The 108,842-nt window shown below is 69.9% G+C and carries 93 protein-coding genes and 4 pseudogenes; 49 read left to right on the forward strand and 48 right to left on the reverse strand.

Going from position 1 to position 108,842, the window contains the following annotated elements:
• Window positions 1-448 precede the first annotated feature (448 nt).
• The 14 genes from ACWD4G_RS35650 to ACWD4G_RS35715 all read right to left on the reverse strand — a co-directional run bounded on the left by ACWD4G_RS35650 (window position 449) and on the right by ACWD4G_RS35715 (window position 14,861).
• On the reverse strand, window positions 449-1,651 hold the full coding sequence (locus ACWD4G_RS35650; protein WP_451301012.1) for a hypothetical protein: 1,203 nt from the start codon (window positions 1,649-1,651) through the stop codon (window positions 449-451).
• Complete coding sequence (locus tag ACWD4G_RS35655) at window positions 1,648-2,649, reverse strand: thiopeptide-type bacteriocin biosynthesis protein (RefSeq protein WP_451301014.1); 1,002 nt, start codon at window positions 2,647-2,649, stop codon at window positions 1,648-1,650. The genes ACWD4G_RS35650 and ACWD4G_RS35655 overlap by 4 nt, the downstream gene beginning before the upstream one ends.
• On the reverse strand, window positions 2,631-3,854 hold the full coding sequence (locus tag ACWD4G_RS35660) for a lanthionine synthetase C family protein (protein ID WP_451301016.1): 1,224 nt from the start codon (window positions 3,852-3,854) through the stop codon (window positions 2,631-2,633). The genes ACWD4G_RS35655 and ACWD4G_RS35660 overlap by 19 nt, the downstream gene beginning before the upstream one ends.
• Complete coding sequence (locus ACWD4G_RS35665) at window positions 3,851-6,901, reverse strand: lantibiotic dehydratase (RefSeq protein WP_451301018.1); 3,051 nt, start codon at window positions 6,899-6,901, stop codon at window positions 3,851-3,853. The genes ACWD4G_RS35660 and ACWD4G_RS35665 overlap by 4 nt, the downstream gene beginning before the upstream one ends.
• 87 nt (window positions 6,902-6,988) lie before the next feature.
• Entirely contained in the window at window positions 6,989-7,195 is a 207-nt protein-coding gene (locus ACWD4G_RS35670) for an FxLD family lanthipeptide (RefSeq protein WP_451301020.1), read from the reverse strand.
• A 58-nt stretch (window positions 7,196-7,253) separates the two neighbouring features.
• Window positions 7,254-8,477: a methyltransferase, FxLD system gene (gene fxlM / locus ACWD4G_RS35675; protein ID WP_451301022.1), complete on the reverse strand. Its 1,224-nt coding sequence runs from the start codon at window positions 8,475-8,477 to the stop codon at window positions 7,254-7,256.
• 236 nt (window positions 8,478-8,713) lie between these two features.
• Window positions 8,714-10,078 (reverse strand): phosphotransferase, encoded by a 1,365-nt coding sequence (locus ACWD4G_RS35680; protein WP_451301024.1) that lies wholly within the window; start codon window positions 10,076-10,078, stop codon window positions 8,714-8,716.
• 35 nt (window positions 10,079-10,113) lie between these two features.
• Window positions 10,114-10,398 (reverse strand): hypothetical protein, encoded by a 285-nt coding sequence (locus tag ACWD4G_RS35685; RefSeq protein WP_451301026.1) that lies wholly within the window; start codon window positions 10,396-10,398, stop codon window positions 10,114-10,116.
• Entirely contained in the window at window positions 10,382-11,206 is an 825-nt protein-coding gene (locus ACWD4G_RS35690; RefSeq protein WP_451301028.1) for an SAM-dependent methyltransferase, read from the reverse strand. Before ACWD4G_RS35690 ends, ACWD4G_RS35685 begins: the two co-directional genes overlap by 17 nt.
• Before the next feature lie 7 nt (window positions 11,207-11,213).
• Entirely contained in the window at window positions 11,214-12,383 is a 1,170-nt protein-coding gene (locus tag ACWD4G_RS35695; RefSeq protein ID WP_451301030.1) for a protein-L-isoaspartate O-methyltransferase family protein, read from the reverse strand.
• Window positions 12,380-12,871, reverse strand: coding sequence for a LuxR C-terminal-related transcriptional regulator (locus ACWD4G_RS35700; RefSeq protein ID WP_451301032.1), 492 nt, complete (start codon window positions 12,869-12,871; stop codon window positions 12,380-12,382). The genes ACWD4G_RS35695 and ACWD4G_RS35700 overlap by 4 nt, the downstream gene beginning before the upstream one ends.
• 82 nt (window positions 12,872-12,953) lie before the next feature.
• Window positions 12,954-13,181 (reverse strand): hypothetical protein, encoded by a 228-nt coding sequence (locus tag ACWD4G_RS35705; protein ID WP_451301034.1) that lies wholly within the window; start codon window positions 13,179-13,181, stop codon window positions 12,954-12,956.
• Between the two features lies 1 nt (window position 13,182).
• Window positions 13,183-13,971 (reverse strand): DUF6415 family natural product biosynthesis protein, encoded by a 789-nt coding sequence (locus ACWD4G_RS35710; RefSeq protein ID WP_451301036.1) that lies wholly within the window; start codon window positions 13,969-13,971, stop codon window positions 13,183-13,185.
• Window positions 13,972-14,426: 455 nt separating this feature from the next.
• Entirely contained in the window at window positions 14,427-14,861 is a 435-nt protein-coding gene (locus ACWD4G_RS35715) for an ATP-binding protein (protein WP_451301038.1), read from the reverse strand.
• 218 nt (window positions 14,862-15,079) lie between these two features.
• Between ACWD4G_RS35715 and ACWD4G_RS35720 the strand changes: the two genes are divergently transcribed.
• The 3 genes from ACWD4G_RS35720 (at window position 15,080) to ACWD4G_RS35730 (ending at window position 18,461) form a co-directional block, all read left to right on the forward strand.
• On the forward strand, window positions 15,080-15,871 hold the full coding sequence (locus tag ACWD4G_RS35720; protein ID WP_451301040.1) for an aminotransferase class IV family protein: 792 nt from the start codon (window positions 15,080-15,082) through the stop codon (window positions 15,869-15,871).
• A gap of 78 nt (window positions 15,872-15,949) precedes the next feature.
• Window positions 15,950-16,810 (forward strand): formylglycine-generating enzyme family protein, encoded by an 861-nt coding sequence (locus tag ACWD4G_RS35725; protein ID WP_451301042.1) that lies wholly within the window; start codon window positions 15,950-15,952, stop codon window positions 16,808-16,810.
• Window positions 16,811-17,219: 409 nt separating this feature from the next.
• Window positions 17,220-18,461: a helix-turn-helix domain-containing protein gene (locus ACWD4G_RS35730; protein ID WP_451301044.1), complete on the forward strand. Its 1,242-nt coding sequence runs from the start codon at window positions 17,220-17,222 to the stop codon at window positions 18,459-18,461.
• A gap of 57 nt (window positions 18,462-18,518) precedes the next feature.
• Here ACWD4G_RS35730 and cutA read toward each other — a convergent pair whose 3' ends face one another.
• From cutA to ACWD4G_RS35780, 10 genes are all read right to left on the reverse strand, one after another.
• A complete protein-coding gene (cutA, locus tag ACWD4G_RS35735; RefSeq protein WP_451301046.1) occupies window positions 18,519-18,842 on the reverse strand; it encodes a divalent-cation tolerance protein CutA in 324 nt (107 codons plus the stop codon).
• A gap of 100 nt (window positions 18,843-18,942) precedes the next feature.
• Complete coding sequence (locus ACWD4G_RS35740) at window positions 18,943-19,296, reverse strand: hypothetical protein (RefSeq protein ID WP_451301048.1); 354 nt, start codon at window positions 19,294-19,296, stop codon at window positions 18,943-18,945.
• Window positions 19,297-19,613: 317 nt separating this feature from the next.
• Window positions 19,614-20,417 (reverse strand): serine/threonine protein kinase, encoded by an 804-nt coding sequence (locus tag ACWD4G_RS35745; RefSeq protein ID WP_451301049.1) that lies wholly within the window; start codon window positions 20,415-20,417, stop codon window positions 19,614-19,616.
• A gap of 121 nt (window positions 20,418-20,538) precedes the next feature.
• Complete coding sequence (locus ACWD4G_RS35750; protein ID WP_451301051.1) at window positions 20,539-21,294, reverse strand: phytanoyl-CoA dioxygenase family protein; 756 nt, start codon at window positions 21,292-21,294, stop codon at window positions 20,539-20,541.
• Window positions 21,295-21,464: 170 nt separating this feature from the next.
• Window positions 21,465-22,763 carry a TIGR02679 family protein gene (locus tag ACWD4G_RS35755; protein ID WP_451301053.1) on the reverse strand — a complete coding sequence of 433 codons (1,299 nt, stop codon included), beginning with the start codon at window positions 22,761-22,763 and terminating at the stop codon, window positions 21,465-21,467.
• Window positions 22,760-27,079, reverse strand: a complete 4,320-nt coding sequence (locus tag ACWD4G_RS35760; protein WP_451301055.1) for a TIGR02680 family protein — start codon at window positions 27,077-27,079, stop codon at window positions 22,760-22,762. The genes ACWD4G_RS35755 and ACWD4G_RS35760 overlap by 4 nt, the downstream gene beginning before the upstream one ends.
• Complete coding sequence (locus ACWD4G_RS35765; RefSeq protein ID WP_451301057.1) at window positions 27,076-27,402, reverse strand: DUF2398 family protein; 327 nt, start codon at window positions 27,400-27,402, stop codon at window positions 27,076-27,078. Before ACWD4G_RS35765 ends, ACWD4G_RS35760 begins: the two co-directional genes overlap by 4 nt.
• Window positions 27,368-28,495, reverse strand: a complete 1,128-nt coding sequence (locus tag ACWD4G_RS35770) for a DUF2398 family protein (RefSeq protein WP_451301059.1) — start codon at window positions 28,493-28,495, stop codon at window positions 27,368-27,370. Before ACWD4G_RS35770 ends, ACWD4G_RS35765 begins: the two co-directional genes overlap by 35 nt.
• Window positions 28,495-30,063, reverse strand: a complete 1,569-nt coding sequence (locus tag ACWD4G_RS35775) for a TIGR02677 family protein (protein WP_451301061.1) — start codon at window positions 30,061-30,063, stop codon at window positions 28,495-28,497. The genes ACWD4G_RS35770 and ACWD4G_RS35775 overlap by 1 nt, the downstream gene beginning before the upstream one ends.
• A 239-nt stretch (window positions 30,064-30,302) precedes the next feature.
• A complete protein-coding gene (locus ACWD4G_RS35780) occupies window positions 30,303-30,575 on the reverse strand; it encodes a helix-turn-helix domain-containing protein (protein WP_451301063.1) in 273 nt (90 codons plus the stop codon).
• A 475-nt stretch (window positions 30,576-31,050) separates the two neighbouring features.
• Here ACWD4G_RS35780 and panD point away from each other — a divergent pair, with 475 nt between their 5' ends.
• Genes panD through ACWD4G_RS35795 form a run of 3 tightly spaced genes read left to right on the forward strand, consistent with a single transcriptional unit; the run spans window position 31,051 to window position 32,532 of the window.
• Complete coding sequence (gene panD / locus ACWD4G_RS35785; RefSeq protein ID WP_451301065.1) at window positions 31,051-31,473, forward strand: aspartate 1-decarboxylase; 423 nt, start codon at window positions 31,051-31,053, stop codon at window positions 31,471-31,473.
• Window positions 31,470-31,862: a GNAT family N-acetyltransferase gene (locus ACWD4G_RS35790; RefSeq protein WP_451301067.1), complete on the forward strand. Its 393-nt coding sequence runs from the start codon at window positions 31,470-31,472 to the stop codon at window positions 31,860-31,862. Before panD ends, ACWD4G_RS35790 begins: the two co-directional genes overlap by 4 nt.
• Before the next feature lie 43 nt (window positions 31,863-31,905).
• Window positions 31,906-32,532: an arylsulfatase gene (locus ACWD4G_RS35795; protein ID WP_451301069.1), complete on the forward strand. Its 627-nt coding sequence runs from the start codon at window positions 31,906-31,908 to the stop codon at window positions 32,530-32,532.
• A 432-nt stretch (window positions 32,533-32,964) separates the two neighbouring features.
• Here ACWD4G_RS35795 and gndA read toward each other — a convergent pair whose 3' ends face one another.
• Complete coding sequence (gene gndA, locus ACWD4G_RS35800; protein ID WP_451301071.1) at window positions 32,965-34,404, reverse strand: NADP-dependent phosphogluconate dehydrogenase; 1,440 nt, start codon at window positions 34,402-34,404, stop codon at window positions 32,965-32,967.
• Between the two features lie 419 nt (window positions 34,405-34,823).
• Here gndA and ACWD4G_RS35805 point away from each other — a divergent pair, with 419 nt between their 5' ends.
• A complete protein-coding gene (locus ACWD4G_RS35805; protein ID WP_451301073.1) occupies window positions 34,824-35,978 on the forward strand; it encodes a transglycosylase family protein in 1,155 nt (384 codons plus the stop codon).
• A 160-nt stretch (window positions 35,979-36,138) separates the two neighbouring features.
• On the opposite strand, the gene ACWD4G_RS35810 is transcribed toward ACWD4G_RS35805, so the two are convergent.
• Window positions 36,139-37,281 carry a DMT family transporter gene (locus ACWD4G_RS35810; protein ID WP_451301075.1) on the reverse strand — a complete coding sequence of 381 codons (1,143 nt, stop codon included), beginning with the start codon at window positions 37,279-37,281 and terminating at the stop codon, window positions 36,139-36,141.
• A 229-nt stretch (window positions 37,282-37,510) separates the two neighbouring features.
• On the opposite strand from ACWD4G_RS35810, the gene ACWD4G_RS35815 reads away from it, so the two are divergent.
• The 5 genes from ACWD4G_RS35815 to ACWD4G_RS35835 all read left to right on the forward strand — a co-directional run bounded on the left by ACWD4G_RS35815 (window position 37,511) and on the right by ACWD4G_RS35835 (window position 44,363).
• On the forward strand, window positions 37,511-38,230 hold the full coding sequence (locus ACWD4G_RS35815) for a (2Fe-2S)-binding protein (protein WP_451301077.1): 720 nt from the start codon (window positions 37,511-37,513) through the stop codon (window positions 38,228-38,230).
• A 195-nt stretch (window positions 38,231-38,425) separates the two neighbouring features.
• A complete protein-coding gene (glgA, locus tag ACWD4G_RS35820; protein ID WP_451301079.1) occupies window positions 38,426-39,577 on the forward strand; it encodes a glycogen synthase in 1,152 nt (383 codons plus the stop codon).
• A gap of 83 nt (window positions 39,578-39,660) precedes the next feature.
• The gene (gene glgC / locus ACWD4G_RS35825; RefSeq protein ID WP_451301081.1) at window positions 39,661-40,881 is read left to right on the forward strand and encodes a glucose-1-phosphate adenylyltransferase; all 1,221 of its coding nucleotides are present in this window, start codon (window positions 39,661-39,663) and stop codon (window positions 40,879-40,881) included.
• A 203-nt stretch (window positions 40,882-41,084) separates the two neighbouring features.
• Window positions 41,085-42,431 (forward strand): wax ester/triacylglycerol synthase family O-acyltransferase, encoded by a 1,347-nt coding sequence (locus ACWD4G_RS35830; RefSeq protein WP_451301083.1) that lies wholly within the window; start codon window positions 41,085-41,087, stop codon window positions 42,429-42,431.
• A 438-nt stretch (window positions 42,432-42,869) separates the two neighbouring features.
• Window positions 42,870-44,363 carry an SDR family NAD(P)-dependent oxidoreductase gene (locus ACWD4G_RS35835; protein ID WP_451301085.1) on the forward strand — a complete coding sequence of 498 codons (1,494 nt, stop codon included), beginning with the start codon at window positions 42,870-42,872 and terminating at the stop codon, window positions 44,361-44,363.
• A 25-nt stretch (window positions 44,364-44,388) separates the two neighbouring features.
• On the opposite strand, the gene ACWD4G_RS35840 is transcribed toward ACWD4G_RS35835, so the two are convergent.
• On the reverse strand, window positions 44,389-44,919 hold the full coding sequence (locus ACWD4G_RS35840; RefSeq protein ID WP_451301087.1) for a hypothetical protein: 531 nt from the start codon (window positions 44,917-44,919) through the stop codon (window positions 44,389-44,391).
• A 491-nt stretch (window positions 44,920-45,410) separates the two neighbouring features.
• Here ACWD4G_RS35840 and ACWD4G_RS35845 point away from each other — a divergent pair, with 491 nt between their 5' ends.
• Window positions 45,411-45,584 (forward strand): hypothetical protein, encoded by a 174-nt coding sequence (locus ACWD4G_RS35845; protein ID WP_451301089.1) that lies wholly within the window; start codon window positions 45,411-45,413, stop codon window positions 45,582-45,584.
• A 54-nt stretch (window positions 45,585-45,638) separates the two neighbouring features.
• On the forward strand, window positions 45,639-46,121 hold the full coding sequence (locus tag ACWD4G_RS35850) for an N-acetyltransferase family protein (RefSeq protein WP_451301091.1): 483 nt from the start codon (window positions 45,639-45,641) through the stop codon (window positions 46,119-46,121).
• Between the two features lie 39 nt (window positions 46,122-46,160).
• On the opposite strand, the gene ACWD4G_RS35855 is transcribed toward ACWD4G_RS35850, so the two are convergent.
• Entirely contained in the window at window positions 46,161-47,507 is a 1,347-nt protein-coding gene (locus ACWD4G_RS35855) for an amidase (RefSeq protein WP_451301093.1), read from the reverse strand.
• A gap of 218 nt (window positions 47,508-47,725) precedes the next feature.
• Entirely contained in the window at window positions 47,726-49,150 is a 1,425-nt protein-coding gene (locus ACWD4G_RS35860; protein WP_451301095.1) for a lipase maturation factor family protein, read from the reverse strand.
• A gap of 114 nt (window positions 49,151-49,264) precedes the next feature.
• Between ACWD4G_RS35860 and ACWD4G_RS35865 the strand changes: the two genes are divergently transcribed.
• Together ACWD4G_RS35865 and ACWD4G_RS35870 are read left to right on the forward strand one after the other, a co-directional pair.
• A complete protein-coding gene (locus tag ACWD4G_RS35865; RefSeq protein WP_451301097.1) occupies window positions 49,265-51,358 on the forward strand; it encodes a SpoIIE family protein phosphatase in 2,094 nt (697 codons plus the stop codon).
• Window positions 51,359-51,562: 204 nt separating this feature from the next.
• Window positions 51,563-52,432 carry an Fpg/Nei family DNA glycosylase gene (locus ACWD4G_RS35870; protein WP_451301099.1) on the forward strand — a complete coding sequence of 290 codons (870 nt, stop codon included), beginning with the start codon at window positions 51,563-51,565 and terminating at the stop codon, window positions 52,430-52,432.
• 148 nt (window positions 52,433-52,580) lie between these two features.
• Here the strand turns inward: ACWD4G_RS35870 and ACWD4G_RS35875 are convergent, their stop codons facing one another.
• The 3 genes from ACWD4G_RS35875 to ACWD4G_RS35885 form a co-directional block, all read right to left on the reverse strand.
• Entirely contained in the window at window positions 52,581-53,240 is a 660-nt protein-coding gene (locus tag ACWD4G_RS35875; RefSeq protein WP_451301101.1) for a hypothetical protein, read from the reverse strand.
• Between the two features lie 228 nt (window positions 53,241-53,468).
• Window positions 53,469-53,984 carry a hypothetical protein gene (locus ACWD4G_RS35880; RefSeq protein WP_451301103.1) on the reverse strand — a complete coding sequence of 172 codons (516 nt, stop codon included), beginning with the start codon at window positions 53,982-53,984 and terminating at the stop codon, window positions 53,469-53,471.
• Window positions 53,985-54,141: 157 nt separating this feature from the next.
• Window positions 54,142-54,687 carry a sigma-70 family RNA polymerase sigma factor gene (locus tag ACWD4G_RS35885; RefSeq protein ID WP_451301105.1) on the reverse strand — a complete coding sequence of 182 codons (546 nt, stop codon included), beginning with the start codon at window positions 54,685-54,687 and terminating at the stop codon, window positions 54,142-54,144.
• Between the two features lie 419 nt (window positions 54,688-55,106).
• Here ACWD4G_RS35885 and ACWD4G_RS35890 point away from each other — a divergent pair, with 419 nt between their 5' ends.
• Window positions 55,107-56,279, forward strand: a complete 1,173-nt coding sequence (locus tag ACWD4G_RS35890; RefSeq protein WP_451301107.1) for a CapA family protein — start codon at window positions 55,107-55,109, stop codon at window positions 56,277-56,279.
• Between the two features lie 18 nt (window positions 56,280-56,297).
• Here the strand turns inward: ACWD4G_RS35890 and ACWD4G_RS35895 are convergent, their stop codons facing one another.
• Window positions 56,298-56,759: a universal stress protein gene (locus ACWD4G_RS35895; protein WP_451301109.1), complete on the reverse strand. Its 462-nt coding sequence runs from the start codon at window positions 56,757-56,759 to the stop codon at window positions 56,298-56,300.
• Window positions 56,760-56,919: 160 nt separating this feature from the next.
• Here ACWD4G_RS35895 and ACWD4G_RS35900 point away from each other — a divergent pair, with 160 nt between their 5' ends.
• Window positions 56,920-57,768, forward strand: a complete 849-nt coding sequence (locus ACWD4G_RS35900) for a polysaccharide deacetylase family protein (protein WP_451301111.1) — start codon at window positions 56,920-56,922, stop codon at window positions 57,766-57,768.
• 39 nt (window positions 57,769-57,807) lie between these two features.
• Here the strand turns inward: ACWD4G_RS35900 and ACWD4G_RS35905 are convergent, their stop codons facing one another.
• Window positions 57,808-58,479, reverse strand: a complete 672-nt coding sequence (locus tag ACWD4G_RS35905) for a class F sortase (RefSeq protein ID WP_451301113.1) — start codon at window positions 58,477-58,479, stop codon at window positions 57,808-57,810.
• Between the two features lie 332 nt (window positions 58,480-58,811).
• Between ACWD4G_RS35905 and ACWD4G_RS35910 the strand changes: the two genes are divergently transcribed.
• Window positions 58,812-59,303, forward strand: coding sequence for a hypothetical protein (locus tag ACWD4G_RS35910; protein ID WP_451301115.1), 492 nt, complete (start codon window positions 58,812-58,814; stop codon window positions 59,301-59,303).
• 160 nt (window positions 59,304-59,463) lie between these two features.
• Here ACWD4G_RS35910 and ACWD4G_RS35915 read toward each other — a convergent pair whose 3' ends face one another.
• Both ACWD4G_RS35915 and ACWD4G_RS35920 read right to left on the reverse strand, forming a co-directional pair.
• Window positions 59,464-60,228, reverse strand: coding sequence for a bestrophin-like domain (locus tag ACWD4G_RS35915; protein WP_451301117.1), 765 nt, complete (start codon window positions 60,226-60,228; stop codon window positions 59,464-59,466).
• 16 nt (window positions 60,229-60,244) lie between these two features.
• Window positions 60,245-60,850, reverse strand: a complete 606-nt coding sequence (locus tag ACWD4G_RS35920) for a hypothetical protein (protein ID WP_451301119.1) — start codon at window positions 60,848-60,850, stop codon at window positions 60,245-60,247.
• Window positions 60,851-61,133: 283 nt separating this feature from the next.
• On the opposite strand from ACWD4G_RS35920, the gene ACWD4G_RS35925 reads away from it, so the two are divergent.
• The 3 genes from ACWD4G_RS35925 to ACWD4G_RS35935 all read left to right on the forward strand — a co-directional run bounded on the left by ACWD4G_RS35925 (window position 61,134) and on the right by ACWD4G_RS35935 (window position 65,455).
• Window positions 61,134-62,120: an SCO0930 family lipoprotein gene (locus tag ACWD4G_RS35925; RefSeq protein ID WP_451301121.1), complete on the forward strand. Its 987-nt coding sequence runs from the start codon at window positions 61,134-61,136 to the stop codon at window positions 62,118-62,120.
• Between the two features lie 384 nt (window positions 62,121-62,504).
• Window positions 62,505-63,317, forward strand: a complete 813-nt coding sequence (locus tag ACWD4G_RS35930; RefSeq protein WP_451301123.1) for an SAM-dependent methyltransferase — start codon at window positions 62,505-62,507, stop codon at window positions 63,315-63,317.
• Complete coding sequence (locus tag ACWD4G_RS35935; RefSeq protein ID WP_451301125.1) at window positions 63,314-65,455, forward strand: putative bifunctional diguanylate cyclase/phosphodiesterase; 2,142 nt, start codon at window positions 63,314-63,316, stop codon at window positions 65,453-65,455. Before ACWD4G_RS35930 ends, ACWD4G_RS35935 begins: the two co-directional genes overlap by 4 nt.
• 79 nt (window positions 65,456-65,534) lie before the next feature.
• Here the strand turns inward: ACWD4G_RS35935 and ACWD4G_RS35940 are convergent, their stop codons facing one another.
• Window positions 65,535-66,449: a LysR family transcriptional regulator gene (locus ACWD4G_RS35940; RefSeq protein ID WP_451301127.1), complete on the reverse strand. Its 915-nt coding sequence runs from the start codon at window positions 66,447-66,449 to the stop codon at window positions 65,535-65,537.
• A 124-nt stretch (window positions 66,450-66,573) separates the two neighbouring features.
• Between ACWD4G_RS35940 and ACWD4G_RS35945 the strand changes: the two genes are divergently transcribed.
• Window positions 66,574-67,461, forward strand: coding sequence for an NAD(P)H-binding protein (locus ACWD4G_RS35945; protein WP_451301129.1), 888 nt, complete (start codon window positions 66,574-66,576; stop codon window positions 67,459-67,461).
• A gap of 88 nt (window positions 67,462-67,549) precedes the next feature.
• Here the strand turns inward: ACWD4G_RS35945 and ACWD4G_RS35950 are convergent, their stop codons facing one another.
• On the reverse strand, window positions 67,550-68,434 hold the full coding sequence (locus ACWD4G_RS35950) for a LysR family transcriptional regulator (protein ID WP_451301131.1): 885 nt from the start codon (window positions 68,432-68,434) through the stop codon (window positions 67,550-67,552).
• A gap of 146 nt (window positions 68,435-68,580) precedes the next feature.
• Here ACWD4G_RS35950 and ACWD4G_RS35955 point away from each other — a divergent pair, with 146 nt between their 5' ends.
• The 5 genes from ACWD4G_RS35955 (at window position 68,581) to ACWD4G_RS35975 (ending at window position 73,999) form a co-directional block, all read left to right on the forward strand.
• Window positions 68,581-69,252, forward strand: a complete 672-nt coding sequence (locus tag ACWD4G_RS35955) for a succinate dehydrogenase (protein WP_451301189.1) — start codon at window positions 68,581-68,583, stop codon at window positions 69,250-69,252.
• Window positions 69,253-69,254: 2 nt separating this feature from the next.
• Window positions 69,255-71,201 carry a fumarate reductase/succinate dehydrogenase flavoprotein subunit gene (locus ACWD4G_RS35960; protein WP_451301133.1) on the forward strand — a complete coding sequence of 649 codons (1,947 nt, stop codon included), beginning with the start codon at window positions 69,255-69,257 and terminating at the stop codon, window positions 71,199-71,201.
• Window positions 71,198-71,944, forward strand: a complete 747-nt coding sequence (locus ACWD4G_RS35965) for a succinate dehydrogenase/fumarate reductase iron-sulfur subunit (RefSeq protein ID WP_451301135.1) — start codon at window positions 71,198-71,200, stop codon at window positions 71,942-71,944. Before ACWD4G_RS35960 ends, ACWD4G_RS35965 begins: the two co-directional genes overlap by 4 nt.
• Before the next feature lie 353 nt (window positions 71,945-72,297).
• The gene (locus tag ACWD4G_RS35970) at window positions 72,298-73,068 is read left to right on the forward strand and encodes a GNAT family N-acetyltransferase (protein ID WP_451301137.1); all 771 of its coding nucleotides are present in this window, start codon (window positions 72,298-72,300) and stop codon (window positions 73,066-73,068) included.
• A gap of 4 nt (window positions 73,069-73,072) precedes the next feature.
• The gene (locus ACWD4G_RS35975; RefSeq protein WP_451301139.1) at window positions 73,073-73,999 is read left to right on the forward strand and encodes a lysophospholipid acyltransferase family protein; all 927 of its coding nucleotides are present in this window, start codon (window positions 73,073-73,075) and stop codon (window positions 73,997-73,999) included.
• Here ACWD4G_RS35975 and ACWD4G_RS35980 read toward each other — a convergent pair.
• The 6 genes and pseudogenes from ACWD4G_RS35980 to ACWD4G_RS36005 all read right to left on the reverse strand — a co-directional run bounded on the left by ACWD4G_RS35980 (window position 73,923) and on the right by ACWD4G_RS36005 (window position 83,918).
• The gene (locus tag ACWD4G_RS35980) at window positions 73,923-74,924 is read right to left on the reverse strand and encodes an LLM class flavin-dependent oxidoreductase (RefSeq protein WP_451301141.1); all 1,002 of its coding nucleotides are present in this window, start codon (window positions 74,922-74,924) and stop codon (window positions 73,923-73,925) included. The two genes, ACWD4G_RS35975 and ACWD4G_RS35980, sit on opposite strands and share 77 nt — an antisense overlap.
• 165 nt (window positions 74,925-75,089) lie before the next feature.
• Window positions 75,090-80,294, reverse strand: a complete 5,205-nt coding sequence (locus tag ACWD4G_RS35985) for a family 43 glycosylhydrolase (RefSeq protein WP_451301143.1) — start codon at window positions 80,292-80,294, stop codon at window positions 75,090-75,092.
• 322 nt (window positions 80,295-80,616) lie between these two features.
• Window positions 80,617-80,718 (reverse strand): annotated as a pseudogene (locus ACWD4G_RS35990) (GNAT family N-acetyltransferase); the annotation flags it as partial.
• 403 nt (window positions 80,719-81,121) lie between these two features.
• Window positions 81,122-81,856, reverse strand: coding sequence for an FAD:protein FMN transferase (locus ACWD4G_RS35995; RefSeq protein ID WP_451301145.1), 735 nt, complete (start codon window positions 81,854-81,856; stop codon window positions 81,122-81,124).
• Window positions 81,857-81,862: 6 nt separating this feature from the next.
• Window positions 81,863-82,612, reverse strand: a complete 750-nt coding sequence (locus tag ACWD4G_RS36000; protein ID WP_451301147.1) for an FMN-binding protein — start codon at window positions 82,610-82,612, stop codon at window positions 81,863-81,865.
• Between the two features lie 19 nt (window positions 82,613-82,631).
• Window positions 82,632-83,918 carry a ferredoxin reductase family protein gene (locus tag ACWD4G_RS36005; protein ID WP_451301191.1) on the reverse strand — a complete coding sequence of 429 codons (1,287 nt, stop codon included), beginning with the start codon at window positions 83,916-83,918 and terminating at the stop codon, window positions 82,632-82,634.
• A gap of 213 nt (window positions 83,919-84,131) precedes the next feature.
• On the opposite strand from ACWD4G_RS36005, the gene ACWD4G_RS36010 reads away from it, so the two are divergent.
• The 4 genes from ACWD4G_RS36010 (at window position 84,132) to ACWD4G_RS36025 (ending at window position 88,397) form a co-directional block, all read left to right on the forward strand.
• Window positions 84,132-84,821 (forward strand): response regulator transcription factor, encoded by a 690-nt coding sequence (locus ACWD4G_RS36010; RefSeq protein WP_451301149.1) that lies wholly within the window; start codon window positions 84,132-84,134, stop codon window positions 84,819-84,821.
• 29 nt (window positions 84,822-84,850) lie between these two features.
• Window positions 84,851-86,281, forward strand: a complete 1,431-nt coding sequence (locus ACWD4G_RS36015; RefSeq protein ID WP_451301193.1) for a sensor histidine kinase — start codon at window positions 84,851-84,853, stop codon at window positions 86,279-86,281.
• A gap of 196 nt (window positions 86,282-86,477) precedes the next feature.
• On the forward strand, window positions 86,478-87,674 hold the full coding sequence (locus ACWD4G_RS36020; RefSeq protein WP_451301151.1) for a histidine kinase: 1,197 nt from the start codon (window positions 86,478-86,480) through the stop codon (window positions 87,672-87,674).
• Window positions 87,675-87,752: 78 nt separating this feature from the next.
• Window positions 87,753-88,397, forward strand: a complete 645-nt coding sequence (locus ACWD4G_RS36025) for a response regulator transcription factor (protein WP_451301195.1) — start codon at window positions 87,753-87,755, stop codon at window positions 88,395-88,397.
• 35 nt (window positions 88,398-88,432) lie between these two features.
• On the opposite strand, the gene ACWD4G_RS36030 is transcribed toward ACWD4G_RS36025, so the two are convergent.
• Window positions 88,433-89,473, reverse strand: coding sequence for a zinc-dependent alcohol dehydrogenase (locus ACWD4G_RS36030; RefSeq protein ID WP_451301153.1), 1,041 nt, complete (start codon window positions 89,471-89,473; stop codon window positions 88,433-88,435).
• Between the two features lie 98 nt (window positions 89,474-89,571).
• Entirely contained in the window at window positions 89,572-90,339 is a 768-nt protein-coding gene (locus ACWD4G_RS36035; protein ID WP_451301155.1) for an SDR family NAD(P)-dependent oxidoreductase, read from the reverse strand.
• Between the two features lie 125 nt (window positions 90,340-90,464).
• Between ACWD4G_RS36035 and ACWD4G_RS36040 the strand changes: the two genes are divergently transcribed.
• The 7 genes from ACWD4G_RS36040 to ACWD4G_RS36070 all read left to right on the forward strand — a co-directional run bounded on the left by ACWD4G_RS36040 (window position 90,465) and on the right by ACWD4G_RS36070 (window position 98,414).
• A complete protein-coding gene (locus ACWD4G_RS36040) occupies window positions 90,465-90,989 on the forward strand; it encodes a MarR family winged helix-turn-helix transcriptional regulator (protein ID WP_451301157.1) in 525 nt (174 codons plus the stop codon).
• 360 nt (window positions 90,990-91,349) lie between these two features.
• Entirely contained in the window at window positions 91,350-92,114 is a 765-nt protein-coding gene (locus ACWD4G_RS36045; protein ID WP_451301159.1) for a response regulator transcription factor, read from the forward strand.
• 104 nt (window positions 92,115-92,218) lie between these two features.
• Window positions 92,219-93,460, forward strand: a complete 1,242-nt coding sequence (locus ACWD4G_RS36050; protein WP_451301161.1) for a cytochrome P450 — start codon at window positions 92,219-92,221, stop codon at window positions 93,458-93,460.
• A gap of 38 nt (window positions 93,461-93,498) precedes the next feature.
• Window positions 93,499-93,696 (forward strand): ferredoxin, encoded by a 198-nt coding sequence (locus ACWD4G_RS36055; protein WP_451301163.1) that lies wholly within the window; start codon window positions 93,499-93,501, stop codon window positions 93,694-93,696.
• Window positions 93,693-94,862, forward strand: coding sequence for an NAD(P)/FAD-dependent oxidoreductase (locus ACWD4G_RS36060; protein ID WP_451301165.1), 1,170 nt, complete (start codon window positions 93,693-93,695; stop codon window positions 94,860-94,862). Before ACWD4G_RS36055 ends, ACWD4G_RS36060 begins: the two co-directional genes overlap by 4 nt.
• 11 nt (window positions 94,863-94,873) lie before the next feature.
• A complete protein-coding gene (locus tag ACWD4G_RS36065; protein ID WP_451301167.1) occupies window positions 94,874-96,712 on the forward strand; it encodes a flavin-containing monooxygenase in 1,839 nt (612 codons plus the stop codon).
• Between the two features lie 13 nt (window positions 96,713-96,725).
• Window positions 96,726-98,414 (forward strand): hypothetical protein, encoded by a 1,689-nt coding sequence (locus ACWD4G_RS36070; protein ID WP_451301169.1) that lies wholly within the window; start codon window positions 96,726-96,728, stop codon window positions 98,412-98,414.
• On the opposite strand, the pseudogene ACWD4G_RS36075 reads toward ACWD4G_RS36070, so the two are convergent.
• Together ACWD4G_RS36075 and ACWD4G_RS36080 are read right to left on the reverse strand one after the other, a co-directional pair.
• A pseudogene (locus ACWD4G_RS36075) lies at window positions 98,399-98,839 on the reverse strand (LysR substrate-binding domain-containing protein); the annotation flags it as partial. The gene ACWD4G_RS36070 and the pseudogene ACWD4G_RS36075 sit on opposite strands and share 16 nt — an antisense overlap.
• 253 nt (window positions 98,840-99,092) lie before the next feature.
• Window positions 99,093-99,542: pseudogene (locus ACWD4G_RS36080) on the reverse strand (LysR family transcriptional regulator); the annotation flags it as partial.
• Between the two features lie 68 nt (window positions 99,543-99,610).
• Here ACWD4G_RS36080 and ACWD4G_RS36085 point away from each other — a divergent pair.
• The 10 genes and pseudogenes from ACWD4G_RS36085 (at window position 99,611) to ACWD4G_RS36130 (ending at window position 108,780) form a co-directional block, all read left to right on the forward strand.
• Window positions 99,611-100,615 carry an EamA family transporter gene (locus ACWD4G_RS36085; protein ID WP_451301171.1) on the forward strand — a complete coding sequence of 335 codons (1,005 nt, stop codon included), beginning with the start codon at window positions 99,611-99,613 and terminating at the stop codon, window positions 100,613-100,615.
• A 53-nt stretch (window positions 100,616-100,668) separates the two neighbouring features.
• A complete protein-coding gene (locus ACWD4G_RS36090; protein WP_451301173.1) occupies window positions 100,669-101,286 on the forward strand; it encodes a TetR/AcrR family transcriptional regulator in 618 nt (205 codons plus the stop codon).
• On the forward strand, window positions 101,283-102,893 hold the full coding sequence (locus tag ACWD4G_RS36095; RefSeq protein ID WP_451301175.1) for a CocE/NonD family hydrolase: 1,611 nt from the start codon (window positions 101,283-101,285) through the stop codon (window positions 102,891-102,893). Before ACWD4G_RS36090 ends, ACWD4G_RS36095 begins: the two co-directional genes overlap by 4 nt.
• Before the next feature lie 86 nt (window positions 102,894-102,979).
• On the forward strand, window positions 102,980-103,630 hold the full coding sequence (locus ACWD4G_RS36100; protein WP_451301177.1) for a GntR family transcriptional regulator: 651 nt from the start codon (window positions 102,980-102,982) through the stop codon (window positions 103,628-103,630).
• Between the two features lie 196 nt (window positions 103,631-103,826).
• Window positions 103,827-104,615 (forward strand): PIG-L deacetylase family protein, encoded by a 789-nt coding sequence (locus tag ACWD4G_RS36105; RefSeq protein WP_451301179.1) that lies wholly within the window; start codon window positions 103,827-103,829, stop codon window positions 104,613-104,615.
• Entirely contained in the window at window positions 104,615-105,325 is a 711-nt protein-coding gene (locus ACWD4G_RS36110; protein ID WP_451301181.1) for a 4-carboxy-4-hydroxy-2-oxoadipate aldolase/oxaloacetate decarboxylase, read from the forward strand. The genes ACWD4G_RS36105 and ACWD4G_RS36110 overlap by 1 nt, the downstream gene beginning before the upstream one ends.
• 91 nt (window positions 105,326-105,416) lie before the next feature.
• Window positions 105,417-106,508: a 4-oxalomesaconate tautomerase gene (locus ACWD4G_RS36115; protein WP_451301183.1), complete on the forward strand. Its 1,092-nt coding sequence runs from the start codon at window positions 105,417-105,419 to the stop codon at window positions 106,506-106,508.
• 9 nt (window positions 106,509-106,517) lie between these two features.
• Complete coding sequence (locus ACWD4G_RS36120) at window positions 106,518-107,468, forward strand: catechol 2,3-dioxygenase (RefSeq protein WP_451301185.1); 951 nt, start codon at window positions 106,518-106,520, stop codon at window positions 107,466-107,468.
• Between the two features lie 123 nt (window positions 107,469-107,591).
• Window positions 107,592-107,930 (forward strand): annotated as a pseudogene (locus ACWD4G_RS36125) (MFS transporter); the annotation flags it as partial.
• 145 nt (window positions 107,931-108,075) lie between these two features.
• Complete coding sequence (locus ACWD4G_RS36130; RefSeq protein ID WP_451301187.1) at window positions 108,076-108,780, forward strand: MFS transporter; 705 nt, start codon at window positions 108,076-108,078, stop codon at window positions 108,778-108,780.
• Window positions 108,781-108,842 lie beyond the last annotated feature (62 nt).

The raw sequence follows: 108,842 nt of genomic DNA on the forward strand, positions 1-108,842 counted from the left end.
CCAGCGGTGCACCTCATCAACCGTGACGTCCCCACCCATGCCCACTTCAACGAGCAGCCAGACCAACCGTCACACCAACTGCGGCTGCAGTACTAGGCAGCACCTGCGGTCAGCCGATCGAGTTGGGTGCCGTCCGGTCGATGTTCGTTGTCGAGGAGCACCCTGAGACGAGCTTTCGTAACCCACCAGAGCGAATGATGTGCGTTCAGTCCGGTGAGGTAGGTATTACGGTGGCCTAGCGTAAGGGCAAGCGACGTTGGCCTCTGGATCCAGGGGGTAGGGTCGGCAAATGCGCATAATCGTCCGCTCAACTCGAGCGCGGCGAGCCGACGACAAGACGGCTGTAGGTCTCGGCTGACCATGCGGCGGCGGGTGGCCTACCGGAAGGCACTCCACCGCGGCTGAGGAGGAGTCCGGGTGATGGGCGAGTACTACGCACATTCCCGCATCAACTTTTCGCCAGCGGCTCGTTGGCTGAGCTGATGCCCGGCTGCTTCGACTGTGGCAATGCAGCGCTTTGCTGAGCGAGGCAGTGAACGAGGCTCATCTCCGCTGTGCTGACGGCCTGCATCATGGTGGATAGTACAGATTCCGGCAGTGTCCCCTGACCGAGGCCGCCGTCGCAAACGATCGCTTCCAGCTCCCGATATGACCGACTGCTGACCGATGGGGCGGCATGGCGGAGGATCTCGCGCGCTGCGTATGCGTCGCCTGCCCGCGTGGTGTCGCTGACGATCGTGTCATACAGGGGGCGTGTGAGGGCTTCGCAGCCTTCCGGTACCAGGTCGATCGCCGCCAGGATCAGCCGCACCCGGAACATGCGCAGGTGCGGCGGGGCCGGCTCCAGCGCATCCTGCACGGCGAATGCCGCAGTGGCGAACCCTTTTGCTGTGGCGCGGCCCGCAAGGTGGTCGGCGTAGTGGTGGAGGACCTGCGCGACGGCTTCCTCCCACGGTTCCGTGATCGTGGCTTTGTCGATCAGGGAGTTGGCTGTGTCCAGAGCGTCCGTGTGCAGGCTCGCCACGATGCGTGCTTGCCTGCTGCCGTACAGCCGCTCGGGTTGCTCGTCGTAGGCGGTCGCGTGCTCTGCCGCTTGATGCCATTGGCCGGCGGCAACCAGGAGCCGGGTGCCGTCGTCGAGCAGGAGGTCGTGGAGCCAGGGCTGGATGTGGTCCAGGGCGGCGTCGGTGGTGAAGCCCGTGAGGTCGATGGCCTGCCCGTGGACGGTCACGCTGCCGCCGTCATGTGTGGCGCGGTGCACGTTCATGAGCTGCTGAAAGGCGGCCTGCGGGGCGCCAGTTCGGGCGGTCAGCCGTACGAGGTTGACGATGGGCTGGAGGCTGGCGATGGCAGTGTCCCCGGTGACGGGCCATGCAGCCTGGAAGAGACGGAGCTGACGCAGGCAGAGGTCTGTCGCCAAGTCGGTCAGCCCGCAGTCGGAGGCGATCAGAGCGGACAGGTTCCAGGTGGCGCACGCGAGGTTGATCCGGTCGCTGAACGGTCCGTCCTGCGCCGACTTCTCCCCGCAGGAGCGGACTTCGTCGATCCGGGCGGCGAAACTGGGGTAGACGAGGTGGGACCGGCTGACCAGCGGGAACCGCCTGGAGAACTGACGGAGCCTAGCCTGTGGGTGCTGTGGCAACGCGGTCACGGCATCGGCCTTTCCGTGGGGTCAGCGGGATGCAGGATCGCGGTATGTGCCGCGTGAGCGAGAACGCTCTGGGTGCGGGCGGGCAGACCGATCCGGTTCCAGTGGAAGATCACGTGGTAGGAGAGGACCTCGCGCAGGCCGCGGTCGAGGGCTCCGTCCCGGGCGGCTGTGCCGAGGTCTCTTCCGGCCTGCCGAAATGCGCTCACCCAGGCGGCGGCGGGCTTGAGGGTGCGGTCCGACTGGAGCATGGGGCCAGATGGGCTGGTGTCAGCGATGAGCAGCTGTCGGAGGCTGTCGGCCATTGCGTGGACTTTGGCGGCCGGTACGTCTGAGGGAAGGGGCCGTTCCCGGGTGACGCGGTGCCAGACGTCTCCTTGCTCGTACCACTCCAGTCCGGCGGCGCGCATCAGGGTGGCGCACAGCAGCAGTGACAACTCCCGGCGTCCCAGCTCGCCATGAGCTGTGGTGAGGATGGCGTGGCTGTCGGTGTGGAACAGGGTGTGGGCGATGGCCATGCTGTTGTCGCCGCCGAACGCTGCGGCTTCGGGCTCGTAGATGCCAGGCCACCAGCGGTGGACTCGTCCGGCTGCCGTGAGTTCGTCGAGCATGTCGGCCAGTGCCCGGGGGAGCTGCGTCCCGAAGGCCGGGAGCAGCCGCATCCGCCAGCACGGGTGCTTACGGATGAACCACCACCCAGTGATCAGACCGTCCTGTTGAGCCAGGTCCAGGACGGGGGCGATGTGGTCGGCGGCGGTCTGCTCGGCCTTGTCCCAGTCGGTGAACTGGATGTACAGCTGACGCCATGCCGGAGGTCCCGCCTGCTGGGCGAGGGCCTGTTGCCCGGCCTGCTGGTAGATGGCGACGGCGGCGTCCAGGTCGGCGGGCTCGAGTCCGGCGCGGGCTGCGGCGGTGTCCGTGTCGCAGCCAGCCAGGACGTCCAGCACAGCGCGCAGGGTTGCTTCCAGGCGGACGGGCTGGATCAGTCGATCAGTAGGCATGCGTCCCATCCCGAGGTCGGCGCAGCGTCGTGGGCTGCGGTGGTCAGGGCGAGGGCGGTGCCCGCTGCGCCTTGCAGGAGGCCGGGGTCGCGGCCGGGACGGGCGTGCCGGGTCAGGGCGGCGGCCAGGTCGGGCAGGGCGGCGCGCAGACCCGGGGCGGCGGCGTCGTGGGCGGCGCGGAAGGCGGTCTGGTAGACGCCCGCCCAGCCGTGGCACAGGCCAGCGTCGGCGATCTTGGACAGCTGATCGGGATTGGTCAGGCAGCGGACCAGGGCGTCCTCGTACAGGCGCTGGCGAGCCGGGTCGCGGCGGGCGAGGGCGGCGAGCTGTCCGGCGCGGGCGATGCCGGGGGTGCCGTAGCACCAGCTGGGCCGTGCCGGGCCGCGCTGGGCGGGACGGCCGGCGCGGAGTTCACCGAGGCGGAGGTGCTCGGGCCACCAGAATCCGGTGGGGCCGTCCTGCCGCCACGTGTCGAACCAGTGAAGGATGGTGTCGACGGCGTCTTCCTGTCCGTCGACCCTCACGCCTTGGCGCAGGGCGCGGGCAAGGAGCAGCAGCGGGCCGCCGATCCCGTGGGCGACACCGAAGTTGGCGTGGCCGGCGGGGACGGCGGACGGGGTGAGGTCGGGCTGGTGATCGACCCACCAGCCGGGCAGCAGGCCCAGGTCACCGTGTCGGATGGGGCGGGTCAGCCGTACGAGGTAGGCCAGGACGCGTGCCATCGCGGTGCCGGACGGGGACCGGCGCAACAGGTACGCGCCGATGCCGGTGAGCCCGTAGAAGATGTCGTACTCGTGGAAGCCGGCTGGACGCCCGTAGCGCATACGAGTCCGCGCCGCGTCGCATCTGCGGTGGGCGAGTTGAGCCACGTGGTGGTCCAGGGCTGCCAGCGGGTCCTGGTACCGGGGAGCCTCGGCCGTGATGGCGCAGTCGAGCATGAACGCTGCCGCAGGTGCCCCCAGGTACAGGCCGCTGGTGTCGGCGGCGCTGACGGGGGTGGCGACGGCGGTCTTGATCCAGGGGTGTGCCTGCTGCCAGGTTCCGTCTCTGGTAAGGGCGCGCTCGATGTGCAGGAGCGCGGATCCCGCGGCGCCGGCGGCCAGGTCCTGCGCCGCCCAGGGCTGGTCTTCGGGCGGCGGGACGGGGGTGGCCAGGTGGGCTGCGAAGGCGTCCGCCAGCAGGGCCGGGCTGGTTGCGTTGGTCATGGCTGCCGCTCCCGGTGTCGCAGGGCGCAGGCCCGGGTGAGCCGGCCGGTGGTGCGTTCGTGATCGGGGTCGACGGGCAGCGCCCGCACATGGTGCTCGTGGAGCAGCGACCGCAGCACGCTGTCGGAGTTGTGTCCGGTGGCCAGCTGCTGCCGGTAGGCGGTCAGGGCGGCAGCGCGCTGCCGCCAGGCGGCGATGACATCGGGGCCGCCCGGCAGGGCCTGGAGAGCGGTGTGCTCGGGATCGGCCAGAGCCTGGGCCAGGGCGATTCGATCCCGGGGTATGGGGCCGCGTTCTTGAGGCAGAGTGCGGGTCAGCCAATCCGACGCCTGATCTGCGTCGCTGGTGAACCGCACCGCCAGGTCGAACATGCTCGCAGCGGTCAGGGCCTGCCCGGTGGCGGCGTCATCCGCAGCGGCACGGATCTGCGCCACGCCGGCGGCCGAGTCCGAGGCGAACACCAGGTGCGCGGCGTCCAGAGCGGGGCCGTGCCCGTACGGGCCGGTCTGCGGCGGGTAGACAGCCAACTCCAGTCGGGCCGCCAGATGTTGGCTGCGGAGGGAGTCTGCCCAGGTGTTGACCAGTTGGGCGGCCGGACCGAAGGCGGCTGGATCGGGGAGGCGCAGGTACAGATCCAGATGCTGGTCGGAGTCCGGCCGGGTTGTGTCGCGATGGCGCCTGAACCACCAGAGCGGCATGGTCGCGAACTGGTCGAGCAGAGTGGGCAGGTGGCCGGACAGGATCTCGTCGTACCGCTGGGGGTGCGCAAACAGCCGGGCATACAGGACGGTGGACTGGCTGGGCGTCCCGGGGGCGGCGGCAGCGGCATCCCGCAGGCGTGGATGGTCGGCAGGGGTGGAGTTCGCCAAGGGGATCAAGAACTGGTGGGGGCGGCCGATCCACGCCCAGTCCTGCGCAGTGGTGCTTTCGCGCAGTTCGACAACGCGGTTGCGGTCCACGCCGGCGCGTAGCAGCGCCCGGTGGATGTGCTGGGCGAGGTCGAGGGGCAGCTGCTGGCCGTCTTCGACCAGAGCAAGGTGATCGGGGACGCAGAGCCGTTCACGCCACCGGGCCAGTGCCATGTCCCAGTCGGCCATGGGGGCGGACCGGCCGGGCAGTTCTTCGGCGGACAGCAACCAACGGGCAGGCGCGAGGATCGTCCGCTTGTACCGCACACGTGGCAGGTACGGCAGAGTGGCGGCGACGCCGAAGGTGAACGCCCTGTAGGCGGCGCTGCGGGCGGTGGTGATCTCCGCCAGGAACCGGGCGAGCGGCGGTGTGTGGACGGACGCTTCCAGCGCATGGGTGACGCGAGGCTCGACGTGCTGCCCCGTTGAACTGCGCACCAGATAGAACCGACGGGTGTCCGCAGTCACCGCCAAGTCGTCGAGCGGGATCACGCCGGGGCCGGACTCGTGGTGCTGGCCGAGAGGGATGGTGAAGGGCAGGATCTGCACGGTGCGGGCGATGTTCTCGTTGCGGCGCCGCCGAGGAGTGAACGACAGCTGTGCCGCGATGGCACCAAGGCCGGCGGTGGCGTACGAGGCGGTGAGCGCGGTCTGAGCGGACGGTGGGAGCAGGTGCGCGAACCGGCCGAGCATGCTGCTGCCAGGGCGGGGGGCTCCGGTGACGAGCAGCCGGTAGTCGCCGCACTGCACGGCCTCCAGGGACGGGGCGTGGATCTCCACGGCGATCTCAGCCCGGGGCAGGGGCAGCAGCGGTTCGGTGTGGCCGGCCGTCAGGTCGGCGATCGTCGCCCGGGTAAGGACCAGCTCGCGCCTCCCATCGAGCATCGCCTCCTGGAGCAGGCGCAGGATCTTCTCGTCCCGGTCGGTCACCTGATACGGCGGGCGGGCGCGCTCGGAGCCCAGGAAGCCCGCGGGCAGGCCGAGGCCGCTGTCCGCGACCAGGTCCAGTACGGGCACGAGGGCCTCGTTGCCGTACCGGTTGAGGAACCGCTGGTGGTAGTCGCGCCATTGCGGATACCCGTAGGGATGGGGCGACAGTTGGTGCATGACCCCGGCTGCCTCGGCGGCTTCGGCCAGGAGGGCTTCGGGGATATGGGGGGTGCAGTCCAGTGCGGCGTCCACCAGGAGGGGAACGCGGCCGGTGGCACTCACGCGCTGCATGCTCTGCGTCAGCCGGTCGTCGGGCGTCCAGGGGGCAACGCTGTCCGGGTGGTTCAAGCCGTCTTGGATCGACGAGAGCTGGGACACCATCTCTGCGACGTCGGGGATGGCGGCGGCATCTGCTTTCTGCAGCTCATCGCATAGGTGGGCGAGCGTGTCGATCGATGTCATCGGGGGCCACAGACTGCTGATCAGGATGTGCTTGCCCAACAGGTCGGAGATCAGGCTGGTCAGCTGGTCGGGGCGCGCGGTGGGGAACCGGTCGGCAAGGCGGTGCACGAGCAGGGTGTACGGGATCGGGGTGTGGGCCGCCTCCAGCACGGCGGCCACGGGCCGGGTGAGGCGGACCGACAGCTCGATGGGGGCGTAGCCGGGGGTATGCGCATCGGCCGGCATTCCCTCCACTACGAGCCGGTTGCCGCGGGAGCGGCCGGTGTTGTTGGCGACCACCGTCAGTCGGGCCAACATGGCGGGGTTGCCCTCCAGCCGGTTGATGACGTCCGTCAGCCAGTCGGAATCGGGCCGCAGAATCGTCCGGTACCCCTGTCCCCACCGGACATGGGCAGCTTGAGCCGGCTGCGCGGGGGCGACGCCGGCGAATACCCCGAACGGCGTGGGCCGGTGGTTCCAACGCAGGAGGTAGGCCGCCACGGACCGGACGGCCCGCCGGATGCGGCGGGCATCGGCCAGGCTGCCGCTCAGGATCTCGTCGATGCGCCGGCACAGGACGGGGCTGGCCGCGGACAGCGCGTCGGGTACTGGGGCGCGCCACACCTCGACCAGCCACTGCCGGCCGCGCACCGCGGCGTCGTCGCCGTACAGGTCGAGGTCTGGCACGGGTATCTGGCGGGAAGCGGTGGAGGCGCGCAGCAGCATTCCGGGCTGCCACTGATAAGTGATGGGTGATCCGTGGGCCACCGGTGCCCCTTCTGGTCGGGGGTGCGCGGACAGGTGGTGCCGGGGCGGCAGCGGTGATCCGCTGCCGCCCCGGCGGCCGGAGGCGTGTCAGGCAGCGTCCTCGATGGAGGACTGGCAGGCGCTGGCCCCGTTCTCGCAGGTGTTGCCGCAGCCGTCGCTGGTGGGGCACATGAAGACGGTGAAGGGGCTCTCGGAGATGACGACCCGGATGTCGAGCTCGAAGTCGTCCTCGGCGAGGGCGTCGACCGGCAGCCCGACCGGGGCGGGGACGCTGTGCAGTACGGCGGTGGTCATGTGATCACTCTCTTTGTCCGATGGGATGGTGCAGAACACCCTGGCCCAGCACCGCGGTTCAGACGACCGGCCAGGAGATCGAAATCCGGCTGTGCCTCTTGTCGATGATCCGGTCGCCGGTGATCCGGTCATCGGGCGTGCCCGCCGGGTAGACGGCGATGCGCGGGCCGTCAGCGCCGCGGACCTTTTCGCCCCAGGTGCGGAGGATGTCGGCGATTCGCTCAGCGAACTCGGCCGCGTCGGGCCCGAAGGCGTGGACGCCGTACTCTGCGGTCTTCTTCTCGGTGTCGCGGCGCACGACGGTGTAGGCGAAGTGCGGCCCGTCGATGGTGACCATGGACCAGCTGCTGCCCGTGGGGCCGATCTTGCCGGTGGTCAACTCAGGGTTGGTGGACATGAAGCAGTACGTCGGGACCTGCGTGGACAGGTACATCTGGAGGGTGCCGATGGGCTCCTGGCTGGCGACGGTCACCCCGGTCCACGTCTCGGCGCGGGCGCTGTTCAGGACGCCGTCCAGCAGAGAGGGGTTGGCGGGCAAGCCCTCGTCGAAGCGCAGCGTGACGCCCTCCTCTCCGGGGAGCTGCATGACCTGCTGCGTGTGGGAGCCGGCGCCCTGTGCCGCCACGAAACCGCACACGTGGGCGCTGGTGGCGACGAGGTGGTCAGCCTGCCGGACGAACCCGTAGGTGCGGGTCAGGCCGTTGATGCGGAGCGGCACGACGAGCCGACCGTCGTCCTTGAGCTGGTCGATCCAGGCGGGCGGGATGTCCCAGGCGCCGACCGTCACCACGATCGCGTTGTAGGGGGTGTGCTCGGGAAGGCCGTTCTCGGCGTCGGCGACGACGACGTTGACGCCCGTGTAGCCGGTCTCGGTGAGGAACCGCTTGGCTCGGTCGGCGGGCGCGGGGTCGATGTCGACGGTGGTGACCTGACCGGTGGGTCCCACAAGCTCCGCGAGGTAGGCGGCGTTCGGACCGTTGGTGCCGATCTCCAGCACGTTGTCACCCGGCCGGATGCCGGCCTGCTCCAGCTGCATCGCCTGGATCTGCGGAGCGGACACCGAGCTGGTGTGATTGCCGTGCTCGTCCTCCTGCGTGATCACGGCGTTGTACGTGCTGTATGCGTCGCTGAGCGACGCCTCCGGTACGGCAAGGTGCCGGGGCACCTTGCGCATGGCGGCTTCGACCGCGGGCGACACGATCGTGCCGTCCTCCTTGAGCTGGTCGACGACCTTGTTGCGGAGCTGGGTGGCCTCATCGTTGGCCACGGTCACATCGGTCATAGGGGTTCCTTGCGGGGCCTCGTGCGCCTTCGCCTCCGGCGTCGGCGCCAACTGCATGGTGGTTCGGCGATGGATGCCGGCTGGCGGAAGCCGGCGTTTGCTCAGCGCCCCAAGGGCAGCTCCTGAATCCGTTCGAAGGTGTAGGTGTGGCGGTCGGGATCGGTCGAGCTGCCCGCGCCCGTACTCACGCCAGGCATCCTCATTGACCCGCTCCGATGCCGTGGGATCGGATGTCGTCATGCCTCCTTCCGGAGCCGGTGCAGGGTGCGATGCCCGCGCTCGACGAGTTCGGGGTCGCCGTGCGCGGCGCCGTACTGGATGCCGCTGAGCGCGTCGAGGGCCGACAGACCCTTGAGCGCTTGGGCCTCGTCCGGGGACAGAGTTCGGCCGTAGCCGTCGAACAGGGCGGCTTCGAGTTCGGGCGCGTCAGCCCAGGTGTCGGCGATGCGCACGAAGTCGCTGACGAGAGGCCCGATTTCCGCGCGTTCCCAGTCGATGAGGGCCAGGTTCCCGTGATCTTCGAGCAGCAGGTTGCGCCGCTGCACATCGCCGTGGCGACGGCCATGGGGGACGGGCGGTACACGGGGCAGGTGCAGGGCGAGGGACCGCACCAGCGTCTCTTCCCCGGGCTCGAGGAGCCCGTCGGCTGCCGCCAGGTGCCGCTCCAGCTTGGCCAGCCCGCCGAGGGCCTGCGCCATCATAGGGGGTTCGCCGAGATGGAGGGCCCGCAGGAGCTGCCCGAGCTGGCGGTAGACCGACTGCCAGGCAGCCATGCTCAGATCGGTGCCGTGGAGTACGCGGCCGGGAAGCGCGCTGACGATCACGGCGAGTTGTTCGGGGTCGGCGGCGACGAGCTGCGGGGCGCGGCCGGCTCCGAGGGCCGGGGCCCACTCTCTCAGGGCGCCCACCTCACGCTGGTGGAACTTGGGCCCTTGGTGAACCTTCAGGAACCAGCTCCCGCTGTCGCGTCCGGTCAGCCGCCACACGCGGGAGGCTTCCCGCGCCCAGGAGGCGTCCGTGGCCTCCCTCAGCGGGCCGATGGTCTGTTCGGCGAACGTGCCGAGCTGCTCGCCCAGGACGGCGTACGGGTCCGGCGCCCGCGCGGGCAAGGGGCTCAGACGGCTTGGCCCGTTCGCGTCGTAGGCGATCGGGTCGTCGGGTTCCTGGAGGTGCAGGGCGAAGGAGTGCCCGTTCCGGTACGCCTCCAGGCCGGCCCGGCAGTACGCCACCATGTCGTCGGGCAGGTCATTGAGGGCAAACCAGTCGAGCTGTGAGCAGCGGTCCGGTTCGGCGATACGCGGGACGCCGATCCATCGGGTGACCTCGAAGAACCAGCCGGTGCGGTTGTGACCCTTGGGGCTGCGGTGCTGCATCACCATCGCGACGCGGACATCGGTCGGCCTGATGATGATGCCCAGTTCCTCCTCGGCTTCCCGGACCAGCCCGGTGACCACGTCCTCGAAGTCGCCGTCGAGGTGCCCGGAGGGCATGTGCAGCAGGCCCGAGGCGTAGGTGTCGCCCGCCCGCCGGCTCAGCAGCACCTCGCCGTCACGCCGCAGGATGAGATGGACGTCGACCGGTTCCCGGTGGCGCTGCGCCATGTTGTCCCCGCCCCGATGCGAGGCTGTCTGCCCGTTCACCGCTGGCCTGCCAGACGGGGGTGCGGCCGGCGCCGACTCGCGTCCGGGCACCAGGGCGTGGCATCGGCAAACCGCCCCTCAAAGGGGTTTACGGGAACGCGCGAGAACGCGCGGGTGTTGGGCATGCGGATCTCCGGGGTGCAGACGTGACGTCCAGCGTCAGTGACCGCGACGCCCGGGTGCCCGTTTCCGGACGCCACGGATTCTAGCTGGGACACCATTGCGAGTTGGCTGGTCACCGGCTTGATCACGCCGATCTGCTGATCACACAGCTCGGACATGCGCGGTCTCCTTTCGGGCCGTGCCGGCGTATGACGCGGCCTGGGTCAGGACCGGGTTATCGAGTGCCAGTGTCTGCGGCGCGGTCAGGCCCGGGGAGGTCAGCTGCCAGCCGTCGAACAGTCGGGCGATCTGTTCCTTCGTTCGCAGGTGGACGGGGCAGTTGGCCGCCGTCATGGTCTTGGCGAATCGGCGCACGGGTTTGCCCGAGACGTCAGCGGTGGCGTGCGTGATGACGAGAGCGCTGCCGGTGGCGGCAACGTGTTTGTACTGGTCGACGAGGACGGTCAGGGGCTGCGCCGCGGTGTCCTCGATGTGGTGGAGCACGCTGCCCAGGAGAAGGATGACCGGTTCTCGCCAGTTGATCGTCTTCAGAATTTCTCTGGAAGCGAGGATCGACTCGGGGTCGCGTACGTCGGCGCACAGGCTCTCGACTACAGCGGGCGCCTTGGCCGTCATCATTGCGTCGGCGTGAGTGTGCACCAGCACGTCGTTGTCGATGCACACGGCGCGGGCGTCGGGATGAATGCGGGTCAGGACATCCACCGGCGTTGGGTCGTGGGGAAGGCCGCAGCCGAAATCGACCAGCTGCCGGATGCCCGCGATGGCCAGGACCTGCACCATCAGGAGCACGTACATGCGCTCGTGGCGGACGGCGCTCTCCAGGAACGGCATGCGGTCGGCCGCCCGAAGGGCCCCGTCACGGTCGACGATGTAGTGGTCTCGCCCGCCGAGCAGGTAGTTCTGCATCCGGGCGCTCGACGGCCGTGCCTGCAACTCGGCGATCGCTGCGGAGGGGTGGAGGAGCATCGGGTGGTCAGGTCGCATGCCGCTCCTCCTCACCGGTGATGGTGTGGAGTTCGGGCAGACGCCACGACGGACCGTCCGGTGCGCCGAGCCACAGAGTGTGTTCCGTCTCCGTGATCGTCACGCCCAGCTGCTCAACCTCTGGTTCTCCGGCCGCGTGCCACTGACCGAGCGCGTCAAAGAGGTCAGAGCCGAGATCGCGCGGCCCCCACTCGTAGATCCGAGGGGAGTGAAGGAAGACCACTGCCCGAGACGCCTGATGGTCATGAATACGCAGGCGGTCGACAACGTCCCCTTCGAGCTGCGCAACGCCGCGCACCACCTGCATCCGAAGATCAGGGCGAAGCATGCCGGCGAACAACCGGGCCGCCGGCCGTACGTGCGCCGCCCTCGCGTCCAGGGCTTCCGACGCCCTTGGGCTGCCTTGCGACTCGACGGAGGTGCCCTCACCAGGGCGGTGCTCGCGCAGCCACACGGTCTGCGGAGTCGGTCCGGCGTGGAAACGCCCACTGGCCGACGCTCCGTCCCGCGCCACGGTTAAGACGAGCAGCGTGCTGGATCCGCCCAGAGCGGTACGGACGGGCAGGCACAGCCGGCCACCCGGACGAATCGGGGTGATCCACTCCCACGGCACACGGCGTACCGCACGATGGGACAGGAGCCCGTGGAACGAACCCGCCGGTCCCAAGACCCCGGCTTGAGTCCCGCTGACCACCCGAACTCGCGGGTAGGGGCGTAGGCGCTGCCGGGCGATCTCGGCGAGACGTTCTGTGTCCGCGGCCGTTACTACCTGGCCGCCCTGTAGAAGGTGCTCCAGAGAGGCTGCCGTCCAGCCGCAGTCTGTGCCGATCTCGGCAACGGCCGTCCCCGGTACTGGAGCGAGCGCGGCCAGGCGCGCCGTGGCGTCTTCTTTGGACGGGATCACTCCCGTGACGATGCCGGGGCCGCCCTCCCCACCGTCGTCGACGTCGAACACGAGCATCTCGGAGCGATGGACGAACTTCGCCCACTCACCGGCGTTCTTACTCCGGTCCACCCTGCGCCAGCGACCACCTCGGTGCGTACGGATCACGTTGGGCACGAAGTCCTGTCGCCGATCGCAGTTGAACACGTCCCCCGCATGCTGGTGAACGGGGCCACTGCCCGGTCGCAGGCTGTCGGCCTCGACGCGGGCGTTCATGCCTGTCCAGCCATGGAGACGACGTCTCCGGAGTTTTCACGGCCGGTCGTGGGGTTTAGGAGACGGAACTGCCACCCTCGCGTGACTGCGTGCGCGGCCGAGGAAGCGCCCAGCGCCCGCAGCAGGCGTCGAGCGTCCTTGCGCACGTCGCCCAGCGGACGCTTCGCGCCGGCCGCGATCTCCTCGACGGTATTTCCGTCGGCGAGTCCTGCCAGGACTGTGCGCTGCTCCTTGGGCAGCTCGACGACGTAGTCCACGGGCCCGGGGACGTCCAAGTGCCCGTGACGGTAGGCGAGGTCCACCATGCCTGCACGCTCCGAAGTTCCGAGCTTTCCGCCGATCCGGAGGATGTACGTCTTGACCGTGCTGTCGGACACTCCCATGTCGCAGGCCGTCTCTGCGGTCGTCCTTCCCTGAGAGATGCCCAGCAGAGCCTCGCGCTCCTGAGGGGAAAGCGGCGGCGAGATGGTCTCGTCCGGGGCCGGCATGGTCCTACTCCTTTGGTTTTGGCACAGTCGTCGTCATATCGGGGTCGGCCCACTTCGCTGGTCTGCTCGTTGGGGGCGTGAGCTACGAACCGTCGTAGAGCTGCAGGGCGAGTTCGGCGAGGACGTAGACGGTGGGCAGGCTGATGGCGGTAGCGAGGAGGACGGCGCCCCGGTGCTCGCGAGCCTGTCGCCAGCCACGTCGAACGCGCCCTGGGGCCGGCTCGTCTTTGCGGGGTGAGCCCGAATTCGGTGGGGCGGCCGGAGCACGGTGAATCAGCTGAGGAGGCGCCGCGCGATAGGACCCGGTCATGTCATGCACCGTCCCGCTCGCAGTCCTGTTCGGCGTAGCGCACCAGGGTCTCGGTGTGGACGGCGAGACGGTATGCGTGCTCCCTCGCCGCCTTGAGCCCCTCTCCCGGAGCGACGTCGAGGGCCTCCTGCGAGCGTTCGATCGCCTCACCGCATGCGGACCACCCGCGACTCCCGGCGGCGAGCGATTCCAAGTGGATCGAGACGTAGGGGACGAGCGTCGTGACGTAGCCGCCGAGCGCTCGCGTGACCGCCGCGAGGGTGTGCGGATGCGGGTACACCCCCGCGTGCTCCCAGGACTTCGCCGCACGAATGGCTTCGCGGATACGCGTCGAATCGAACCCGGCGCACACAGTCCTGCCCCAGCCGTCGACCATGTCGGCAGAGGCGTCGACAGCAGGAAAGACGGCGAGCAGCTCCCGCCCGACCTCGGACATCCGCCGGTGCAGGGACGCCGCACGCACGGTGTCGCCGGGAATCTCTTCGTCGAGTAGCGCACGCACGCGTATGACCAGTCGATCCTCTTCCAGAGGAGGCTCGTTGGCATCGACAGGAACGACTGCTCCGAGTAGTCGCATCAAGTGACCGCGCATGAGGAGCAGTTGGACGTGTCGTTCGTCCGGGTCTTCGCTGACGGAGGCAGTCTCGGCGAAGACCAGTCTGGTCACTTCGCGGTGAAGGGTCTCCTGCACCGCGCGACGCGACGGTCCGGGCGCGAGGGTTGATACAGCGATCCTCAGGTCACAGCCCAGTTCCCTCAGCGAGCCCTCCGGCCAGGGCACGCCGTCCACTTGCCCACCGCCTACTGCGGGGGCCGAGGTCGTGCTCCGAGGCATAAAGGCAACTCCATTGGTGTGATGCGTAGTTGGCGATTGGGGTGTCACCTCGGCGGCCCCCAAAGAGGGGCCGCCGAGGCGTTTCGAGCCGCCACTCGCCGACAAGGGCGGTTCGTTCAGGAGGGACACGGCGCGGCGAACTACACGGGCATCGTTCAGGGAGCTCGGAGACGCCGGTACCGCCGCACAGGACTCGGTCGGGACGTCCTGGGGCGTCCCGCTGTCCGGATCGCTTTCGTGGCCAAGCGACCGAACACGGGTACGTCGTTGAGGCTGAAGCGTTCTGCTGCGGCCCTCAGGTCGTGCTGTTGAGGACATGGAAAGGGGTGAGGATGTATTTGATGGATTCACATCGTGGGTGGAGCGTCGCTGACTCGGTCCTGCTGCGGCTTCAGGCGTGACCGGGGCCATCACGACCTCCTCGCGGGGACGCGGAAGACGCACCACGTCGTCTTGCCGTCTTTGCTGACGCCCCATTTCCGTGCGAGGACGGCGACGATGAACAAGCCGCGGCCCGACACGTCCTCGTTGTTGGAGGGGCGCACTTCGGCTGGGGTCGGGTTGTCGTCAGTGACTTCGATCCGCAACTCGTCATCGGGATACCGGACGCGTAGTCCCACGTCGCCGGTCCCGTGCTCGAAGGCGTTGGTCACCAGCTCGGAGACGGCAAGCACGATGTTCTCGGCCAGTTCGCCGTTCACGTTCCACAGGCCCAGGAAGGCGCGGGTGATCCGGCGTGCCTGCCTCGCACATGCTGAGTTGGAGGCGAAGGTCACGTCGAAGGCGCGCGACATCTGGGGCAGTGCCTTCGCGGCAGCCGGCGCGATGGCTGTGGCGGGGCTCATCGAGGGCCTCCCAGGTGGGCGGTGCGGGGGAGCGGGCGGCATGCGGCGCCATTGCGCCGCGCGGCACGCCTCGTTTCGTCGATCACCAGGCGTGTTCGCACAGTGACCAGCGAACACTGTGCGGTACGAAAGAGGGAAGGAAGTAGCAGTGAAGTTGACCCGTCAGTAACCACGATTGGGGTGCCGGAGGAACAGGGGGCCCTGACATGCTGGGTGGCATGGCAACTCTTGATGGAAAGCCCGTGTCCGCAGACGATTTGCTTCCCCTGGCTCTGACCAACTTCGGTCACTTCACGTCCATGCGCGTCGATGGGGATGGCAGCATCCGGGGCCTGACGCTGCACATGGAACGGCTCGTACGGGACTGCAAGACCGTGTGGGGCGCGGACCTGGACACCGCGCTCGTTCGCGACTACGTCCGCCGGGGCCTGGAGGGACAAAGCGGCCCGTGCGTCGTTCGAGTCACGATCTACGACCCGAAGGTCGAGATGGGACACCCAGCCGACGCCGACGAGCCGCACATCATGGTGTCCGTGCGTAGTGCCGGCGCCCTGCCCCCGGAACCGCTGCGTGCCATGAGCGTGCCGTACGAGCGCGACTTGCCCGAGGTGAAGCACGTCGGTCTCTTCGGTGCCCTGCGCGCCCGTGGGGCAGCACAGCGCGCAGGGTTCGGCGACGCGCTCTTCGTCGGCCGCGACGGTCGCGTGAGCGAGGGTGGCACCTGGAACGTCGCCTTCATCGACGGCAACGGGACCGTGGTGTGGCCCCAGGCACCCGTCTTGCCCGGTGTGACGATGGCCCTCCTCCAGAAGCACGCCAGCGGCGTCGAACACCGCACCGCCCCCGTCACCCTCGACCAGGCCAAACGCATGGCGGCGGTCTTCGCGACGAACACCAGTATTGGGGTCCGGGCCTTGTCGGCGATCGACGACAAGGCGCTGCCAACTGAACATCCCGTGCTGACTGCTCTCCGAGAGACGTACCTGTCCATCCCCGGCGAGACCCTGTAGCCGTAGGGGGCGAGCGTGACAACGGGGGTCACACGATGGACTGGCCGCGAAGTCGCTCTGCTGCGCGAAGCACTGCGCATGAACGGAAAGGACTTTGCCGCCAAGGTCGGAATCAGCACCAGGCAGCTCGTGAACTGGGAGGGGCGGGGCGAGTCGATCAAGCCCCACCCCAACAACCAGGCCGCGCTCGACACCCTGCTCTCCACAGCGTCCCCCGACGCCCAGTGGCGATTCGCGCAGCTCCTCACCGAGCAAGCCGCAGTGGGGCGCGACGAGCGAACCGAGGAGCTCCTGCGCCGCGACCCGCGCACCATAAGACATCCGGTCGACGGCAAGGTCATGGTGCTGATCGAGGAAGGCATCTACCTGTCCGGCCCTGAGGATACGTCGATCTGGGTGGATGCCTACCGGATCGACGTCTACCCAACGACCAACCTCGACTACGAGAACTTCGTCCGCGCTACAGGGCATCGCCCGCCGCAGCACTGGACCGGCCAGCGCTGCCCCAGCGCGCTGCGCGACCATCCCGTGGTCTGGCTGACGTGGCACGATGTGGACGCGTACGCCCGCTGGGCGGGCAAGGCGCTGCCCACCGTCAGCCAGTGGGAGAAGGCGGCCCGCGGCCCGAAGGGGCGCGCTTACCCCTGGGGCAGCGATCCCACCGCCGCGAAGTGCAATACCGCAGAGTCGGGCATCGGAGGCACGACACCCGTCATCCGCTACCAGTCCGGAGTAAGTCCCTACGGCGTTTTCGACCTGTGCGGAAACGTGTGGGAGTGGTGCTCTACGCCGGGAACCGACGGACCGAACCGGTACCAGTTGAAGGGGTCCGCGTTCAGCAGCCCGTTCGAGCGTGCCGCGCCGGCGCTCGAGAACGCGGCCAACTCCACGATGAAGGACAACGACACCGGGTTCCGCTGCATCGCAGCCGCCCCGTAGCTCGGCGCTTGGCGAGGCTGTGGTGAGCCAGTCCGTGTGCGCGCTCGTTGTCGATGTCGATGGGCGCTCTCCCTGCACGTCCTCCTTGGGACGCACGGAACCGATCGAACCGTGACTGTCCTCGGGAAGCACATCAGCCTTCCCTTGGACAAGAAGGGGAGAACCTCGACCCGGCAGCCTGGCTGCGTTGCAGAGTCGGTCTCTCCTCGGCCAAGCTCCGGCTGCCGGGACGGTCCTCCTCGTGAACGGGGGCGGTGCTGCCCTGCGCAACGTCGTCATGAGCCCATCGCATCGCGTGTCCGGGCCCTGGACCAGGGGAATTCGGAGGGGGAAAAACTTGTCAAGGGGGGAAACTGGCGGGGGAATTGAGGCCATGATTGGATTCCGTCCCCGGACAGAGGTCACACTCATGGCAGATCCGTTCGCCGAACTGCTCCTCCGGCTCCGGAAGGACGCAGGCCGGACACAGGAGCAGCAGGCAGCCGCCATCAACGCTGTCTCCGGCCGGGACACCATGACCCGTCGAGAGATCAGCCGCTACGAGCAGTTCGAGAACGTCCCGACCAACCACACGCTTGAACCGATCGCGGCGGCCTGCGGCGTCTCATTCGAAGACTTGAGGCGGGAGGCCAAGGCCGCTCGCGCCAGGAAGAGAAAGAAGTACGCCCGTGAAGAGGAGGACCAGGAGGACGTGAAGCGCCGCACTCTGCTGGGGGGCGCCGCCATTGGCGTGAGCGCGGCTGCCGAGCCCTGGGGACGGCTGGCACTCGCCCTCAGTAAAGGTTCCAAGACCGACGCGTCTGCCGCGGCTGGCCTCGTCACCCGCGCTGCTGAGTTGCACATCCAAGAGCTCAGCCTTAGCGCACGGCGGTTGCAGCGCACGGTCGAATCTCACCTTGACGCGATCACGGCAGCTTTGCCTCGTGCCGGCGAGCACGAACGGGCTCTCACTATCGCCGCCGGAGAAACCGCAGCCCTGGCCGGGTGGGTGGCCTGGGACCTAGGGGAGGTCAACAAGGCTGACGCCTATTACCAGGTCACGTCGGAGTGTGCATCGGCCGCCGGACACCCTCCACTCCGAGCCCTGGCCCTAACCTACGCCAGCTACGGAGCTCCGACGCCCAAAGAGAAGTTGAGGCTTCTGTCCCAGGCAGCACAGGATGTTCGAGGACCAGGCAACGCCACGGCCGCTGCCTGGGTGCTCGGCAGGCACGCCGAGGAGGCTGCGGCGCTCGGCGACGACACAGAGGCACTGCGTGCATTGGAACGAGCACGTTTCGCCTACGACTTTGCCGATCACACAAGCGAGCAGGCGTGGGTCCGATTCGTGACCCCTCACCGCATGGACTCACTGGCACTCTCCGTCTACGGACAGCTGGGAAGATCCGAGCTGACCGCCACGGCCGGCACTGCCGTCGAGCGCCTTGGGGATGACCTATCAGATGCAGGTGTTGTCGTCCTCGGTGACCTCGCTTCCGCGCTGCTACGCGGCGGAGATGTCGAACAAGGTGTCTACGTAACACGTCAGTTTGCGGCTGCGAGTCAGGCCAAGCCCAATACGATGGGCAAGGAGCGCGCCCGAAACATCGCGACCTGGCTTCCAGACAACGAGCGCGAACTTACCGAACACCTAATGCAGTTCGCGTCTTGAGGCTCGTGCCACACCAACGCAGAGCTCGCCCAAGACGCGAACGCGTCGTGCAGCGCGTCAGCGCTTGGTCGTCTCCTCAACGACCCAGGAAAGGTAAGCAGCCGATCCGCCTGTCACGGGAAGGGTGACCCACTGCGGCACCTCGTACGAGTGCTTCTCCGACACCCACGCCTCCAGTTCCGGAAGCTGGGCCGCGGTTGTCATGTACGAGATCCGCCACTCCTGCACCGTCTCGATCTCACTTTTCCACCAGTAGACGGCGGTGAACGGCGCGTCGATGTGAGCGCCCGCTGCCAGCTTGCTCTCAACCGCGCCTCGAGCCAGCGCCTTCGCCTGGTCCTCGTCGTTGATGGTTGTCTGCGCAATCACGATGTCGGTCATGCCACTACCTTTCAAGCCGGGAGTAACCCGACCCTATCCAGCGGCTTCCCGTGGGTGCGCAGCAGCGGCTTCCTGCGTGTGCGCAGGTACCAGACGGTGCTCAGGCTGCGGCTTCGCCGGGGTCCTCGTCCTCCGGGGAGTCGCCCGGGTAGGACCACCCATTGACACCGTCGGGGAGTTTCCGCGGATGTGGGTCAACGTCGTATGCACTGGGGGATCGACGAGGCGCGTCCGTGATTTCAGGGGCGGAGAGCGGCTCCTGATCCTCGGCGTCCCGCCTCTCGGCGAGACTGGCGACCACGACGGCCAGGGCAACGCTACCGACGGCCCCGCCGACGGCGAGGATCTTCCCCTTGTGCTTCTTGATCAGGTTCTTCGCGTTCTCGACGAAGGAGGTGGGCTCGCCGTCCTCAGGGGTCGGCTCGCCGGGCGTGGAGTCACTTAACGCACACATCTACCGGACACATCCCTCACCTGTCAGGCAATCACCTGACATCGCGCGATCAAGTAGTAGACCCTGCAGGCGCCGAGCCCGTTCACGTCCGACAACGGAGTGTCGGCCGTGCGCCCGCTGCCGACCGAGCAGTCCATCGAAGCCGTCGGCCGACCCGTTGCGTTCTGAACCGAGCTTTCGCCGCATGAGGCGCAACGTCCTGGACGTCACCACGCCTGCTGAGGCACCTCAACTGGACTTTCCCCTGATAACGGACATGGTCAACGGTGCGCGAAACTGGGGCTTGAGTCGCGGCGGTTGGCCGCCGGTAACGGCTTTCAACCAAGCCTTGGGACGGCGACACACCACGCCTGTGCCAAGGCTTCGACGGAGGCGAACCGGTGGGCAGGATCGTCGGCGGTGGCCCGTTCGACGACCGCCAGCTGCGATGCAGAGCCACGCCATTCCCGCTCTTCGTCGCCTGCATCCAGCAGCAGACGCAGCGCACGTCCAAGCACGTACACGGTCGTTCGAATGTCGATGGTCGAACCCTTGGCGAACTCCTCCGGCGCCATGTAGCGGCGGGACCCTGGCAGCCGGTCAGTCTCCAGGATGAAGGGCCCCGGACGGTATTCGTCCAGGTCACACAGAGACATGCGACGGTTCCCGAAGTCGTACAGCATGCACCCGTCGTAGAGGTCGACAGCGACAAGCCCGGCCCTCTCCACGGTCACGTGCGCGTCGAGTATCCGCTCCAGTGCCATCAGGACGTCGGCGACGGGAAGGCGGCGGAAGCGGGCCATCGGACTGCCGGGGGCGGCCCGGCCGCCTTTGCGGGAGGTGGTGGGGTGGTACAGGACCTCACCCTCCACCCACGGGTAGACCAGGGCCACGCCACCCCTGAGCGCGATGGAGCGCTCCAGGGGCACGATCACCGGATGCTGGACCAAGGCATGGACCTGCACAGCTCGGCGCAGCGAGGCGACCGCCTCCGAGGTGACGGCGCCCTTGACGAACCATCGCTTGCCACCGACAGCGACCCCGTAGGACACGCAACCAGAGTCCTGCTCCCGGAAAACACTGAAGACGGTACCCACTTCGTGCAGGAAGGGTTCCAGGGCGTCGACGGGGCCGGCGTCCAACAGCGGGTGCGAGGGCATGACGTCTGATCCTTCCAGCCCGGACGCCGCATTGCGACAGGGCGAGGCCAACCGAACTTGATGAGCCGACACCACACGCCGGCCTGATGCTCCGCGCCGCTTCTTATGAGCGGAATTCGGCGAGCGGGTTGGTGACCCTCTGCCGCCAGCCCTCCCGGTGGCCGCTCGCGTGGAGCCGGTAGTACACCGTCTCGCGCCGCCTCTCGTCCGCTGTGCCGTCGTGGTTGCCGATGTTGTGGGCGAGCAGGTAGTGCGCGAACAGCACGCTACCGGCGGGACCGACCGCCTGCATCGGCTCGCCGAGCTCGATCTTCGGATACGGGCCAGGATTCATCTCCTCGACCCGGGCCAGGGCATCCGCACCGCGTTCAGCGAGGTACTGCCCGAATCGCAGATGTGTGCCCGGCCAGATCCACAGGTTCCCCTGGTGCGGCCGGTCATGGTCGGTGAGCCATACGCCGGCCAGCAGCGAGAAGGAGCCGGGGCGCCCGTCCGGTTCGCACGGCGTCAGGCCGTCGACGTGCGGGCCACCCGGCCGGTGTGTCCAGGGCGGGATCGTCGTCGCCACCTGCGCGAAATCCGGCTCTTGGACGGCGAGATCCGACCGCAGCAGCTGGGCGGCGAGCTCACCGATACCGGTCTCCCGGTAGAAGTCAAGCAACGGATGGACCTCCGCGGCGAAGCGGGGCCACAGGAAATACGGTCCGACGTGATCGTCAGCGAACGGGTGTTGCTCCAACAGTGCAGTGACGATCTCGCGCCCTGTGGCGATCTGCTCGCAGCTGAGCACGCCGGGAATCACCACAAACCCCTGTCGGCGGAACGCGGTCCGTTTCTCGCTGATGATCGTCGACGCCATACTCTTCAGTGCAGCAGTCAGCTTCTTTCCTCAGCAACCCAATTACCTAGGCCGCCCGTTGACGCTCCTATAGGAGCACCTGTGTCCTGTGCGCATGGCTCTGGCGGGCGATGCTGACGTGCTCTGTCTCGGAATGGCGTCGGCGGGTCAGCTTCCGGCCCTGGGTGTTGTCAGGCTGTTCGTGAGGGCGTCGCTTGCCCATCGCCTCCTGCTCTGGTAGGGCCCTTCCAATCATCCAGCAGGACGTCACCGACGGCCTCTTCATAGACGGCGCGGTTCTCCCGCTTCATGGCCTCAGCGAGCCCTGGCTCCCAGAGAGTGTCCTGTGCCTTGCCGCTCAGGGGGACGTGATCGCTGTCGGCGCGAACCGCGCTGAGATAGTCCGCGGCGCTCATCCGCCAGGGTTCGGCCTGGTAGCGGGCGCGGAGCTGGTTGGTCATGTCGATGCCGGGCCAGTCGAAGTCCCCGTGATAGCGCAAGGTACCGCCAGCTTCGACGATCAGTCGCACCAGCCGGTGAAAGGCGGTAGAGGGACGACCCGCGGCGCAGATCAGCGGCGGACTGCCGACACCGAGCTCACCGGCGGCACGGCGGAGCACAGCCGGGTTCTCGCATACGTACACCGTTGGCAGGTTCACGGTGATCGGCAGGGTGATGAGCTGGTGGAGGGTGACGTGGAAGGGGGTGCCGTAGCGGGCGGCGTCGGTGAGCCACTGGCCCAGTCCCTGGCCGGTGGCGGGGAGGTTGAGGACGAGGACACGGCTGGCGAGGTCGTCGACGATGACGTCGAAGGCGTCCCACAGCTCGCGCCGGGCCTCGGCTCCTGGTTCGAGTGGGATTCCACGTGCCATGGCCAGGGCCCGCAGGACCAGGGTCGGTAGAGAGCCGCGGCCGGGGTTGAGGGCTTTGGTGTCTCCTGTGGTGGCGTCGGCCAAGGCGGGCAGCATGATCGGTGGAGAGTCGCCGGGCCGGTTGCAGAGGTATTCCAGGACCCGGACGGCCTGGCTGAAGAGACGGGTGTCCTTCTTATTGATCAGTGCGGTGATCGTGCCGTCGGATGCGAGGCCGCCCAGCCACTGCCGGTACCAGGAGTGCTCGGCGTGCAGCGGGCTGGCCTCGCCCTCAACGAGGATCGTCTGCCGGGCCTGGTCGAGCGCGGTCCGCTCATCGGCGCGAAAGCGCAGCCTGGGGCCGATCCCTTCGAGGACATCGCGGAGCGACATGCCCGTGACGTTACGGACGCTCTCCTCCAGGGCCGAGAGGGGCATGGTGATGCGGCGGACGTCGGCGGACCGGTACGTACCGGTGATGCCGATGATGGCGTTGCGCTCGGCCGTGGTCGGGTTGGCCAGGCCGATGGAGCCCTTGATCTCGCCGCTGTTGCGTTCGAGCGAGCGCCGGGCAGCGGCCAGGAGCCGCCGGAACTCGGGGGCCCGGTAGCGCTCGTATGCCTCTGCTGACCCGGTCATTCCGATTCCTCGGCATCGTCGTTCGTCGGCTCGTCATCGGGGATGTCCGCGAGCAGTCCTACTTGTGCGGGAATGTGCCGACGGGGCGTGAAGCCGAGGAGTTCGGCGGCCAGCTCGTCGGATCCGGGGTACTCGAGGTCATCGAGGATCTGTTCGCCGTCCCAGACCAGCAGCATGGCGGAGACGGTGTGGGATGCCTCGTCGTGCTTCATGTCGTAGTGCGAGATCTGCGGTACGTCTGGGTAGGTGATCCACAGGTCGTAACCCGTCATGAACAGGTCGAGGTCGAACTTGGCCGTGAGGGCGAGCAGGTCGGGGCGGTACTTCTCGTCGATGCCGGCGAATGCCTCGTCGAGGGCGATCAGCCGTGGGCAGGTGGGGTACGCGGAGCTGTACTGGGCGTGGGCGGCTGCGAAGAGCGGCAGGTGGATGGAGGCGGACTTCTCGCCGCCGGACATCACGCTGTGCTTGGCCTTGGTGAGCAGTTCTCCCTTTTTCCGCTCCTCTTCGCTCATGCCCGGCCGGAACAGACGGAGCTCGAACTTGCGCCAGGCGCGGTAGTCCAGGACTTCCGCGATCACTTGCTGGTAGCTCCTCTTCTTGTCGGCAGCGGCCTTGGCGCGGATCTGGCTGCGGAGGTGGGAGCGGAGTTCGGCCAGTCCGGCCGGGCCGAGACCGGAGGCGTCCTTGTCGAGCAGTTTGTTGACGGCCTGCTGGGAGTCGGTGAGTGCGTCGGAGACGACCCAGTTGATGCCCACCGTCGTGCCGGAGGACATCGGCTTGGAGCGGGTGTCGGCGTCCATGCTCCTGACCAGGTCGCGGGCAGCGACGGTGCGGTCGTGGATTTGTTCGGCCAGCCCCGTCAGGAGGCCGTCCTCCAGGACGGTCCGTTCCTTGTCTTCCAGCAGCACGCTCTGATCGGCGAGCTGTTCGGCCAGGCGGCGGGCGAAGTCCGCCACGGGAGCCGGTCCTTCGCTGTCGGTGACCCGGGCCAGGATGATGTCACCGGCCGGCTCCCATTCGAAGAGGTAGCCCTGATCGGACTCCAGCAGGGCTGCTTCCAGCGCGGTGATAGCAGTAGAGATCTTGGTTGTCACGGTCTTCAGGAGACTCGCGGTGATCGGCCGGCCTCGGGTCGCCTCGTCGAGCGCGTTGATCAGGGAGGCGACGGATGTGGGGACGACGTTTTGGGCGGCCTCCGTGCTGGTGAGGGAAGTGTTGGGCGAAGTGAGGCTGTCCATGAGGGCCTGGACTGCCTGCTCGGGGCTCGGCCACATGTCGTGCGGCAGCCAGACGGTCTCGGCGTTCGCTTCGAGGAGGCCGAGAAGGTCGGGCCGGGCATACGGCTCCAGCGTGAGCGTGGTGCGCATTTGCTCAGCCACGGCCGTGGCCAGCACTGTACGCCCGAACTCCAGGGCATGGTCAGCCTTCAGGAGCCGGTCTCGCTGATCTTCGGCGTCCTTCTTCGCACGGCCGTACGTCTGCTGTGCCGCGGCGAGCTGCTCCTCCGCGTCCGCGATCTGCTGCAGAATCTTCTGAAGTGGGGCTTCGAGCGTCGCTTCCCGGGTGTGTAGACGTTCCTCCTGAACGGCGAACTCATCCTTGCGCGCCTGTAGCGCCTCCGCCTGTTCTGCGCAGGACTCCGTGTGCGCTGCGATGATCCCTCTGCGGCCGGCGATGTCGCGCTCGGCGGCGTCGGCCTGCTCACGGCAGGTGGAGAGCGCCTTGCCGGCGTCGGCGAAGTCGCCGATGGCCTGGGCGAAGTTGTTCAGTTCCTCACGGACGGTGGGCAGCCGTGCGGCCGTGGCGGCCTGCCGAAGCTGCCGGTTCTTCTCATGGGCGCGCGCGATCGCCCCGTCGAGCCGTTTGCGGGTCTCGGTGAGGCGGCGGCGGGCGCCGGCGACCTTCTCCGCCACCACGGCCACCTCGCCTACCACATCGGTGATCGGCTGGGTGCGGGGGAGCTCGTTCCTGGCGCGGTCGAAGTCGTCGAATGCTTCTTGCGCGTACCGCTGCCGTTGTTCGATGTCGGCGAGCTGAGTCTCCAGGGCGGCGATGGATTCGTCGAGCAGGCGCAGCCGTTCGCGCCGACGAGCGGCTCGCGCGGTGGCCCCGATGTACTCCGGCTGGTCCTTGGGATGCGCGCCGATCTGGACGCCGAGGCAGAAGTGCGAGCCCGTCGTGACTGCGGGATGGAACAGCGCGTCGCCCGTTGCAGGAATGTCGTCCGTGATTGCGATGGATGCCAGGACCGCCTGGACGGCCGCGGCATCGACGGACTGCTGATCTTCGACGACCAGTACATCGGCCAGGGAGCGTCCGCTCGGACGCTGCGCAGGAGGCAGCGGGCGCAGATAGGCGTCGGCGACCTTGTCGTGCAGCGCCTGGTCGGTCAGTGCGGGGTCGGGGTGCAGCCAGGCGGTGAGCAGGCCGGCCGCATACAGGGCGCCCTCCACGGCGGCTGCGTGGTTGTCGGGGATGTGATCGGCGAACCGCACGAGCTGCCACAGCGGAGCGCCGGGCCGGTCAACGCGGCTGGCAGGGCGCAGGTCACTGGGTGGGGGCGCGTCGTCGGCCTCGGCGGCCACGGTGTCGCGCTCATCCTGCCTGCTGCGCAGAGCATCCGCAGCGTCCCTGTGCTCCCGCTTCAAGGTCTCGACGCGGGTCATGGCCATAGTGCGGCGCTGGTCGGTGAGGGAATGAAACACCTCCGGCAGTGGGGCCGCTTCTGGTTCCCCCACGGCGTCGATGGCCGCGCGCAGCGCGTCACCGTCGGTGGCAGCCAAGACCGCGATGCCGTCGCCGCTGCTCCAGCGGCTGATGAATTCGTCCAGCTCCTGACTGGCCGTGGTGCGGGCGGTCTCGAGCTGCTCGGCGGCTACTGCGGACTGCCGCTCGGCCTCGGTCAGCTCACCGCTGGCCGCGTCCCAGTGGTCCTGCTCGCGGTCCTGATCCTTCTTGGCATCCTCAAAAGCGCTGAGGTGGGCGAGTACGTCCTCCAGTTCGCTGCGCCGCGCGGCCACGCGACCGGCCACGTCTGCGTCCAGTTCGGCACCAAGATCCAGCGTGGCGTCGTCGTGCAGGATGCCGCAGCGGCGCGCGGCGTCCATCAGGTTGCGGGTGTGCCTGGAGGACGCTTTGCTGAGCTCGTCATGCCGCTGGACAGCGCGCTCCGCCTCCCCCTTGAGGGCCGCCAAGCTCTTCTGGGCCTGGTTGAGGTGGCGTTCGCTGTCGGCGATGCCCCGGCTTTCTGCGCGTACGCGCTCGCGCAGTTCTCTGAGCCCGTCCCGCTGCTTGATGGCGTCGTGGTTCTTGTACTCGGCCAGGCGGGCGCCGATTTCGTTGCACTGGCGTTCGGCGGTATCCCGTTCCTGCTGTGCGGAAGCCAGCTGCTGCTCCGAGGTGCGGCGGTCCTGCGCGGCTTCCTTGATCTTCTCGCACTGGGCGGCCGTGTCCTGGATGCGCCCGGTGACGTGGTCGACGCGGTCACGGGCATGGGCGCGCAGGTAAGTGGTGTATTCGCGAAGGAAGTTACGGACCGCGGTATCCGCCCCCGTCAAGGCATTGAGGAGCGCTTGGATCTCGGCGAGGTTCTCGAAGTCGCGGGCGGCCTGCAGGATGAGGTCATCGTCGACGGGGCGCAGGCCGGCGGTAAGGGTGTCGGACAGCTTGACCGGGTCAAGATCCTTGGCCAGCAGCGGGCGCCGCAGCTGGAGCAGAAGGCTGACCAGCTGGCTGTAGCGCTCACGGCCCAGCCCGAACAGCCGGTCATCGATCTTTTCCCGATACGCCTCCGCTGTATCGAAGATGGCCTTCTTGCCCAGCAGCGTCTCCAGGGCCTTCTCCCGCAGCGGGCGCGAGGCGCCGTCCAGAAGGCCGAAGTCGATGCCGACTCGGCCGTCGGTGACGAAGAAGAAGCGGGCGGGCGTGGACATCGCCTTGGTCACCCGCATGCCGATCCCCACGGTGACGGCTTCGAGGACCTCCCCGTCCGGGTCGGTGCGGGCAAATTCCATCCACACATAGCCGTAGGCGGACTCCTGCCCCTTGTAGAGCAGGTTCGACTTCATGGTCCGCTCCTCGCCGCTGAACGGATCAAGACGCCTTGCGTCGAGGACACCGTCCAGCACGAGGGGGAACAGCACTTCGAGGGCCTTGGTCTTGCCGGAGCCGTTGTGCCCCCGCAGGACCAGTCGGCCAGCGGCGAAGACGAACTCCTCGTCGGTGTAGTCCCAAAGGCCGATCACCCCGGCCCGGGTGGGCTTGAAGCGAACCTCCGACTCGTCAGCGGTGCGGGAGTGAGGGATGAGAGTCATCGAGAGGTGTCCTCAAGGGGGAAGTCGAGAGCGAACTGGCCGTGCGCGGGGCGCGGCAAGACGGCGGTGATGTTGCGGTAGCGGCCGGCCGCGGGCCGGACCAGGATCCCGCCGGGGACGATGTGGACCAGGCGTAGATCGGCCAGGAGCGCGACCGCCTCTGCCAACAGGCCGCCGGGGTCGGCCTGCCACTTGTTGGTGAAGGAGGAGGGGCCGAACTCTTCGTAGAGCTCGTTGATCATCTGCTCCAACGTGCCGTGTTCCACGAAAGGCAGGCCCGTCTGCCCTTCATGCACCGGCACGTCCGGATCGGCCTCGTCCACGTGCCAACCAGCGTCCGCATGCGGGTCCTGCGCCAAGGCTGCGAGCGTGCCGGCCTGCGGCAGGGCCATGTCGATGCGGCTCAGCAGGTCCGCTTGTTCCTCCCCTGGTCCGGGGGGGCAGGAGGTACTGAAGACTGGCGGCCCGGTCCGGGTCTTCCCGCAAGTCCGCGATCTTTGCGAGCATCAGCCCTGCCGTGCGGTTGACCGCCCCGCCGCGGCCGGGGAATCGCTTGTCAGTGAAGTGCCCTGTGGTGTCGACGAGCATGATCCCCTCGGCGCGGCGCTCGACCGGCAATCCGGTCAGCCGTGCGATGTCCTCCGCCAGGGTGGGCTGGCGCAGCGCTATGGCCGTCTCCGCGTCGGTGTCGCTGAAATAGACCACCGGGTACTCGATCAGCAGTCGGCGAGCTCGCTGGGCAGCAAACCGCCGACGAGGGTCCCGTCCGGTGCCGACGGTCGGGGTGTCCAGCAGGCCGGCAGCGCTGACCAGGTGCTGCAGCGGCTTGTTCGGCCTGAAAAGCGCCGCGCAGGTGTCGTGGTCGATATCGAACAGCGCATCGCCGCGGTCGTGGTCACGGGCCCAGTCCTCCATGGAGCCATCGGAGATCCGCAGCGCACCCCGGTCGACAAGCCAGTCCATCACATCCACGACTGCGTCCTTGTGGCCCGGCGCGGTCGCATCGAAGCCCAGGTGCTCGATCGCGTTGGCGGACGGTGTGAGCAGCTTGACGAGATCGGCGAGGTTGATCTCGATGCGTGACCGGTGCAAGCAGGCCAGGATCAGGCACAGGTAGGCCAGTCGCCGCCGGTCGAAGGGCCTCTTGCTCTTCACCGTGAGGAACGCCTGGCTGGCATCGAAAGCATCCAGCCGCCGCAGCAGCCGTGCGTGACGGGCGCTTGTCTGTAAGGAGTATCCGAACAAGTCACGGAAGTCCTTGGCCAGTTCGTCTGACCACTGCAGCACCAGAGCCAGGGCCTTGGCTCGGGGATAACTCTCGGTGACAACGCCGTGCAACAGCATGAGCCGGGCAGCTTGCTGGTACGAGCCGAGGTCCGCAGGCTCCACCGAAGCGGCGACGCGATGGGCAGGCATCAGGGCTTCTCCGTTCGGCGCCGGCGCATCGCACCGTGAGGCTTGATCTCCAGGGCGAAGCCGGGCAGGTGCAGTGTGCCGGTCTCGGTCCGCAGCTGGCTGCCGCGCTCGTTCGGGACCAGACGCAGCGTCAGCACGTCGCTGCTGCCGGTCCCCGAACGCAGTCGTCCCGCGACGACGGTTCGTGCCTGGAGGGCACGGGTCAGCAGCTTGAGCACGGCTCGGGTCTCTGCCTTGTTCAGTACCCGGTCGTGGGGACCGTGGTCCAGGAGATCCGTGGCGGCCTCCCGGTCCGCGGCCCGATCCGCCAGCTGCTGCTCTCGCAGCCGGGCGTGCGCGCCACGAGGCGTCCGGATTGGCTGCGGCCCGCCCGGCGCAGGCCGCTTGCCATGCCGGAACAGGCTGATGCTGATCTCCACACCGGGCGCATCCCACCACGTCGCTCGTGGCGAAATCTGGTCATCGTCGTCGTGGGCACCCGACAGATGCCGCACCGAACGCAGGTCGAAAGCGGCGGACACCAGCGCGTTCGCCGCCTGCTCGTCCGGCGCAGCCGCCGCCCAGGCAGCCAGATGCCGCAGCTGGGTGGTCCGGCTCACCCCTCCTCGGCGTGACTCCGTCACCTGCCGCAGCAGGGCAATGACCCCTGAGATGGCCGTGCGAGTGGAGCCTTGCAGCTGAGCGGCCTTCGTCTCCCCAGAGCCGTCGGCCAAGAACCACTGGCGCAGCCCCATCCACCGCCGCCGCCAGTCCTCAAGCCGCACGGTCGGCCGCATCATCGGCCGTTCATCCACCGCGGCGGCCCGCTCCAACAGCGTCTCCACCCCGCTGTCTTCCACCTCGTACACAGCCTCGGCCAGCCGGGGCGCGTAGCGCTCTAGCTCTGCCGTGAACTCACTCATGTGCGCCAGCAGCGCGTGCTTGTACCGCAGGAACGTCTCCGGGGAGACGTCCGTCGTACGCGCTACATCGTTGAGGGTTAGGTAGAAGCGTGCCGCTCGCTGCGTCATGTCCTCCAGCACGTTGTCGAGCCGGGCGAGCTTGCGATACACCTCGTCCTGGTCGCCCTCCCGGTTCGCACTCGCCAGCGCCTTGAAGTCCGCCAGGATGTCGGCAAACACCAGCCGCGACAGGTTCGCGTCCTGTACCCGGGATCCGATGACCTCTTCCACCGCGCAGTAGACGCGGTAGCCGATCTCCGTGAACTGGTAGACCGACTGCCTGTTCCGGTACGCGGCCAGATTGCCGCAACGCAACGGGTCTTCCACCCGGTAGAGAACCTGCTCATTGTCCGAGGAGAGGTTGTCGAGCATGCCCCGCAGGTTCAAGTCCGCGGCGGACGCCACCTCGTCGTGCGCTATCGCGAGCTCGTTCAGTGCGTTCGCCACGTCGTCGGGGTGGACCTGCAGCTGGTGAACGGCCCGGAGCACGTTCATCGCCCGCAGCACCCACAGATATGCCAAAGGATCATCACGCTGCGTGAAATTGAACAGTCGCAGGCGGTCACCCACGGTTAATGAATCAAGATCGAATGACTCGGATACGCCTGAGCCATCGCGCTGAAACACCTATGCCGCCCCTCGTCTCGCCACGCATTGCGCATACCCTGACAGACGCCACTGACAATCGACCTGGGGTCGGGGCAGAGAGGCTGATTCCGCCCTCTTCAGCGCGCTCTCGGCAGTGGACGCCTGTACGCACATTCCGTGAAGTCGGATCCTGGCTGGCTCTCGCGTGACGCCGTCCTCTCCGGAGCCTTGGGCGGCGACTGGCCCACTGCCTGTTGCTTGAGGGTCGTGGCGCGGATCTAGTGGATCCTTTGCTGCTCCAACCACTTGAGGACGTCGGTCTTCTTGTAGAGAACCTTGGCATTCCTGCCACGGCCCAGTTTGTAACCCTTCAGCCCAAGCTTCGAAGCCTCTCGGTAGACCCAGCTGGTGGACATGCTGAGCAGCCTTGCAACCTCGGACGTGTCAATGAGGACAGGCTCCACTCGGCGGCGATCGGTCTGCGGAATGGATCGGAGGGAGACTTCGTCGGCAGTGTTGGGTGGCTTCAAGATCGGCTTGCTCCTCGCCATCGGCCGGAAGCTCAATTGGGACTTCGGCTCGACATTGGTTTCTTGTGGGTGGGTGGCGCCCGCCGCGTGCCACCGCCAAGCGTCACTGCGAGGGCGAAACAATAATCAGAGGAAACGCCGGTTTGGCTAACCGGCGATGTGCGGCTATGTTGCGCGCCGCCGGATCAGATGACGGATCTTGTTCGACCTGATGGCCGGGTGGTCGAGCCCTGCTGTGGTGAGCGTCACGAGAGTCTTCGGGAGCCGTTGCGTACGCTGATCGCGGCCGTTCGTGAGGGGTACCCCGGGGGAGTGAGGGCGGCCCCGAGTGCTCCTCCCGGCGTCTGATGCATCGTCAGGAAAGTCAGCATTCGGTCAGCATGAGTCCTGAAAAACCTAGGGAAAGCTGCCCGAACATGCGACTCGTTGTAGGGTGTGGAAACAGCCCTTGACCTGCAAAAATGCAGGCAGGGAGCCTACTTGTGGGAGTGCCCCGATGTTGCGTACCATGTTCAAGTCCAAGATCCATCGCGCCACCGTCACCCAGGCCGATCTGCACTACGTGGGATCGGTGACCATCGACGCGGATCTCCTCGACGCCGCCGATCTCCTGCCCGGCGAACTCGTCCACATCGTCGACATCACCAACGGCGCCCGTCTGGAGACGTACGTCATCGAGGGCGAGCGCGGCTCGGGAGTCATCGGTATCAACGGTGCCGCCGCCCACCTCGTCCATCCCGGGGATCTGGTGATCATCATCAGCTACGCTCAGGTCTCCGACGCCGAGGCCCGCACCCTGGAGCCCAGGGTCGTCCACGTGGACCGCGACAACCGCGTCGTGGCCCTGGGCGCGGACCCGTCCGAGCCGGTACCGGGCTCCGACCAGCGGCGCAGCCCGATGACGAGGAGCGCCTCATGAGCGATGTGGAGATCCGCGACGACAGGGCGGACGGCCGCCTGGAGGCCTTCATCGGAGGCGGTGACGGTGGCGGAGGCGGTGATGGTGGCGGAGGCAGCAGCGCAGGCGAACTGGCGGGCCACATCCAGTACTTCGTCCTCGAAGCCCCGGAACGCGCACTCGTCCCGGTCCACACCATCGTCGAGCCCGCACACGAGGGGAAGGGCGTGGCGGGCTCCCTCACCCGGGAGCTGTACGGCATGGCGGCACGCGAGGGCATCGCCGTAGCGCCCCTGTGCCCGTACGTCGTGAAGTGGGCCGAGCGGCACCCGGAGGAGGCCCCGGCCGTGGCCCCGGAGCTGCTGCGGGCCGCGAAGGGCTGGCTGATCGCCCACCCCGACGGCTTCTGAGGACCCCGACGCCCGCCACCCCGAACAACTCCTCAGGAGCCCGATGCTCGCCCTGCTGCACACCTCCCCCCTCCACATCCCGGTCTTCGAGGCACTCCGCGACGAACACCACCAGGGTCTGGAGCTGCGCCACTTCGTCGCCGAGGACCTGCTGACGCGTGCCGGGACCGACGGCCCCGACTCGGTCACCGACGATGTGCGGGCGCTGCTGGACCGGGCGGTCGCGGAAGGCGCCACCACCATCCTGTGCACCTGCTCGTCCATCGGCGGTGTCGCCGAGGCGGCCGACCCCGGGGTGCCCGTGCTCCGGGTCGACCGCCCGATGGCGGCGGCCGCCGTGGCCACCGGCCCCCGCATCGTCGTCCTGGCCACGGTCCACAGCACCCTGGCCCCGACGGTCGCCCTGATCGAGGAGGAGGCCACGGGCCCGGTGGAGATCCGCACGGTCCTCCTCGACGAGGCATGGCCCCTCTTCCGGGCGGGCGACACCGAGGGCTACGCCCGAGCGGTGGCCACAGCCGTCGACGCGATCACCGACGCCGACGCCATCGTCCTGGCCCAGGCGTCCCTGACCCCCGCCCAGCGGCTGACCACGACCGCGATCCCGGTCCTGTCCAGCCCCCGCCCGGGTCTCGCCGCCGCGGCGGAGGTGGCACGCGCGACCGGGTGAGTAGGAGTGCGCCCACCGGGTACCCGTGACACAAGTCCATGGCCGATGTCGTACTGGCTGGAGGACGTCATGACACACCCGGACCCGGACCCAGTGAAGCCAGGCCCCACCCCCGGCCCGGGCCCCGACCGCCCGGAGCCTTTCCCCACCCCACCCCCGAACCCCGTCCCGGAACCGGACCCCATCCCCAAACCCCCGGGCCCGGACCCGGTCCCCGGAGAACCGACACCAGGGCCGCTGACGTAAGGCGGGGAGTGCTGTTCCCGTAGGAGATGGAAGGCAGACAAACAGCGGCCCGGCGTGACTTTCCCACGCCGGGCCGCATCAACTTACCTTTAGGGGCGCGGGGCTGTATTGATTGCGGCTCCGCCGCGTGGGCGCGACCAGCCACAACGATCCCGCAGCCGCCAACGATCCCGCACCCCCTCCCCCCTAGGCGCCGACCTCAGACCGATCCCCACCCCACAACGTGTGGAACGACCCCTCCCGGTCAACCCTCCGATACGTGTGCGCCCCAAAGAAGTCCCGCTGCCCCTGCGTAAGCGCCGCAGGCAACCTCTCCGCCCGCAACGCGTCGTAGTACGCGAGCGCCGCCGAGAACCCGGGCGTGGCCACCCCCTGACGCGTCGCGGCCACGATCACCTCACGCCAGTCGTCCTGCGCCGCCGCGATCTCCTGGGCGAACCCCTCGTCGGAGAGCAGGCTCGGCAGATCGGGCCGGGCATCGTACGCGGCGCGAATCCGGTCCAGGAAGGCCGCCCGGATGATGCAGCCACCCCGCCAGATCGAGGCGACCTTGCCGAGGTCGATGTCCCAGTCGTACTCACCGCGCGCGGCGTCGATCTCGTGGAAGCCCTGCGTGTACGACACGATCTTGGACGCGTACAGCGCCTGCTCGACCCGGTCGGCGAAGGCGCCGGCCTCGGCGGCGCTCAGCGGCGTCGGCTTCGGCCCGGCCAGCGCACGCGACGCGTCCCGAAGGGCGGCGTGCCCGGACAGCGACCGCGCGAAGACGGCCTCGGCGATACCGGACACCGGCACCCCCAGGTCGAGCGCGATCTGCACGGTCCAGCGGCCGGTGCCCTTCTGCTCGGCCTGGTCGACGACCACGTCCACGAACGGCTTCCCGGTGGCGGCGTCCACGTGCGCGAGCACCTCGGCGGTGATCTCGATCAGATAGGAGTCGAGCCGCCCGGTGTTCCAGGTGCGGAAGATCTCCGCGATCTGCGCGGGGGAGTACCCGGCGACATCGCGCAGCAGCTGGTACGCCTCACCGATCAGCTGCATGTCGGCGTACTCGATGCCGTTGTGGACCATCTTCACGAAGTGCCCGGCACCGTCGGGACCGACGTGCGTCACACACGGCGCCCCGTCGGCGGCCTTCGCGGAGATCTTCTCCAGCATCGGACCGAGGGAGTCGTACGACTCGGCGGGGCCGCCCGGCATGATGCTCGGGCCGTTGAGCGCGCCCTCCTCACCGCCGGAGATACCGGCGCCGACGAAGAGGATGCCCTGCTCACGCAGTGCGGCCTCACGGCGGCGGGTGTCGGCGAAGTGCGCGTTGCCACCGTCGATGATCATGTCGCCGGGCTCCAGGAGCGGGGCGAACTCCTCGATCACCGCGTCCGTGGGGCCGCCCGCCTTCACCATGACGACCAGACGCCGGGGCCGCTCCAGAGCCTGGACGAACTCCTTGGCGGTCTCGGCCGCGATGAAGTCGCCCTCGTGTCCGTGCTCCTGGACCAGCGCGTGCGTCTTGGCCGGGGTGCGGTTGTGGACGGCGACGGTGTAGCCGTTGCGCGCGAAGTTGCGGGCGAGATTGCTCCCCATGACCGCGAGGCCGGTGACGCCGATCTGCGCTGAAGTGCTCATACGGTGTGGCTCCTATGAATCCTGATATCGGTGGTGCCGTTCCTGCACGCCAGTATTGTCCTTCCGGTCATCCTGACGTGCACCGGCCCCGACCGCGCTGCGCGGCCTGCCGTGCTTGAGTACGCGGGAAGAGGCCCACGTGCCTCAAATGAACACCCACCTGCCTCTGAACCCCACCCGCCCCGCCGGGCCCGCCACCTGCCGCGACGGAAGGTCCACCCGTCCCCCATGGGGCGCGTCCTCGTGCCCTTTGTGCGCCGCCCTTGATGACTCGCGCGCCGGACAGGGGAACTTACGCGCCGGATCAGGACGATTACCCGCCACCAGCGGGACTGGAGCGGCTGAATTGCCGTCTTGTCATGGCCGGTTCGCGGCGCTTACTTTTGCGACTTCATGGCATATGCGAGGGGGGCTTCTCGATGGCCGTACGCGGCCGGCACCGCCGGTACCAGCCGAACAGGATCAACCGCGCCTCACTCACCGTCACCGCGGGCGGCGCCGGAATGGCGCTCCCGCTGATCGCCACCGGAACCGCGGAGGCGGCCGACGTCGACACCTGGGACAAGGTCGCGGCCTGCGAGTCCACCAACGACTGGAACATCAACACGGGGAACGGCTACTACGGCGGTCTCCAGTTCACCCAGTCCACCTGGGAGGCGTACGGCGGTACCGCCTACGCCGCGCGCGCCGACCTGGCCACCAAGGACCAGCAGATCGCGATCGCCGAGAAGGTCCTCGACGGACAGGGCCCGGGCGCCTGGCCGGTGTGCTCGAACCGCGCCGGGCTCACCCGGGGCGGCGACAGCCCCGACATCGACCCCGGTGGCCGTGGCTCGACCCGCACGATCGAGGACGTCACACCGGAGAGGACGCCCCAGTCACAGGCGGGCAAGGTCGAGATGTACACCGTCGTCCGCGGTGACACGCTCTCCGAGATCGCGGACTCCCAGGACGTCAAGGGCGGTTGGCGCGGGATCTACCAGGCCAACCGCAAGACCATAGGGGCCGACCCCGACCTGATCAGGCCCGGGCAGAAGCTGAGTCTGCGCGCGCCGAAGGGCGGCTCGGACGTATCCGACGACAAGCAGAAGCAAAAGCAGAAACAGAAGGAGAAGCAGAAGAAGGAGCGGAAGGAGCAGCAGCCCGACAGGGAGCAGCCGTCGTCCACCGTCTCCTTCGTCGCCCCCGTCAACGCCTCCCAGGGCACGCCCTACCGGGCCTCCGGGTCCTCCTGGTCGAAGGGCTACCACACGGGCGTCGACTTCCCCGTGCCGACCGGCAGCGCCGTGAAGTCCGTCGCCTCGGGGCAGGTCGTCACGGCCGGCTGGGGCGGCTCCTTCGGCTATCAGGTGGTGATCCGGCACTCCGACGGCCGCTACACCCAGTACGCCCATCTGTCGGCGATCTCCGTGAAGGACGGCCAGCACGTCGGCGCCGGCCAGCGCATCGGCCGCTCGGGGAACACCGGCAACAGCACGGGCCCGCACCTGCACTTCGAGGTGCGGACCGGGCCCGACTTCGGCAGCGACGTCGACCCGATCGCCTATCTGCGGGCACGAGGCGTACGGATCTGACGCGCGGCGCGCGGCACGTGGCGCGCACGTAGGGCGTGTTTCGAAAGTCCCGCCTGCCCCGCGACGCCTGGCACGCCCTGGGCGGCCCGTCACGCGGGACGTGTACGTGCGGGGCCGTACGTCCGATACACGGCGGGAGGCCCGCGGCCGGGTCTCCCGCTCAGGACTTGACGTGGTCCCGATGCCGGTCGAGAGACGGTCTCGGTACGTACAGCGCGCCGTGGAACGGCTGCTGGAGCATTCGGCCGGACGGACCGTCGTCCCCGTACGCGTGGCGCAGGAACGGGGCCGGCACGACCACCGGCTTGTCGAGATCGATCGTGTCCTCGCCCGTCGACTGTCGCGGAAGGCTCGCGAGCAGTTCCTCGACCGTGAGGTGCTCCCGGTCGGGGAGGACCAGACCGTCGATCGTGACGCTCTCGTGCACCTCGGGCTCGGCGTGGTCCTGTCGGTCGAGGGGGCCCTGGTGCTCCTCCTCGTGGAGCCGCTCGGTGGTCAGCAGGATCAGGCCGCCCGCCGCGACGATGCCGCAGCCCAGCGCGAGAAGGGTGCCGGTGGTGCCGTAGCGGAAGGTCTCGCCGAACATCGTGATGCCGACCGCCGCCGCCACGACCGGGTTCACCACGGTCAGGGTGGCGAGCGGTGCCGCGAGACCGCCGCTGCGGTAGGAGGCCTGGGAGAGCAGCAGACCGGCCGTGGCGAAGACACCTATGAGCGCGAGGGTCGGTATATGGGCGAGCGCGATGCCGTCCGTCCAGTCCACGGCGACCGTCTTGGTGAACACCGACGACATACCGAACGCGACACCGGACGCGACCGCCAGCAGGATGCTGCGCGTCGCCGGATGCCGGTGCGCCGCGCGGGCCGCCACCATCAGCGCGGCCACCGCGCCGGCGCTGACCACGGCCACGGCTATGCGCTGGGCGGTGCCCAGGGACTGCGAGTCGACCGAGCCGACCAGGGAGAGCAGACCGGCGAGGCCCACCGTCGCCATGATCGCGCCCCGCCAGGCCGTCGCGCCGGCCTTCCGGCCCACGAACAGCGCCGCCATCGGCAGGGCGAACACGATGGTCAGCGCGCCCAGCGGCTGCACCAGGCTCAGCGGCCCGAAGGCCAGGGCCACCACGTGCAGCACACCGCCGAGGCCGTTCAACCCGACCGCGAACCACCAGCCCGGGCGCCGCAGGGGCGCGTAGGACTGACCGGGGGAGGACACCGCGACGCGCTCCTGCACGATCGCCCCGCCCGCGTACGCGACGGCGGATACGAAGCACAGCAGCACGGACAACGCGAGGGCGCTCATCAGCGGCTCCTCTGCGCGGCGCGGGGGCGCTCGGCCCGGCGCGGTGAACGGTCGGCTCTCATGGTGTCCACGATGCCTCGCGGAAGGGGCTCACGTCGTCGTACCAGAGCACTCATTGCGTCGTACTACCGATGGAGTACGGGTAGCCCTGAGTCATACCCAGGGTGGGCGACACGGAGTGCCTCCCTCCGGGCGGGCGAACACGCAGGCCCTGGTACTAATCGACGTCGTGGATCACGACGCCGCCCTCACCGGTCTCTCCGCCCTCGGCGGCTTCTTCGTCCTACGCACGGGAGAACCCCCGGGCGGCCCGCTCCCCACCCTCGAAGAGGCCTACGCGGCACGGCATGCCGACCCGGAGAGGGAGGTTTATGAGAATCCCGTAATTTTCCGTGTCCACAAGGTCGCGCGGGGTGTGCGCGCCCCCGAGCCCCGCGTCGCCGCCTCCATCGCCCACCTCGGCTTCGCGGCCCGCCTCTGGTCCATCGCCCTCGGCTCCGCCGCCCTTTACGACCGCGTACCCGACCTCGACCCCCGTCTGCTGCGCTGGGACGCCGACGCGAGCGCCCCCGACGAGCTGTGGCTCACGGACGTACGCCCCCTGCCCGCCGACCGCGTCGGCGAGACCGTACGGGACGCCCACCTCGTCCCCCTGGCGGCGGCCCTGCGCGCCCAACTGCCCATCTCAGCACGCCTCCTGTGGGGCAACGCCGCCTCCGCCCTCATGGGAGCCGTACGCCAACTCGACCGCTGGGGCCATGCCAACGGCCGTGCGGAGGTGGGAAGTCGGGCCCACGCGATCGCCGCCGAACTCCTCGCCCACCCCACCCTCTCCGGCACCCTCGACCCGCTCACCCACCGCCGCCGCAGCTGCTGTCTCTACTACCGGCTGCCCGGCGGCGGACTCTGCGGCGACTGCTGCTTCGACCGCCCCCCGGGCCGCACTTGACCCTCTCCGGGCCGCACTTGACCCGCCCCGGACCGCATTCCACACACCCCGGGGCCGCACTCGGCATGCCCCGACACGCCTTCGGTGCGCTGCCGACGCGCCCTTGATGCCCGGCATCCGGAGGATCGCGGTCTTCCGCAACTGCCCCATGTGGGTGACCATGTGGGAACCAGCCGCTGAGTCAGGGGGTTCCCGGTGCGAGTCGGCCTGTTGACCCGGGAGTACCCGCCGGACGTCTACGGTGGCGCGGGCGTCCATGTGGAGTTCCTGGCCCACGAGTTGCGTTCCCTCGTCGACCTGGACGTGCACTGCTGGGGCGAGGGCGCCGCCGGAGGCGTCGTACGCCACCGCCCCTGGTCCGCGCTCGACACCGCCAACGACGCGCTGCGCACCTTCTCCGTGGACCTGTCCATCGCCGCCGGACTCGAAGGCCGCGAACTGGTCCACTCGCACACCTGGTACGCCAATCTCGCCGGCCACTTCGGCAAGCTGCTGCACGGCATCCCGCACATCATGACCGCGCACTCGCTGGAACCCCTGCGCCCCTGGAAGGCCGAACAACTGGGCGGCGGCTACGCCCTGTCTAGCTGGGCCGAGCGCACCGCGATCGAGGCCGCCGACGCGGTGATCGCGGTCTCCGGTGCCATGCGCGACGACATCCTCGGCTGCTATCCGGCCCTCGACCCGGACAGGGTCCGCGTCGTGCACAACGGCATCGACACCTCCCTCTACAAACCGGACCACGGCACCGACGTCCTCAAACGGATCGGCCTCGGCGCCGACCGCCCGTACGCCCTGTTCGTCGGGCGTATCACCCGCCAGAAGGGCGTGCCCCATCTGCTGCGGGCCGTACGGGACATCGACCCGGCCGCCCAGGTCGTCCTGTGCGCCGGCGCCCCCGACACCCCGGAGATCGACCGGGAGTTCCGCGAGCTCTTCGACGAGCTGAGCCGGGTGCGCGAGGGCGTGTTCTGGATTCCGCAGATGCTGCCGCGCGCGGACGTCATCCAACTCCTCACCCACGCCGCCGTGTTCGTCTGCCCCTCGGTGTACGAGCCCCTCGGCATCGTCAACCTGGAGGCCATGGCCTGCGGTACGGCCGTGGTGGCCTCGCGGGTCGGCGGTATCCCCGAGGTCGTGGCGGACGGCGAGACGGGGCTGCTGGTGTCCAACGAGGACGACTTCGAGGCACGGCTCGCCGACGCCCTCGACTCGGTGCTCGCCGACCCGGGCGCCGCCGCCCGCATGGGGGAGGCCGGACGGGAGCGCGCGGTGCGCGAGTTCGGCTGGGACGCGGTGGCCCGGCGCACGGTCCAGTTGTACGAGGAAGTTCTCACACAGAGGTAGCAGAGGTAGCAGGGGTAACGGGGCAGCAGGGGCAGAGCGGCGAACAGCGCCCGGCGCGCGACCGGGCGCAGAGGGGCGGCGGCATGCGGCGCGGAGGACCTTCGGTACTGGGAATCGTGTTGGCGGGCGGCGAGGGGAAGCGGCTGATGCCGCTCACCGCCGACCGGGCGAAACCAGCGGTGACCTTCGGCGGAACGTACCGCCTCGTGGACTTCGTACTCTCCAACCTCGTCAACGCCGACATCCTGCGCATCTGCGTGCTCACGCAGTACAAGTCGCACTCGCTGGACCGGCACATCACCACCACCTGGCGGATGTCGAGCCTGCTCGGCAACTACGTCACCCCGGTCCCCGCCCAGCAGCGCCTGGGCCCGCGCTGGTACCTGGGCAGCGCCGACGCCCTGCTGCAGTCCCTGAACCTCGTCCACGACGAACAGCCCGACTACGTGGCGGTCTTCGGCGCCGACCACGTCTACCGCATGGACCCCCGCCAGATGCTGGCCCAGCACATGGAGGGCGGCGCGGGCGTCACGGTGGCCGGCATACGCGTCCCTCGCACCGAGTCCTCCTCCTTCGGTGTGATCACCCCGGGCTCCGACGGCCGGATCGTCGAACGCTTCCTGGAGAAGCCGGCCGACCCACCGGGCCTGGTGGACGACCCCCAGTCCGTCTACGCCTCCATGGGCAACTACCTCTTCACCACCAAGACCCTGGTGGAGGCGTTGCAGCGGGACGCCGAGGACGAGGAGTCCGTGCACGACATGGGCGGCTCGATCCTGCCCCAGCTCACCGGCCGGGGCGAGGCACAGCTGTACGACTTCAGCGCCAACCACGTACCCGGCGAGACCAGCCGCGACCAGGGGTACTGGCGTGACGTGGGCACCCTCGACGCCTACTACGACGCCCATATGGACCTCATCGCCGAGCGCCCCGCCTTCAACCTCTTCAACCGCCAGTGGCCCATCTACACCCACTCCAACCAGCTCTCCCCGGCCCGCTTCAACGCGGGCGGCATGGCCAGCGAGTCGATCATCAGCGCGGGCTGTCTGATCCGCGGCCAGGTCACACGGTCGGTGCTGTCCCCCGGGGTGGTGGTCGACCCGGGCGCGGTCGTCCAGGGGTCGGTCCTGCACGACAACGTCCACATCGGCAGGGGCGCCGTGGTCCGGGGCGCGGTCCTCGACAAGAACGTCCAGGTCCCGCCGGGCGCCACGATCGGCGTCAACCCGGAGCGGGACGCCGAGCTGTACACGGTCTCCGAGGGCGGAGTGATCGCCCTGGGGAAGGGGCAGCGGGTGTCGTAGGTGTCGTAGGCGCGAGGTCGCGATGTGGCCCGTCAGGGTGACCTACGTCCCCATAGTGACCACAGATGCACCATCAGTCCCACCTTTCTCATCGAGGTGGGACTTAATCTGTTGTTAACTGTGCGTAGCTTGATCGTACTTGACCGTAATCGGGCAACGGCGATTGACTGCAGATTCCCCCGTCGCCGACGCGAGGCAAGCCATTGACTTCCGACCCGCTCGCACCACTCGACCTGGCGTTCTGGAACATCGAGTCCGCCGACCACCCCATGCACCTGGCCGCACTGGGGGTCTTCGCGGCGAACTCGCCCACGGCCGGTGCCCACGCCGCCGACCTGCTCGCCGCGCGCGCCGCCGGTGTGCCGGGGCTGAGGATGCGCATCCGCGATGTCTGGCTGCCGAACGTACGACTGCCGCTGGCCTTCGGCGGCGCGACCCGTGAGCCCGTCGCCGACTTCGAGCCCTACGACCACGTACGGCTGCACGCCCCGACCGCCGACTTCCACACGGTCGCCGGACGGCTGATGGAACGCCCGCTGGAGAGGGGCCGGCCGCCCTGGGAGGCCCACGTCCTGCCCGGCGAGGACGGCACCTCCTTCGCCGTGCTCTTCAAGTTCCACCACGCCCTCGCCGACGGTCTGCGCGCGCTGACCCTCGCCGCGGCCGTCATGGACCCCATGGACATGCCCGCGCCCCGGCCCCGCCCCGCGGAGCCACGCCTCGGCCTCCTCGGCGAGGTCCGCAGACTCCCCGACCGCGTCCGGGGCACCCTCTCCGACCTCGGCCGAGCCCTGGACATCGGCGCCTCCGTCGCCCGTACGACCCTGGACGCGACGCTGGCGCCCCGCTCGTCCACGGCGCTGACCTCCGAGCCCAGCGGCACCCGTCGTACGGCGGGTGTGGTCGTGGATCTGGACGAGGTGCACATCATCCGCAAGACGGTCGGCGGCACCGTCAACGACGTCCTGATCGCGGTGGTCGCGGGTGCGCTGCGGCGCTGGCTGGACGAGCGCGGTGACGGCAGCGAGGGCATCGCGCCCCGGGCGCTGATCCCCGTCTCCAAGCGCCGTCCCCGTACGGCGCACCCCCAGGGCAACCGACTCTCCGGGTATCTGATGAAGCTCCCGGTGGGCGATCCCGATCCCCTCCGCCGACTCCGTACGGTGCGCACCGCGATGGACCGGAACAAGGACGTGGGGCCCAATCGGGGGGCCGGTGCGGTGGCGTTGCTGGCCGATCATGTGCCGCCGCTGGGGCATCGGCTGGGGGGTCCGCTGGTCAGCCAGGCGGCTCGGCTCTGGTTCGACATCCTGGTCACGAGTGTTCCTCTGCCCAGCCTCGGTCTGAAGCTGGGCGGGTGTCCGCTGACCGAGGTCTATCCTCTGGCTCCGCTGGCGCATGGGCAGTCTCTGGCGGTGGCCGTCTCCACGTATCGGGGGAACGTCCACTACGGGTTGGTGGCCGATGGGGAGGCCGTGCCGGATCTGGATCTGCTGGGGATGTCGGTGCGACGAGAGGTGGAACACCTGCGCTCGGTCTGCACTCCCTGACCTTCTCCGCCCCCGCCGCCCCTACCCATTCCCGTCCCCAGGGGCTGCGCCCCTTCGACCCCCGTCGAGGGAATGGAGGGCGGTCTGTCGGGTGCGGGTGGGTGGGGGCTGGTCGCGCAGTTCCCCGCGCCCCTAAGAGATCCGGCCCTGCGGGCCGATGAAAATGCGGGGCGCAGCCCCTGCATTTTCAGGGGCGCGGGGAACTGCGCGAGCAACCACCCACCACCCGCACCCGCCGAGCAAACCCCACCCTCACGAGCTGGTGGGCGGGGGTCGAAGGGGCGCAGCCCCTGGGGATGGGACGGGTAGGGGCGGCGGGGGCGGGAGCCGGTTTTGGTGAGTGGGGCCGGCGCTCCGTAGAATTCCGCGTTCGAACGGCAGACACAGCCAAGGCGCCGCAGGCAGCCGCAGGCAACCACCACGGGAACAGGCAGCACGATGACGGTGACAGACGACGGCACGGCGGCGACCGACGAGGCCGTGTACGGCCCCGGAATCGACCCCGAGCGGCTTGCCGTGTGCCTCAGCGTGCTCGAAGAGCTGGACAAGCTGGAGGTCGACCACCCGGACGCCATCGCGGTACGCCGCGCCACGGCCGGCATCTACCGCACGGTCAAGCAGCGCCGCCGCCAGGAGCGCCGCGCCGCCAAGACCGCGCACGACAAGACGGTCACCGAGTCCACCGCCACCGGCTCCGCCCAGCGCATCGACGACGAGACCGAGGGCATCCTGCCGTCGTCCGTCACCGAGGCCGGCCAGATCGCGGGGATACTCCAGCGCCCCCGCTCCTGCTACGTCTGCAAGGCCCGCTACGTCGAGGTCGACTACTTCTACCACCAGCTCTGCCAGAAGTGCGCCGCCGAGAACCGCGCCCGCCGCGACGCCCGCGCCGACCTCACCGGCAAGCGCGCCCTCCTCACCGGAGGCCGGGCCAAGATCGGCATGTACATCGCGCTGCGGCTGCTGCGCGACGGCGCCCACACCACGATCACCACCCGGTTCCCGAAGGACGCCATCCGCCGCTTCAAGGCCATGGACGACTCGGCGGACTGGCTCCACCGCCTGGAGGTCGTCGGCATCGACCTGCGCGACCCGGCCCAGGCCGTGGCCCTCGCCGAACAGATCGGCGAGCAGGGCCCGCTCGACATCCTCATCAACAACGCGACCCAGACCGTACGCCGGCTGCCCTCCGCCTACGCCGCGCTGGTCGACGGCGAGTCCGCGCCGCTGCCCGCCGGTGAGCTGCCCGCCCACCACGTCATCGGCGCCTTCGGATCGGGCGCGGTCGACGGTCTCGCCGCCCTCCCGCTCGGCTCCGGCGGACTCGACGCGCAGAAGGTCGCCGACCTCGCCCTGGTCGCCGGCAACGCCAGCGTCGCCCGGCACCTCGACGGCACCGCCATCGACGCCGGCGGACTGGTCCCCGACGTCGTCGACACCAACACCTGGGTGCAGTCCATCGAGCAGATCTCCCCGGTGGAACTCCTTGAGACCCAGCTGTGCAACTACACGGCGCCCTTCATCCTGATCAGCAAGTTGCGGCCGGTGATGGCCGACGCAGCCCGCAAGGCGACCAGCAGGCGCGCGTACGTCGTCAATGTCTCGGCGATGGAAGGGGTGTTCAGCCGCGGCTACAAGGGCGCGGGCCACCCCAACACCAACGCCGCCAAGGCCGCCATGAACATGGTGACGCGGACCAGCGCCCAGGAGATGTTCGACACCGACGGCATCCTGATGACCTCGGTCGACACCGGCTGGATCACCGACGAGCGCCCGCACTATGACAAGCTCCGCCTCGCCGAGGCCGGCTTCCACGCCCCGCTCGACCTCGTCGACGGCGCCGCCCGCGTCTACGACCCGATCGTCCGCGGCGAACAGGGCGAGGATCTGTACGGCGTCTTCATGAAGGACTACGCCCCCGGCAAGTGGTGAGACGTACGACGCCCGTGGTGGGGGCCTACGCGCCCGGCGACGACGCGCCCACCCGGCCCGCGCGGTCGGCCACCAGCTCCAGCACCGTGCGCCAGTCCTCCAGGACCCCGGCGTCCACCCCGGGTGTCCGGCCCGCCTCGTCCGCCTGCCGCAGCGTCAGCACGTCGTCGACGAGCACGGCGTCCACCAGACCGCCCGCGTGCAGCCGTACGAGGTCGTCGGGGCCCAGGGCGTGCAGGCGTACGAGCCGGGCGACCCGGTCTCCGAGCAGGGGCCGTACCGCGTCGGCGGCGAGGTCGGCGTGGCTCGTGTCGTCGCCCGGTCGGAGCAACTGCCCGAGGGCATGGACCAGGCCGGCCACCTGGAGTTCCTTGTCGGCGGGCCGCCCCCGGCGCAGCAGCGCGGCGGTCTGGAGGGCGTGCTCGTGCGGATCGACACGAACGACAGCCCTACTCGAACGGCCGTCCGGGGCGTCCCGGTGGCGGTCCGGTGTGTCCGCGCCGCCCCGGCAGGCGTGCAGCAGATCCATCAGCTCCTCGACGCTCCGCAGCTCCATGCGTCGGTCCTCCCGAGTCCGCCCGCGAGAAATGCCGTTGCGACGACCCACCAGATCATGGTCGGCTTGCGATACGGCCAACAGGACCTGAACTGCGTGCCGAGGACAGTGATCCGGAGGTTCGCCGACCGGCGAGCGGCGCGGCACTGAGCCGAACGGGTGGCGGCAAAAGCGGCGGAGCAGGCCAAGTCGCCCTGGGGTGGGGGGTAATGAAAGAGGAAAGACTCTCCCCGGTCCTTCCATCTTTTCAGCCCCATAGAGCGGACCCCCGCTCATTTGGTTACTCTGTACCGGACGGACAGCCTGAACTGGGTCCCACCCACACCCACGGTCCGTCCCGGGACAAGCCGGTCATCACGGCCTGCACCACCCAAGCGAGACGGCGCCACCGCGTCCGAACTGACAACGACTCAGACCCAAGCGGACGTCAGGCGCACAGCGGCAGGCTGGGCCGACGTCCCGAGGGTGACCCGACACATAAGGAGTGCGCGGTGACACCGGAGAAGACGAATCGCGATCAACGCCCCAAGGAACGCACGGAGCCCAACAGCCGTTCCAAGAAGGAGCTCGGCAGTCTGGACGTGTGGGCAAGGTCCGCCCCGATCCGCCTGGCGGGCTACGAGGACGACCTCGCCGAGCCCCACATCCTGCCCAGCGTCGACTGACCCCGGCAGGAGCATCGCGATCGCCGTCTGCATGGGCGTGCCAGACTCACGCCCATGCAGATCAGAGAAGCCACCGCCGACGACTGGCCCGGTATCTGGCCGTTCTGGCACCGCGTCGTGGCCGCCGGTGAGACCTACTCATGGGACCCGGACACCTCCGAGGAGGCCGCCCGCGCCCTGTGGATGTCCCCCGCCAAGCGTGTGTACATCGCCGAGGACGACACCGGAGCGATCGTCGGCTCCGCCTACCTCACCCCGAACTACGGCGGCCCCGCCGCCCATGTGGCCAACGCCGGCTTCATGGTCGACCCCGACCACGGCGGACGCGGCATCGGCCGGGCCCTCGCCGCACATGTCCTGACCGCTGCCAAGGCCCACGGCTACCGGGGCATGGTCTTCAACGCCGTCGTCGAGACCAACCCGGCCGTACGGCTGTGGACCTCCCTCGGCTTCACCGTCCTCGGCACCGTGCCGGACGCCTTCGACCACCCGAGTCACGGCCCGGTCGGCCTGCACATCATGTACAAGGCCCTGTGAAGGCGCCCCGTTGAAGGGCCTGCTGCCGCCAAGTCCCCGCTAACCGATCGACGCCGTCCGCTGCCACGGATGCAGCCGCTCCAACTGCCCGGCCAGCTCAAGCAGTTCGAGTTCCGTGCCCGGACGGCCCACCAGCTGTATCGCGCAGGGGGCGCCCGAGGGGAGCGTGTCGAACGGCACCGACATCGCCGGCCACCCCGTCAGATTCCAAGGCGGGGTGAGCGGCGAGTAGGTGGTGTTGACCAGCAGATTGCGCAGCCAGCCCCGCTCGTGCCAGTTCGCCGCGGCGGGCCCGCGCCGGGCGAGCGCCGGGGTGAGCAGGATGTCGTGCTCGGCGAAGAACGGCTCCATACGGCGCCTGAGCTGCTCCCGCCGGTCACCCTTGCGGACCCCGTTCAGGAAGCGACGCCCCACCGCCGCGTGCACCCGGGTGCGCCGGGCGAGCCGTCGGGGGTCGAGATCGCCGGCGTCCACGGCGGTGCCCGCCGTCCAGTGCGCCAGCGACGTCGTACCCAGCCAGAGGGGGTACGGCGGGTCGGCCGGGCGGACCGTGTGCCCGGCGCGGGCCAGCACATCGGCGGCCCGGCGCGCGGCATCGGCGTACGGGCGGGTGACGGTCACCCCGACCAGCGGGCTGCGTACGGAGAGGGCCACACGGCGTGGGGCGGAAGCCTCGACCGGTCGGTCGAGTGTGGTGTCCGCCAGGACCTGGAACATCAGTCGGGCGTCCTCGACCGTCGTCGTGAGCGGGCCGTTCTCGGACATGCCGAACCAGTCGCCGTGCCCGATGCCCGCCGGGATCACCCCGGAGCCCGGCTTCAGGCATATCAGCCCGCAGTTGGCGGCCGGTATGCGCAGCGAGCCCATGCCGTCGTTGCCGAGCGCGATCGGCACCAGCCCGGCGGCGACGGCCGCCGCGCTGCCGCCCGACGAACCCCCGGTCGTGCGCGAGACGTCCCACGGATTGCGCGCGGTGCCGTGCACGCCGTCCGTGGTGCCGAAGACACACAGCTCGGGCACGTTCGTCAGCCCCACGACCACCGCACCCGCCGCCCGCAGCCGGGCCACCGTGACATGGTCGGCTTCGGCCGGACGGTCCGGCGTCGCGGCGGAACCGTTGCGGGTCGACTCGCCCCGTACGGCGAGGTTGTCCTTGATCGCCACCGGCACGCCCGCCAGGGGCAGTTCGGTCAGATCGGCCCGTGCGGCCACCTCCTCCGCCTCCTCCAGGGCCGCCCGCGCCCGCACCACGCGGAACGCCCCGACCCGCCCGTCCACCGCCTCGATCCGCGCCAGATGCCGAGCCACCACCTCTCTCGGCGTGACCCGCTTCTCCCGTACGGCGGTGGCGATCTCGGCGGCGGTCCGGCCGGCCCAGTTGGTCACGGGCACTCTCCCTGGCGGTCGTGCGCGTCGACTCCGGACGCGACGGAAGGGCGTACTCGCGAGTAAGGGACGAGCACGAGGAGAGCACTGTGCCCTGTGGGGCGGGGTCAAGTCGAGAGACTGTGATGAAGAAGCGGGTCACCGGGGACGCTCCGCGGAGCGCCCGGCCCGTTCCATGGCCTCCGCTCGGCTCGTCCGCGACCTCCGCGCGGCCCGTTCTACGGCCTTCGCGCCGCCGTCCCGGCCAGCCGCGTCGGCGGCATGAACTCCCGTACGTACGTCCGCTCCCAGCAGGCGCCCGTCGTCCGGAGTTCCCGCCAGGTCGTGTAGCGGTAGTGGAAGAGGCGGGCGCGGACGAAGCGGGGCGGGGTGTCGGCGGGGAAGGGCGAGCGGCGCAGCAGACGGAGGGTGTCCCGGTCGTTCTCCAGGAGGCGCTCCACCAGGGGGCCGAACCAGGCGTCGGCGTAGGCGGGGGAGAGGGCCGCGAACCACATCAGCCAGTCCAGCCGCAGATGGTACGGGGCGAACTGGCGCGGCCAGTACCGGAGATCGCCCGGCTTGCCCTTGAACTCGTACTCCAGCCAGCGCGAGTCCTCGCGCGCTACGTCGTCCGCCGTCCCCTCGATCACCACCTCGTACCGCACCCGGCTGACGCTGCCGAACGCCCCGTAGGTGTTGACCAGATGGAGCGGGTCGAACGAGCGGTTCATGATCTGGCGGCGGGAGATCATATTGCGGACCGGGTGGTAGCTGAGCCAGAGGACCAGCGCGGTGACGGCGAGGACGACGATCTCGTACCAGAGCGGCGAGGCGGGGGCGTCCGAGGGAGTACCGCCGAAGTCGATCGCGGACAGGGCCAGCACGATGGTGATCCAGTTCAGCCAGGAGAAGTTGCCGGACAGGACCAGCCAGAGCTGGGTGAGGACCATCAGCGAGGCGGCGGCCGTGGCGATCGGCTGCGGGGTGAAGAGCAGGACCGGGACGACGAGTTGGGTGAAGTGGTTCGCGGCGACCTCGATCCGGTGGAACGGCCTCGGCAGATGGTGGAAGAACCAGCTCAGCGGGCCCGGCATCGGCTGGGTCTCATGGTGGAAGTCCAGACAGGTCAGCTTCCGCCAGCACGCGTCGCCGCGCATCTTGATCAGCCCGGCGCCGAACTCGACCCGGAACAGCACCCAGCGCAGCAGGAACAGCACCACGATCGGCGGTGCCACCTCGTCGTTGCCCAGGAACACGGCCAGGAAGCCGACCTCAAGCAGCAGGGACTCCCAGCCGAACGAGTACCAGGTCTGGCCGACGTTCACGATCGACAGATACATCGCCCACGGCACCAGCCACAGCAGCATCGCGCCCCAGAGCGGCAACAGCGAGTCCAGCCCGGCCACGAGCGCCAGGGACACCGCACAGCCCGTCCACGCCCAGCCCGCGAAGAAGCGGTCCGAGTAGCGGAGGTGGAACACGCTCGGTGCGCGCCGGAAGGGCACCAGCCGGACGTACCGGGGGATCGGCAGCATGCCCCGCTCCCCGAGCAGCGCCCGGAACTGCCGGGCCGCGCTCAGGAAGGCCACCAGATAGATCACCGCCAGGGCGCGCTGGAAGACCAGCCGGCTCAGCTCGTACTCGGGTGCCGTGAACCACTCCATGGCTCTCGCGCTCCTGGATCGCGCGCCGGGACGGGTGCGGTATCGACAATAGTGGGCCGGTACGAGGGCGCCCCTCCACTCGATTAATCGGGCGAATGCTGTCAAAGTGGCCCCATGGTCGATCGGGGAGCGGGTGAGTCGCCGGTGCCGGACGACTGGCTCGCCCACCCGGACCCGGTCCTGGCGCTCAATCTGATGGGCAGCTTCGACTGGGACCTCGACGCGGGCACCTTCCACATGGACGCCACCGCCCACGAGGTCTTCGATCTGCGCCCGGACGAATACGACGGCGACCCGATGAGCCTGACCCTCAGGGTCCCGCCGATGGAGGGCCGCAGACTCGACACCCTCGTCGCCCAGGCCATGAAGGACGGCAGCGAGAACTACGGCGCCTACTTCCGCATCCGCATGCGCGACGGCACGATGCGCTGGACCCACACCCAGGGCTACATCCGCCGCGACGGGACGGGCCGCCCGTACCGCGTCATCGGCATCGTCCGCGACGCCACCCATGAACTGCGCGAGATCCACGCCCGCGGCGAACCCGTGGTACGGCGGACCCGGGCCCCTCGACGGCGCTCCGACGTCGTGCAGATCATCACCGCCGCCCTGGCCCACGCCCGTACCGTCCAGGACGTGATCGACGTCCTGGAGGACACCGACGGCCTCACCCACCTCGGTGCCACCAGCCTCGTCATGGGCCTGGTGGAGGCCGGCCGCATCCGCATGGTCGCCGCCGGCCCCGAGGACAGCTACGTCCCCGGCACCCGGATCACCCGCCTCGATGTGAAGTACCCGATGAACGAGGTCGTACGGCACCTCCTGCCGCACTTCATCGAGTCACCGGAGGAGTTCGCCGAGTCCTATCCGCTGCTGTGGCCGCACATCACCGACCTCAAGATCACCTCGGCCGCGTATCTGCCGCTGATCGTGCAGGCCCGCCCCATCGGCGCGATGGGGCTGCTCTACAACGACCGCTGGGGCTTCACCACCGAGGAGCGCGACGTCCTCATCGCGCTCGGCAGCAGCATCGCCCAGAGCCTGCAGCGGGCCATGTTCTACGAGCAGGAGAAGGACCTCGCGGAGGGCCTTCAGCAGGCCATGCTGCCCCGCTCCATCCCCAGCGTCCCCGGCGCCGACATCGCCGTCCGCTACCGGGCCGCGTCCTTCGGCGGCAGCCTCGGCCGGGACATCGGCGGCGACTGGTACGACCTCATCCCCCTGCCGGGCGGACGCGTGGGCGCCGTCATCGGCGACGTCCAGGGCCATGACACCCACGCGGCGGCCGTCATGGGCCAGCTGCGCATCGTCCTCAAGGCCTACGCCACCGAGGGGCACACCCCGGCCACCGTGATGGCCCGCGCCTCCGCCTTCCTCCACGAACTCGACACCGACCGCTTCGCCACCTGCCTCTACGCCGAGACCGATCTCGCCACCGGAGTGGTCCAGGCCGTCCGGGCCGGCCATATCGACCCCCTCATCCGTGGCACCGACGGCATCTGCCGCCGGGTGACCGTGGACGGAGGGCTGCCGCTCGGGCTGTCCGCCGAGTTCGGGGGCGTGGAGTACCCCGTCTCCACGATCGAACTGGACCCCGGGCAGACGCTGCTGCTGTGCACCGACGGCCTCATCGAACAGCCCGGCGCCGACCTCGACGACGGGATGCGCACGCTGGAGGCGCTCATCGCCACCGGGCCGGACGACGTCGACGATCTCGCCGACCGGCTGATCGATGTGGCGGAGGAGCGGGGTGGTGACGACGACGTGGCCCTGCTGCTGCTCCGGCGGCGCAGCCGCGGCGCGGAGCCGGAGCCCGGCGGGCGGCTCCAGCGGCATGTCGCGCCCGGCGATCCCGAGGCGCTCGCCGAGGCCCGGCGCGTGATCCGTGCGACGGTACGCGGCTGGGGGGCCGGTGATCGTGCCGACGAGATCGAACTCGTCGCCGATGAACTGATCACCAACGCGTTGATGCACACGGAGGGCTCCGCCGTCGTGACCCTTCGGGTGCTGAGCGGCTCCGAACGGCGCCTCCGGGTCGAGGTGGAGGACTCGTCGAGCGCGCTGCCCCGGCGGCGGGAGGCCGGGGAGGACGGGGTGTCGGGGCGGGGGCTGCTGCTGGTGGACTGTCTGACGGATGTGTGGGGGGTGGAGGCGAGGGGTGGGGGGAAGTGTGTGTGGTGCGAGTTTGTGGTTTCGGGGGGCGCCTAGGAACTCGGGGGTGGGGGTTCGTGGGCGGGTGCGGGTGGTGTATGGCTGGTCGCGCAGTTCCCCGCGCCCCTGAAAAATCGGGCTGCGCCCTGATTTTTCATCGGCCCGCAGGGCCGTGCTTTCAAGGGGCGCGGGGAAATGCGCGACCAGCCACCTACTACCTGCGGTCGCCCACGGGTCGTCACCCCATGGCACTCTGGACCTATGCCGGAACTCCCCGAGGTCGAGGCACTCCGGGACTTCCTGGTCGAGAAACTGATCGGCCATGAGGTCATCCGTGTCCTGCCCGTGGCGATCAGCGTGCTGAAGACCTACGACCCGCCGATCAGCGCCTTCGAGGGGCGGGAGATCACGGCCGTGCGGCGGTACGGCAAGTTCCTGGACATCGAGGGCGACCGCGGCGAACTGCACCTCGTGGCGCATCTGGCGCGAGCCGGCTGGCTGCAGTGGCGGGACCGGTTGCCCGACGGGCCGCCGAAGCCGGGCGGGAAGAGCCCGCTGGCGTTGCGGGTCGCGCTGGAGACGGGGGAGGGGTTCGACCTCACCGAGGCCGGCACCCAGAAACGGCTGGCCGTCCACCTCGTACGGGAGCCCGGCGCGGTCCCGGGCGTCGCCCGGCTCGGGCCGGACCCGCTGGCCGAGGACTTCGACGAGGCGCGGTTCGCCGAACTCCTCGCGACGGAGCGGCGGCAGATCAAGGGCGCGCTGCGGGACCAGAGTCTGATCGCGGGGATCGGCAACGCGTACAGCGACGAGATCCTGCACGCCGCGAAGATGTCACCGTTCAAGCTGGCCTCGTCGCTCGGGCCGGCGGAGACCCGGTCGCTCTACGAGGCGCTGCGGAGCACGCTCACCGAGGCCGTCGAGCGCTCGCGGGGGCTGGCCGCAGGGCGGCTGAAGGCGGAGAAGAAGAGCGGACTGCGCGTCCACGGCCGTACCGGCGAGGCCTGTCCGGTGTGCGGCGACACCATCCGCGAGGTCTCCTTCAGCGACTCCTCGCTCCAGTACTGCCCGACCTGCCAGACCGGCGGCAAGCCGCTCGCCGACCGGCGTATGTCACGACTGCTGAAGTAGGGCGAGCGGAACGAACCGCAGGGTCCGAAACCATTGAAGGTACGGACCAATCCTGCGGCACTGCCGAAGCCCCCGGCGGCAATGGTCGGAGCTTTGAGCGCCATGCCGGGCCCTCGGCCATGCCGGGCCCCAGCGCCACGCTGGCCCCTCACCGCCACGCCGGTGCCTTCAGCGTGACCAGCAGTTCGCCCTCCTGGCTGCGTACCTCGAAGTGGCTGATGTCTTCGAGCTGCATCGCGGTGCCGCCGATCATCTCGGCCGTGGAGCCGGGGCCGCCGGGGGACTTCCAGTTGGCGGCCGTCTCCTCGGTGCCGTCCTTGCCGACCACGACGAGCCGGCAGGCGTGGGCCCCTTCGGCCTCCTTGACCTTGAGCGCGAGGTCGCTGCCCCAGACGTGTTCCTGGGCCTTGACCTCGGCCCATACACCGGTCTCGGCGTCGGTCGCGGCGACCGTGTCGGGGGCCTCGCCCGGACCGGCGAGAACGGCGACGGCGGGGCCGCCGATCGCGATGATCACGGACGCGGCGACCGCGTAGAGCCAGCGCCTGCGCTTGGCGCGTCGGCGGGCGCCGACCTCGTCGAGCAGCTTGCCCAGCAGCTGGGGGCCGGGCGCGGCGAAGGGGTGCACGGAGCGCGGTGTCGCGTTCCGGTACAGCATCAACTGCCGGGCGGCCGGTCGGAACTCGGTGACATGTACCGCGCACCGGGGGCAGCCGCGGACATGGTCCTCGAAGTGGAAGGACTCCACCTCGTCCAGCACGCCCAGCGCGTACGCGCCGACGTCGTGATGACGATCCTGGGACCACATGGCAATTCCTCGGGCCGGTGAGCGGTGGGGGTTGCTTCCTGCCCCCACCGGTACGGACCAGACCGGCGAATCACTCAAGCCTCACAGCCAATGCCAACCAAAAGATTCGGAGCCGCCCGCCCGGCGGATTGGTCGGAGTCCGAAAAAGTTGGCCCTTCCGTGCCCGAACTGGCCGTTCGGGCCGAGGAAGACACGCGTCACCACATCGGCGCGAGGGGATCGCCCGGGTCAGAAGAGATGGATCGCCAGATGTCCGAGCGGCAGACCGAGCCGCCAGGCAGGTGTCCAAACCTTTGGACCGTCGTCCTCACCGACGACCGCGCCCCCGCCCGGCACCGCGTCCAGATCGGGTGCGAGCAGCTCCGTCTCCTCCAGCCAGCGCCAGGCCGCCTCCGCCAGGTCCAGATCCGGCGACGGGCCGCCCTTCTCCAGCGCCTCGGCGGTGAAGTGGGCCATGCGCTCGCACACCCAGTCCTGCCACGGCTGGTCGTACGCCGTCAGCGACAGCCAGGTCTCCAGCTGGGTGACGACCCGGATGCCGGAGAGCTCACCGCCGGAGTCCGCGAGGAAGATGGTCAGCGCCAGGGCGTCGCGCCCGGCCCGGAACTCGAAGGACGTCGGCGGCATCAGATCGCCGGTCCGCAGCAGTTCCTCGGCGATGTACTCGGCGTAGAACCACGCCATCGGGACGGTCAGTTCGCCGCCGCCGGCGCCGTCCGTGCTCTCTTGACCTCTGTGCAGCATCCCTTCCTGCCCTCCTCCGGTGCATGCGCGTCGCCCGAACCCGGGGCCCGGAAAGCCGGACCCCGGTCCCCTATCCGGAACACGGATGTACACAGCTGATTGCTCAACCGTGGTCCTCGGCAAGGCGCTTTACGGAGGCTTGACTCGGCCGTGGGTTTCACCGCAGGTCGGCCGCGTATCCCGGAAGCACCCGGCGCAGGGCGCGCAGCGCGTAGTACGCGCGGGACTTCACCGTACCGGGCGGGATTCCCAGGGCTTCGGCGGCTTCCGCCACACTCGCACCCTGGAAGTACACCTGCACCAGTACTTCACGGTGCTCGGGAGTGAGTGTCTTCACAGCCTCGCGTACGTCGAGGGTGGCGACCGACCGCTCGGAGTGGTCGGCGATCACCCGGGCGTTCTCCAGGATCGCGTCCCCGACCTCGGCGGGACGCGCCTGCCGGGCCCGCCGCGCGTCGATGGCGAGCCGCCGCCCGACGGTGAGCAGCCACGGTCGTACGGAGGCGAAGTCGTCGGCGCGCAGCGCCTCGGGGTGCTGCCAGGCGCGTACGAAGGTCTCCTGCACCAGGTCCTCGGCGCGGTGGCGGTCCCCGTCGGAGAGCCGCAGCATCAGGGCGAAGAGGGGGCGGCCGTGTTCGCGCTGGAGCTCGGCCAGCTCGTGTTCGGCGGTCGTCCCGTTGGTGATTATGGTTCCGGCCGTCATGGCCGTATGGGAACGCGAGCCGGTCCGCGGGGACAGGGGCCTGTCACGGGTCTGCGGCGGACGGTCAAAGCCTGCGACGAACGGCGCGATGAACGGTCGGCCGGTGCTCTCGGAGGCTCCGCCTCCGGACCTGACCGGCCTGAATAGCCCGTCCGCACACGCCGGACGGGCTGATGGGGCGGGGTGCGTGTTTCTGGTGGGTTGAGGGGCGGCGGGTGGTGCGTGGCCCGTGTGCGCGCCCCCTGGGGCGGGGCGGCGGGCGCCGCTGTCGCTCATCCGGGCGTGTGTCGGCCTCCGCTCGGGTGAGGAAGGTGTGAGTCCTTCGGGTGATGTCCGGTTCGGGTTCTTGACGGGCATTTCCGATGTATGCGGATTCTTGACGGATCGTAAGTAAATACGACCGTGACGGGGTGTTCAGCATGCGCGTACGTGGGCGAACCATCGGATACGGCCTCGCCGTTCTTCTCGTCGGCGCCGCCGGCTGCCAGACCCACCGGTCCGCCGCCCCGCCGAGCCGCTCGGGACAGCCCGCGCCCTCGGTCCCCGCCGCGTCTCCCCGCGGCTTCACCCTCGTCGCCTCGGGGGACGTCCTGCCGCATATGTCGATCATCGAGCAGGCGCACAGGGACGGCGGCGGCGCCGCGTACGACTTCCGGCCGATGCTCGCCGGGGTGAAGCCCGTGGTCTCGGCAGCGGATCTGGCGCTCTGCCATATGGAGACCGTCTACGGCGCGGACGGCAACTACAGCGGATACCCGACCTTCAAGTCCCCGCCGGAGGTCGCCGAAGGGCTGGCCGCCACCGGGTACGACGGCTGCTCCACCGCCTCCAACCACACCCTCGACGATGGCGCCACCGGCATCCAGCGCACCCTGGACGCCCTCGACCGCGCCGACGTACGGCACACGGGATCGGCGCGCACGGCGCAGGAGGCGGCGGCCACCACGCTGATGCGTGCCGGAAGCGCCCAGGTCGCCCATCTCGCGTACACCTACGGCACCAACGGCATCCCCCTGCCCGCGGACCGGCCCTGGGCCGTGAACCTCATCGACCGCGAGCGCATCCTCACCGACGCCCGGACCGCACGCGCCGCGGGGGCCGACGTGGTGGTCGTATCGCTGCACTGGGGCACCGAATGGCAGGACGCGCCCGACGCCCGGCAGTTGAGCCTGGGAGAGCAGCTCACCAAGGCCGCCACGGACGGACGGGCCGACATCGACCTGATCCTCGGTACCCACGCGCACGTTCCGCAGGCGTACGAGAAGGTCAACGGGACCTGGGTGGTCTACGGGATGGGCGATCAGATCGCGGGGGCCATGTTCAACCACTCGGGGGCCCCGGACCCACGCGGCAACGAGGGGACCCTGGCCCGCTTCACCTTCGCCCCGCCCGCTCGGCCCGGCGCCCGCTGGGAGGTGACCAGGGCCGAGTTCGTACCCCAGTGGTTCGACGTCGGCACGGGACGGGTCGTCAACCTCAACGCACTGATCGAGTCCGGCTCGGGGGCGCATGTCACCGCCGTACGGGACCGGATTCGAGAGGTCGTCCTCAGCCGGGGCGCCGCGCAGCACGGGTTGCTGATGGGGAAGTAGACCGGCCGCGCACCCCGGTCAGGGGACGACCGTGACCGGCCAGCGGCCCGCCTTGACCAGGCGTACGGCCACCGAGCCGACGATCCGGTGGCCGGCCTGCTCGGAGGCGCCCACGACGACCGCGTCGGCCTTGAGGTCGTCCGCGGCCTTCACCAGCCCGCCGTACGGGTCGCCGCGCAGTGTGTGGAACTCCCAGCGCACCTCGAAGATCCCCTTCGCCTGCTCGGCGGCCTCACGGATCTGCGCCACGAGCCGCTCGGCGATCTCCTCGGTGGTCCCGGCCACCGGCACCCCGAGCGCCGCGCTCGCCGCCAGCAACGGCTGTACGTAGACGATGGCGAGCAGGGCGTGCTGGCGTCGGGCGAGGCCCGCGGCGTAGGCCACGGCGCGCAGGGAGGAGTCGGAGCCGTCCAGCCCGACGAGGATGACCTTGGGTCCGTCGGTGCCCCGTTCGAACCCCTGTGCTTGCTGATCGGTCACGGGGCGAGGTTATCGCGGAGTCGGGGGCCGGAGAGCGCGGGCTCCGGCGTACGCCGGGCGGGTGGGTGGGGCGCGGAAAATTGCTCCCCACGGGTGTATTCATACCGCCGCATCGGTGTCGTAGTGGTGCGTCGCCCCCGTACCGGTCGACTCATGAGTCATGACGATGGATCAGATCTTCACACGACGGCGTCTGTTGATCGGAGGCGGAGCCCTGCTGGGCGCCGCCGGTGTCGCGGGCACCGCCAGTCTGCTCACCGGTGACGGGCCCGGCGCCTCCGCGACCAGGGGCACCCCGGCGGCCGGTCCGGGCGCCCGCCGGGCGCTCAAGCCCTCCACCTACCGCCTGCAGCCCATCGCCGGTTACGGGGCGCCCCGCCGCCGTACCGTCGTCCGGCCCGCCGTCCGCCGCGAGCCGTTCCTGCGGCTGGCCGCGCATGGGCGGGACATGGTGCTGACCTTCGACGACGGCCCCGACCCGCGATACACCCCGGAGGTCCTGCGCATCCTGCGCAAGCGCGATGTCCGGGCCATGTTCTTCGTGTGCGGTGAGATGGCGGTCCAGCACCAGGACCTGCTGCGGGTGATGGCGGACGACGGCCATGTCGTCGGCAATCACACCTGGTCCCATCCGCTGCTGCCGAGCCTTTCGCGGTCCCGTATCCACGCGGAGATGGCCCGTACCAGCGAGATCATCGAGAAGGCGCACGGGGAGCCGCCGCTGTGGTTCCGCGCGCCCTACGGGGCCTGGAACCGGACCGTCTTCCAGTTCGGCGCCGAACTCGGCATGGAACCGCTCGCCTGGACCGTGGACACGCTCGACTGGCGCTCCCCGGGAGCGGCCACCATCGCCGAGCGGGTGGAGAAGGGCGCCGAACCCGGTGCCATCGTGCTCTCCCACGACGCGGGCGGCGACCGCTCCCAGAGCGTGAAAGCGCTGCGCGAATACCTTCCCGAACTCCTCGACTCCGGCTATCGGATCACCGTGCCCCAGCGGAAATACGCCTGAGGAGCCGGACGGGCTTTCGCCCGCCCGGTCGGGAAGCGCTCAGCGCACCTCGACCAGGCGGGCGAAGACGACGACATTGCCGTCGTAGCCGTTCTGCTGGGAGAAACCGCCCCCGCAGGTGATGACCCGCAGTTCGGGAATTCCGCTGTTCCCATAGACACGGTCCCCGGGGAAGTTGTTCTTCGCGAAGACCTCGATGCCGTAGATCTCGAACACGGCGGTCTTCGCGTCCCCGCGATCGATCTCGACCCTGCTGCCCTTCTTCAGCGCCCCGAGCCCGTAGAACACCGCGGGCCCCTGCTGGTTGTCGACATGGCCCACCATCACGGCCGTGCCCTTCTCACCGGGGGCGACCGCGCCCGTGAACCAGCCCGCGAGGTTGGGGTCCTGGGCCGGGGGCGCGTCCACCCAGCCCGCCGCGTCCAGACCGACCGGCACCACCGGGGCGTCGACCTGGATCGAGGGGATACGCACCCGATCGACCATCGCGTACGGCAGCGGATCGGGAACGTTGGTGAAGGTGCCGTGGGGCGCGCTGCGGGTGTCGGCGGCAGCGGCCTGAGCCGGCTGCGGCGGACCCACGTCGAATTCCCCGGAGCCATTGCGGATCAGAGCGAGACCGGTGAGCAGAACCAGCGCTATCACGCCCCACGGCGCGCGCTTTCTGCGCCGTGCCTCCTCCTCGGCCTCGACCACCTCCGACGAGAACATTCGCCATCCCCTCTCGACACGGCCGTCGCCGCGTCATTCGCGCATACGGCAAACGCTAAGCGCGCCGCACCGCCACGGCGATGATTGAGGTACGAACGGGTGGCGGCGCAGTGGAGTCATGCGCCATCCGAGTCGCCCGCCGCAGGAAATTTCTGACGGTCCGTGACCTGCGGTGATTCCGATCATGCGGAGATATCCCGGCGTATCGGCTCACCAGGACGGACCAGCGCCGAAATGCGGCCCCGCGCACGGCAACTGAGGGTTTTTCCGGGAGGCGCTTTCTCGCCGATCGACCGGGGACGGGTCCCGGGGCGTCTTCCGCGGAGGATCACATGCGTACATCTCGTGCCCTGGCCGCCTCGGCCGCCGCGGTCGCCCTGGTCGGCCTCGCCGCCCCGACGGCCGCCGCCTGGGACCAGCCGACCTCGGTGACGGCCCAGCCCAACGTCATCGCCGCCGGCGGACAGCTCGTGCTCACCGTCACCGGCGGCGACGCGTGCGCCGCGAGCGGCAGCACGATCAGATCGGATGCCTTCCCCGAGACCCGGCTCAGGTCCATCGACGGCAGGAACGCCACCGCGACGGTGCGGGTCAACTCCAATGCCAGCACCGGGGCGCACCGCGTCATCACTCGTTGCGAGGGCACGGACACGACGTTCCGGGACGTCTTCACCGTCGTCGGCGGTGTGCGCGGCGGTCTCGGCGGCAGCAGCGCCAGCGGGGCCACGCCTACCGACATCGCCATCGGCGGCGGGCTGGTGGCCGCCGCGGCCATCGGCGGTGGCGTGTTCTGGATGCGCCGCCGCGCGGAGAACAGGATCTGAGCCCGCCCCCCTTCGGAGCACGGACCACCCCTCGCACACCCCCACGGCCTTTCGCCCCGGACCCTGACGGGTACCGGGGCGAAAGGCCGTGGCGTCGCGGCCGTGGGGCCGGGCCTGAGGCTTCGTCATCCCCAGGTGTGTGCCGGCCCCGGAGTGCCCGTCACCCCCCGGCCTTCGGGAACATCGCCACGAACGGCTCCGCCGTGGCGCTGAGCCCCCGGCTGTAGGGCGAGTCGAAGTCCCAGACGAGGAACAGCAGGAAGGCGATGAGGGCCGAGAACAGACCGGCCAGGATCAGCTCGCGCGGCGTACGCCGGATCTGCAGGGCGAAGACCATGCCCACGGTCACCACGGCACCGGCGATCAGACCGAACCACACCACGCCGGGCAGGGTCTCGCCCGTGGAGTCGGCGCGGGCGTTGCGCGCGGCGTCGGCGGCGGCCATCTGGTCGAGCAGCGGCTGATAGGCCTGGGCCTCGAAGTCGCTCTTCGGCTCGTAGTCGGTGACGTCCTCACGCACCCGCTGCAGCAGCTTCGAGCCCTTCTCCGTCATCTCGCCCTTGTCGGACATCGCCTTCCACTCGGTGGTCACCACATGGTCGACATAGGTGTCGATGTCGCCGCGGATACGGTCACGGACGTCCGCCGGGTACACCCGCACCCGCTCGTGGATCTCGTGCAGCGCCTGTGCCTCGGCCTGGACGTGGTCCTGGGCGACGCTGCGGGCCTCCCACACTCCGGCGATGGCCAGGCCCAGGACGATGGCGTACACCACGCCGATCATCATGGTGATGTACTCGATGACGTCCGGGGTCTCGGACGGGTCCTCGTCCGCGGACGCGGCGTGGTGCCGCACTGCGGCCACGACGAGGACGACGAGACACGCCGCCCCCATCGCGAGGGTGAGAACAAGCCATTCCGACAAGAGGTTCCTCCAGGGGTCAGCGCGGACGCAGTGCGGCGGCGGCGAACAGCGCGGGCACGGTGACGAGCAGGGCGAGCGAGACCATGGACGGTCCGGAGCGCTTGGCGCGCGGCCGGGCCGAGGCCCGGTACGGCGGATAGCTCACCGGGGTCGGCGACGCCTCGGGGGTCGGTCTCGGCGTGGGTGTGGGCTTGGGCGTGGGCTTCGGGGCCGGGGCGGGCGGCGGCACCTCGGCGACCGGCGGTGGGGCCGGCGGGGGCGGAGGCGGCGGTACCGGGGCGGGCGGCGGTGGCGTCGGCTTCGGTTTCGGGGTGGGCGGGGGGTCGGGAGCGGGATCGGGGCTCGGTGACGGCGGCTTGGGCCTCGGCGGAGGAGTCGGGGTGGGTGACGGCTCCGGCGGGCAGGTCGGGGTGGGTGGGGGAGGCGGTGGCTCCGGTTCGCACGTTTCGGTGCCCCCGATCGCCACGGCGACCGACCCGCCGGCGTCCGGGCCGGTCGAGGCGTACGCGCAGGCATGGGCGACCGCCGTGCCGCTCGGCACACCGGTGAGGAGCCAGGTCAGTGCGAGCAGGGCCGACAGTCGCAGGGCGAGTGCGGATCTGGTCCGCTGGGGTCCTTGCACGTCGGAGATCATCGGTGCTCGCGCGCCCGCGTACGCGAGTGGACGTACAGATTGCTCCAAACGAGGGAAAAGCGGGCCCTGAAGGTTTGAGCGGGAGGGCCTCGTGCTGACCCCGCTTTCGAGTCGATCACGGCTCTCACGAGGGCGCCGCCACGATCGATGTCACAGAGTTCGGAAAGAAATTTCTTCTCCGTTGAACACATCGGCCACCCCCGCCCGTACCTAGGGCCAGCGAGCGGCGCAGTAGGGCGCTGCAACACCCAAGGATTGACGGGGAGTTGGAATGAACACCTCCTGGCGGAGCGCCTCACTCGTAGCCTCAGCCGCGGCTGTCATGGTGCTGGCGACGGCGTGCGGTCAGGAATCGGGGTCCACGTCCTCCCAGAACGTGGGCGCCGCCTCGACCCCGACACTGGGCACCGGCACCATCGCCGGCGTCGGTTCGGTCGGCTCCGGGTCCAGCGCGCAGGGCGGCCAGGCCCAGTCCACCACGGCGGCCTCCGCGGGCCAGCTCACCGTGTGGAACAGCGACGAGTACGGCAAGGTGCTCACCGACAGCGCGGGCCGTACCCTCTACCGCTTCGACAAGGACACCGCCGAGCCGCCGAAGACGACCTGCGAGGGCGACTGCGCCGCCACCTGGCCGCCGGTCCCCGCCTCGGGCGCCACCGCCGCCGAGGGCGTCGACAAGGCCCTGCTCGGCGAGGTCACCCGCCCCGACGGCACCAAGCAGCTGACGGTCGGCGGCTGGCCGCTGTACTACTACGCCAAGGACACCAAGGCCGGCGACATCAAGGGCCAGGCCGTCAACGGCACCTGGTACGCCTCGGCCCCCGACGGCAAGAAGGCCTCCACCAAGGGCGGCTCCGGCGGCACCGAGGAGTCCGGTGGCGGCGAGGCCGTCGAGCAGGCCGGTCTGACCACCCGCAACGACCCGGAACTCGGCGAGATCGTCGTCGACAAGAACGGCATGACCGTCTACCGGTTCATGAAGGACACCCAGTGGCCGATGTCCACCAAGTGCGTCGGCGACTGCCTCGACAAGTGGCCGGTCGTCGCCCCGGTCGACAAGAACGACACCGAGGGCATCCTGCTGAAGGGCTACACGGTCTTCGACCGTCCCGACGGCATCAAGCAGCAGACCATCAACTGCATCCCGCTGTACACCTTCGCCAGCGACAAGGCCCCCGGTGACACCAAGGGCCAGGGTGTGGGCGGTACCTGGTTCGTCATCAACGGCGACGGAGAGCCGATCGGCGCGCAGGAGTAAGGATCACCTTCCCCAGGGTAGATCGCCTCGCCAGTCATACACCACCGGACGCGGAAGGGAGTGGACGAGCAGAAGAGTGCCGGACGCACCACAACAGCGCGGCCGATCCGGACCCGCCCCCTCCGCACCGCACGGAGGGGGCGGGTCACTTGGCGTCCCCGGCGCGTGACCGCACGGGGGGCGCGGCGAACGGCGGGAACGGGCCGGTGGCGTCGCACGGGTGCGAACCCGCATGGTCGGGGCGACGGTTGGGCATGTGCCCACGGCGGCGACGTTGAACGGACGGTCAATTTCCGTTTTTACTCGCTCCGTTGGCGGACGATCAGTAGCCTCGGCTCGAACACCGGATCGCCTGCGCCACCCCCGACGTGTTGGAGACACTGTATGGAGCGCCCCGCCTGGGCTCCCCGGAGCATCGACATCTCGATGCCGTCCGTGGCCCGCATGTACGACTACTACCTGGGCGGATCGCACAACTTCGAGGTCGACCGCGAAGCGGCCCGCAAAGCCATGGAGTTCATGCCGGGCCTGCCCAAGATCATGCAGGCCAACCGGGCCTTCATGCGCCGCGCGGTGCGCCACGCCGTCGACTCGGGCATCACCCAGTTCCTGGACATCGGCTCCGGAATCCCCACCTTCGGAAACGTGCACGAAGTCGCCCAGGAGGCCGGACCCGGCGCACGGGTCGTCTACGTCGACCACGACCCGGTCGCCGTGGCCCACAGCCAGGCCGTTCTCGCCGACAACGCCGACGCCGACGTCGTCGCGGCCGATCTGCGCAAGCCCCGGGACATCCTCACCGACCCCCGGGTCGAGCAGATGATCGACCTGAACCGGCCGGTGGCCCTGCTCCTGGTTGCCATACTGCACTTCGTGGAGGACATGGACGACCCGTACGGAGCGGTGGCCGAGCTGCGCGACGCGCTCGCGCCCGGAAGCATGCTCGTCGTCACACACGCCTCCTACGAGGGCATTCCGCTGTCCCAGGAGCGGGCCGAGGGCGCGGTGGACGTGTACCGGAACATTCGCAATCCGCTGATCATGCGCTCATCCGACGAGATCGCACGGTTCTTCGAGGGGTACGACATGGTGGAACCCGGACTGGTGCCGATGGCGAAGTGGCGGCCCGACACGGCTCCCGAGGACGAGGACCCGTACGCCTTCTCGGGGTTCGCCGGCGTGGGGACCAAAGCGTGAGGGCGGAGCCGGACGGGCCGGAGGACAGACTGCGCCGGTTCGCGACGATCTGGAGCCGAGCGGTCTTCCCCGCCACGTCCACGTCGCTGACCCGCCCCGAGTTCGAGGTACAACTCCTGCCGCTCGCCCGCCGTCTGAGCGAGGCGCTGCGGGCCAGGACGTACGACGCGGCGGAGGGCAGGGCCGTCGGTGCCGCCCTCGTCGACGCGCACTGCACCGAACCCGAGGCCCTCAGCCAGACCCTGGACTGCGTCGACGCCTACCTGGTCCTCTACTGCGGCGGCGACGGCCCCCAGGAGGATCTGCGGGCCCGCGCCGCCCGGCTGCAGTCGGCGATGGCCGCCGGATACGCCGAGGCGCTCAGACAGCGCACCCTCACCGAGCAGGAGGCCATCGCCCGCGCGGCGCTGGAGGCCCAGGGCGCGGTGGCCCGCGCGCTGCACGCCACCGAGGCCCGCTTCCGCGCGGTGTTCGAAGGCGCCGCGATAGGCATCGGCATCGCCGACCTCGACGGCAACGTCCTCCAGGTCAACGGCGCGTTGCAGCGGATGTTCGGCGTCACCGAGCAGGGGATGCGCACCCGCCGTGTGCCCGAGTGGAAACATCCCGAGGACGCGCCCCAGGTGTGGCGCCTCTACGACGAGCTGGTCCGCGGCGAGCGCGAGCACTACCACACCGAGAAGGCGTTCCACCGGCCCGACGGAACGGTCCTGTGGACCAACCTCACGATGTCCCTGCTGCGTGACGCGGACGGCAATCCGCAGTACCAGCTGGCCCTCATGGAGGACACCACCGAGCGCCGGCTGCTCAACCTCCGCCTCCGCTACGAGGCCACGCACGACGCCCTCACCGGACTGCCCAACCGCACCCTGTTCTTCGAGCGCCTGGAGAAGGCCCTCGCGGCGGGCGAGGGCCAGCGTTTCGGACTCTGCTATCTCGACCTCGACGGCTTCAAGACCATCAACGACAGCCTCGGCCACGCGGCCGGTGACCGTCTCCTCGTCGAGGTCGCCGACCGGCTGCAGTCCTGCGCCACCGCCCCCGGCGAGATGGTCGCCCGGCTCGGCGGCGACGAGTTCGTGGCCCTCACCACCGGCACCGACACCGAACGCGAGGTCGACGAACTCGCCGACCGCATCATGAGCGCGCTCGTCACCCCCGTCCGTATCGAGGGCCGGGAACTGCTGGTCCGCGGGAGCATCGGCATCGTCGAGGGCCCGGCGGGCGAGCGCGGCCCGGCGGAGGTGCTGCGCAGCGCCGACATCACGATGTACCGGGCCAAGTCGGCCGGAGGCAACCGCTACGAGGTCGCCGACGCCGAGGCCGACGCCCGCGCCATCACCCGCCATGGACTGACCACCGCGCTGCCGGCCGCGCTGGACCGGGGCGAGTTCTTCATCGAGTACCAGCCGCTGGTCCACCTCGGCGACGGCACCGTGCGCGGCGCCGAGGCCCTGGTCCGCTGGCTGCACCCCCAGCACGGTGTCCTCGGCCCCGACCGGTTCATCCCGCTCGCCGAGCGCACCGGGCTGATCGTGCCGCTCGGCCGCTGGGTCCTGGAGCAGTCGGTGCGCCAGGCCCGCCACTGGCAGGAACGACACGGCGGCACCGGCGCCGGGCCCTTCCGCGTCAACGTCAACCTCTCGCCGTGCCAGCTCACCCATCCCGGTCTGGTCCAGGACACGGTGGACATCCTGGAGCGGGAGGGACTGGACCCGGACGCCCTCTGTCTGGAAGTGACCGAGTCCGCGCTGATCGGCGCCGACGACGATCTGCTCAAACCTTTGCGCAGACTCTCCGAGATGGGCGTCGACATCGCCCTCGACGACTTCGGCACCGGCTACTCCAACCTCGCCAATCTGCGCCGACTGCCGGTCCGCGTACTGAAGTTGGACCGGTCCTTCACTCAGAGCATGCAGCGGTTCCCGGCCGACCCCGTCGACCTGAAGATCGTCGAGGGGATCGTCTCCCTCGCCCACGGCCTCGATCTCACGGTCACCGTGGAGGGCGTCGAAACGGGCGCCCAGGCCGAGCAGTTGAGAGTGTTGGGCTGCGACACCGCCCAGGGCTGGTACTACGCCCGCCCGGGGCCACCGGAGCGACTGCACCAGTTGGCGCTGGTGGACGCGACGGGCTGAGTTCGGCGGGAGCGCCCACCGGTCCTGAGCACGGCCGGAGCGCTCGACGGTCCTGAGTACGGCCGGAGCGCTCGACGGGTCAGCCCGTCGCGCGCTCCCGGTGTTCCTCCGCCACCGCAACGGCCGCGCGGACCAGGGCCGCGACCGCCCGGGAGCGGGACTGCTGGGGCCAGACGACCGTCAGCGTCGCGGGCGGGGCGTCCACGACCGGGCGGTACACCACGCCGGGGCGGGGGTAGCGCACCGCGACCGACGCCGGGAACAGGGGGATCACCTCGCCCAGGCCGACGAGGGTGAGGAGTTGGGCGAGGTCCTTGCCCCGGTCGCGGGTCCGCTCGATGTGCCGGTGCGCCTCGCCGGGGCTCAGCCCCAGGTCGTCCAGGGACAGCCGGGAGCGGCCCGCCAGCCGATGGCCGGCCGCGAGGGCCGCGACGCGCTCCTCCACGACCAGCGGTTCCGCGTCGAGGCCGGTCCGGTCGTACGGCTCGTGGACGAGGGCGACATCGGCCTCGCCGCGGCGTAGCAGGAGGGGTTGTTCCTGCCAGGCGCAGAGCCGGACGGCGACCGGCACCGCCGCCTCGGCCGCCGTGTGTCGCGCCTCGGCCGCGTACCGTGCCTCGGTCGTGCGCCCTGTCCCGGCCGCAGACCGCGTCTCGGTCGCGTATCGCGTGAGGATCGGCTCCAACAGGCCCGCGTCGCCGTCCGCCTTCACCGCCAGGACCAGCTTCGGGTCGGCCGCCGCCCGTCGGGCCCGCACCACGGCGGCGTCCAGCGCGTCCAGGGCGAACCGGGCCTCCGTCAGCAGGGCCTCGCCCGCCGGGGTGAGCGTCACGCTGTGGGTGGTCCGCTCGAAGAGGGTCGCCCCCAACTCCGACTCCAGCCGTTGGATCGTCCGGGACAGCGGCGGGGTCGAGATGCCCAGCCGCTCGGCGGCGCGGGTGAAGTTCAGCTCCTCCGCTACGGCGACGAAACAACGTAAGGGACGGGACTCCACGGCGTGCCCTCCGATCGGTGTTGCGCTGAGGGTAACAAGCGTGATCCGGGCGGACCTTCAGTCCGGCGGCGAAGGGCTGCAGGCTCGACGGTGTTCACAACACCCTTTGTTCCAGGAGCAGTTCATGATCGTGGTCACCACTCCCACCGGGCAGATCGGACGTGAGGTCGTCGCCCGTCTTCTCGATGAGCCAAAGGCCCCTCCGGTGCGGGTGATCGCCCGGGACCCCGCGAGGCTCGCGCCCGAGGTGCGCGACCGGGTGGAGGCCGTCCCCGGGTCGCATGCCGACCCCGCCGTGCTGAAGGAGGCGTGCGAGGGCGCCGGCCGGGTGTTCTGGCTGGTCCCGCCGGACCCGACTGCCGAGAGCGCCGAGACGTACTTCCAGGGCTTCACCGCGTCGCTGTGCGAGGTCGTCGAGGCGCGCGGCCCGCTGCGGGTGGTCGGCGTCTCCACCCTGGGCCGGGGGATCGCACGCGACGCCGGGATGATCTCCGCCGGCCTCGCCGCGGACGACCGGATCGCGGCCACGGGCGTCCCCTACCGGGCGCTGTGCCCGCCCGCCCTGATGGAGAACACGCTCCGCCAACTGCCCGCCGTCCGCGACACGGGTGTGTTCGCCACCCCGTATGTGCTGGACCGGGTCATACGGCTCTGCGCCACGCGCGACATCGGCGCCGAGGCCGCCCGGCTGCTGCTCGACGACTCCTGGACCGGGCAGGCGGATGTGCCGATCATCAGCCCGGACGCCCTCACCCCCGAGGGCATGGCCGATGTCCTCGCCGAGGTGCTCGGCAGGCCCGTACGCGCCGAGTTCGTCCCTGTCGACCGGCTGCGGGAGGGCCTGCTGCTCTCCGGCGCGACCGAAGGATGGGTGGACGAGTACGTCGACATGGTGACCGCCCAGAACGACCAGGGCTTCTACGGCGCCGACCAACTGCCGACCCCCGGCCTCGCGCCCACCACGTTCCGCCGCTGGTGCGAGGAGGTACTCAGGCCGGCCGCCGAGGGCTGACCGGCGCTTGAAGGCCACCTGACCGCCGGGTGCCGCCCGACCGCCGGGCGCCCCCCGCCCGACGTCCCCCCGCCACCGACCAGTCGGCTCACCGCTCCACCAACATCCGCTGCAACTCCCTCGCGGCCCGAGGTGGAGCCACGTCGCTGCGGTGGGCCAGGGCGATGGTGCGGTGGAGGCCGGGGCGGGCCAGCGGGGTGACGCGCAGGCCGCGGCCGGTGCGGGCGGCGACCATGCGGGGGACCACGGCGACGCCCAGGCCCGCCCGTACAAAGCCCAGGACCGCGTCCATCTCGCCGCCCTCCACCGCGAAGTCCGGCTCGAACCCTGCGGAGCGGCAGGCGGCGACGGTGAGTTCGCGCAGGTCGTAGCCGTGCCGGAACATCACCAGGCGCTCGCCCTCCAGGTCGGCGACGCGGACGGTACGGCGGCCGTTGCCGGGATGGGGCGCGTCCGGGGAGGAGACCACCACCAGGTCCTCGCGCAGCAGCTCGACCGTGGTGAGGGCGGGGGAGGGGGTGGGGAGGGGGAGGACGACCAGGGCCAGGTCGAGGGCGCCACGGGCGAGCTGGCGTACGAGGTCGTGGGAGCCGCCCTCCTCGATCAGCAGCTTGATGCCGGGATAGCGGTCGTGGAAGGCCCGCAGGACATCGGGGAGCAGACCGGTGCACAGGCTCGGGGTCGCGCCCAGCCGCACCCGGCCCCGGCGCAGCTGCACCAGCTCCTGGACCTCGTACCGGGCGGTGTCCGTGTCGGCCAGGATGCGGCGGGCCAGCGGCAGCAGTGCCTCGCCGGCGTCGGTGAGGGTGATGTTGCCGCGCGCCCGCAGGAACAGATCCGCCCCCAACTCCCGCTCCAGCGCCTTGATCTGCTGCGACAGCGAGGGCTGGGCCACATGCACCCGCTCGGCGGCGCGGGTGAAGTGCCTGGTCTCGGCCACCGCGACGAAGTACTGGAGCTGCTGGAACTGCATCCCTCCACGATAGGACGATAGTTTCCCGCTATCGAATCCAGCTGTTTCATGTCTTGGACCGATGGGGTGGGTCGGTCCTAGCGTCTTGTTCCATGGCTCTGGCAACGCGGACGGAACGCGCGGAACGGGCGGAACGAAAACCGTCCATGGCGCGCTCGGTGTGGGACAGCTCCCTCGGCAAGAAGACGGTCATGGCCGTCAGCGGTCTGATCATGCTGGGCTATCTGGTCGTCCATATGCTCGGCAACCTCAAGATCTTCTTCGGCTCGGACGAGTTCAACGGCTACGCCCACTGGCTGCGCACCCTCGGCGAGCCCTTCCTGCACTACGAGTGGGCGCTGTGGATCATCCGCGTCGTCCTCGTGGCCGCGGTCGTCGCCCACGCCACCGCCGCCTATCAGCTCAGCCGCCGCGACATCAAGGCCCGGCCCACCAAGTACGTCCACAAGAAGCCGCGCGCCAGCTACGCGACCCGCACCATGCGGTGGGGCGGCGTCATCCTCGGCCTGTTCATCGTCTGGCACATCCTCGACCTGACCACCGGCACCGTCCACCCGAACGGCTTCCAGTCCGGCCATCCGTACCAGAACGTCATCGACACCTTCTCCACCTGGTACGGCAACGCCATCTACCTCGTCGCGATGCTCGCGCTCGGTCTGCACATCCGGCACGGCTTCTGGAGCGCGGCCCAGACCCTCGGCGCCGGCAGCCGCACCCGCGACCGAGCCCTGAAGACCACCGCGAACGTCCTCGCGTTCGTCCTGACCGTGGGCTTCATCTCCGTACCCGTCGCCGTCATGACCGGAGTGGTGAGCTGACGATGACCTACACCGACTACACGACCGGCGAACCCGTCGTCGACGGCAAGGCGCCGGGGGGCCCGATCAACGAGCGCTGGGACACCCGCCGCTTCGAGGCCAAGCTGGTCAACCCCGCCAACCGCCGCAAGCACACCGTGATCGTCGTCGGCACCGGCCTCGCCGGCGGCTCCGCCGGCGCCACGCTCGCCGAACAGGGCTACCACGTCGTCCAGTTCTGCTACCAGGACTCACCGCGCCGCGCCCACTCCATCGCCGCGCAGGGCGGCATCAACGCCGCGAAGAACTACCGCAACGACGGGGATTCCGTCCATCGGTTGTTCTACGACACCGTCAAGGGCGGTGACTTCCGGGCGCGGGAGTCGAACGTCCATCGGCTCGCGCAGATCTCGGTCGAGATCATCGACCAGTGCGTCGCGCAAGGCGTGCCGTTCGCACGGGAATACGGCGGGCTCCTGGACACCCGGTCGTTCGGCGGCGTGCAGGTGTCGCGGACGTTCTACGCCCGGGGCCAGACGGGTCAGCAACTGCTGCTGGGCGCCTACCAGGCCCTGAGCAGGCAGATCGCCGCCGGGAACGTGGAGATGCATCCGCGCACCGAGATGCTCGACCTGATCGTCGTCGACGGGCGGGCACGCGGGATCGTGGCCAGGGACCTGATCACCGGCAGGATCGACACCTACTTCGCGGACGCCGTGGTCCTGGCGAGCGGCGGCTACGGCAACGTCTTCTATCTGTCGACCAACGCCATGAACTCCAACGCCACGGCCGTATGGCGGGCGCATCGGCGGGGCGCGCTGTTCGCGAACCCGTGCTTCACCCAGATCCACCCCACCTGCATCCCGCGCACCGGCGACCACCAGTCCAAGCTGACGCTGATGAGCGAGTCGCTGCGCAACGACGGCCGTATCTGGGTGCCGAAGGCAAAGGGCGACACCCGGCCCGCGAACAAGATCCCCGAGGACGAGCGCGACTACTACCTGGAGCGCATCTATCCGTCCTTCGGCAACCTGGTCCCGCGCGACATCGCCTCCCGCGCCGCGAAGAACGTCTGCGACGAGGGGCGGGGCGTCGGACCCGGCGGGCAGGGCGTGTACCTGGACTTCGCCGACGCCATCAAACGCATGGGACGGAAAGCCGTCGAGGCCAAGTACGGCAACCTCTTCGACATGTACCAGCGGATCACCGACGAAGATCCGTACGAGGTGCCGATGCGGATCTACCCCGCCGTGCACTACACGATGGGCGGGCTGTGGGTCGACTACGACCTCCAGACCACCGTCCCCGGCCTGTTCGCGATCGGCGAGGCCAACTTCTCCGACCACGGCGCCAACCGGCTCGGCGCCTCCGCGCTGATGCAGGGCCTCGCCGACGGCTACTTCGTCCTCCCGGCCACCATCAACGACTACCTCGCCCGGCACCCCAGGCAGGACGAGATCGGCCGCGAACACCCCGCCGTGCAGGAGGCGTTGGCCGAGACCGAGGACCGGATCAATCTGCTCCTCGCCGTCGACGGCGACCGCACGCCCGACTCCTTCCACCGCGAGGTCGGCGAGCTGATGTGGGAGTTCTGCGGCATGGCGCGCACCGATGCCGGGCTGCGCAAGGCGCTGGAGCGGATTCCGCAGATCCGTGAGGAGTTCTGGCGGCGCATCAAGGTGCCGGGGACCGGCGAGGAGTTCAACCAGTCCCTGGAGAAGGCCAACCGGATCGTCGACTATCTGGAGCTGGCCGAGCTGATGTGCCTCGACGCACTCCACCGCGCCGAGTCCTGCGGCGGGCACTTCCGCGAGGAGTCCCAGACGGCGGACGGCGAGGCCGAGCGCCGCGACGAGGAGTTCTCGTACGCCGCCGCCTGGGAGTTCACAAGTACGGGCTCTGCTCCCGTCCTGCACAAGGAAGACCTCGTCTTCGAGTACGTCCACCCCACCCAGCGGAGCTACGCATGAGGCTCACCCTGCGCGTCTGGCGGCAACGCAACGCCGACGCCGACGGCGCCATGTCCACGTACGAGGTGGACGACATCTCGCCCGACATGTCCTTCCTGGAGATGCTCGACACGCTCAACGAGGACCTCATCCTGCGAGGCGAGGACCCCGTCGCCTTCGACCACGACTGCCGGGAGGGCATCTGCGGGGCCTGCTCGCTGGTCATCAACGGCGATGCGCACGGGCCGGAGCGGACGACCACCTGTCAGCTGCACATGCGGTCCTTCTCGGACGGCGACACGATCGATGTGGAGCCGTGGAGGGCGTCGGCGTTCCCGGTGGTAAAGGATCTGGTCGTCGACCGGTCCGCGTTCGACCGGATCATTCAGGCCGGTGGGTACATCACGGCGCCGACGGGGGCCGCGCCGGAGGCGCATGCGACGGCTGTGCCGAAGCGGGACGCGGACCTCGCGTTCGAGCACGCGGAGTGTATTGGGTGCGGGGCGTGTGTGGCCGCTTGTCCCAACGGGGCGGCGATGTTGTTCACGTCGGCCAAGGTCAATCACTTGAACGTGTTGCCTCAGGGGGCGCCCGAGAGGGAGACGCGGGTGTTGGACATGGTCGAGCGGATGGACGAGGAAGGGTTCGGGGGGTGCACGTTGACGGGGGAGTGCGCTACCGCTTGCCCGAAGGGCATTCCATTGGTGTCCATTACGAATATGAACAAAGAGTGGCTGCGGGCTGTTCGGAAGAATAAGCGGTAGCGCCGTAGGGGTGCCTGTTGTTTCCGGGGCGCGGGTTGATCGTGGTTGCTCGCGCCCACGCGGCGCAGCCGCATATGTCACAGCCCCGCGCCCCTTTCGGGGCGCTGCAGTGGAAGCCAGCTGAAAAATAATAGACGTTCGCCGAAACGTGCGGACGAGCGGGGTCGGGAGTGGTGCTCAAATCCCGGCCCCGTTTCGCTTTTAGGCGATCCTGGCATTCAGCATTCCCACATCCGCTCTCCGCGCGGTGGTCACCCGGTTGTCAGCCGGCGTCGGAAAAAAAGGGTCGGCGGATCGCACGTCCCCAGGTCCGCCCCTGATGCCGCCGAGTCGGCCCGTGACCAGGAGATGCCATGACCGCCTCCACGCTCGACAGCCCGCCGCAGCCCGTCGCCCCCACCCGCTACACCGTCACCCTCGCCCGCAGCGAGGAGGACGTCCGTGCCGCGCAGCGGCTGCGGCACGATGTGTTCGCCGGTGAGATGGGCGCCCTGCTGGCGTCGCCGCAGCCGGGGCTTGACGTCGACTCCTTCGACGCCTACTGCGACCACCTGCTCGTCCGGGACACGCTCACCGGACAGGTCGTCGGCACCTACCGGCTGCTGCCGCCCGAGCGCGCCGCGGTCGCCGGACGGCTGTACTCGGAGGGCGAGTTCGACCTCGGCCCCCTCGACGCGCTCCGCCCCTCGATGGTGGAGGTCGGCCGCTCCTGCGTCCACCCCGACCACCGCGACGGCACCGTCATCAGCCTGATCTGGGCCGGCATCGCCCGCTACATGGTCCAGGGCGGCCACGAGTGGCTCACCGGCTGCTGCTCCATCCCGCTCGCCGACGGCGGCACCCTCGCCGCCGCCACCTGGGACCGCGTACGCGCCAAGAACCTCGCCCCGGAGGAGTACCGGGTACGCCCGCTGCTGCCCTGGCTGCCGAAGGGCGACGCCCCCGAGGGCCGTACCGAACTCCCGCCGCTGCTGCGCGGATACCTCCGCCTCGGCGCCTGGGTCTGCGGCGAGCCCGCGCACGACCCGGACTTCGGCGTCGCCGACATGTATGTGCTGCTGTCGATGCGCCGGGTCAACCCGCGCTATCTGCGGCACTTCCTCTCGCTCGTACCGGCGGCCTGAACCGATGAGCGCCTGGCTGCCCAGCGCGCCGTGCACCCCGCAGTCCTGCGTGGAGACCAGGGCGTCCCTCGCCGCCGCTCCCCGCGCGGTGCTGCGGCTGGCCACCGTGGTCACCCTGATCGTCGCCGGGCTCCTGCTCAGCGTCCTCTGGCGCGGCATCCCGGCGGAGGCGGTCAGGCGCTGGAGCCGGTGGATCGCGCGGGCCGCCGGAGTCCGCGTACGGATCTCCGGTGAGGCCGCGCCCACCGGCGGGCTGCTGCTCGTCGCCAACCACGTCTCCTGGCTGGACATCCCCCTGCTCGCCGCCGTACGCCCGGCCCGGATGCTCGCCAAGGCGGAGATCCGCCAGTGGCCCGTGGCCGGCCGGCTGACCGCCCACAGCGGGGCCCTGTTCATCGACCGCGACCGCATCCGCACCCTGCCCGACATGGTCGCCCGTATCGCCGACGCCCTGCGCGAGGGCGCCGCCGTCACCGTCTTCCCCGAGGGCAGCACCTGGTGCGGCCGCGCCCAGGGCCACTTCCGGCGGGCCGCCTTCCAGGCCGCCCTCGACGCGAACGTCCCCGTACAGCCCGTCCGCGTCCGCTACCGCCTCCTCGACGGCGGCGGGACCAGCACCACACCCGCCTTCATCGGCGACGACTCCCTGCTCGGCTCGGTGTGGCGGGTGGTCACGGCACGCGGCCTCGTGGCCGAGGTCGAGCTACGCCCCGCCCTCGCACCGGGCAGCGCACCCGACCGGAAAACCCTGGCCAAGGCCGCCGAGGCAGGCGTGACCGACGCCCTCGACCTGGTCCCGCGTACGGCTCCCGGACACACCGGCCCCCACCGGGGTGCGTGCGCCCCGGTCGGGATCAGCCGAGGCCGGCGACTCGTGCCAGTCGTGCGTAGGAGTCCAGCAGTGCCGCTCGGTCGTACGTACTCGTCGTGACCAGGACCTCCTGGGCACCCGTCTCCTTGACCACCGACTCCAGCTCGTACGCCACCCGCTCCTCGGTGCCGTACACCTGCCCCACGAGCCCGCCCTCATAGAACCCGCGCTCCCTGTCCGACATCACCCGCCGCTCGACCTCCTCGGCAGGGGAGAGCGGCGGGAAGGTGCCGTGCGTACGCGAGTACGCCATGGCCCAGGCTTCGGGGAGAAGGACGCGACGGGCCGACTCCGGCGTACCGGCGACCGCGACCGTCCCGGAGATGACCACATACGGCTCCTCGGCCCAGGGGGAGGGGCGGAACTCGGCGCGATAGCGGTCGATGCCCCGCCGCATCTTCTCCCGGTTCCGGAGATCCCCGATCACCATGGGCAGCCCGGCCCGCGCGGCGACGCCCGCGCCCTCACCCATGGCGAGGACGAACGGGGGTACGGCGAGCCCTTCGGGCGGCCGTGCGTGCACCCCGGTGGGCGAGGTCCCCCGGAACCACCCGAGCAGTTCGTCGAGCTGCCCCGCGAAGTCATCGGCATCGTCCTTGCCCCGCCCCAGCGCCCTGCGCACCCCGTCCGTGAACCCGACGGACCGCCCGAGCCCCATGTCGATCCGCCCGGGAAAGAGGGCTTCGAGAACCCCGAACTGCTCGGCGACGACCAGGGGACGGTGGTTCGGCAGCATGACACCGCCGGTGCCGACATGGATGCGACGAGTGGCCGCGGCAACGGCAGCGGCCAGCACGGTGGGCGCGGAACCGGCAACACCGGGCACCCCATGATGCTCGGCCACCCAGAACCGGTGATAGCCGAGTTCCTCGACAGCTTGGGCCAGCCGCACGGTGTCGCGGAGGGCTTCGGCCGCATCATGCCCTTCTCGGACACGGGACCGATCGAGCACGGAAAACCGAACAGAGGCAAGAACTGGGGTCACAAAGTGTTCAACACCTGGGAACGGTGAGGATTCCCACAGGCCGGGGCCCGGGTTACCTCAAGGGGCGCGGGGCTGTATCGATCTGCGGCTCCGCCGCGTGGGCGCGACAAGCCACAACGGGCCCGCAGACGCTCTACGGACCCGTCGTGGCTCTCTCATGCGGAACTAGCGGCGAGAGTTAACCACCGTTATCCCGGAGGTAGAGGCGGCCTCCAAGTTGTCGTACACCACCTCACCCCCACTCACCTTCCAGATCTTGACCTGGACGGAGTCCGGCCCATCCGTCGCGGTGATCCGGAACGCATACCCGCTCTTGCCGTTCACCGTGCCCGACCCCTGGTACACCGCCGTGGACCCGGTGACGACCAGCCAATCGGACCCGGTGGAACGGAACTTCAGCTTCCGCCCGAGGTCGAACTCGGCCTTCCCGGTGGGCGTCGCGCTGAACCAGATGTACTTGGCGTTGAAGGAGAAGACCGCCTTGCCGGTCAGGGTCGGCTCCGCCGGGTACGCCCCGGCCGGGGAGGTGAACCTGCCGTCGCCGGCGACCGGTCCGGCCTCCCGGTCGTAGACGATCAGCTCGCCGAGGGTCCGGCTGTCGGACGCCCCGTCGTCGTCGGTGACCGTGACGACCGGCGTGTGGATGCCGGCTTTCTTGTACACGTGCTCGGCGCGGCAGCCGGTGGCGGTGAGCTTGCCGGTGGTGGGCTGGGTGCCGTCCTTCCAGTCGACCTGGCAGGTGAGGGTGTCACCGGCGCCCGGGTCGGTGAACGCGGCGGTGATCACGGCCGGCTTGCCGACCGACACCGGGGACTTCGGCCCGGCCGCCGAGGTGATCGAAGGCGCCACGTTGGTGACCTTCACGGTGGCCGTGTCGCTGCTGCGGCCGCCGGTCAGGGTGACCGTGTAGCTGCCGTTGTCCTCGCAGGTGACCGTGGTCTTCGCGGAAGCGGCGTCCGCGAAGGCGCACGGCGCGCCCTCCTCGACCGTCCACTTGGGGCTGCCCGCCCCGGAGACCGTGCCGTTCAGCTCGATCGCGTCGCCCTCCTTGCCCTCGGCGTCCTGGCCGGCGCGGGCGATGGTGACGGGGTCGATGCTGCCGAGGGTCGGGACGACCTTCTTGAGCAGGCCGTCGGCGTCGAACTCCAGCTTGTCGATGGTGGTTTCGCGGTGGGTGCCGTCTCCGCCGGGGATGGCGAAGCGATGGTAGACGATGTACCAGTCGTCGGTGTTCGGGACATGGACCACCGAGTGGTGGCCGGGGCCCTTGATACCGAGGGAGAGGTCCTTCTCCAGGATCACGCCCTGCTTGGTCCAGGGGCCGGTGGGCGAGGCGCCGGTGGCGTAGGCGACCCGGTAGTTCTCGTCACGTGTGTCGTTCTCCGACCACATGAAGTAGTAGGTGCCCTTGCGCTTGATGACGAAGGTGCCCTCGTTGTAGCCGCTCGGCGTGATGTTGGTGACCTTCGAGGCGTCGAAGGAGACCATGTCGTCGTTGAGCGGGACCACGTAGGCGCGGCCGTTGCCCCAGTACAGGTACGACGTGCCGTCGTCGTCCGTGAAGACCGCCGGGTCGATCATCTGGCCCGTGTAGGCACCGGCCTTCAGCAGCGGCTTGCCCAGGGCGTCCGTGAACGGGCCGGTGGGCGAGTCGGAGACGGCGACACCGATGTTGGCGTCGGCGCAGAAGTAGAAGTAGTACTTGCCGTTCCGCTCCTCGATGGCCGGAGCCCAGGCACGGCTGTCCGCCCAGGAGACATCCGGACCGAGGTCCAGGATGACGCCGTGGTCGGTCCAGTGGACCAGGTCCTTGGAGGAGTAGGCCTTGAACTGCGTACCGCTCCAGCCCGCGAAGCCGTCGGTGGTCGGGTAGATGTAGAAGGTGTCGCCGAAGCGGACCACGTTCGGGTCGGCGTTGAGACCGGGCAGGACCGGGCTCTTCATGACGACCGCCGAGACCGTCCAGGTGCGCTTCTTCCCGTCGGAGCCCGTGACCTCGTACGTCACCGGCTCGCTGAAGTCGCGCAGGGTGCCGGAGGCGGGGCTGATGCTCGCGCCGTGGGCCAGGGTGAACTCCGGTGCCAGGGCGGTGACATCACTGCCCTCGGTCAGCGGCAGGACGATCTTGCTGTCCTTGTCGTTGACGATGGCGTCGACCTTGAGCGCCGGGTGGGTCGCCGCGGCGATCCCGGTGGTGTTGCCGGCGAGCTCCAGGACCTCGGCGGGCGTCAGGGCCCGGTTGTAGATGCGGAAGTCGTCGACCTCGCCGCCGAAGTACGGGTCCGGGGAGTACAGGGACTTGCCGATGTAACCGGAGTAGTCCTTGGCGGAGTCGTACAGCTCGGACGGCTTGACGGTGACACCGCTGACGCGGGCCGCCTCGGCGCCGTCCACGTAGAGGACGGCCGTCTCGGTCGCGCCGTCGAGGGTGACGGTGAGGTGCTTCCACTCGCCCTGGGTGAGCTGCGAGCCGCCGATCATCTGCTTCTCACCGGACCACGTGGCCTTGGTGATCGCGGAGAAGAGCTTGCCGCCGCCGTTGGACGGGGTGGCGAAGAGGTACTTGTTGCTGTCGGGGCCGAGCCCGAACAGCCACTGGAAGTTGTCGCCGCCCTTCCACTTGACGTACGTGGAGACGGTGACGCTGCTCGTGTCCTTCAGCACTCCATTGGGGATCTTGACGTACGGCGAGCTGGAGCTGCTGTTGCCGCCGGACATCTTGAACGAGCCGCCGTCCACACCGGTCCCGAACTCGGGCGTACGGACGTACGTGCCGTGGTAGCCGTGGCCGCTGGAGTCACGGGCGATGCTGCCGCCGGTCTCGTCGAAGTCGTAGTGCAGGACCAGATCGGCCGGGACGTCCGGGCCTTCCTCGGAGACCGTGACCTCGGCGCTGACCTCGATCGCCGAGTCGCCCGCGAGGTCGCCCTTCACCGTGAAGGTGCCGGCCTGCGCGTACCGCGACTCGGCCACGTCCTCCCAGGTGACGGCGACGGGCCGCTTCACACCGTCCCCGGACTCGGCGATGACGGTGGCCGGCAGGACCGGGGCCTCACCGATGCCGGTCTCGACCTTGACGTCCTCGACGCCGGTGATGATCTGGTCCGGCTGGTAGGTCTGGAGCAGCCGGTCGTACTCGGCCTGGGTGACGGGCAGTACGGTGCCGTGGCGCGGCTTGGACGGGAGGTCGTAGGACGAGGCGGGGGTCCAGACGCCGCCGGCGAGGTCGGTGGTCTCGAAGGGGATGTAGCCGCGTCCGCCGAACTCGTCGAGGAACGCGTACCACTTCTCCTCGGTGTTCGACTTGAACACCAGCGGGCCCTCGGCCGCGCTCATCTCGCCCTTGCCGATGCCCTCGGCGACCGCGTCCCACGACAGGTTCAGCAGCGAGTCGCTCTTCTCCTCGAAGATGAACTTGCTGTTCGGGGTGGAGGAGGTGTTGTTCCGCTCGTCCTTGGAGAGACGGAAGTACGTGCCGTCGTGCTGGATGACGGTGGAGTCGATCACCGAGTAGCCGCGGTCGACCCACACCTTGGGCTCGCTGAAGGTGTAGAAGTCGCGGGTCGTGGCGTACATCATGCGGTTGTACGTGTCGCCGGTGTGCGCCTCGTTGTCGTACAGCTTCGACGCCCAGAAGACCACGTACTCGCCGAGCTTCTCGTCGTAGTACGCCTCGGGGGCCCAGGTGTTGCCGGCCGAGTCCGGGGAGACCTTGACCAGGCGCTGGTTGGTCCAGTTCACCAGGTTGGTGGACTCCCAGACCATGATGGACTTGCTGCCGGAGCGCTGTGAGGCGTCCCAGTCGCCGTTGCCGTAGATCCTCAGGTCGGTGGCGATCTGGTAGAACTTGTCGCCCTCGGGGGAGCGGATGATGAACGGGTCGCGCAGACCCTTCTCGCCGAGCGTGGAGGTCAGAACGGGCTTGCCGTCGTTCAACTCACGCCACTTCAGCGGGTCGTTGCCCTTGCTGAGCGCGAAGTAGAGCTGCTCGCCGTCCGAGGTGCCCTCGCCGGTGAAGTAGCTGAACATATAGCCCTTGAGGGCTTCCTTCTTCGGCAGCTCCGGCACCCTCGCGGTGAAGACGCGGGTCGTCTTCGCGTCGTTCTTGGTGACGGTCGCGGTCAGCTCGACGGTCGTCGCGCCGTCGCCGTTCGCGGGACGGTGGACGATGCCGTCGTCGGTGATGACGTCGGTGTTCGCGGAGGACCAGGTCACCTTCGTACCGAGGTCGCCGGTCGCCGGGAGCGTCAGATTGCCGCGTACGTCGTCGAGGTTGTGCACGCTCAGGGCCTCGGCGGCCTGCTTGACGGCGGTGGTGTCGTCGGCGGCGGGCAGGACCGTGACCTCGAAGGACTTGGTGTCCGTCACGGAACCCTTCTTCAGGGTCGCCGTGAGGGTGGCGTGGCCGTCCGGCTCACCGGCGGCGGGACGCGTCACCACGCCGGAGTCCGAGACGACGGAGGTGTCGCTGCTCTTCCAGGTGAGGGAGGACCCGCCGGCCGTACCGGTCTTCGGCAGGGTCAGGTCGGCGGTCACCGCACTCGTGTCACCGAGGGTGAGGGCGGCCTTGTCGTCGGCGACGCCCTGGGTGGCCACGGGGAGGGAGAGCGTCTCGACCTCGGTGCCGGTGAGGGCGCGGTTGTAGACCCGGAAGTCACGGATCTTGCCCTTGAAGAGCTTGTCGCTGGTGTAGACCGACTTGCCTATGTAGTTGGCGGTGGTCGTGCCCGAGCCGATCGAGCCGGGGGTGATGGTGACCGCCGTATTGCGGCCGACCTCCACACCGTCCTCGTACAGAACCGCCGTGTTGCCGGTCTGCGTGTACGTGAGCTGCTTCCACACCGAGCGGGTCAGGTTGTGGGAGTCGGCGGGGCGGGTGTTCTGCTCGGTCGACCAGTTGCCGGACGCGATGGCCGTGCGCAGCGAGTTGCCGGTGGTGAAGAGATAGCCGTTGCCCGCGCCGCTGCTGGTGTTGCCGAAGCCGTAGATGAAGTACGGGGTGGTCTGCGACTCGTCCATCAGTACGTCCATGGAGACGCTGATCGAGTCCATGCCCTTCATGACGTCGTTCGGCACCTTGACGTAGGTGTCCGAACCGTTGAAGGCGAGGCCCTGACCGTTGCCCGTCCAGCCGGCGGTGCCGTTCACCGTGCCGTCGCGGCCGTTGCCGGAAGCGTCGGTGACGGTGGTGCCGGACGTGGCGTCGAGCTTGTACCAGAGAGCCAGACCGTCGGTGATGTCGGCGCTGTCCGCCGCGAGGGCGGGTGCGCTCGGCCCGGCCAGGCCCAGAAGCAGTGACGCGGCGGTCAGACCGGCGAACGGCCCCGCCCAGCGTCTCGCGCGGCCGCGCAGGCGTGCGATGTACGTCATATGGAGTTTCCCTGCTGAGAGCACGACTGATGAAGGGAGTGACAAGAAGAGGGGCGGCGAGAACGGCAACGGGAACGGCTGTGAGAAGGGCATGGAGGAGCGGGTCGGCAACCGCGGGACCCTCGCCCAGGGCGCCCGCCGTTTCGACCTTGTGACGTCGTGTTGCGAGAGTGTCAATCGACGTGTGGCGAGGCGTCAAGAGGTTTCGAACAATGTCCGACAGGCCGAACGTATTGCTCTCCGGGGGTTCTCGCTCGCCGCGCCCCCTATGCGCCCGCAGTGCCCTTCACCTGGCGTACCAGCTCCCAGACGTCCACGGCGAAGTACGCGGCTGGAAGTCGAAGTGGTCGGCGAAGGCGCTCTGGAGAAGGGCGTGGGCCTGCCGCCGGTCCGCCTCGGTGGCGCGGGGGCGACTCGTCCCAGGTGACCGGGGTTACGGGGCGCCCGGCGGCGGTCTGAGCTGGGGCGGGGGTTGCGGGGTACCCGGTGGTGGGGCTGAGCTGGGCCGGGTTTCGCTTACCGGCGCATGCAGGGTGCCGCTGCGCCCACCCGTGCCGCCCCAGCGGCACGATTGCCCGCAGCTACGACGACGACTGCTGGGTGGGTGCTGCCTCAGTGGCACGATTGCCCGCAGCTATGACGGCTGCTGGGTGGGCTGGGAGGCGGCCCTGAGGCCGCAGGCCTCAAGGGGCGCGGGGCTGTGTCGATATGCGGCTCCGCCGCGTGGGCGCGAGCAACCACGGAGCACCCGCGGTCGCCGTACGACACACGCCCCCGAGCTATGAGGCGCACACGACCCGCAGTCGCCGTGCAACGTGCGTCCCGAGCTAAGAGGCGTCCGCGGAGGACACCGGCAGCCCAGGGCTGCGGAAGACGCGGCGGTTCGTGTCCACCGCGAACACCTCGCAGCCCTTCCGGGACGCCGCCCACTCCACCCCCTCCGCGCCCATCGCGAACGCGGCCGTCGCCGTGGCGTCCGCCTCCGTCAGGGACGGGGCCACGACCGTGAGGCTCAGCAACCCCGTCGCCGGCCGGCCCGTGCGGCCGTCGAGGATGTGGTCACCGCGCTCATAGCGCGCCGACGTGGCGACCCCGCCCTCGGCGATCTCCAGGACCGTACAGAGGCGGTCGGCCCGCTCGGGGTGGCGTACACCGACGCGCCACGGCCCGCCGGTGGCGGCGACATCGCCACCGGCGTTCAGGCACACCCGCTTCGCGCCCCGCGAGACCAGCAGCTCGGCGGCCCGCTGCACCGCCCAGCCCTTCACCATGGCGCAGGGGTCGAGGCCGCGCCCCGGCAGCCGTACGTCGAACGCGCCACCGGTCGCCACCCGGTACTCCTCGCAGAGGCCGAGGACCTCGACCAGGTCCGGGCTGAGCTCGTGCGGTGCCAGCTCACCCCGGTCCAGCCGGGAGACCTCGCTGTCGGCTCGGAACGGGCTGAACCGCGCGTCGACCTCGCGCAGCCAGTCGAAGGCCGGCTCGGCGTCCTCGGCGGTGGCGTCCTCGTCCTCGATCAGCAGGGAGATCGGGAAACCCATGATGTGTTCGACGCGGCGCACCGTGGATCAGCCCTTCGCGTCGATCGCGGACTGCAACGACTGGCGGTAGCCGTCACTCGTGATCGTCGCACCCGACACGGTGTCGATGTCGGCGCTCTGGGCCTCCAACGTCTCCTCGATCAGAACCGGTACCGCGGCCTCGGTCTGCGGGTGGTTCGGCTGCTTCAGCATCTGCACGGCGGTGATCTTGTCGCCCGCGAAGGTCACCTGGACCTGGACATCACCCTTGGACGTGCCGATGGTCGAACCCGCGACCGTCTGACTCGCGCTCTCCTCCGACGCCGAGGCGGAGGGGGAGGAGCCCGACGCGGAGCCGGAGTCGGATGAGGAGCCGGAGCCGGAGTCGGACGAGGACGCCGATTCCGCGTTCTCGTCGATCGCGGCCTGCAAGGACTCCTTGTAGGCGTCACTGGTGATCGTCGCGCCGGAGACGGTGTCGATGTCGGCGCTCTGGGCCTCCAACGTCTCCTCGATCAGGACCGGAACCGCGGCCTCGGTCTGCGGGTGGTCCGGCTGCTGGAGCATCTCGACGGCGGTGATCTTCTCGCCCTGGAAGGTCGCCTGGACCTGGACGGGACCCTTCTCCGTGTCAACGGTCGGGCCCGAGATCACCGCGGGGTCGCCGCTGGTCGACGCGGACGCGGACGGGGCCGGCTCGGCGGTGACCGTGGTGGTCGTCTCGGTGGACGGGGTGTAGCGCCAGACGGGGACCAGCGCGGCGGCGCTGAGGACGATGGCGGGTATGGCTCGTTTCACGGTGCTTACCTTGTATCCCTCATCCAGCCAGGCTGAAGCGTTCGAAGTGGATCTGCTGCCCCGGCACGTTCAGCTCGCCCAGATGGCCGAGGACCGACTTCATCATCGGCGGCGGCCCGCACAGGAAGACATCGCGGTCGGTGATGTCGGGGACCATCCGCAGCAGCTCGCGCGGGGCCAGCAGATCGGGGCGGACGGGGCCGTCGACCAGATACAGCTCGGCGCCCTTGTCGAAGGCGAGCTGCTGGAGCTCGTTGTAGAGGACGGCGTCCTGCTTGGTGGCCACCCGGTAGATGACGACCGCGTGGCCCTGGATCTCCTCCAGCAGGGCGCGGATCGGGGTGACACCGACGCCGCCCGCGATCAGCACGGACTCCGGCCGGGTGCGGTGCATCGCCGTGAACGCGCCGTACGGGCCCTCGGCGAACACCCGCGTGCCGACCTTGACGTGCCGCAGCGCGGCGGAACCGGCACCGGCCGCCTTCGCGGTCAGCCGCAGCTGCCTGCCGTCGGGCGCCGCTGACAGCGAGAACGGGTTGGCCTGCCACCAGCGGTCCCGGGTCAGGAAGCGCCACATGAAGAACTGACCGGCCTGCGCGGGCATCCGGTCCAGATCACGGCCCTGCATGTAGATCGACACAACGTTGTCGGCCTCCGGGACGACCGCGGTCACCCGCAGCTGGTGGCGCCAGTTCCGCCACAGTGGCAGCACCAGACGGCCCAGGAACACCGAGGCCAGCGCCGCGCCCCACAGCACGTACCAGTACGCCGTCGCGGTCTCGGACGAGGCGAACGACGTACCCGCCGCGACCTGGTGCGTGAACGCCAGCACCACCGCCACATACGTGTACAGGTGGATGAAGTGCCAGGTCTCGTAGGCGAGACGGCGGCGGGCGAAGCGGGCCGAGACCACGCCGATCACGATGATGATGCCGAGCGCGACGATCGCGCGCAGCACGCCCTCGACGGTCTCCGCGAGGTCGACCAGCTGGTTCACCGGGTTCATGTCGGAGGACTGGGCGTAGCCGAAGGTGATGAACACCCCGTGCGCCACCAGCAGCCACAGCACCGAGAAACCGGTCCAGCGATGCCAGGACGTCAGCCGGTCCATGCCGATCCGCCGGTCGAACCACGGCAGCCGGGAGATCAGCACCAGCTGGAACGCCATCAGCAGCGCCCCGTACAGACCGGTGAGGCGGCCCAGCACGATCAGGGCGTTCGAGGCGAAGCCCGCCTGGACGAAGAAGACGGTCACCACGGCCACGTTCGCCGCCAGCACCGCGTACAAGCCGGTGCGGGCGACCACTTTGGGACGCGCTCCCGAGCGGCTCAGCGCCGCGGGGGATTGTTGGACAGTGGTCACGGGGACAGCTCCTGATCCTTGATCGAGTGGGGGGATTAGAGCTTCTCCGGCCACCGCTGTCGTTTTGCTGTCGGCCGACTTTCAAGTTTTTATCGATCTCCTTGCGGCCTGTGCAGCAACTATGGCGCAGGGCGATCGGTGCCGCAGTATGAGCACGTGGAGAAAGTGCGACTACTCGTGGTGGACGACGATCCGCCGATCGCGGATCTGGTGGCGACCGTCGCCCGCTATGAGGGCTGGGAGGCGGTCACGGCGTACTCCGGGGAGGAGGCGCTACGACAGGCCGCCGAGTTCCATCCCGACATCGTGGTCCTCGACCTGATGCTGCCCGGTCTCGACGGCTTCGGCGTCCTGGACCGGCTGCGGCAGTCGGGCACCATGGTGCCGGTGGTCTTCCTCACCGCCCGCGACGGTGTCGCCGACCGGGTCGCCGGCCTCACCCGCGGCGGCGACGACTACCTGGTCAAACCGTTCGCCGTGGAGGAGCTGATGGCCCGGCTGCGCACCGTGCTGCGCCGCAGCGCGGGCCCCGGCTTCCAGCGCTCGGTGCTCCAGGTCGCCGACCTCACCATGGACGAGGACACCCGCGAGGTCCGCCGGGGCGAGAAACTCCTCACCCTCACCCCCACCGAGTACGAGGTCCTGCGCTACCTCATGCGCAAGTCCCCGACCGTCCTCACCAAGGCCCAGATACTCGACCACGTCTGGGAGTACGGCTTCGGCGGGCGCTCCAACGTCGTCGAGCTGGTCGTCAGCCGGCTGCGCCGCAAGCTCGACGACAGCGGCGAACCCCTCATCCACACCGTGCGCGGCTTCGGATACGTCCTCAGGCAGGCCACCGAGTGAGGAACCGCCTCAGGGCCGCCTACCGGACGATGGCCCGCCTCAAGGACACCTACCGTCGTATGCGTCTCGGCACCCGGCTGGCCCTCGGCCTGGGCGCCCTGGCGCTCGTCGTCTTCGCCGTCGTCGGCAGCGCGCTCACCATGTACATGCGCGACTATCTGTCCAAGCAGCTGAACGAGCAGCTGCAGATCGCCCAGGTCGCCCAGTCCAAGAGCATCGCCGACTACGGCACGCTCGCGGGGAAGAAGTACTACCGCTGGTACTACGCCGTGTACGACGTCAAGGACGGCACCCCCGAGCTGCGCAAGCCCGAGGACCCGGGCGACCTGCCCAAGGACATCGACGACTTCGAGCTCGTCGCCCAGGCCCAGACCACCGCGGACACGGAGGTCACCCGCACAGAGCACCTCAAGGGCGAGGGCGCCTACCGGCTGCGGGCCTGCGAGGTCGAACCGGGAGTGATCCTGGTCAGTGCCGCCCCCATGGACGACATCGAGGACACCATCGGCCAGCTGGCCACCATCCAGGTGATCACCTTCCTCCTCGCCCTCGCCGCCCTCGTCGTCTTCGGACGGGCCATGCTGCGCCGGGGCCTCAAGCCGCTGAGCGACATGGCGCACACCGCCCGGGGCATCACCTCGCACGACCTGACGGACTCCGCGCGGCTGCCGGTCCGCCACGACGGCCGTGACGGCGGCCCCGAGGTCGAGGAACTGCGCACCGCCTTCAACACCATGCTGGAGCACATCGACGACGCCCTCGCCGTCCGCACCGAGGCCGAGCAGCGGCTGCGCCGCTTCGTCGCCGACGCCTCCCACGAACTGCGCACCCCCCTGATGTCCGTACGCGGTTACGCCGACCTCTTCCAGTACGCCGCCGCGCACAGCCCCGAGGAACGCGACAAGCACCTGGCCCGGCTGCGCGCCGAGGCCGCCCGCATGGGTGTGCTCCTCGACGACCTGCTGATGCTGGCCCGCCTCGACGCCGCCGATGTGGAGACCCCGCTTCGGCTGGAGGAGGCCGACCTGGTCGAGCTGGTCCGCCAGGCCGCCGACGCCTTCCGCGCCGGCCGCCCCGACCACCCCCTCACCGTCTCCACCGGCACCGCCCCACCGCCCCTGCGCCTGGACCCCCTCCGCATCCGCCAGGTCCTCGACAACCTCCTCACCAACGCCGCCGTGCACACACCCGCCGGCACCAAGGTGGCTCTGGAGGTGTCCGTGGACTCCGGCACGGCCGAGGTCCGCGTCACCGACTCCGGCCCCGGCATCCCACCCGACGACCAGGCCCGGGTCTTCGACCGCTTCTACCGCGTGGACAAGGCCCGCAGCAGAGACAGAGGAGGCAGCGGCCTGGGCCTGGCCGTGGCCCGCTCCCTCCTCAGGGCCCACGGAGGCACGATCACCCTGACGAGCGAGCCGGGGGCGACGACGTTCACGGTACGACTCCCGCTGGGATAGGGCCGGATCGACAATTGGCCCACTATGGGCAGCGGGGCCAGCGCGCCCTGAGGCCGCAGGCCGGATAGGGGCGCGGGGCTGAGTCGATATGCGGCTCCGCCGCGTGAGCGCGACCAGCCACAACGGACCCGCAGCCGCCACACTTCGCGCACCCCCGAGTCATAAGGCGCCCCATCAGTCCCCGTAATCTCATCCCATGGGCAAAACGGTGCGGCAAGCCGCACAAGCCACCCTCCACCTGACCATCGCCGCCGCGATGGCCTTCGGCGCGTACCTCTTCATCACGGTCCTCCTGATCACCGCCATCGCCACCCTCGCCGTCGTCGGCGCCTGGATGCTCCCGGAGACGGTGACCCTGATCCGCGGAATCGCCGGCGCGAAACGCCACCAGGCGGCCGCCTGGACCGGCCGTACGATCCCGGAGGCGTACCAGCCGATCGAGGGCACCGTCCGCGACCGCGTCCGTATCGCGGTCCGGGACCCCGGCACCCGCACCGACGCCGTCTGGATGCTGGCGTACTACGCCTACGGCTGGCTCCCCTGCCTGATGGTCTCCCTGTGGCCGCTGGGCCTGGTCGTGGACGGGGTGTGGTGCGGGCTGCTGCGCAGACAGGCCGTCGTCCTGCCGCTGATCAACCGCCTCGCCGACCTCGACGCCCGCTGGTCGGAGTCCCTGCTGAGGCCGTCACCGAAGGCCCGCCTGGCGGAACGCGTACGTCAGCTGGCCGCGACCCGGGCGGACGCGATCGCCGCCCACAGCGCCGAACTCCGCCGTATCGAACGCGACCTGCACGACGGCGCCCAGGCCCGCCTGGTCTCCCTGTCGCTGCGTATCGGCCTGGCCCAGCGCGCGTACGACCGTGATCCGGAGGCCGCCCGCAAGCTGCTGATCGATGCCCAGGAGCAGGCCGAGGCGGCGCTGACGGAGCTGCGGCACGTGGTCCGGGGCATCCATCCGCCGATCCTCACGGACCGGGGCCTCGCCGGTGCCGTACGGGCGCTGGCCGCCGGCAGCGGCATCGACACCACCGTCTCCGTGGAGGGCCTGGAGGACGGTGACGGCCCCCGTCCACCGGCCGCCGTCGAGGCCGCTGCGTACCACGTCGTCGCCGAGGCCCTCACCAACGCGGCCAAGCACAGCGCCTGCGCACGCGTGGAGGTGACGCTCACCCGAGTCCCGAGGGGGGTACGGGTGGTGGTGCGCGACGACGGACGGGGCGGGGCGGAACAAGCGGAACAGGGCGTGACCACGAGCGGCGGCCCCGGCGCCATGGGCGGTTCCGGACTCCTCGGTATGCGGCGCCGGGTCGCCGCACTGGACGGGACCTTCGCCCTGCGCAGCCCCGTCGGGGGTCCCACCGTGATCGAGGTCGAGCTGCCCTGCGTATGGTGACGGAAACGGAATCGAGGGCCGATTCGGGACCCGTGCGGGCCCGGTTTCGCCGCGAGGGGACAGATGGGTGGGACTGCCGTGCGTGTGGTGATCGCCGAGGACAACGCCCTGTTGCGCGAGGGCCTGGTGCTCCTGCTGACCTCGGCCGGACACGAGGTGGCGGCCGTCGCCGGCACCGGCCCCGAGGTCCTGCCCGCGCTGCTGGAACACCGCCCCGACGCCGCCGTCCTCGACGTACGCATGCCGCCCGGCTTCCGCGACGAGGGGCTCCGGGCGGCCTTGGACGCCCGCGAACAGCTTCCCGGACTGCCGGTGCTGGTGCTGTCGCAGTACGTGGAGGAGTCGTACGCCGCCGAACTGCTCGGCGGCGGGGCGAGCGGCGTCGGCTATCTGCTGAAGGACCGGGTCGGCCGGGTCGACGAGTTCCTGGACGCCCTGGACCGGGTCGCGGCCGGAGGGACCGCGCTCGACCCCGAGGTGGTCACCGAACTGCTGACCCGCCGCAAGGACTCCCCACTCGACTCGCTCACCCCGCGCGAGCGCGAGGTGCTGAGCCTGATGGCGGAGGGACACGACAACGCCACCATCGCCAAGATACTCGTCGTCACCGAACGCGCCGTCAGCAAGCACATCGGCAACATCTTCCTGAAGCTGGGGCTGCCCACCAGCGACACCGGCCACCGCAGAGTCCTGGCCGTACTGGCGTACCTGAACAACAAGTAGGCCCGCGCCCAAAGGGGCGCGGGGCTGTACAGCGCCTAGTCGAACGTCACGACCACCTTCTCCGCCGCCCCCGGCGTAGACGCCAGCTCAAACGCGTGCTCGACCTCCGTGGCGGGCACCCGGTGGCTGATGAGCTTGGCGAACCGCTCGTGGTGCTCGACCAGCTCGGGGGTGACCTCGAAGATCTCGGTGGGGTAGCCCTGCGAGGCGACCAGGGTCAGCTCGCTGCGCAGCATGCCGCCGAGGTCGATCTCCGTGCCCTTCTTCTGCACGGCGACCATGACCAGTTTCGCGCCCCACTTCGCCGAGCCCACCACGGTGTTGAAGACGGCGGCGACACCGGCGGCGTCGATGTAGATGTCGGTGCCGGGCCGGGGCTGGCCGAGCGCGTTGGCGGACTGCCCGTGCAACTCGGTCAGCCGGGCGGCGACGTCCTCCTCGGCGGAGTCGATCACGGCGTCCGCGCCCACGGCCAGTGCCTTCTCCAGCCGGGAGGGGATGACGTCGACGACGACCACGTGCTCCACACCGCGCAGCTTCAGCCAGATCGCCGCGCCGAGACCGATGGGCCCGGCACCGAACACCACGACCTTGTCGCCCGGCTCGGCCTCGGAGCGGTTGACGCAGTGCCGGGCGACGGCCATCGGCTCGTTGAGCGAGGCCACGTCGAAGGGCACCGTGTCGGGGAACACGGCCACGCTCCTGCCGATCTCGGCGTTCTCGATGAGCAGATACTCACTGATGGCGCCGTACTGTCCGCCACAGCCGATGATGCCGGTCGGCGCGTCCTGCGGGTTGACCACCACCCGGTCGCCGACCTTCAGCTCCGAGACCTCGGCGCCGACCTCGACGACCTCACCGGCGGGTTCGTGGCCGAGCGGCACCGGCACCAGCTCTCCGCCCAGGTGGGCGCGGGCGGGCATACCGCCCATGTGCAGGAAGGTGACGTCGGTACCGCAGATACCGCAGGCGCGGACGCGTACGAGCGCGTCCTTGGGGCCGGGTACGGGACGCTCGACGTCCACGACCTCGACCTTGCCGACACCGGCGGTGCGGACGGACTTCATCGTCGCCATGGAGGGACTCGCTTTCTGGGGGGTGAGCACGCCGGGCCCCGCGGGACGGAGCGGGGCCCGGCGTACTGGAAGAAGGAGGTGTGCGGAGGGCCGAACCGTCAGACGGCGGCCCACGCGTCGTCGACCGGCAGCACCACACCGTTGACGAACGCGGCGGCGTCGGAGGCGAGGAAGACGATCGCGTCGGCCTGCTCCTCGGCACTGCCGAGCCGGCCGATGTTGGCGCCTATCAGCCCGCCTATGACCGACGGGCCGTGTGCCGACTGGTCGGCGTCGACCTTGATGTTGGTCATGGTCGGGCCCGGGGCGATGGCGTTGGCGCGGATGCCCTGCTTGCGGTACATCACCGACAGGCTCTTCACCAGGCCCACCACACCGTGCTTGGACGCGGTGTAGGCGGCACCGGCGGCGCTGCCGCGCAGTCCGGCCTCGGAGGCGGTGAAGACGATGGCCCCCCGCTCCGCCTTCAGCATGTGCGGCAGGGCGGCCCGGGTCAGCAGGAACGGCGCGGTCAGATTGACCCGGATGACCCGCTCCCACTCGGCGTCGTCGACATCGGCGAGGGCCGACATCCGGTCCATGATCCCGGCGTTGTTCACCAGGACGTCCAGCCCGCCGAAGGAGTCGACGGCCCGCTCGACGACCCGGTCGACGACCGTCTGGTCGCTGAGGTCGCCGACGACCGCGAGGGCGGTGCCGCCGGCCTGCTCGATCTCCTTGACCGTCTCGTCGGCGGCGTCCTGGTCGATGTCGGCGACCACGACCTTGGCGCCCGCCGCGCCGAACTTCAGGGCCGCGGCGCGACCGATACCGGAACCCGCGCCCGTGACGACGACACTGCGGCCGTCGAGACCGATGCTGCTCATGAACTGCTCCTTCGTCGGGGGCATCTGGGCCGGGGGCGATTCGCTCGCACCACCCGGCTACTTGAGTTAGGCAAGCATATGTGACTTACTTGAGTCAAGCAATCGACTGTGGTTAGGTGATGCACATGCCCCCATCGCCGCCGGCGGCCGTCCCCGCCTCCCCGGAAGTGATCGAGATCGAACGGGCTCTGACCCAGATCACCTATCTGAGTACCAGAGCCCGTCGGCACGAGCGTCTGATGGCCCTCGCGGGAGTGCCGCTGGACCGCGCGGCCGTGGCCCTGATGCGACAGGTCGCCGACTCCGAGCCCTTGCGGCCGGGGGAGTTGGCCGACCGGCTCGACGTCGAGGCCTCCCATGTCACCCGCCAGGTGAAGCGGTTGGAGAGGTCGGGCCATCTGACGCGGGTCACCGACCCCGGCGACCGTCGCGCCCAGCGCATCCGGCTCACGCCCCTCGGGCAGCGGGCCATCGACCGCATCCGGCAGGCCGGCGCCATCGGCATGGGAGTGGCCCTCGCCGACTGGTCACCCGACCAGATCCGCCAACTCTCCGCGCTGTTCCGGCGGATGGTGGAGGTGTTCCTCGCGTACGCGGTCGAGGAGGGTCGGGAGACCGACACCGACACCGGTCCATCCGGCGTCGGCTGACGGGTCGATCGGCCGGTGTGCGGTGGTGGGGTGCCGGGGGCGGGGTGCCGAGTTGGCGGGGCGGCGAATGCCGAACCGTCCCCCGAAGTCGCCCCGCAAGGGCGGCCCCCGCGCCGCCCCGCAAGGGCGGCCCTGGCCCCGCACCCTAAGAGCGACCCGCAGTACCGCGCCCTCAAGGGCGACCCGCGGATCGCCCAACCGCCCCCCTCGAACCCCTACCGCCCCGGTCGCCCCCCCCGCCCCACGGCCGACCCGTCCGCGACGCGTCTTCGATCCCGTGGCCGTCACCCCGTTCGTCAGGCCAGGCCCGCCTCACCGCAGGCCGCCCCGTGAAGAGTGAGCTAACGAATGGTCTTATCCATGTACGGCACTGTCAGCGACAAACCGTCGCTTCCCCGAGGCGCGGGGCAGCACGTCCTGATCGTCGTGGGCGACCCGCAGATCGCCGAACTGCTCTCCACCACCCTGGAGTTGGCGGGCTACCGCATCTGTCTGGTGGAGACCGGCCGGGAGGCCGTGGGGCAGTTGGGCGAGCAGCGGTTCGACCTGGTGGTGATGGACCTGGCGGTCGTGGACCTGGAACGCGTCGGCAGGGAACGCTCGACCGTCCTCCACGTCCCGCCCGTACTCTTTTTGACGGTGAGCGAGTCGCTCGGCAGGCTGCTGCCCGAACTCGGCCTCGGCGAGAAGGACTATGTCACCAAGCCCTTCCGGATCGCCGAAGTCCTCGCCCGCGCCCAGATGTTGCTGCGCGGCAGACAGCCCGCCCGGCCGCACAGCGAACTGGCCTACCACGACCTGACCCTGGACGACTGCGCCTGCCAGGCACTGCGCGCGGGCCGCGTGTTGAACCTCACCCCCGCCGAGTACCGACTGCTGCGCTATCTCCTGGTCAACGCCCACACGGTGCTGTCCAAGGAGCAGATCGGCCGGTTCGTGTGGGGCGACTTCCACGGCGACAACGCCATCGAGCAACTGGTGTCACGGCTGCGCCGCAAGGTGGACCAGCAGGGGCCACCGCTGATCCAGACCCGCCGCGGCTTCGGCTACTGGCTCGGACAGGCCGGTGACCGCATCCCCGCAGGAGGTGATCCAGGTCACGTCAGGTTTCTGTCAGGCAACTGACCGGGAGCCGTCAGTTCCCCTTGTTTGCATGCGTTCATCGAGACCGCGAAGCACGTCACCCCGGCGCTCCGCCCCATCGGAGCCCCCCACCACCGAGGAGAGACATGGCCGACACCTTGACCGGCCCCGCGTCCGACGCCACCGCGCCGGTTCCCGAGTATCCGATGCCCCGGGCGACGGCCTGTCCGCTCGCCCCGCCGCCGGCCGTGGACGCGCTGCGCGGAGAGCGGCCGATCACCAGGGTCAGGATCTGGAACGGCAGTACACCGTGGCTGATCACCCGTCACGCCGACCAGCGGACCCTGCTGACCGACCCGCGCGTCAGCAATGACGACCACGAGCCGGACTTCCCCCACGTCAACGCCCACCGTGCGGACATCGCCCCGCACACCCCGAAACTCATCACCAACACCGACGCCCCCGAGCACACCCGACTGCGCCGCTCGGTCAACGCGCCGTTCCTGGTCAAACGGATCGAGGCCATGCGGCCCGCCGTGCAGAAGATCGTCGACGACCTGCTCGACACCATGCTCGCCGGCCCCAACCCGGCCGACCTGCTCACCGCGCTCGCCCTGCCCGTGCCGTCGCTGGTCATCGCCGAACTGCTGGGCGTGCCGTACGAGGACCACGAGCTGTTCCAGGAGAACAGCAACCGCGTCCTCGACAGCTCGCTCACGGCGGAGGAAGCGGCCGTGGCCGGCCGCGCGCTGGGCGACTACATGGGCGCCCTGTTCCAGAAGAAGCTCGCCGAGCCGGCCGATGACGTGCTGTCGGAGATGGCCGGCAAGGTCAAGGCCGGTGAGATGGCCCCCGAGGAGGCCGTCAGCATGGGCGTGGCCATGCTGATCGCCGGGCACGAGACCACCGCGACGATGATCAGCCTCGGCACGCTCGCCCTGTTCGAACACCCCGACCAGCTCGCCGTACTGCGCGAGACCGAGGACCCGAAGGTCGTCGCGAACGCCGTCGACGAACTCCTGCGCTACCTCTCCATCGTGCACTCGGGTCTGCGCCGGGTCGCCAAGGACGACATCGAGATCGACGGCCAGGTCATCCGCAAGGGCGACGGCCTCCTGTTCGACCTTCAGGCCGCCAACTGGGACCCGGAGGCGTTCCCCGAGGCCGGGCGACTGGACCTGAGCCGCCCCGCCCGCCAGCACAACGCCTTCGGCTACGGCCCCCACCAGTGCCTCGGTCAGAACCTGGCCCGGCTGGAACTCCAGGTCGTCTACGGCACCCTCTACCGGCGCATCCCCACCCTGCGCCCGGCCGCCCCGCTCGACCAGCTCGCGTTCAACCACACGGGCACCACCTACGGCGTCAAGTGCCTGCCCGTCACCTGGTGACACTCCCCCCACCGAGTTCAAGAACCAAGGAGCAACCCATGCGTGTGGAACTGGACGAACCGAAGTGTGTCGCGTCGGGGCAGTGCGTGATGGCCTCCCCCGAGGTCTTCGATCAGCGGGATGAGGACGGTGTCGCGATCCTGCTGGAGGAGCACCCCGCCCCCGACCTGATGGACGGCGTGCAGGAGGCCATCGCCATCTGCCCGGCCGCCGCGATCCGGCTGGTCGGCGAGTGAACCGCATCCTGGTCGTCGGGGCCTCGGCCGCCGGACTCGCGGCGGCCGAGACCCTGCGCCGGGAGGGCCACACCGGCACCCTCACCCTCGTCGGCGACGAACCGCACGCCCCGTACGACCGGCCCCCGCTGTCCAAGCAACTCCTCGCCGCCGAGTGGGACATCGACCGGCTGACCCTGCGCCAGCCGTCCGACCTCGATGCCCTCGACCTCGACCTGCGCCTCGGCACCGCCGCCACCGGCCTCGACCTCACGGCCCGTGAGGTGAGGCTCGCCGACGGCTCGACGGTGCCGTACGACGGACTCGTCATCGCCACCGGCGTACGACCGCGCAGGCTGCCCGGTGAGGGGGCGCATGTGCTGCGCACCCTTCAGGACACGCTGACGCTCCGGGAGCGGTTGAGGCCGGGGCGGCGGCTGGTCGTGGTCGGCGCCGGGTTCCTCGGCGCGGAGGCCGCGGCCGTGGCCTGGCGGCTCGGCGCCGAGGTGACCCTCCTCGAACCGGCACCGGTGCCCCTGGCCCACGCGGTCGGCGAGGAGGTCGGCGCCGTGCTCTCCCGGGCCCATCTCGACCACGGCGTGAATCTGCGCACCGGGGTCACCGTCACCGAGGTCACCGAGGACGGCGTACGGCTCGCCGACGGCGAGATCGTCGAGGCCGACGAGGTGCTGGTCGCCATCGGCTCGCTGCCCAACACCGAGTGGCTCGCGGACAGCGGCCTCTCCATCGGCGACGGCGTGGTCTGCGACGAGTACTGCGAGGCCGCGAAGAACGTCTACGCGGCGGGCGACGTCGCCCGCTGGTACAACCCGCTCTTCGGCACCTCCATGCGCATCGAGCATCGCACCAACGCCGCCGAACAGGGCATGGCCGCCGCCCGCAACCTCCTCAACCCCGAGGCCCGCAAGCCGTTCGCGCCCGTTCCGTACTTCTGGTCCGACCAGTACGACATGAAGGTGCAGGCGTACGGCCATCTGCGCGGCCACGACGAGGTCGCCGTCGTCGACGGGGATCTCTCCGAACGCCGCTTCGTGGCCGTTTACCGCGCGGGGGACCGGGTCACCGGCGCCCTCGCGGTCGGTATGCCCCCCAAGGCCATCCGGCAGTGGCGCCAGGCCATCGCCACCGGCGCCGAGTGGCGCGAGACCGTACCCCGCCGACCGTAGAGAGGACCACGATGTCCGCCCCCCACACCCCGACCCCTTCTCCCGCCTCTCCCGGCGCCGAGGACCCGGGCTTCGACCTCGACGCGCTGCGCGCCCGCTACCGGGCCGAACGCGACCGCCGGATTCGCCCCGACGGCAACCGCCAGTACCAGGGCATGGCCGGCGAGTTCGGCTCCTACGACGAGGACCCCTACGCCGATTCCGAACTCACCCGGGACCCCCTCCACGACCGGGTCGACGCCATCGTCATCGGCGGCGGCTTCGGCGGACTGCTCGCCGGGGCACGGCTGCGGCAGGCCGGACTGGACACGATCCGGATCATCGAGAAGGGCGCCGACTTCGGCGGCACCTGGTACTGGAACCGCTACCCCGGCATCCACTGCGACATCGAGTCGTACATCTATCTGCCGCTGCTCGAAGAACTCGACTACGTCCCGAAGTGGAGGTACGCGCCGGGCGAGGAGATCCGCCAGCACACCCGGGCCATCGCACGCCACTTCGACCTCTACCGCGACGCCTGCTTCCAGACCGTCGCCACCGAACTGCGCTGGAACGAGGCCGAGTCGGAGTGGACCGTATCCACCGACCGCGGCGACCGGATGCGCGCCCGCTATGTCGTCACCTCCAGCGGCACGCTCAGCCAGCCCAAACTCCCCGGCATCCCCGGTATCGAGACCTTCCGGGGCCACACCTTCCACACCAGCCGCTGGGACTACGACTACACCGGCGGCGACGCGAACGGCGGCCTCACGGGGCTCGCCGACAAGCAGGTCGCCGTCATCGGCACCGGCGCCACCGCCATCCAGGTCGTCCCGCACCTCGGCGCCGACGCCGCACATGTGTATGTCTTCCAGCGCACCCCGTCCTCCGTCGACGTACGCGGCAACGCACCCACCGACGAGGAGTGGGCGAAGACGCTCACCCCCGGCTGGCAGCGGCGCCGGATGGACAACTTCCTGAAGACGGTCACCGGCATCCGGGTCGAGGAGGACCTGGTCAAGGACGGCTGGACCAGCAGCGCCCGCCTCCAGGAGAAGCTCATCCCGAGCGACGCCTACGCCGACACCCCGGCCGAGGAGCGCGAACGCGCCTACGAGATCGCCGACTTCCAGAAGATGAACGAGCTGCGGGCCCGAGTCGAGCGAATCGTCGAGGACCCGGAGACCGCCGAGAAACTCAAGCCCTGGTACCGCTACATGTGCAAGCGGCCCGCCTTCAGCGACACCTACCTCCAGACCTTCAACCGCCCCAACGTCACCCTGGTGGACACCGCCGACACCCATGGCGTGGAGCGGATCACCGAGGACGCGATCGTCGTCGGCGGAGTCGAGTACGAGGTCGACTGCATCATCTTCGCCACCGGCTTCGACGTCGGTGTCTCGGGGCTGCTGTCCGGCCGGCTCCCCGCGTACGGCCGCGACGGGGTCGGTCTGCTGGAGTCCTGGATGACCGCAGGCCCGAAGACCCTCCACGGCTTCTACAGCCATGGCTTCCCCAACCTCTTCCAGCTCGGCCCGATGCAGAACGCCAGCGCCGTGAACTACGTCCACATCCTCGACCAGCAGTCGATCCACGTCGGCAAGGTCGTCGCCGAGGCCGTCAAACGCGGGGCCAAGTACGTCGAGCCGACCGCCGAGGCCGTGGACGCCTGGGTGGCCACCATCCGCGAGAAGGCCGCCGACCTGTACACGTTCCAGGCCGAGTGCACCCCCGGCTACTACAACAACGAGGGCAGACCGCGCGAGCGCAGCGAGTCGTACGGGGACGGGCCGGTCGCCTTCCACGAGCTGCTGCGGCGCTGGCGCGAGGACGGCGGTATGGACGATGTCCTCGTCGAGGCCGACCGGTAGGGGCGGGAAGGAGATGAGCACACGACGGCCCAGCCGGTTCGACCTCGACGCGACCGGCGCACCGCGCACCACCAGCGACCGCTGGCAGGCGCGCAGGCTCAACCCGCCCAATCCGCTGTGGGGTTCCAACGGTGTCGCCTTCGGCCCCGACGGCCGGCTCTATGTCGCCCAGTTCCTCGCCGGGCAGATCAGCGCCGTCGACCCGGCCACCGGCGACGTCGAGATCGTCGTACCGATGGACGGCCCGGTGCGGTCGCCGGACGACCTCGCCTTCGGCGCGGACGGCTCGATGTACATCGCCGACCTGGTGCCGGGCCGGGTGTGGCGGCGCAGCACGGCGGGCGAGTACAGCCTCGTCTCGGACGACATCCAGAACCCCAACGGCATCACCTGTATCGGCGACCGGCTCTTCGTCAACGAGATGAAGCCCGACGGCCGGCTGCTGGAGCTGTTCCCGGACGGCGGCGACCCAGTCGTCCTCACCCGGGGCCTCGCTCTCGGCAACGCCATGCAGCGCGGCCCCGACGGACACCTGTACTACCCGCACATGATGGGCGGCCGGAACCCGCTCCAGACGGGCCAGGTCTGGCGGATACCGCCGGACGGCGGGGCACCCGAGATGGTCGCGGACGACGTCCACATGCCGGTGGCCGTGCGCTTCGACCAGGGCGGTGTCCTGCACGTCCTCTCCCGGGGCGTCGAGGGCATCGTCACCCGTATCGACCTGCACGGCTCCGGTACCCGCGAGCTGATCACCAGTGGGCTCAAGGGCCTGGACAACGGGGCGTTCGACAACGAGAACCGCCTGTTCGTCTCCAGCTACTCCGCCGGCGGCATCACCGAACTGCACCCCGACGGCCGCACCCGGGACCTCGTGCCGCGCGGCTTCGACGGCCCCTACGGGGTGACGGTCGACCTCGGCGGCACCGTGTACGCGGCCGACCACTACCGCCTGGCGAGCCCGGCGGCGACGGACGACGATGAGCCCGTCACTCACCTTCTGCTGCCGTTCGCCCACGGCATCGCCGCCGAGGGCCAATCGTTGCACTACACCTCGCAGTTCGGGAACGTCCAGACGTACGACCCGCGGACGGGGACCAGCCGGGAGCGGGCACGGGGGCTGGACCGGCCGATCGGTATCGCGGTCGGACCGGACGGCGCGCTCGTGGTCGCCGAGGCGGGCGCAGGCCGGGTGGTGGCCATAGGCGAAGGCGGCGGTGACGGTGACGGCGGGGCCGGAAGCGTGACCGTGCTCGCCGAAGGTCTCGACCGGCCGACCGACGTGGCCTTCGACGCCGACGGGAGGGCCTACGTCAGCGAGGAGCGCCTCGGAACGGTGCTGCGGATCGACGAGGGCGGCAAGACGGTCGTGGTCGCGGACGGGCTCGGCGCACCGCAGGGACTGGCCGTCCTGGGCGAGGAGTTGTTCGCGGTGGAGACCGAACAGCGCAGGCTGACCGCGATCTCCCTCACCACGGGGGAGCGGCGGATCGACGCCGAGGACCTGCCGGTCGGACCGCCGCCGGGTGTCGTCCCCCGCGCCGAACCGGCACTGTTCGCGGCCGGTATGCCCGGTGTGGCCCGCCGTTTCGCGGGTCTGGCCGCCGCCCCGGACGGCACCCTCGTCCTGTCGGCCAACGGCGAGGGAACGGTGCTGAGGCTGACGCCGAAGGCGGGCGCGGGGGCTCAGCCGGAGCGGTAGAGCGCCGTCAGCAGTTCGATGGCGGCCCGGGTGGCGGGATGCGGATCGTCCCGCCACCAGGCGAGCCGTACGGCGATGGGCTCGGCGTCGCGCACCGGCCGGTGGACGACACCGGGCCGCCGGTACTGGTGGGCCGTGGACTCCGGGCTGACCCCGACGACCCGGCCGGTGGCGATCGCCGTGAGCCACTCGTCCACGTCGTGCGACTCCTCGGTCGTCGGCCGGGAGCCGGGCGGCCACAGCTCGGCCGTGGTCGTTCCCGTCCTGCGGTCGATCAACAGCGTGCGCCCGCTCAGATCGGCCAGCCGCACCGAGCGGCGCCGGGCCAGCGGATCGTCGGCGGCCATCGCGCACAGCCGCCGCTCCAGCCCCACGATCGCCGCGTCGAACCGGCGGTCGTCCAGGGCCCTGCGCACCACGGCTAGGGCCTGTCGTTTGGATCATGCCGGCTTCGGGCTACGGCGCCTTGGTGGCTGCCGGTGAGCGGGGTGTGGTGCGTGCAGCTGCAAGGCGGAGGAGGGCGTCAACGCGATGGGGGTCCCTCCCGCGCGAGCGAAGCCGAGCGTGGGGGAGTTGGCAACCGACGACAACGCCGCTGGGGGTCCCCCCACGCCCTTAAGGCAGTGGGGGAGTGCGTGCCACACCCCGCGGCCCAGGCGTGATCCAAATGACAGGCCCTAGATCGCAGGCACCCTCCGCGAGCCCCGCCGTGGGGGAGTTGACCCGTACGAGCTGAAGATCCGTCTCCGGGTGCGCGGCCCCCCAGCGACGCTGGAAGTCCACGGTGTGCCGCCCGAGCGCCGACCAGGCGTACCCCATCCGCAGCCGGGCATGACCGGAGGCGGCCTCCCGGACCAGCTCGCCGACCTCGCCGAGCACCCGCCGCGCGTGCGCCACCACCCGCGAACCGGTCGGTGTCGGGGCCACCTCCCGCGAGGTCCGCCGTAACAGCCGTACGCCGAGGGCCCGTTCGAGCGAGGCCAGCGTGCGGGACACCGCCGCCTGGGAGACCCCGAGAGCGATCGCGGCATCGGTGAAGGTGCCCTCGTCGACGATCGCGACCAGGCAGCGCAGTTGACGGAGTTCGATGTCGCCGAGGGGCTTGTCGGTGCTGGCCGTGCCGTCCATGACTCCAGCGTATAGAGGCGGCGCGGAATGCATTTTGCGCAACCGGGCTCCCGGCGCACGCTCGGCTCATGGACGCCTCCATCGCCAACCCCGCCGCAGACACGATCCGGGCTCCCGCACCGGCCCCGATCTCGGCTTCCGCCGCGGCCCCGATCTCGGCTTCCGCTCCGGCTCCGGCCCCGGCCCCGGTTTCCGCTCCGGCTCCGGCCCTGGAGTCTGCCCCGGCCCCCGATTCGGCCTCGGGGGCGCGACTCGCCGGCGTCGTCACCATGGTCGGCTGCGGTGTGTCCAACCAGGTCGGGGCCGTGCTGGGCGCGCTCGCCTTCCCGGTGCTCGGGCCCGTGGGGGTCGTGGCGGTACGGCAGTATGTCGCCGCGCTCGTCCTCGTGGCCGTGGCCCGCCCCCGGCTGCGGTCCTTCACCGCGCGCCAGTGGTGGCCGGTGGTGCTGCTCGCACTGGTCTTCGGGACGATGAACCTGTCGCTCTACACCGCGATCGACCGCGTCGGTCTGGGCCTCGCGGTGACCCTGGAGTTCCTCGGCCCGCTCGCCATCGCCCTCGCCGGCTCCCGCCGCCGCGTGGACGCCGCCTGCGCACTGGCCGCCGCGCTGGGCGTGGTGACCCTGATGCGCCCCCAGGTGTCCACCGACTACCTCGGCATGGGCCTGGGCCTCCTCGCCGCGGTCTGCTGGGCGTCGTACATCCTGCTCAACCGCACCGTCGGCCGCCGTATCCCCGGCGCGCAGGGCTCCGCCGCGGCCGCGCTGCTCTCGGCGCTCGCCTTCCTGCCGGTCGGCGTCGTCGTGGTGATCCATCGGCCGCCGACCGCCGGGGCCGTCGCCTCCGCGATCGCCGCCGGTGTGCTCGCCTCGGCGGTGCCGTACCTCGGTGACGCGTTCACCCTCCGCCGGGTGCCGACCCGGGCGTTCGGCCTGTTCATGAGCGTCAACCCGGTCCTGGCCGCCCTCGTCGGCTGGATCATGCTCGGCGAGGGCCTCGGGTGGATCGAATGGGCCGCCATCGGCGCGGTCGTCGCCGCGAACGCGCTGAGCATGAGCGTGCCCCGGCGCTGAACGTCCCTTCTGAACACTTGCTCATTTATTAACAGGTGTCCATTATCTTCGGTATGACGTCCGAACCACGCCTGGACCGCCGGGTCCGCCGTTCCCGGTCCTCCCTCATGCGTGCCGCGCTCGACCTGGTGACCGAGCGGGGCACGACCGCCATCCCCGTCTCCGACCTCGCCGAGGCCGCCGATGTCAGCCGACAGGTGCTGTACCAGCAGTTCGGCGACCGTGACGGGCTGCTGCTGGAGGCGGGGCTGGACCTGGTCCGGCGAGAGCTGTTGCAGGGCCCGGCGTACACCTCGGAGGGCGTGCCCGAGCGTGCCGGGGTCCTCGCCATGGCACGGCACTTCGCCGAACACCGCGCGTTCTACCGCGTGATGCTGATCGGGGCCTGCGCGTTCGCCTTCAACAAGGCACTCATCGCACTGATCGCCCCGGTCAACCGGGAGGTCGTACGACAGCGGTACGGCGCCGACCTCGACCCGGAGCTGATCGACGGACTCGCCACCTTCCTGACCGGCGGAGCCTCGGCGGTCGTCAACGAATGGGTCGTGGACGGCGAAGACCCGCTCGACCCCGAGGAGTTCACCGACCGCCTGCTGCGGCTTGCACCGGTGGTGCACACCACGATGGGCCGACCCGCCCCGGCCTCGTACGAGGAGGAGCATCGTCCGTGAATCCGCTCAGTCATCTCATCCAGCGCGCCCTGAAGCTGCCCCCGCCCCTCACCCGGGACCTCGTTGTCGAGAAGGACCTCCGGGTCCCGATGCCCGACGGAGTCGATCTGCTCGCCGACCGCTGGAGGCCACGCAACGGCGGCGACGACCTGCCGACCGCGCTGATCCGCTGCCCGTACGGCAGGCGGGGCGTGGTGGCACTGGGCTCGGTGCGGCCGCTCGCCGAGCGGGGGTTCCAGGTGCTGATCCAGAGCACCCGGGGCGGCTTCGGCTCCGGCGGGACCTTCGACCCGATGCGACAGGAACGCGAGGACGGGCTCGCCACACTGGAGTGGCTGGTCGAACAGCCCTGGTTCGGCGGCGCGATCGTGCTCGTCGGCACCAGCTATATGGGCTATGTGCAGTGGGCGGTGGCCGACCGGGTCCCGCCGCAGGTCAAGGCGATGATCCCGCATATGACGGAGTCGGCGCTGAGCCTGGAGTTCCTGCGCGGGGACGGGAAGTCGCTCCAGACGCCGTTCGGCTGGGGCGCGATGATCGCCAAACAGGAACGCCCGTTCGCGATGCTCCGCCAACCCCTCGAACTCAAGGGAATCCGCCGGGCGTTGGACACCCTGCCCCTCGCGGACGCCGATGTCGCCGCGCTCGGCGAGCGCTCCGAGTACCTCCAGGCGATCCTCGCCCATGACGCCGACGATCCGTACTGGGCGCCCATGGACCACCGGAAGAGGGTGGCCGAGGTGACCGTGCCGGTCAGTTCCATCGGCGGCTGGTACGACATCTTCCTGCCCGGCCAGATACGGGACTTCACCACCCTCCAGGCGGCCGGCCGCGAGGCCCGGCTGACCATCGGACCCTGGACGCACACCACCTTCGACAACACCCTCGCCTGCGAGGCCATCGAGTTCGGACTCGCCCACGCACGCGGCGAACGGCCCCCGGACCGCGCCCCCGTACGGCTGTATGTCACGGGCGAGGAGGCATGGCGCGACTTCGCGTCCTGGCCGCCGAAGGGGTACGAGGAGCGGCGCTTCCACCTCCAGCCCGGGGGAGGGCTGGCGGTGGAACCGCCTGCCGCCTCGGCCCCCGACGGCTATCGCTACGACCCGGCCGACCCCACCCCCTCCGTCGGCGGTGTGGCCATGCCCCCGGGCGCCGGGCGCGTCGACAACACGGAGCTGGAGGCCCGCCCCGACGTCCTCACCTACACCACCCCCGTCCTGGACGAGGACGTCGAGGCCGTCGGCGAGGTGGGCGCCGAGATCTGGTTCCGCTCCAGCCTGCCGTACGCCGATGTCTTCGTCCGGCTCTGCGAGGTCGACACCAAGGGCCGTTCGACCAATGTGTGCGACGGTCTGACCAGCCTGACCGGTGCCGACGAACCGACCCGCGCCACCGTCCGGCTCTGGCCCACCGCCCACCGTTTCCGGCGCGGTCACCGTATCCGCGTCCAGGTCTCCTCCGGTGCCTTCCCGCGCTACGCCCGCAACCCCGGCACCGGCGAACCCCTCGCCACCGCCACCACCCTGCGCGCCGCCGACCAGAAGGTCCACCACGACCCCGAGCACCCCTCGGCGCTGCTCCTTCCGGTGCGCACAGCCGTCTGACAGCGCGCCCTCCATGAGAACAAAATTGTTGACAATTCTGTTGGCCTAGATTTACGTTCGACAGGCACTCACTCAGGGAGGGCACGATGCGGGAGGAAGCCCGTCCGGGCACCGGAGAGCAGGCCAAGCGGCTCGCGCTGGCGAAGCTGCGGCAGGCGATCCTGCACGGCGAGATGGCACCGGCACAGCGGCTGGTGGAGAACGAACTCGCCGAGCAGTTCGGTGTGACACGGGCCAGCATCCGCGCGGCACTGATCGATCTGGAGGCCGAAGGACTGGTCGAACGGATTCGTAACCGGGGCTCGCGGGTGCGGGTGGTGACCGTGGAGGAAGCGGTCGCCATCAGCGAGTGCCGTATGGCCCTGGAAGGGCTGTGCGCGGCGAAGGCGGCGGCCCTGGCCACCGACGACCAGCTGGCCGAGCTGGCCGACATCGGTACGGCCATGACCAAGGCGGTCGCCGACGGCGAACCGGTGACGTACTCCGAGCTGAACCAGCGGCTCCACGCCCGCATCCGGGAGATCTCCGGTCAGCGGGTCGCGGTGGAACTGCTGGAGCGGCTCAACGCCCAACTGGTCCGCCACCGCTTCCAGCTCGCGCTGCGGCCCGGACGGCCCCAGCACTCCCTGGGTGAACACCTGGCCATGATCGACACGATCCGGGCCAGGGACCCGCAGGCGGCCGAGGCGGCCGTCCGCGCCCACCTCACGAGCGTGATCGCGGCGCTGCGCGAATAACTCCGCCACAACGCACACCACGCCCCTCCGAGGTGGGCCAACAGGTCCGTACACCGCGGCGAGTGAGCCGAAGGGGTGCGGCTGTGTCGAGAGCCCGAACGCGCGGAGGCCCGAAAGGTCGAGCACGATCGGGCTCTCGACACAGGCTCCAGCACCCCGGAGGCGAACCGAGCCTGAAAAGGAGTGATTGAGGCCGATGACCGACGGCACGGCGTCCGCCGCCACCCCCGCTCCACCACGTCCAGCCGGTCCAGCCCGTCCCCCACGATCGACGCTGGTCATCACCGCGCACGCGGGGGACTTCGTGTGGAGGGCCGGCGGCGCCATCGCCCTGGCGGCCTCACGCGGGGAGAAGGTCACCATCGCGTGCCTCACCTTCGGCGAGCGCGGCGAGTCCGCGAAGGCCTGGCGCGAGGGCAAGCGGCTGGACGAGATCAAGGCGATCCGCAGGGACGAGGCCGAGCGGGCGGCCGGCACCCTCGGCGCCGAGATCCTCTTCTTCGACGCCGGCGACTACCCGCTGATCGGCACCCCCGAACTCACCGACCGCCTGGTCGCCGTATACCGCGCGGCCCAGCCGGATGTCGTCCTCACCCACCCCCTGGAGGACCCCTACAACGGCGACCACCCCGCCGCCGCCCGTCTCGCCCTCGACGCCCGCGTGCTCGCCCAGGCCATCGGCTACCCCGCCGAGGGCGAGATCATCGGCGCCCCGCCGGTCTTCTTCTTCGAACCCCACCAGCCCGAGATGTGCGGCTTCAGGCCCCAGGTCCTCCTCGACATCACCGAGGTCTGGGACACCAAGCGCAAGGCCATGGAGTGCCTGGGCGCCCAACAGCACCTGTGGGACTACTACACCGACCTCGCCGTACGCCGAGGAGTCCAGCTCAAGCGCAACGCGGGCCCCAACCTGGGCCTCGCCCACAGGACCATGGCCGAGGCGTACATGCGCCCCTACCCGCAGGTCACGGGGGTGCTGGACTGATGGCCGGAGTGATCGTCACCAACCCGCCGAAGGCGGACGCCAAGGACGTCGAGGCGATCGGACGGTACGGCGTCGCCACCGTCCACGAGGCCATGGGCCGCACCGGACTCCTCGGCACCCACCTCCGCCCGATCCAGCAGGACACGCGGGTCGCGGGCACCGCCGTCACCGTGCTCTCCTGGCCCGGCGACAACCTGATGATCCACGCCGCCGTCGAGCAGTGCGGCGAGGGCGACATCCTGGTCGTCACCACCACCTCGCCCTCCACCGACGGCATGTTCGGCGAACTCTTCGCCACCGCCCTCGGGCGCCGAGGCGTACGCGGCCTCGTCATCAACGCCGGTGTCCGCGACACCGCCGAACTCCGCGCGATGGACTTCCCCGCCTGGGCCGCCGCCGTCAGCGCCCAGGGCACCGTCAAGGCCACCGGCGGCTCCGTCAACGTGCCCGTCGCCATCGGCGGCCAGACCGTCCACCCCGGTGACGTCATCCTCGCCGACGACGACGGAGTGGTGGTCGTCCCCCGAGAGCGGGCCGGCGCGGTGGCCGAGGCGGCCGAGGCCCGCGAACAGAAGGAGGCCGCCTCTCGCGCCGCCTTCCTCGACGGCCAACTCGGCCTGGACCGCTACGGGTTGCGCGAGACCCTTGTACGGGTCGGGGTGACGTACCGGTCGTACGAGGAGTACGCGGGTGGGGAGGGCCGGCCGTGAGGGGGCGGCCGGTGATGAAGGGCGGGCCGGTGATGAGGGGGCGGCCGGTCATACGGGGCCGTCTCGTGCACGCGGCCGAGGAACGCGGCTCATGACCGGGTGGCCCGAAGGCATCCGCTGCACGCTGATGCGCGGCGGCACCTCCAAGGGCGCCTATTTCCTCGCCGGAGACCTGCCCGCCGACCCGGTCGCCCGTGACGCACTGCTGCTCCGGGTCATGGGCAGCCCCGACCCCCGCCAGATCGACGGCCTCGGCGGCGCCCACCCCCTCACCAGCAAGATCGCCGTGGTCTCCGCCTCGACCGACCCCAAGGCGGACGTGGACTACCTCTTCCTCCAAGTGGGCGTCGACGAGCCCGAGGTGACCGATCGTCAGAACTGCGGCAACCTCCTCGCCGGGGTCGGCCCCTTCGCGGTCGACCGGGGCCTGGTCGCGACGGGGGAGCCGGAGACCTCCGTACGCATCCGCATGCTCAACACCGGTGACCTCGCCGTGGCCACCTTCCCCACCCCCGGCGGACGGATCGCGGTCACCGGCGACGCCGAGATCTCCGGGGTGCCGGGCACGGCCGCGCCCGTGGTGATCGAGTTCCCCCCGAGCGGCAGCCCCCTGCTGCCCACCGGGAACGCCCGTGACATCGCCGCCGGCACGGAGGTCACCTGCGTCGACAACGGCATGCCGACCGTACTGATCCCGGCGGCGGCCCTGGACGTCACCGGCTACGAGAGCCCCGAGGAGTTGGAGGCGAACACGGCCCTGGCCGACCGACTCCACGACATCAGGCTGGCGGCGGGCACGGTGATGGGCCTCGGCGATGTCACCCACACCACCGTCCCCAAACTCACCCTCCTCGCCGCGCCCCGACATGGCGGCGCGATCACGACCCGCACTTTCATCCCCGTCCGCTGCCACACCTCCATCGGCGTCCTCGGCGCCGCGAGCGTGGCCGCCGGACTGCGCATCGAGGGCACGGTGGGCTCGTCGATCGCCGAACTCCCGCCCACCGGTGACCGATCGCGCATCGAGCACCCCACCGGATTCCTCGACATCGAGACCCGGGTGACGGACGGCCCCGACGGCGCCCCCCGGGCGAGCCGCACGGCCGTCGTCCGTACCGCCCGCAAGATCTTCGACGGCACGGTCTTCCCCCGACCCGCCGAACCCCCTTCCCGTACCTCCTAGGAGTCACCGATGACCCCGCCCCTCGGCGACATCGCCCACCTCGGCCATGTCGAACTGCTCACCCCCGACCTCGACCGCAGCCTCTGGTTCTTCACCGAGATCCTCGGCCTCACCGAGAACGGCCGCTCCGGCGGCTCGGTCTACCTCAGGACCTGGGACGACTACGAACACCACAGCCTCACCCTCACCGCCCACACGACGTCGGGAACGCGCCGCACGGCCCTGCGGACCTCCTCCGAGGAGGCCCTGCGACGCCGGGTGAAGGAACTGGAGAACAAGGGTCGCGAAGGCCGCTGGGTGGAGGACGAACCGGGAATCGGCCGCCTCTACGTCACCACCGACCCCGACGGCCACGAGATCGCCCTCTACTGGGAGAGCGAGTGGTACGAGGCACCGGCCGATCTCAAACCGGGCCTGAAGAACCAGCCCCAGGCCAAACCGGGCCACGGTGTCGGCGTACGCCGCCTCGACCACGTCAACTTCCTCGCCTCCGACGTCCGGGCCAACGCCGCCTTCACCCGCGACGCCCTCGGCGCCCGCCCCACCGAACAGATCGTCCTCGACACCGGCAAGGTCGCCGCCCAGTGGCTGACCTTCACCAACAAGTCGTACGACGTCGTCCACACCGAGGACTGGACCGGCTCGCACGGACGCCTGCACCACATCGCGTTCGCCACCGACACCCGTGAGGACATCCTCAGGGCCGCCGATCTCTGCCTGGATCAGGGCGTGTTCATCGAGACCGGACCGCACAAGCACGCCATCCAGCAGACGTTCTTCCTGTACGTCTACGAACCGGGCGGCAACCGTATCGAGCTGTGCAACCCGCTCACCCGGCTGGTCCTCGCCCCCGACTGGCCCCTGATCACCTGGACCCAGGCCGAGCGCGCCAAGGGCCAGGCATGGGGCCTGAAGACCATCGAGTCCTTCCACACCCACGGCACCCCACCGGTCGACTGACGGGTTCCGCACGTCCAACCCCGGCCACCTAACTGTCGCCAAGATTGTTGACAAAAACGTTGACTTTGTCGGGGTGCGCTGACCGCCGGTACGGTCGCCGACCGGATCGGCCGCCAGAAGCTGATGGTCGCCTGTGTCGCCCTCTTCTCGCTGGCCTCCGGGCTCTGCGCGACGGCGAACGGCGTCGGCGTCTTCGGCCTCGTCTTCGGCCTCGGCCGCACCCTCGCCGGCATCGGCCTCGGCGGACTGCTGCCGACCGCGATCAGCATGGTCTCCGACTACGCCCCGCGCGGCCGGGCCGCCCTCACCATCGGCACGCTGATGACCGCCCACCACGCGGGCGGCATCCTCTCCGCGTACGTCGCCCTGTGGGTCGTGGAACCCCTCGGCTGGCGTGCCGCCTTCTGGATCTGTGTGACCCCGCTGCTGTTCGTCCCGGTGCTCGCCAAACTGATGCCCGAGTCACTGAGCTTCCTGGTGGCCAAGGGCCGCCTGGACGAGGCGGAACAACTGGCCCACCACCGGGAAGAAGACCCCCGCCGACCGCTGGACCTCCCTCGCGAACCTCTTCCGGGGCGGCGAGTGGACCCAGACCCTCCTGTACTGGGTGGCCTCCTTCGGCGGCCTCCTCCTCGTCTACGGCGTCGCCACCTGGCTGCCCACCCTGATGCGCGGCGAGGGCTACGAACTGGGCTCCGCGCTCACCTTCGTCGTCCTGTTCAACCTCGGCGGCATCGTGGGCATGCTGGTCGCGGGCCGCGCGGCCGACTGCTTCGGCGCCCCACGCATCTCGGCGATCTGGTTCGCACTGACCGCCGCAGGCGTCTTCCTGCTCAGCGCCCGCATGCCACTGGGCGTGACCTTCCTGGTCGTCTTCCTCACCGGCGTCTTCCTCAACAGCGCCCAGACCATGATCTACGCCACGGTCTCCATCCGCTCCGCCCCCGAGAACCGCGCCACAGCGGTCGGCTGGACCTCGGGCATGGGCCGCTTCGGCGCGGTCTTCGGCCCCTGGCTCGGCGGCCAACTCCTGGCCGCAGGCCACGGAAACCGGGGCTTCACGGCCTTCGCCCTTTCAGGCATCTCCTCGACCGTCTTCATCGGCATCGCTTCCACTGCGGGGGGCCGGCCGACCGTCTCGGACAACCCCCGAGAGGTCACTGACACCGACCGCCTGACCGGGGGAGGCCAAGGCCAGGGCGGCCAAGGGGGCATGTCGGCGGTCCCCGCACCGCGAATGGGCCGCAGGCCCAAAAGGGGCGCGGGGACCCCCCACCCCCTTAGACGTCGTCTCATTTGGCGCGCTGGGTAGTCTGCCCGTGTGGTGATGGTCGAGCGCATGGTGCCGGATGAGTTGTGGGAACTGTTCGAGCG

Source organism: Streptomyces sp. NPDC002643 (assembly GCF_053592555.1).

What these genes read in the sequence shown, in the direction of transcription:
- ACWD4G_RS35865 (WP_451301097.1), top strand. Translation starts at nt 49,265, where the DNA reads ATGGTCGATCGGGGAGCGGGTGAGTCGCCGGTGCCGGACGACTGGCTC.
- ACWD4G_RS35960 (WP_451301133.1), top strand. Translation starts at nt 69,255, where the DNA reads ATGACCTACACCGACTACACGACCGGCGAACCCGTCGTCGACGGCAAG.
- ACWD4G_RS36120 (WP_451301185.1), top strand. Translation starts at nt 106,518, where the DNA reads ATGACCCCGCCCCTCGGCGACATCGCCCACCTCGGCCATGTCGAACTG.
- ACWD4G_RS36085 (WP_451301171.1), top strand. Translation starts at nt 99,611, where the DNA reads ATGGACGCCTCCATCGCCAACCCCGCCGCAGACACGATCCGGGCTCCC.
- fxlM (WP_451301022.1), bottom strand. Translation starts at nt 8,477, where the DNA reads ATGACCGATGTGACCGTGGCCAACGATGAGGCCACCCAGCTCCGCAAC.
- ACWD4G_RS36020 (WP_451301151.1), top strand. Translation starts at nt 86,478, where the DNA reads ATGGGCAAAACGGTGCGGCAAGCCGCACAAGCCACCCTCCACCTGACC.
- ACWD4G_RS35950 (WP_451301131.1), bottom strand. Translation starts at nt 68,434, where the DNA reads ATGCAGTTCCAGCAGCTCCAGTACTTCGTCGCGGTGGCCGAGACCAGG.
- ACWD4G_RS35685 (WP_451301026.1), bottom strand. Translation starts at nt 10,398, where the DNA reads ATGTCCGAGCTGTGTGATCAGCAGATCGGCGTGATCAAGCCGGTGACC.
- ACWD4G_RS36105 (WP_451301179.1), top strand. Translation starts at nt 103,827, where the DNA reads ATGACCGACGGCACGGCGTCCGCCGCCACCCCCGCTCCACCACGTCCA.
- panD (WP_451301065.1), top strand. Translation starts at nt 31,051, where the DNA reads ATGTTGCGTACCATGTTCAAGTCCAAGATCCATCGCGCCACCGTCACC.
- ACWD4G_RS35885 (WP_451301105.1), bottom strand. Translation starts at nt 54,687, where the DNA reads ATGACGGCCGGAACCATAATCACCAACGGGACGACCGCCGAACACGAG.
- ACWD4G_RS35680 (WP_451301024.1), bottom strand. Translation starts at nt 10,078, where the DNA reads ATGGCGCAGCGCCACCGGGAACCGGTCGACGTCCATCTCATCCTGCGG.
- ACWD4G_RS35750 (WP_451301051.1), bottom strand. Translation starts at nt 21,294, where the DNA reads ATGGCGTCGACGATCATCAGCGAGAAACGGACCGCGTTCCGCCGACAG.
- ACWD4G_RS35690 (WP_451301028.1), bottom strand. Translation starts at nt 11,206, where the DNA reads ATGCTCCTCCACCCCTCCGCAGCGATCGCCGAGTTGCAGGCACGGCCG.
- ACWD4G_RS36090 (WP_451301173.1), top strand. Translation starts at nt 100,669, where the DNA reads ATGACGTCCGAACCACGCCTGGACCGCCGGGTCCGCCGTTCCCGGTCC.
- ACWD4G_RS36100 (WP_451301177.1), top strand. Translation starts at nt 102,980, where the DNA reads ATGCGGGAGGAAGCCCGTCCGGGCACCGGAGAGCAGGCCAAGCGGCTC.
- ACWD4G_RS36065 (WP_451301167.1), top strand. Translation starts at nt 94,874, where the DNA reads ATGTCCGCCCCCCACACCCCGACCCCTTCTCCCGCCTCTCCCGGCGCC.
- ACWD4G_RS35725 (WP_451301042.1), top strand. Translation starts at nt 15,950, where the DNA reads ATGAACGGAAAGGACTTTGCCGCCAAGGTCGGAATCAGCACCAGGCAG.
- ACWD4G_RS35740 (WP_451301048.1), bottom strand. Translation starts at nt 19,296, where the DNA reads ATGTGTGCGTTAAGTGACTCCACGCCCGGCGAGCCGACCCCTGAGGAC.
- ACWD4G_RS35670 (WP_451301020.1), bottom strand. Translation starts at nt 7,195, where the DNA reads ATGACCACCGCCGTACTGCACAGCGTCCCCGCCCCGGTCGGGCTGCCG.
- ACWD4G_RS35790 (WP_451301067.1), top strand. Translation starts at nt 31,470, where the DNA reads ATGAGCGATGTGGAGATCCGCGACGACAGGGCGGACGGCCGCCTGGAG.
- ACWD4G_RS36035 (WP_451301155.1), bottom strand. Translation starts at nt 90,339, where the DNA reads ATGAGCAGCATCGGTCTCGACGGCCGCAGTGTCGTCGTCACGGGCGCG.
- ACWD4G_RS36030 (WP_451301153.1), bottom strand. Translation starts at nt 89,473, where the DNA reads ATGGCGACGATGAAGTCCGTCCGCACCGCCGGTGTCGGCAAGGTCGAG.
- ACWD4G_RS35910 (WP_451301115.1), top strand. Translation starts at nt 58,812, where the DNA reads ATGCGTACATCTCGTGCCCTGGCCGCCTCGGCCGCCGCGGTCGCCCTG.
- ACWD4G_RS35660 (WP_451301016.1), bottom strand. Translation starts at nt 3,854, where the DNA reads ATGACCAACGCAACCAGCCCGGCCCTGCTGGCGGACGCCTTCGCAGCC.
- ACWD4G_RS35770 (WP_451301059.1), bottom strand. Translation starts at nt 28,495, where the DNA reads ATGCCTGCCCATCGCGTCGCCGCTTCGGTGGAGCCTGCGGACCTCGGC.
- ACWD4G_RS35720 (WP_451301040.1), top strand. Translation starts at nt 15,080, where the DNA reads ATGGCAACTCTTGATGGAAAGCCCGTGTCCGCAGACGATTTGCTTCCC.
- ACWD4G_RS35880 (WP_451301103.1), bottom strand. Translation starts at nt 53,984, where the DNA reads ATGCTGCACAGAGGTCAAGAGAGCACGGACGGCGCCGGCGGCGGCGAA.
- ACWD4G_RS35905 (WP_451301113.1), bottom strand. Translation starts at nt 58,479, where the DNA reads ATGTTCTCGTCGGAGGTGGTCGAGGCCGAGGAGGAGGCACGGCGCAGA.
- ACWD4G_RS35930 (WP_451301123.1), top strand. Translation starts at nt 62,505, where the DNA reads ATGGAGCGCCCCGCCTGGGCTCCCCGGAGCATCGACATCTCGATGCCG.
- ACWD4G_RS35810 (WP_451301075.1), bottom strand. Translation starts at nt 37,281, where the DNA reads ATGAGCGCCCTCGCGTTGTCCGTGCTGCTGTGCTTCGTATCCGCCGTC.
- ACWD4G_RS36115 (WP_451301183.1), top strand. Translation starts at nt 105,417, where the DNA reads ATGACCGGGTGGCCCGAAGGCATCCGCTGCACGCTGATGCGCGGCGGC.
- ACWD4G_RS35780 (WP_451301063.1), bottom strand. Translation starts at nt 30,575, where the DNA reads ATGGCGAGGAGCAAGCCGATCTTGAAGCCACCCAACACTGCCGACGAA.
- ACWD4G_RS35840 (WP_451301087.1), bottom strand. Translation starts at nt 44,919, where the DNA reads ATGGAGCTGCGGAGCGTCGAGGAGCTGATGGATCTGCTGCACGCCTGC.
- ACWD4G_RS35850 (WP_451301091.1), top strand. Translation starts at nt 45,639, where the DNA reads ATGCAGATCAGAGAAGCCACCGCCGACGACTGGCCCGGTATCTGGCCG.
- ACWD4G_RS35860 (WP_451301095.1), bottom strand. Translation starts at nt 49,150, where the DNA reads ATGGAGTGGTTCACGGCACCCGAGTACGAGCTGAGCCGGCTGGTCTTC.
- ACWD4G_RS35805 (WP_451301073.1), top strand. Translation starts at nt 34,824, where the DNA reads ATGGCCGTACGCGGCCGGCACCGCCGGTACCAGCCGAACAGGATCAAC.
- ACWD4G_RS35835 (WP_451301085.1), top strand. Translation starts at nt 42,870, where the DNA reads ATGACGGTGACAGACGACGGCACGGCGGCGACCGACGAGGCCGTGTAC.
- ACWD4G_RS35975 (WP_451301139.1), top strand. Translation starts at nt 73,073, where the DNA reads ATGAGCGCCTGGCTGCCCAGCGCGCCGTGCACCCCGCAGTCCTGCGTG.
- ACWD4G_RS35755 (WP_451301053.1), bottom strand. Translation starts at nt 22,763, where the DNA reads ATGACCGGGTCAGCAGAGGCATACGAGCGCTACCGGGCCCCCGAGTTC.
- ACWD4G_RS35900 (WP_451301111.1), top strand. Translation starts at nt 56,920, where the DNA reads ATGACGATGGATCAGATCTTCACACGACGGCGTCTGTTGATCGGAGGC.
- cutA (WP_451301046.1), bottom strand. Translation starts at nt 18,842, where the DNA reads ATGACCGACATCGTGATTGCGCAGACAACCATCAACGACGAGGACCAG.
- ACWD4G_RS35875 (WP_451301101.1), bottom strand. Translation starts at nt 53,240, where the DNA reads ATGTGGTCCCAGGATCGTCATCACGACGTCGGCGCGTACGCGCTGGGC.
- ACWD4G_RS36015 (WP_451301193.1), top strand. Translation starts at nt 84,851, where the DNA reads ATGGCCCGCCTCAAGGACACCTACCGTCGTATGCGTCTCGGCACCCGG.
- ACWD4G_RS35760 (WP_451301055.1), bottom strand. Translation starts at nt 27,079, where the DNA reads ATGACTCTCATCCCTCACTCCCGCACCGCTGACGAGTCGGAGGTTCGC.
- ACWD4G_RS36110 (WP_451301181.1), top strand. Translation starts at nt 104,615, where the DNA reads ATGGCCGGAGTGATCGTCACCAACCCGCCGAAGGCGGACGCCAAGGAC.
- ACWD4G_RS35965 (WP_451301135.1), top strand. Translation starts at nt 71,198, where the DNA reads ATGAGGCTCACCCTGCGCGTCTGGCGGCAACGCAACGCCGACGCCGAC.
- ACWD4G_RS36045 (WP_451301159.1), top strand. Translation starts at nt 91,350, where the DNA reads ATGTACGGCACTGTCAGCGACAAACCGTCGCTTCCCCGAGGCGCGGGG.
- ACWD4G_RS35695 (WP_451301030.1), bottom strand. Translation starts at nt 12,383, where the DNA reads ATGAACGCCCGCGTCGAGGCCGACAGCCTGCGACCGGGCAGTGGCCCC.
- ACWD4G_RS35925 (WP_451301121.1), top strand. Translation starts at nt 61,134, where the DNA reads ATGAACACCTCCTGGCGGAGCGCCTCACTCGTAGCCTCAGCCGCGGCT.
- glgC (WP_451301081.1), top strand. Translation starts at nt 39,661, where the DNA reads ATGCGGCGCGGAGGACCTTCGGTACTGGGAATCGTGTTGGCGGGCGGC.
- ACWD4G_RS35795 (WP_451301069.1), top strand. Translation starts at nt 31,906, where the DNA reads ATGCTCGCCCTGCTGCACACCTCCCCCCTCCACATCCCGGTCTTCGAG.
- ACWD4G_RS35890 (WP_451301107.1), top strand. Translation starts at nt 55,107, where the DNA reads ATGCGCGTACGTGGGCGAACCATCGGATACGGCCTCGCCGTTCTTCTC.
- ACWD4G_RS36050 (WP_451301161.1), top strand. Translation starts at nt 92,219, where the DNA reads ATGGCCGACACCTTGACCGGCCCCGCGTCCGACGCCACCGCGCCGGTT.
- ACWD4G_RS35970 (WP_451301137.1), top strand. Translation starts at nt 72,298, where the DNA reads ATGACCGCCTCCACGCTCGACAGCCCGCCGCAGCCCGTCGCCCCCACC.
- ACWD4G_RS35700 (WP_451301032.1), bottom strand. Translation starts at nt 12,871, where the DNA reads ATGCCGGCCCCGGACGAGACCATCTCGCCGCCGCTTTCCCCTCAGGAG.
- ACWD4G_RS35705 (WP_451301034.1), bottom strand. Translation starts at nt 13,181, where the DNA reads ATGACCGGGTCCTATCGCGCGGCGCCTCCTCAGCTGATTCACCGTGCT.
- ACWD4G_RS35945 (WP_451301129.1), top strand. Translation starts at nt 66,574, where the DNA reads ATGATCGTGGTCACCACTCCCACCGGGCAGATCGGACGTGAGGTCGTC.
- gndA (WP_451301071.1), bottom strand. Translation starts at nt 34,404, where the DNA reads ATGAGCACTTCAGCGCAGATCGGCGTCACCGGCCTCGCGGTCATGGGG.
- ACWD4G_RS35730 (WP_451301044.1), top strand. Translation starts at nt 17,220, where the DNA reads ATGGCAGATCCGTTCGCCGAACTGCTCCTCCGGCTCCGGAAGGACGCA.
- ACWD4G_RS35715 (WP_451301038.1), bottom strand. Translation starts at nt 14,861, where the DNA reads ATGAGCCCCGCCACAGCCATCGCGCCGGCTGCCGCGAAGGCACTGCCC.
- ACWD4G_RS35985 (WP_451301143.1), bottom strand. Translation starts at nt 80,294, where the DNA reads ATGACGTACATCGCACGCCTGCGCGGCCGCGCGAGACGCTGGGCGGGG.
- ACWD4G_RS36070 (WP_451301169.1), top strand. Translation starts at nt 96,726, where the DNA reads ATGAGCACACGACGGCCCAGCCGGTTCGACCTCGACGCGACCGGCGCA.
- ACWD4G_RS36040 (WP_451301157.1), top strand. Translation starts at nt 90,465, where the DNA reads ATGCCCCCATCGCCGCCGGCGGCCGTCCCCGCCTCCCCGGAAGTGATC.
- ACWD4G_RS35655 (WP_451301014.1), bottom strand. Translation starts at nt 2,649, where the DNA reads ATGCCTACTGATCGACTGATCCAGCCCGTCCGCCTGGAAGCAACCCTG.
- ACWD4G_RS35955 (WP_451301189.1), top strand. Translation starts at nt 68,581, where the DNA reads ATGGCGCGCTCGGTGTGGGACAGCTCCCTCGGCAAGAAGACGGTCATG.
- ACWD4G_RS36055 (WP_451301163.1), top strand. Translation starts at nt 93,499, where the DNA reads ATGCGTGTGGAACTGGACGAACCGAAGTGTGTCGCGTCGGGGCAGTGC.
- ACWD4G_RS35870 (WP_451301099.1), top strand. Translation starts at nt 51,563, where the DNA reads ATGCCGGAACTCCCCGAGGTCGAGGCACTCCGGGACTTCCTGGTCGAG.